General features: G+C 73.5%; 94 protein-coding genes and 1 pseudogene (2 of these 95 running past the window's edge). 38 read left to right on the top strand and 57 right to left on the bottom strand.

Annotation, left to right across the window (positions count from 1 at the left end; genetic code table 11):
• Both BS80_RS32885 and BS80_RS32880 read left to right on the top strand, forming a co-directional pair.
• Positions 1-17, top strand: the 3' portion of a protein-coding gene (locus tag BS80_RS32885) for a sulfotransferase domain-containing protein (RefSeq protein WP_051967521.1). It extends 814 nt beyond the left edge of the window; only the last 17 of its 831 coding nucleotides appear in the window; its start codon lies beyond the left edge, outside the window; it ends in the stop codon at positions 15-17.
• Positions 18-347: 330 nt separating this feature from the next.
• Positions 348-1,181, top strand: coding sequence for a DUF4436 family protein (locus BS80_RS32880; RefSeq protein WP_035804973.1), 834 nt, complete (start codon positions 348-350; stop codon positions 1,179-1,181).
• Positions 1,182-1,190: 9 nt separating this feature from the next.
• On the opposite strand, the gene BS80_RS32875 is transcribed toward BS80_RS32880, so the two are convergent.
• The 5 genes from BS80_RS32875 to BS80_RS32855 all read right to left on the bottom strand — a co-directional run bounded on the left by BS80_RS32875 (position 1,191) and on the right by BS80_RS32855 (position 7,116).
• A complete protein-coding gene (locus BS80_RS32875; RefSeq protein WP_035804971.1) occupies positions 1,191-1,523 on the bottom strand; it encodes a hypothetical protein in 333 nt (110 codons plus the stop codon).
• Between the two features lie 122 nt (positions 1,524-1,645).
• Positions 1,646-2,914: a hypothetical protein gene (locus BS80_RS32870; protein ID WP_157536735.1), complete on the bottom strand. Its 1,269-nt coding sequence runs from the start codon at positions 2,912-2,914 to the stop codon at positions 1,646-1,648.
• Positions 2,915-3,097: 183 nt separating this feature from the next.
• Positions 3,098-4,843, bottom strand: a complete 1,746-nt coding sequence (locus tag BS80_RS32865; protein ID WP_198045683.1) for a DUF6297 family protein — start codon at positions 4,841-4,843, stop codon at positions 3,098-3,100.
• The gene (locus tag BS80_RS32860) at positions 4,840-5,592 is read right to left on the bottom strand and encodes an ABC transporter ATP-binding protein (RefSeq protein WP_051967520.1); all 753 of its coding nucleotides are present in this window, start codon (positions 5,590-5,592) and stop codon (positions 4,840-4,842) included. The genes BS80_RS32865 and BS80_RS32860 overlap by 4 nt, the downstream gene beginning before the upstream one ends.
• Positions 5,593-5,715: 123 nt before the next feature.
• The gene (locus BS80_RS32855) at positions 5,716-7,116 is read right to left on the bottom strand and encodes a S53 family peptidase (RefSeq protein ID WP_035804967.1); all 1,401 of its coding nucleotides are present in this window, start codon (positions 7,114-7,116) and stop codon (positions 5,716-5,718) included.
• A 234-nt stretch (positions 7,117-7,350) separates the two neighbouring features.
• Here BS80_RS32855 and BS80_RS32850 point away from each other — a divergent pair, with 234 nt between their 5' ends.
• The 3 genes from BS80_RS32850 (at position 7,351) to BS80_RS32840 (ending at position 10,522) form a co-directional block, all read left to right on the top strand.
• Positions 7,351-8,028, top strand: a complete 678-nt coding sequence (locus BS80_RS32850) for a response regulator (protein ID WP_035804966.1) — start codon at positions 7,351-7,353, stop codon at positions 8,026-8,028.
• A 497-nt stretch (positions 8,029-8,525) separates the two neighbouring features.
• Positions 8,526-9,770 carry a globin domain-containing protein gene (locus BS80_RS32845; RefSeq protein ID WP_063772136.1) on the top strand — a complete coding sequence of 415 codons (1,245 nt, stop codon included), beginning with the start codon at positions 8,526-8,528 and terminating at the stop codon, positions 9,768-9,770.
• The gene (locus BS80_RS32840) at positions 9,770-10,522 is read left to right on the top strand and encodes a pyridoxamine 5'-phosphate oxidase family protein (protein ID WP_083975625.1); all 753 of its coding nucleotides are present in this window, start codon (positions 9,770-9,772) and stop codon (positions 10,520-10,522) included. Before BS80_RS32845 ends, BS80_RS32840 begins: the two co-directional genes overlap by 1 nt.
• A gap of 51 nt (positions 10,523-10,573) precedes the next feature.
• Here BS80_RS32840 and BS80_RS32835 read toward each other — a convergent pair whose 3' ends face one another.
• Entirely contained in the window at positions 10,574-11,500 is a 927-nt protein-coding gene (locus BS80_RS32835; protein ID WP_035804965.1) for an NADP-dependent oxidoreductase, read from the bottom strand.
• A 413-nt stretch (positions 11,501-11,913) separates the two neighbouring features.
• On the opposite strand from BS80_RS32835, the gene BS80_RS32830 reads away from it, so the two are divergent.
• Positions 11,914-12,828, top strand: a complete 915-nt coding sequence (locus BS80_RS32830; RefSeq protein ID WP_035804964.1) for a ribosome-inactivating family protein — start codon at positions 11,914-11,916, stop codon at positions 12,826-12,828.
• A 266-nt stretch (positions 12,829-13,094) separates the two neighbouring features.
• Here the strand turns inward: BS80_RS32830 and BS80_RS32825 are convergent, their stop codons facing one another.
• Positions 13,095-13,418: a PadR family transcriptional regulator gene (locus BS80_RS32825; RefSeq protein ID WP_051967519.1), complete on the bottom strand. Its 324-nt coding sequence runs from the start codon at positions 13,416-13,418 to the stop codon at positions 13,095-13,097.
• Positions 13,419-13,567: 149 nt separating this feature from the next.
• Between BS80_RS32825 and BS80_RS32820 the strand changes: the two genes are divergently transcribed.
• From BS80_RS32820 to BS80_RS32810, 3 genes are read left to right on the top strand one after another with little or no spacing between them, the layout of a single operon-like run.
• Positions 13,568-13,963 carry a nuclear transport factor 2 family protein gene (locus BS80_RS32820; protein WP_035804963.1) on the top strand — a complete coding sequence of 132 codons (396 nt, stop codon included), beginning with the start codon at positions 13,568-13,570 and terminating at the stop codon, positions 13,961-13,963.
• 48 nt (positions 13,964-14,011) lie between these two features.
• Positions 14,012-14,305 carry a hypothetical protein gene (locus BS80_RS32815; RefSeq protein WP_035804962.1) on the top strand — a complete coding sequence of 98 codons (294 nt, stop codon included), beginning with the start codon at positions 14,012-14,014 and terminating at the stop codon, positions 14,303-14,305.
• Complete coding sequence (locus BS80_RS32810; protein WP_035804960.1) at positions 14,286-14,882, top strand: dihydrofolate reductase family protein; 597 nt, start codon at positions 14,286-14,288, stop codon at positions 14,880-14,882. The genes BS80_RS32815 and BS80_RS32810 overlap by 20 nt, the downstream gene beginning before the upstream one ends.
• A 28-nt stretch (positions 14,883-14,910) precedes the next feature.
• Here BS80_RS32810 and BS80_RS32805 read toward each other — a convergent pair whose 3' ends face one another.
• The 4 genes from BS80_RS32805 to BS80_RS32790 form a co-directional block, all read right to left on the bottom strand.
• Positions 14,911-16,176: a GNAT family N-acetyltransferase gene (locus tag BS80_RS32805; protein ID WP_035804958.1), complete on the bottom strand. Its 1,266-nt coding sequence runs from the start codon at positions 16,174-16,176 to the stop codon at positions 14,911-14,913.
• Between the two features lie 119 nt (positions 16,177-16,295).
• Positions 16,296-16,817: a GNAT family N-acetyltransferase gene (locus BS80_RS32800; protein ID WP_035804956.1), complete on the bottom strand. Its 522-nt coding sequence runs from the start codon at positions 16,815-16,817 to the stop codon at positions 16,296-16,298.
• 4 nt (positions 16,818-16,821) lie between these two features.
• Positions 16,822-17,580: a DeoR/GlpR family DNA-binding transcription regulator gene (locus tag BS80_RS32795; protein WP_035804953.1), complete on the bottom strand. Its 759-nt coding sequence runs from the start codon at positions 17,578-17,580 to the stop codon at positions 16,822-16,824.
• Positions 17,581-17,650: 70 nt separating this feature from the next.
• On the bottom strand, positions 17,651-19,642 hold the full coding sequence (locus BS80_RS32790) for an alpha-galactosidase (RefSeq protein ID WP_035804951.1): 1,992 nt from the start codon (positions 19,640-19,642) through the stop codon (positions 17,651-17,653).
• A 427-nt stretch (positions 19,643-20,069) separates the two neighbouring features.
• Between BS80_RS32790 and BS80_RS32785 the strand changes: the two genes are divergently transcribed.
• From BS80_RS32785 to BS80_RS32750, 8 genes are all read left to right on the top strand, one after another.
• Positions 20,070-21,344 (top strand): extracellular solute-binding protein, encoded by a 1,275-nt coding sequence (locus BS80_RS32785; RefSeq protein ID WP_408607454.1) that lies wholly within the window; start codon positions 20,070-20,072, stop codon positions 21,342-21,344.
• 70 nt (positions 21,345-21,414) lie between these two features.
• Positions 21,415-22,335, top strand: coding sequence for a carbohydrate ABC transporter permease (locus tag BS80_RS32780; RefSeq protein WP_035804946.1), 921 nt, complete (start codon positions 21,415-21,417; stop codon positions 22,333-22,335).
• Positions 22,335-23,168: a carbohydrate ABC transporter permease gene (locus BS80_RS32775; protein ID WP_035804944.1), complete on the top strand. Its 834-nt coding sequence runs from the start codon at positions 22,335-22,337 to the stop codon at positions 23,166-23,168. The genes BS80_RS32780 and BS80_RS32775 overlap by 1 nt, the downstream gene beginning before the upstream one ends.
• Before the next feature lie 30 nt (positions 23,169-23,198).
• Positions 23,199-24,149, top strand: a complete 951-nt coding sequence (locus tag BS80_RS32770; protein ID WP_035804942.1) for an SIS domain-containing protein — start codon at positions 23,199-23,201, stop codon at positions 24,147-24,149.
• A complete protein-coding gene (locus BS80_RS32765) occupies positions 24,142-25,098 on the top strand; it encodes an ROK family protein (RefSeq protein ID WP_035804940.1) in 957 nt (318 codons plus the stop codon). The genes BS80_RS32770 and BS80_RS32765 overlap by 8 nt, the downstream gene beginning before the upstream one ends.
• Entirely contained in the window at positions 25,095-26,030 is a 936-nt protein-coding gene (locus BS80_RS32760) for a 1-phosphofructokinase family hexose kinase (RefSeq protein ID WP_035804938.1), read from the top strand. Before BS80_RS32765 ends, BS80_RS32760 begins: the two co-directional genes overlap by 4 nt.
• A complete protein-coding gene (locus BS80_RS32755; RefSeq protein ID WP_035804936.1) occupies positions 26,008-26,844 on the top strand; it encodes a class II fructose-bisphosphate aldolase in 837 nt (278 codons plus the stop codon). The genes BS80_RS32760 and BS80_RS32755 overlap by 23 nt, the downstream gene beginning before the upstream one ends.
• Before the next feature lie 380 nt (positions 26,845-27,224).
• Complete coding sequence (locus BS80_RS32750; RefSeq protein ID WP_051967518.1) at positions 27,225-29,162, top strand: AfsR/SARP family transcriptional regulator; 1,938 nt, start codon at positions 27,225-27,227, stop codon at positions 29,160-29,162.
• Here BS80_RS32750 and BS80_RS32745 read toward each other — a convergent pair.
• Genes BS80_RS32745 through BS80_RS32720 form a run of 6 tightly spaced genes read right to left on the bottom strand, consistent with a single transcriptional unit; the run spans position 29,099 to position 39,456 of the window.
• Positions 29,099-30,955 carry an acyl-CoA dehydrogenase family protein gene (locus BS80_RS32745; protein WP_051967517.1) on the bottom strand — a complete coding sequence of 619 codons (1,857 nt, stop codon included), beginning with the start codon at positions 30,953-30,955 and terminating at the stop codon, positions 29,099-29,101. The two genes, BS80_RS32750 and BS80_RS32745, sit on opposite strands and share 64 nt — an antisense overlap.
• Entirely contained in the window at positions 30,891-31,649 is a 759-nt protein-coding gene (locus BS80_RS32740) for a thioesterase II family protein (protein WP_035804934.1), read from the bottom strand. Before BS80_RS32740 ends, BS80_RS32745 begins: the two co-directional genes overlap by 65 nt.
• The gene (locus BS80_RS32735; protein WP_035804931.1) at positions 31,646-34,639 is read right to left on the bottom strand and encodes a type I polyketide synthase; all 2,994 of its coding nucleotides are present in this window, start codon (positions 34,637-34,639) and stop codon (positions 31,646-31,648) included. The genes BS80_RS32740 and BS80_RS32735 overlap by 4 nt, the downstream gene beginning before the upstream one ends.
• Entirely contained in the window at positions 34,636-35,904 is a 1,269-nt protein-coding gene (locus BS80_RS32730) for an MFS transporter (RefSeq protein WP_035804928.1), read from the bottom strand. The genes BS80_RS32735 and BS80_RS32730 overlap by 4 nt, the downstream gene beginning before the upstream one ends.
• Complete coding sequence (locus BS80_RS32725; RefSeq protein ID WP_035804926.1) at positions 35,901-36,098, bottom strand: MbtH family protein; 198 nt, start codon at positions 36,096-36,098, stop codon at positions 35,901-35,903. Before BS80_RS32725 ends, BS80_RS32730 begins: the two co-directional genes overlap by 4 nt.
• Positions 36,088-39,456 carry a non-ribosomal peptide synthetase gene (locus tag BS80_RS32720; protein WP_051967516.1) on the bottom strand — a complete coding sequence of 1,123 codons (3,369 nt, stop codon included), beginning with the start codon at positions 39,454-39,456 and terminating at the stop codon, positions 36,088-36,090. The genes BS80_RS32725 and BS80_RS32720 overlap by 11 nt, the downstream gene beginning before the upstream one ends.
• 282 nt (positions 39,457-39,738) lie before the next feature.
• Here BS80_RS32720 and BS80_RS32715 point away from each other — a divergent pair, with 282 nt between their 5' ends.
• Genes BS80_RS32715 through BS80_RS32705 form a run of 3 tightly spaced genes read left to right on the top strand, consistent with a single transcriptional unit; the run spans position 39,739 to position 46,480 of the window.
• On the top strand, positions 39,739-41,481 hold the full coding sequence (locus BS80_RS32715; RefSeq protein WP_051967515.1) for a condensation domain-containing protein: 1,743 nt from the start codon (positions 39,739-39,741) through the stop codon (positions 41,479-41,481).
• Positions 41,478-43,331, top strand: coding sequence for a non-ribosomal peptide synthetase (locus BS80_RS32710; protein ID WP_051967514.1), 1,854 nt, complete (start codon positions 41,478-41,480; stop codon positions 43,329-43,331). The genes BS80_RS32715 and BS80_RS32710 overlap by 4 nt, the downstream gene beginning before the upstream one ends.
• Positions 43,328-46,480: a non-ribosomal peptide synthetase gene (locus tag BS80_RS32705; protein ID WP_083975621.1), complete on the top strand. Its 3,153-nt coding sequence runs from the start codon at positions 43,328-43,330 to the stop codon at positions 46,478-46,480. The genes BS80_RS32710 and BS80_RS32705 overlap by 4 nt, the downstream gene beginning before the upstream one ends.
• A 56-nt stretch (positions 46,481-46,536) precedes the next feature.
• On the opposite strand, the gene BS80_RS32700 is transcribed toward BS80_RS32705, so the two are convergent.
• From BS80_RS32700 to BS80_RS32665, 8 genes are all read right to left on the bottom strand, one after another.
• Positions 46,537-49,383 (bottom strand): condensation domain-containing protein, encoded by a 2,847-nt coding sequence (locus BS80_RS32700; RefSeq protein ID WP_035804924.1) that lies wholly within the window; start codon positions 49,381-49,383, stop codon positions 46,537-46,539.
• Positions 49,380-51,176, bottom strand: coding sequence for a non-ribosomal peptide synthetase (locus BS80_RS32695; protein WP_232246740.1), 1,797 nt, complete (start codon positions 51,174-51,176; stop codon positions 49,380-49,382). Before BS80_RS32695 ends, BS80_RS32700 begins: the two co-directional genes overlap by 4 nt.
• Before the next feature lie 29 nt (positions 51,177-51,205).
• Complete coding sequence (locus BS80_RS32690; RefSeq protein WP_051967512.1) at positions 51,206-53,005, bottom strand: non-ribosomal peptide synthetase; 1,800 nt, start codon at positions 53,003-53,005, stop codon at positions 51,206-51,208.
• Positions 53,006-53,032: 27 nt separating this feature from the next.
• Positions 53,033-54,205 carry an acyl-CoA dehydrogenase family protein gene (locus tag BS80_RS32685; protein WP_035804920.1) on the bottom strand — a complete coding sequence of 391 codons (1,173 nt, stop codon included), beginning with the start codon at positions 54,203-54,205 and terminating at the stop codon, positions 53,033-53,035.
• The gene (locus BS80_RS32680; RefSeq protein WP_035804918.1) at positions 54,202-57,324 is read right to left on the bottom strand and encodes a non-ribosomal peptide synthetase; all 3,123 of its coding nucleotides are present in this window, start codon (positions 57,322-57,324) and stop codon (positions 54,202-54,204) included. Before BS80_RS32680 ends, BS80_RS32685 begins: the two co-directional genes overlap by 4 nt.
• Before the next feature lie 94 nt (positions 57,325-57,418).
• On the bottom strand, positions 57,419-58,759 hold the full coding sequence (locus BS80_RS32675; protein ID WP_051967511.1) for a hypothetical protein: 1,341 nt from the start codon (positions 58,757-58,759) through the stop codon (positions 57,419-57,421).
• A 78-nt stretch (positions 58,760-58,837) separates the two neighbouring features.
• Positions 58,838-60,142 carry an MFS transporter gene (locus tag BS80_RS32670; RefSeq protein WP_035804916.1) on the bottom strand — a complete coding sequence of 435 codons (1,305 nt, stop codon included), beginning with the start codon at positions 60,140-60,142 and terminating at the stop codon, positions 58,838-58,840.
• A gap of 953 nt (positions 60,143-61,095) precedes the next feature.
• The gene (locus BS80_RS32665) at positions 61,096-62,007 is read right to left on the bottom strand and encodes an EamA family transporter (protein ID WP_063772135.1); all 912 of its coding nucleotides are present in this window, start codon (positions 62,005-62,007) and stop codon (positions 61,096-61,098) included.
• Positions 62,008-62,295: 288 nt separating this feature from the next.
• Between BS80_RS32665 and BS80_RS32660 the strand changes: the two genes are divergently transcribed.
• Positions 62,296-63,282 carry a helix-turn-helix transcriptional regulator gene (locus BS80_RS32660; RefSeq protein WP_051967510.1) on the top strand — a complete coding sequence of 329 codons (987 nt, stop codon included), beginning with the start codon at positions 62,296-62,298 and terminating at the stop codon, positions 63,280-63,282.
• Between the two features lie 10 nt (positions 63,283-63,292).
• Here BS80_RS32660 and BS80_RS32655 read toward each other — a convergent pair whose 3' ends face one another.
• The 8 genes from BS80_RS32655 to BS80_RS32620 form a co-directional block, all read right to left on the bottom strand.
• Positions 63,293-64,825, bottom strand: a complete 1,533-nt coding sequence (locus BS80_RS32655; RefSeq protein ID WP_051967509.1) for a peptide ABC transporter substrate-binding protein — start codon at positions 64,823-64,825, stop codon at positions 63,293-63,295.
• A gap of 2 nt (positions 64,826-64,827) precedes the next feature.
• Complete coding sequence (locus BS80_RS32650; RefSeq protein WP_035804914.1) at positions 64,828-66,075, bottom strand: ATP-grasp domain-containing protein; 1,248 nt, start codon at positions 66,073-66,075, stop codon at positions 64,828-64,830.
• A 27-nt stretch (positions 66,076-66,102) separates the two neighbouring features.
• A complete protein-coding gene (locus tag BS80_RS32645; RefSeq protein WP_051967507.1) occupies positions 66,103-67,440 on the bottom strand; it encodes a hypothetical protein in 1,338 nt (445 codons plus the stop codon).
• A gap of 39 nt (positions 67,441-67,479) precedes the next feature.
• Positions 67,480-68,253, bottom strand: coding sequence for a GNAT family N-acetyltransferase (locus BS80_RS32640; protein ID WP_035804911.1), 774 nt, complete (start codon positions 68,251-68,253; stop codon positions 67,480-67,482).
• A complete protein-coding gene (locus BS80_RS32635; protein WP_051967506.1) occupies positions 68,250-69,491 on the bottom strand; it encodes an ATP-grasp domain-containing protein in 1,242 nt (413 codons plus the stop codon). The genes BS80_RS32640 and BS80_RS32635 overlap by 4 nt, the downstream gene beginning before the upstream one ends.
• Positions 69,484-70,743 (bottom strand): ATP-grasp domain-containing protein, encoded by a 1,260-nt coding sequence (locus tag BS80_RS32630; RefSeq protein ID WP_157536733.1) that lies wholly within the window; start codon positions 70,741-70,743, stop codon positions 69,484-69,486. Before BS80_RS32630 ends, BS80_RS32635 begins: the two co-directional genes overlap by 8 nt.
• A gap of 5 nt (positions 70,744-70,748) precedes the next feature.
• On the bottom strand, positions 70,749-71,438 hold the full coding sequence (locus BS80_RS32625) for an iron-containing redox enzyme family protein (RefSeq protein ID WP_051967504.1): 690 nt from the start codon (positions 71,436-71,438) through the stop codon (positions 70,749-70,751).
• Positions 71,439-71,798: 360 nt separating this feature from the next.
• Complete coding sequence (locus BS80_RS32620) at positions 71,799-73,079, bottom strand: MFS transporter (RefSeq protein ID WP_035804909.1); 1,281 nt, start codon at positions 73,077-73,079, stop codon at positions 71,799-71,801.
• A gap of 733 nt (positions 73,080-73,812) precedes the next feature.
• Here BS80_RS32620 and yczR point away from each other — a divergent pair.
• A complete protein-coding gene (gene yczR, locus BS80_RS32615) occupies positions 73,813-75,234 on the top strand; it encodes a MocR-like transcription factor YczR (RefSeq protein WP_035804907.1) in 1,422 nt (473 codons plus the stop codon).
• 49 nt (positions 75,235-75,283) lie between these two features.
• Here the strand turns inward: yczR and BS80_RS32610 are convergent, their stop codons facing one another.
• Both BS80_RS32610 and BS80_RS32605 read right to left on the bottom strand, forming a co-directional pair.
• Positions 75,284-76,366: a glycosyltransferase family 2 protein gene (locus tag BS80_RS32610; protein ID WP_035804905.1), complete on the bottom strand. Its 1,083-nt coding sequence runs from the start codon at positions 76,364-76,366 to the stop codon at positions 75,284-75,286.
• A gap of 138 nt (positions 76,367-76,504) precedes the next feature.
• Positions 76,505-76,906: a hypothetical protein gene (locus BS80_RS32605; RefSeq protein WP_035804903.1), complete on the bottom strand. Its 402-nt coding sequence runs from the start codon at positions 76,904-76,906 to the stop codon at positions 76,505-76,507.
• Between the two features lie 209 nt (positions 76,907-77,115).
• Between BS80_RS32605 and BS80_RS32600 the strand changes: the two genes are divergently transcribed.
• Positions 77,116-77,979 (top strand): NAD(P)H-binding protein, encoded by an 864-nt coding sequence (locus BS80_RS32600; protein ID WP_051967503.1) that lies wholly within the window; start codon positions 77,116-77,118, stop codon positions 77,977-77,979.
• 28 nt (positions 77,980-78,007) lie between these two features.
• On the opposite strand, the gene BS80_RS32595 is transcribed toward BS80_RS32600, so the two are convergent.
• A complete protein-coding gene (locus BS80_RS32595; RefSeq protein ID WP_035804902.1) occupies positions 78,008-79,420 on the bottom strand; it encodes a diaminopimelate decarboxylase family protein in 1,413 nt (470 codons plus the stop codon).
• A gap of 323 nt (positions 79,421-79,743) precedes the next feature.
• Here BS80_RS32595 and BS80_RS32590 point away from each other — a divergent pair, with 323 nt between their 5' ends.
• Positions 79,744-80,277 carry a universal stress protein gene (locus BS80_RS32590; RefSeq protein ID WP_035804900.1) on the top strand — a complete coding sequence of 178 codons (534 nt, stop codon included), beginning with the start codon at positions 79,744-79,746 and terminating at the stop codon, positions 80,275-80,277.
• Positions 80,278-80,450: 173 nt separating this feature from the next.
• Entirely contained in the window at positions 80,451-80,672 is a 222-nt protein-coding gene (locus BS80_RS32585; protein WP_035804898.1) for a hypothetical protein, read from the top strand.
• 8 nt (positions 80,673-80,680) lie between these two features.
• On the opposite strand, the gene BS80_RS32580 is transcribed toward BS80_RS32585, so the two are convergent.
• From BS80_RS32580 to BS80_RS32565, 4 genes are read right to left on the bottom strand one after another with little or no spacing between them, the layout of a single operon-like run.
• Entirely contained in the window at positions 80,681-81,700 is a 1,020-nt protein-coding gene (locus BS80_RS32580) for a 3-oxoacyl-ACP synthase III family protein (protein ID WP_035804896.1), read from the bottom strand.
• Positions 81,697-82,368 (bottom strand): SRPBCC family protein, encoded by a 672-nt coding sequence (locus BS80_RS32575; protein ID WP_232246739.1) that lies wholly within the window; start codon positions 82,366-82,368, stop codon positions 81,697-81,699. Before BS80_RS32575 ends, BS80_RS32580 begins: the two co-directional genes overlap by 4 nt.
• Positions 82,340-84,019, bottom strand: coding sequence for a thiamine pyrophosphate-binding protein (locus BS80_RS32570; RefSeq protein ID WP_035804894.1), 1,680 nt, complete (start codon positions 84,017-84,019; stop codon positions 82,340-82,342). Before BS80_RS32570 ends, BS80_RS32575 begins: the two co-directional genes overlap by 29 nt.
• A complete protein-coding gene (locus BS80_RS32565) occupies positions 84,016-85,032 on the bottom strand; it encodes a GlxA family transcriptional regulator (protein WP_232246738.1) in 1,017 nt (338 codons plus the stop codon). Before BS80_RS32565 ends, BS80_RS32570 begins: the two co-directional genes overlap by 4 nt.
• A gap of 220 nt (positions 85,033-85,252) precedes the next feature.
• Between BS80_RS32565 and BS80_RS32560 the strand changes: the two genes are divergently transcribed.
• The gene (locus BS80_RS32560) at positions 85,253-85,978 is read left to right on the top strand and encodes a dienelactone hydrolase family protein (protein ID WP_035804891.1); all 726 of its coding nucleotides are present in this window, start codon (positions 85,253-85,255) and stop codon (positions 85,976-85,978) included.
• Between the two features lie 67 nt (positions 85,979-86,045).
• Here the strand turns inward: BS80_RS32560 and BS80_RS32555 are convergent, their stop codons facing one another.
• On the bottom strand, positions 86,046-86,849 hold the full coding sequence (locus BS80_RS32555; RefSeq protein ID WP_051967502.1) for a G1 family glutamic endopeptidase: 804 nt from the start codon (positions 86,847-86,849) through the stop codon (positions 86,046-86,048).
• Between the two features lie 297 nt (positions 86,850-87,146).
• Positions 87,147-88,277: pseudogene (locus BS80_RS32550) on the bottom strand (family 2 encapsulin nanocompartment cargo protein terpene cyclase); the annotation flags it as partial.
• A gap of 248 nt (positions 88,278-88,525) precedes the next feature.
• Between BS80_RS32550 and BS80_RS32545 the strand changes: the two are divergent.
• Genes BS80_RS32545 through BS80_RS32535 form a run of 3 tightly spaced genes read left to right on the top strand, consistent with a single transcriptional unit; the run spans position 88,526 to position 90,766 of the window.
• The gene (locus BS80_RS32545) at positions 88,526-89,191 is read left to right on the top strand and encodes a dihydrofolate reductase family protein (RefSeq protein ID WP_063772134.1); all 666 of its coding nucleotides are present in this window, start codon (positions 88,526-88,528) and stop codon (positions 89,189-89,191) included.
• Complete coding sequence (locus BS80_RS32540; protein ID WP_035804889.1) at positions 89,188-89,541, top strand: YciI family protein; 354 nt, start codon at positions 89,188-89,190, stop codon at positions 89,539-89,541. Before BS80_RS32545 ends, BS80_RS32540 begins: the two co-directional genes overlap by 4 nt.
• Position 89,542: 1 nt before the next feature.
• Positions 89,543-90,766 carry an RNA polymerase sigma factor gene (locus tag BS80_RS32535; protein ID WP_408607453.1) on the top strand — a complete coding sequence of 408 codons (1,224 nt, stop codon included), beginning with the start codon at positions 89,543-89,545 and terminating at the stop codon, positions 90,764-90,766.
• A 51-nt stretch (positions 90,767-90,817) separates the two neighbouring features.
• Here the strand turns inward: BS80_RS32535 and BS80_RS32530 are convergent, their stop codons facing one another.
• The 10 genes from BS80_RS32530 to BS80_RS32485 form a co-directional block, all read right to left on the bottom strand.
• A complete protein-coding gene (locus BS80_RS32530) occupies positions 90,818-92,029 on the bottom strand; it encodes a serine hydrolase domain-containing protein (protein WP_035804887.1) in 1,212 nt (403 codons plus the stop codon).
• Positions 92,030-92,161: 132 nt separating this feature from the next.
• A complete protein-coding gene (locus tag BS80_RS32525; protein ID WP_035804885.1) occupies positions 92,162-93,796 on the bottom strand; it encodes a serine/threonine-protein kinase in 1,635 nt (544 codons plus the stop codon).
• Complete coding sequence (locus BS80_RS32520; RefSeq protein WP_232246737.1) at positions 93,793-95,412, bottom strand: serine/threonine-protein kinase; 1,620 nt, start codon at positions 95,410-95,412, stop codon at positions 93,793-93,795. Before BS80_RS32520 ends, BS80_RS32525 begins: the two co-directional genes overlap by 4 nt.
• 151 nt (positions 95,413-95,563) lie before the next feature.
• Positions 95,564-96,205 (bottom strand): hypothetical protein, encoded by a 642-nt coding sequence (locus tag BS80_RS32515; RefSeq protein WP_035804883.1) that lies wholly within the window; start codon positions 96,203-96,205, stop codon positions 95,564-95,566.
• Between the two features lie 188 nt (positions 96,206-96,393).
• The gene (locus tag BS80_RS32510) at positions 96,394-97,167 is read right to left on the bottom strand and encodes an ABC transporter ATP-binding protein (RefSeq protein WP_035804881.1); all 774 of its coding nucleotides are present in this window, start codon (positions 97,165-97,167) and stop codon (positions 96,394-96,396) included.
• On the bottom strand, positions 97,164-98,180 hold the full coding sequence (locus BS80_RS32505) for an ABC transporter ATP-binding protein (protein WP_035804880.1): 1,017 nt from the start codon (positions 98,178-98,180) through the stop codon (positions 97,164-97,166). The genes BS80_RS32510 and BS80_RS32505 overlap by 4 nt, the downstream gene beginning before the upstream one ends.
• A complete protein-coding gene (locus BS80_RS32500) occupies positions 98,177-99,067 on the bottom strand; it encodes an ABC transporter permease (RefSeq protein ID WP_051967500.1) in 891 nt (296 codons plus the stop codon). Before BS80_RS32500 ends, BS80_RS32505 begins: the two co-directional genes overlap by 4 nt.
• The gene (locus tag BS80_RS32495) at positions 99,064-100,011 is read right to left on the bottom strand and encodes an ABC transporter permease (protein ID WP_035804878.1); all 948 of its coding nucleotides are present in this window, start codon (positions 100,009-100,011) and stop codon (positions 99,064-99,066) included. The genes BS80_RS32500 and BS80_RS32495 overlap by 4 nt, the downstream gene beginning before the upstream one ends.
• Positions 100,011-101,669: an ABC transporter substrate-binding protein gene (locus BS80_RS32490; RefSeq protein ID WP_035804876.1), complete on the bottom strand. Its 1,659-nt coding sequence runs from the start codon at positions 101,667-101,669 to the stop codon at positions 100,011-100,013. The genes BS80_RS32495 and BS80_RS32490 overlap by 1 nt, the downstream gene beginning before the upstream one ends.
• Before the next feature lie 32 nt (positions 101,670-101,701).
• A complete protein-coding gene (locus tag BS80_RS32485) occupies positions 101,702-103,372 on the bottom strand; it encodes an amidohydrolase (RefSeq protein ID WP_035804873.1) in 1,671 nt (556 codons plus the stop codon).
• 205 nt (positions 103,373-103,577) lie between these two features.
• On the opposite strand from BS80_RS32485, the gene BS80_RS38315 reads away from it, so the two are divergent.
• Positions 103,578-104,312: a TetR/AcrR family transcriptional regulator gene (locus tag BS80_RS38315; protein WP_198045682.1), complete on the top strand. Its 735-nt coding sequence runs from the start codon at positions 103,578-103,580 to the stop codon at positions 104,310-104,312.
• An 11-nt stretch (positions 104,313-104,323) separates the two neighbouring features.
• A complete protein-coding gene (locus tag BS80_RS42155) occupies positions 104,324-105,292 on the top strand; it encodes a hypothetical protein (protein ID WP_198045681.1) in 969 nt (322 codons plus the stop codon).
• Between the two features lie 20 nt (positions 105,293-105,312).
• Here BS80_RS42155 and BS80_RS32470 read toward each other — a convergent pair whose 3' ends face one another.
• Positions 105,313-106,272 carry an EamA family transporter gene (locus BS80_RS32470; RefSeq protein WP_083975617.1) on the bottom strand — a complete coding sequence of 320 codons (960 nt, stop codon included), beginning with the start codon at positions 106,270-106,272 and terminating at the stop codon, positions 105,313-105,315.
• 205 nt (positions 106,273-106,477) lie between these two features.
• Here BS80_RS32470 and BS80_RS32465 point away from each other — a divergent pair, with 205 nt between their 5' ends.
• Positions 106,478-107,767, top strand: coding sequence for a cytochrome P450 (locus BS80_RS32465; protein ID WP_035804870.1), 1,290 nt, complete (start codon positions 106,478-106,480; stop codon positions 107,765-107,767).
• A 119-nt stretch (positions 107,768-107,886) separates the two neighbouring features.
• Here the strand turns inward: BS80_RS32465 and BS80_RS32460 are convergent, their stop codons facing one another.
• Positions 107,887-108,213: a hypothetical protein gene (locus BS80_RS32460; RefSeq protein ID WP_035804869.1), complete on the bottom strand. Its 327-nt coding sequence runs from the start codon at positions 108,211-108,213 to the stop codon at positions 107,887-107,889.
• Positions 108,214-108,446: 233 nt separating this feature from the next.
• Here BS80_RS32460 and BS80_RS32455 point away from each other — a divergent pair, with 233 nt between their 5' ends.
• The 6 genes from BS80_RS32455 (at position 108,447) to BS80_RS32430 (ending at position 114,308) form a co-directional block, all read left to right on the top strand.
• Positions 108,447-109,937, top strand: a complete 1,491-nt coding sequence (locus BS80_RS32455) for an APC family permease (RefSeq protein WP_035804866.1) — start codon at positions 108,447-108,449, stop codon at positions 109,935-109,937.
• The gene (locus tag BS80_RS32450; RefSeq protein ID WP_035804864.1) at positions 109,934-110,371 is read left to right on the top strand and encodes a hypothetical protein; all 438 of its coding nucleotides are present in this window, start codon (positions 109,934-109,936) and stop codon (positions 110,369-110,371) included. The genes BS80_RS32455 and BS80_RS32450 overlap by 4 nt, the downstream gene beginning before the upstream one ends.
• 1 nt (position 110,372) lies before the next feature.
• Positions 110,373-111,743 (top strand): dipeptidase, encoded by a 1,371-nt coding sequence (locus tag BS80_RS32445; protein ID WP_035804862.1) that lies wholly within the window; start codon positions 110,373-110,375, stop codon positions 111,741-111,743.
• A 52-nt stretch (positions 111,744-111,795) separates the two neighbouring features.
• Entirely contained in the window at positions 111,796-112,914 is a 1,119-nt protein-coding gene (locus tag BS80_RS32440; protein WP_035804860.1) for an aminopeptidase P family protein, read from the top strand.
• A gap of 289 nt (positions 112,915-113,203) precedes the next feature.
• Positions 113,204-113,725 (top strand): hypothetical protein, encoded by a 522-nt coding sequence (locus tag BS80_RS32435; RefSeq protein ID WP_051967498.1) that lies wholly within the window; start codon positions 113,204-113,206, stop codon positions 113,723-113,725.
• A 184-nt stretch (positions 113,726-113,909) separates the two neighbouring features.
• Positions 113,910-114,308, top strand: a complete 399-nt coding sequence (locus tag BS80_RS32430) for an SHOCT domain-containing protein (RefSeq protein WP_035804859.1) — start codon at positions 113,910-113,912, stop codon at positions 114,306-114,308.
• A gap of 75 nt (positions 114,309-114,383) precedes the next feature.
• Here BS80_RS32430 and BS80_RS32425 read toward each other — a convergent pair whose 3' ends face one another.
• From BS80_RS32425 to BS80_RS32420, 3 genes are all read right to left on the bottom strand, one after another.
• The gene (locus tag BS80_RS32425) at positions 114,384-114,584 is read right to left on the bottom strand and encodes a hypothetical protein (protein WP_035804857.1); all 201 of its coding nucleotides are present in this window, start codon (positions 114,582-114,584) and stop codon (positions 114,384-114,386) included.
• A 131-nt stretch (positions 114,585-114,715) separates the two neighbouring features.
• A complete protein-coding gene (locus BS80_RS42150) occupies positions 114,716-115,147 on the bottom strand; it encodes a helix-turn-helix transcriptional regulator (protein ID WP_198045680.1) in 432 nt (143 codons plus the stop codon).
• Positions 115,144-115,343: the end of an AAA family ATPase gene (locus BS80_RS32420; RefSeq protein WP_198045679.1), read on the bottom strand. 1,942 nt of this gene lie beyond the right edge of the window; the window shows 200 of its 2,142 coding nt (coding positions 1,943-2,142); its start codon lies beyond the right edge, outside the window; its stop codon occupies positions 115,144-115,146. Before BS80_RS32420 ends, BS80_RS42150 begins: the two co-directional genes overlap by 4 nt.

Raw genomic sequence — 115,343 nt, 5'->3', positions numbered from 1 at the left:
CTGCCGACGGCAGTTGACGGCAGTTGACGGGAGTTGACGGCCGCTGACGCGAGCCGACGACGCGCCCGCGCGGTACCGCCGGGTGGGTTGTGTCCGGTGGATGATCTTGTGCTGGGGGAGCGGGGCTCGGAGGGTGGCGGGCGGGGGGTGTCCCGTTGGTCTTCACTGTTCGAAAGTGTGTGGGCTGAGCCATGTCCCCCTCGAAACCGTCGCTACCGTCGCTACCCTCGGTCGGCCGTGCACGGCCCCGGGTCCGCGTCCGGGCGCGCAGGCCGCGTCCCGCCGCGCCCGGCCCCACGCCCGGCCCCACGCCCGCCGAGCGGCGGCGCAGGCGCAGGTGGCAGCAGGTGCTGGCGTTGCTGCTGATCGCCGCGTTCTGTGCGACGGGCATCGTGCTGTACCTCAACGAGCGGTCCAGCCGGGCGCAGGAGCAGGTCGCAGGGGCCGAGACCGGGCGGGACTATCTGCAGATCGACGTGACCGTGCAGAAGGTCGACGCCACCGGGCTGGTCCTCACGGCGGGCGTGCTGGTGGAGGCGCAGGGCGCGCTGGCGGCGGACGGCAATCCGCTGGTGCCGGCCGCCGCGCTGAAGGTGGAGACCACCTCGTTGCAGCGGGCCGCCGACCTGAACTACCCGGCGGGGCAGCGGATCGGGCTCGACTCCGTCCCGTTCAGCCTGACCGGCGGGCCGGTCTCGGACTACCCGTTCGACGGCTACGAGTCGCTGATCGGGTTCCAGGCGACGGCCGCCGGAAAGCCGGTGCCCGTGGTGGTGTTCGTGCAGGACGCCGACCCGTTCTTCGTGACCCGGGTGAAGAGTGAGCAGGTGGTCGACGAGGGCGCGGTCCTGGTGAACGAGCGGGTGACCCGCTCGCGCAGCACGTTCATCCTGGCCTGGTTCATGATGGCCGCGATGTGGGCACTGGCCCTGTCGGTCTTCCTGGCCGGCTGGCTGATCGTCTCCCAGCGGCGCGGGTTGCTCTGGCCCTCGCTCGGGTGGATGGCGGCCACCCTGTTCGCGCTGGTCGGGATGCGCAACGCGGCGCCGGGCAGTCCGCCGATCGGCTCGCTGCTCGACTACGCGGCCTTCTTCTGGGCAGAGGCGATCATCGCCGTGACGCTGACCACGGTGGTGGTGCGCGGCGCCCAGGTGGAGGGCGAGAAGGCGGACCCCGGCTGACCGGCCCGGTCAGCGGGCCAGCAGGACCAGGAGCGCGCCGAACGCCACCAGGCAGGCCACCCCGAGCGGCCACGCCCGCCCACTGCGGGGCGCGCGCCGGAGGATGTCCGGCCGGGCCGAACCGCCGCTCCCGCCGCTCTCGGTCCGGCTTGCGCCACCGGCGCCGATAACGGCGCTGAACCAGCCGCCGTCGTCGCCGGGGTGCTGGTGCCCGCCGTCGTGATGCAGCCCGCTGTGGTGGTGGCCGCCGAAGTCACCGCCATGGCCGCCATGGCCACCTCCGAAGCCGCCCCCGTGGTCGCCACCGAAGTCGCCGCCCCCGCCGCCGTGTCCACCGTCCATCGTGCGCCCCCTGTCCTGTGCGCAGGCGGTTGGCCTGCGCGGCCAGCGTCGCACGGCCGGGGCGCGGCGAACCTCAGGAGAAGCTCTGAACCTTCCCTCGGGTACGGCGGCGGGAGGTTGCCTCAGAGGGGCGGCGTGTCCGCCGGCGGCGCGGGCTGGTCCGTGCCGCCGGTGGGCGCGGGTGCCGGCCGGTCCGTACCGTCGGCGGGTGGCGGCTGGGTCGGGAAGGGCGGCGGCGGTGGTGTCCCGAGCGGGACGCCGGCCTCGGCGGCCAGGACGGTGTCCAGGCTCTCCCGCCGGATCCGCCGGTCCACGTAGAGCAGCCCCCGCGCCAGCGGGCCCAGCGGCAGGCTGAGCAGGCCGGCCAGCGTGACGCCGAGCGCGATGCTGACGAGGAACAGCACGAGCCCGGCCGGGCTGGCTCCAGCGGCGTCCCCGGTGTCGGTGGACGCGCTGGACATGCCGAGCAGCAGGAACCCGAACAGGGTGAACGGGACGGACACGAGCCGTGTCGCCATCGAGCCGACCAGGCTGACCAGGTAAGGGATGCCCAGACTGCGCCACCAGGCGCCCTCGTTGAGCCGCCAGGCCCGGCGGATCGCGGCGACCGGCCGCTGCCCCTCCAGCACCAGCACCGGAATCACCGGGGACAGCCGGACCCGGGCGTAGACCAGGCCCGCCAGCGCGGGCAGCAGGCCGATCAGCCCGAAGCCGAACGCGGCGCCGCCGTTGTCGGTGACGAGGCCCACCAGGAGCGCGGGCAGCAGCGCGACGGCGACGACCGCCAGGCTGCCCAGGCCGATCAGCAGGTTCACCCCGAGCACCCGCCACAGCAGCGGCCGGGCCTCGGCCCACACCTGGCGGGTGCCGACCCGGCGGCCCAGCACCGCGTGCCGCAGCACCGCCGTACTGGTCGTCGTCGCGATGGTCCCCACCGCGGCCGCGCAGAGCGCCAGCAGGGCTGCGAACAGGGCGATCGCGGTGATCAGCCCGGCCTTCTGGCCCCCGGTCGGGACGTAGTCGGACTGGGCCCGGAGGTCCCCGATCAGGCCGCTCTGCGACTGGTAGGCGACGAACCCGGCGAGGAGCACCGGGATCACGGCGCCGACCGCCGCGAGGGCCGCCGGGCCGAAGACCGGCCCGGCCCAGCGCGTGAGGGTGCGGAACACCCCAGTGAAGATCTCGCCGACGCCGAGCGGCTTCAGCGGGATGACGCCGGGCATCGGCGCGGGCGGCGCCACGTTCCAGCCGGGCCAGGCTCCCGGCCCGCCGGGGTAACCGCCCTGGTAGCCCGGCCCACCCGGGTAGCCGGGCCACCCGCCGCCCGGTGCCCCGGATCCCGTACGTTCCCCCTGCTCACCCGGCATCTGCCAGCCCCCGTTGGTCCCCATACCGCACGCCTTTCCCACCCTGCTCCACACCGGAGCCCCCAGAGCGTACGGGACCGCCGAGCGCGGCCTCCCAGGGGGATGACCGGCAGCTCGGCGTCCCCGACCGTGCCCCCGCCCACGCCCGCGACCGTGCCCGCGACTACGCCCGCGACCACGCTTCCGCCCACGCCCGCGACCGCGCTGCTACGCCGCGGTGCCCGGGCGTGGGCGGCCGGTGAGCTTGGCGGCCCGGCCCCAGGCCCAGCGGAGCAGCGCGACGGCCAGCGTGAGGCTGAGCACCGCGGCCTGCCCGGCGGCGGCCGGCGCGCCGCTGCGCAGCGCCGTCGACAGCGGAATGGTCAGCGCCAGCACCGCCACCGCCGGGCCGGCCGCGTACCAGGCGGCGAACACGAAGGGGCCGGCCCCGCCGCCGGTGCCCTGGCCGGTGGAGATCATCAGGTCCTGGCGCATCACGCCCCGGCAGGCGTTCACCAGGCCCGCGCCGATCAGCGCCGGCACCACAGCCGGCGCCAGCCAGGCGGCGAGGCCGCCGCCTGCGAGCGTCACCGCCGTCGCCCCGAGCGCCGCCAGCAGGACGCCGGCCAGAATCGGCACGATCGCGTGCCGCAGCATCAGCGCGGGGAACGGGTACGGCGACCAGGACGCCCGGCGGACGTCGTCCGTCTCGATCCGGGCCGGCTCCAGCAGCTGGGCGACGGCCAGGTAGCCGAAGACCAGCGCGACGGCCGCCGCCAGCCAGGACAGTCCGCCGCGCGCGCCGTGCGCGAGGACGGCACAGAACTGCGCCGGCACCGAGAGCACCACGGCGCGGCCCAGCCGGGCGGGGGAGCGCAACAGCGCGGTGGCGTCCCGCCACGGCACGATCAGCCAGCCGCGGCGCGGTGCCGGCAGGCTGATCCGCCCGCGTCGGCGGGTGCTGCCCGAGGCGCTGTGCACGGCCAGTTTGGCGCTGCGCAGCTCGACCGTCCGCAGCGCGGCCAGCACGCCGGCGGCGGTCCGGGCACGCTCGCGCAGCCGGGTCAGCGACACGGTCGCGGCGGCCCGGTCGGCCAGCACCAGGCAGCCGCCGGTGAGGACGACCAGCAGTGCGGCGGCCACCCAGCCGCCCGGGACGGCGGCGTGCGTCGGCGCGAGCGCCGCGATCCCGGCCCAGCCCCACGGGCCCGACCACAACTCGATCCGCTCCAGCCAGTGCACCGGGTGCCCGGCGGCGGCCAGCCCGCTCTGCACGCCGAGCGCCACCACCAGCAGCGCCGCGTACGGGGTCAGCCGGCGCACCCAGTGCGCGGCACGGTCGCTGCGCTCCACCAGCAGCCCGGCGCAGGTGGCCAGCAGCGGCAGGCAGACCCCGCCGAGCAGGCACCAGCCGAGCGCGGCGGGCAGCCCGACCCGGTTGGTCAGCCCGAGCGCGACCATCCCGCCCAGCGCCGTCACCAGCCCGGGGAAGACCGCCAGCGCGCAGGAGAGCCAGAACCACGGCCGCAGCACCGGACGGGGGTGCACCGGGTGGGCGAGCAGCCAGTCGGTCGCCGCCCGGGGCGGCACGACCGGCCCGCGCCACAGGCCGTCGCGGACCGCCAGCAGGATGACGGCCAGCCCGACGGCGGCGATGCCGCTGGGCAGCGCAGCGACCAGCTGGCCGCCGTGGCCGGTGTAGTCGGCGCCCATCGAGGCCTGCAGGAACAGGCCGAGGCTCGGGATGCCGCCCCAGATGACCAGGATCAGCAGCGTGCAGTAGACCGCGAAGCCGACCTGCTTGGCGCGGTTGCGGCGGTGCGGGGCGCGCAGGGCGCGCAGCAGGGCGAGTGCCTCGTCGGTGAAGTCCTCGTCGTCGCTCCACGCGGCGGGCGCCTCGTCGGCCTCGGCCCAGGCCTCGGCCCCGTCCGCGAGGACGTCCGTGGCGGTGCCCGTGGCGGTGCCGCCCGTCACCGGGTGCCCGCCGCGGCGGCCGCGCGCTCGCGGGCCGCGAACTCGGCGGCCAGCACCTTGCGGGGCGCGCCGTGGGTCAGGATCCGGCCGTCCTCCAGGACCACCACCCGGTCGGCCACGTCGAGCGCGAGGTCGGTGTGGTGGGTGACCAGCATGACCGCCACGCCGTCCGCGAGTTCGGCCTTCAGCAGGTCGGCGAGGCGGCGCCGGGCCTCGGGGTCCAGGCGCTGTTCGGGCTCGTCCAGCAGCAGCAGATCGCGCGGCCGGACCAGGGCGCAGGCCAGCAGCAGGGCCTGCATCTGTCCGGAGGAGAGCGCCGAGGGCAGCGCGTCGGCCCGCTCGGCGAGCATCCGGTCCTCCAGGACCTGTTCCACCCAGGCGTGCGCGCCGTCGACCCCGTGCGCGACCGCGACCAGCAGCAGGTGCTCGCGCACCGTGAGGTCGGGGTAGCAGGCGACCGTGTCGCCGACCACCGCGACCCGCGCGCGGATCCGCGGGTCGTTCTCGTCCATCGGGATCCCGTCGAACAGGACCGTCCCCTTGGTCGGCAGGTCGCGACCGGCCGCGACCCGCAGCAGGGTCGACTTGCCCGACCCGTTGTGACCCAGCAGCGCGACGCACTCACCGGCGGCCAGCGTCATGCTCACGGGGTGCAGGACCTCGCGGTCGCCGTACGAGCGGCTCACCCCGGTCAGTTGCAGCAGGGCCTTCCGCGCCTGGGCGCGCGGTGCGGCGGGGATCTTGGCCATCAGGACGGTGCCTCTCGACGGGACGTCCGCCCAGGGTAACCGTGCGGCTGCCGAGACCCGTGGCCGCACGGTGGGTGGGTGCCGCGGGCGGTGGAGCTGCCCGCGGCACCCAGCCGGTCACCGTCAGAGGTCGTCGCGGCCCGCGAGCGACTTCACGAACTGGTACCCGTCGACGGTGCCCCAGCCGGAGGCCATGTCGAAGCCCTCGGTGGCGCTGAAGCCGGTCACCTTCGAGGTGCTGTTGTCGCCCGACGTGACGTCGACGATGCCGTGCGGGTTGTCGTCGCTCTGGCTCTCGGCGAGCTGGTAGAGGGCCGCGTTGATGTTGCCCAGGCGGTGGCCGGCGGCCTGGTCGGCGAGGGCGACGATGCCGGCGAACATCGGGGTGGCCTGGCTGGTGCCGCCGATGATGTCCCAGCCGGTGTGCGCCGGGTCGTAGCTGCTGTAGATCCAGGCGCCGCCGGCCGGCGAGGCGCTGAGGCTGATGTCCGGGACGGCGCGGTGGTTGCCGGTGACGCCGGAGACGCCGTTCTGGAAGGCCGGGCGGTTGAACACGCGCGACAGGCCGCCGCCGGCGGCGCTGCCGTCACCGTCGTTCCAGACCTCGTCGGGGCTGAGACGGTTGCCCTGGTCGTCCAGGTACAGGCGGGTGCCGCCGACACCGGTGACCAGCGGGTCGGAGGCGGGCCAGCCGACCTCGCGCTTGGTGTAGGAGGTCTTGCCGTCGAGCATCTTGTCCGTCGCGCCCGCGTCGCCGCTGGCGGACAGCACCGTGATGTCCTTGTCGTTGGCGGCCTTCAGGCCGTAGCGCAGGTTGTTCAGCAGGTGGTAGTCACCGGCCTTCTTGGCCTGCTCGGCGAAGGTGTCCTCGGTCGCGCCCAGGCTCAGGCTGACGATGTCGCCGGTGCCCTTGGCGGCGACGTCCTTGATGGCATCCATCATCTCGGGGAAGCCCTGGGTGCCCTCGGTCTCGGAGACACCGGTCTCGACCAGGACGATCTTCGCGCCCGGGGCCATCGCGTGGGCGTACTCGACGTCGAGCGTCGTCTCGCCCGCCCAGGAGGTCATGTCCTTGTTCTTGGGGTCGAACGCGGGCACGCTGCCCCACTTCTGCACCTGTACCTGGGTGTCGGCGAGTCCGTACTGCTTGTCGAAGACCTCCAGGTCGTGCTGGATGGTCGGCGAGCCGAAGGCGTCGACGATCACGATGGTGCGGCCCGAGCCGTCGATGCCCTGGTTGTAGAGCGGCGCGGTGTCGTAGGCGGCCTGGTACTGGGTCGGTCCGTAGCAGTCGTGCTGGTACTTCGCCTGGCAGTCGCTGGTGGAGAGCGGGGCGGCGGCGCTCAGCAGCATCGCGTGGCCGGCGCTGGCCGGAACCGGCTTGACCTGTGCGGTGGCCGGCGCGGCCGGGGCGGCGACGGCCGAGACGGCGGTCACGGCGGGCGCACCGGTGGCGGCCACGGCGGCGACGGCGGCCGCGAGGGCTATCAGGCGCGGACGGCGGGAGGAAGCGGAAGCGGACATGGTGAACCCCCGGGGGACGGTGACTGCGGAGAGGGTGAGCGGTGCAGCGCTCGGAATGTGTCCGCATCCTGCCGGGTGCCGCCCGCCGTACGGCACCCCCCGCAGGAGGGGCCGCGACCCCCCTCTCGGGGGGCCTGCGGCAACCGTGTGCGAACCGTCATCCGATTGCTCTTCTCCCGCCGAACGTCCCTGCGATACCGTCACGTGTCCGTTCGACGAGCCGGGAAACGCCCCATGACGGCAGTGCACACAGAACCCCACCTGCGGGTGCTGGTCGTCGACGACGAAGCCCTGATCCGCTCGGGCCTCACGATGATCCTCGGCGCCTCGCCGGAGATCACCGCCGTGACGGCCTGCGAGGGCGGCGCGGCGCTCGACGCCGTCGTCGAACTGCGGCCCGACGTCGTCCTGTTGGACATCAGGATGCCCGACGTCGACGGCCTCACCCTGCTCGGCCGGATCCGACTGCTCCCCGACCCGCCGCAGGTGGCGATGCTCACCACCTTCGACACCGACGAATACGTGGGCGAGGCGCTGCGGCTCGGTGCGGCCGGGTTCCTGCTGAAGGACACCGACCCCGAGGTGCTGGTCCGCTCGGTCCGGGCGCTGGCCACCGGCGCCGGCTGCCTGTCGGAGTCGGTCACCCGGCGCGTACGGACCGCCCCCGCCGCCGACCCCCCGGCCCACTCGACCCTGGCCGCCCTGGCCGCCCTCTCGGCCCGCGAGCGCCAGGTGCTCGGCTGCATCGGCCACGGCCTCTCGAACGCCGAGATCGCCGCCCGCCTGCACATCGGCGTCGCCACGGTGAAGGACTACGTCAAGGCCGTCCTCGCCAAGACGGGCGTCGCCAACCGCGTCCAGGCGGCGGTCTTCGCGGACAGGGCAGGCCTGGTGGACGAAATCCACCGCTGACGGCGGAAGTCGCCGCCGCTACGCCGGCCGCCGCTGTGGCCAGGCCCCCGTCATGGACGGTCACTCACCGTCCTGAGAAGCGATTCCCCGAGCGGGGGTCGACTGTCGGCCCGTCAGTGGGACTATTCGGACTTGAGCCAGTTGAAACCTCATGAGGCATGTCCTGTGCGAATCGTGACCTCCTTCACACTCTCCGTCCGATTCCTCCAACACCGAGGCCCACATGGCAAGAACGCGCGCTCGATGGAGGTGGCGGCGGCTCTCGGCCGAACGGGGCTCCGGGGGGCCGGAAACCCCGTGCGAGGCCTGCACGGGCGGGGGAGGCCGTGCTGACGGACAGCTATCAGGCGACTCCGGATCTGGCAAGAATCCCATGTGCACAGAGGTTTCACCGAATGCCGCTTGGCGCGAACCGAACCACTGGGCAGAATCTGTCGGGTTCATGTCGGACAACCACAGTTCACCGGGGGTGGCGAACTGGACTGGAGAGCCGCACTGTGAAGTTCCGCGCCTACCGCTCCACTGGAGGCGTCGCCACCCCGGCAGCACCGCAGGACGAACGGCCGACGGCCCTGCCCGTCGAGTCGCCCGCCCCCGGCCAGCTGCTCACGGCACGTGAGATCGCCCTGATCCGGGCGAGCAAGGCCGCAGTCGAGCCGTACGGGGCCGACCTGCCACGGTTCTTCTACGCGACGCTCTTCGACCGCTACCCGCAGGTCCGCGAGCTGTTCCCGGTCCGGATGGACGTCCAGCAGGACCGGCTGCTGCGCGCGCTGCTGCTGATCGTCGAACTCGTCGACGATCCCGCGAACCTGGTGACCTTCTGCAGCAACCTGGGCCGCGACCACCGCAAGTTCGGCACGCTGAGCGCCCATTACGCGCCGGTCGGCGAGTGCCTGTTGGCCACTCTGGAACAGTTCGCGGGCCCGGCCTGGAGCGACGAGGCCGCCGCCGCCTGGGGCCGGGCGTACGGCGCCGCCGCGCAGGCCATGGACCAGGCCGCCACCGAGGACGCGCGGCACCGCCCCGCCGTCTGGGACGCCCGCGTCGTCGGCCACCGGCGCCGCTCCGGCGACCTCGCGGAGATCACCGTGCGGACCGACCAGCCGTACCCGTACAGCGGTGGGCAGTTCGTCAGCATGGAGACGCCCTGGTGGCCCAAGCTCTGGCGCTACTACTCGCCGGCCCACGCCCAGCGGGCGGACGGCAGCATCACCTTCCAGGTCCGCGCGGTCACCGGCGGCCGGGTCAGCAACTCCCTGGTGCGGCGCGCCGTGGTCGGTGACGTCCTGCGGCTCGGCGCCCCGTTGGGCGACCTGGCGATGGATCCCAGCTCGCGCCGGGGTGTGGTGTGCGTGGCCGGCGGGACCGGACTCGCGCCGATCCGGGCGCTGATCGAACAGGCCGCGCTGGACGGCGTGCAGAGACCCGTCGACCTCTTCGTCGGCGCGCGCTCTCTCGAAGAGCTCTACGATCTCGACGACCTCTACCACCTGTCGCAGCAGCACCCTTGGCTGAGCGTCCGGGCCGCCGTCGCCGACGAGCAGGCTGCCGGGGCCGTGGACGGCGACCAACTGCTCAGAGCCGTGGCCAGATCCGGACCCTGGCCGTACCACGACGCCTACCTCGCCGGCCCCGGCCCGATGATCATCGCCGCCGCCCGGATCCTGTGCCGCGGCGGGATCCCGCTGGAGCGCCTGCACCACGACCCGTTCGTCTCGCTCGACGGAGTGGAGGCCTGATGACCGACTTCGGCTCGGCCGGGGAGCACCTGCTCCAACGACAACTCGGCACCGCAGAGCGCGCCGCGGACTTCTACCAGCGCCAGGTGCGACCCCATCTGACCTCCCAGATGCAGGAGTTCATCGCCCGCCAGAGCATGGTCTTCCTGTCCACCGCGGACGCCGACGGCGCCTGCGACGCCAGCTTCCGGGCCGGACCACCGGGATTCGTCCTCGTCCTCGACGACCACACCCTGGCCTATCCCGAGTACCGCGGCAACGGTGTCATGGCGAGTGCCGGGAACATCACCGAGAACCCCCATCTCGGCCTGCTCTTCCTCGACTTCACCGGCGACCGGATCGGCCTCCACGTCAACGGCACCGCCCACCTGCGCCCCGACGAGGCGCTGCGCGCCGCCTACCCGCAGCTGCCGGTCGAGACGGCGCCGGGGCGCCGGACCGAGCTGTGGGTCCACATCTCGGTCGACGAGGCGTACATCCACTGCTCCAAGCACATCCCCCACCTGGAACCCGCCACCCGCGGCACCCGGCCCCTCGCCCACCGCCCCAAGGACGCCGAGTACTTCACCGGGGCGGCGGCCGGTCCGGCTGCCGTTCCTGCCGCTGTGCCTGAGCCCGTGCCTGTTCCCCTTCCCGTGCCCGTTGCCGTGCCCGTGTCGAGCCTCCCGTCGGTGCCGCCGCCGTCGTGGGCGCGCCAACCGGAGCCGGCGGGCCGCCGCAGGTGGCGGCAGGCGCTGCGCCGGGACGCCTGAACGGGCCGGCGCGGTAACGGTCAGACCGGTCCGTGGGTAGCGGTCAGCTCGTCAGGGGACGAGGACGATGCGCCCACGCAGGCCGCGCGAGGCCAGAGCGTCGTGAGCTGCGGCGGCTTCGGAGAGTGGCATCTCCCGGTCCACCCGCAGGGTGACCAGGCCGGCGTCCGCGAGGGTGGCCAGCTCGGCGAGCTGGACCGCGTCGCTGTGAACCCGGACCTGGGAGATCCGGATTCCGCGCTCCGCTGCCGGGCCACTGCCGAGGACACTGACGAACGTGCCGCCGTCTGCCAGCGCACCGATCACTGACCCGTTCAAGGCTGCGGCATCTATCAGCCCGGCGACTCCGCCGGGAACGGCTGCGCGGATCGCGGCGGCGGGGTCCGCAGAGCGCCGGACGAAGACGGTGGCGCCCAACTTGCGTACCAGTCCCTCGTCCTGGGACCCGGCGACGGCGACGACCCGCAGACCACGCGCGGTCGCCAGCTCGACGAGATAGCCGCCTACGGCGCCTGCGGCACCGGTGATCGCCACAGTGGCGCCGTCCGCAGCTGCGAGCAGATCCAGTGCCTGCCAGGCGGTGAGTCCGTTCAGCGGGAGTGTCGCTGCCTCCACCGGGCTCGCGTGCCGGGGTGCGGCAGCGACGGCGGTGGCGGGCAGGACGACGTACTCGGCGTGCGTGCCCGCCTGGGTGTCCGGCCAGTCGGACAAGCCGATCACCGTGTCACCGACCGTGAAGCCGTGGACATCCGCGCCCAGGGCGTCAACGGTTCCGGCGACGTCGAGACCGGGAATGTAGTAGTCCCGCACCGGGACGCGCGAGGCCAGGGCGCCGGAACGAATCAAGGCGTCGGCGGGGTTCAACGCGGCCGCCGCGACGCGGATACGGACCTGACCGTCACCAGGCTCAGGGGTCGGGACCTCGACGACGCGGAGCACGTCGGAACCACCGTATTCGGACAGGATGACAGCACGCATCGTCGTCTTCTCTCTGAAGGTGTCCTCACCGGGCAGGCCCCGGGCGATCTGTCCCTGGAACCTGGACGGCTGGTTTCTCATTCCGCCGGGACGGCATGAGAAACCAGCCGGCTTTTGAGCCGGTCGTGTCGGTGGTGGTTCGCGCGCGATCGCTGCCCTGGTATCAGGACACGCAGGGCCGCACGAGAACATCGGAGTGTGTACTCACAAACCGCCCTCTGACTCTGCCCTTTCGGACACCGTCTCGGCGATCCCGCCACCTCGCCCCTCACCCGTCTCCACAATGGTGCCTGGCCTGGCACGGATCGCCGACAGGCTGCCTGCCGAGCTCTCGCCCGGACCACGGGTGCCCATGCCGCTCTTTGGGGCGCGGCCACTCGTGACAGTGCACCGCCTACCGAAGGGCTCAACCCGTGACGTCAACTCTGCGCGCCGCGCTCACGCGCTTGCTGGCAGCTTCGCTCGCTGTTCTGACCTTGGCCGGTCTGACCGCCACCTCCGCCCACGCTGACACGACGCGCCCGCGTGAGCAGATCATCTGGAACGTCCACAGTCTTCTGAGCGGGGACATGAAGGATGCCTACGGTCGCTACTGGAGCATGCTCGGCGCGTTGCGGGGCACGGTCGGCCACCGCGTCGGGAACAGCGTCACCGCCACCGAGCGTCTGCGGCAGGACGGAGCGCGAGCTGTCGAGATCCGCATCATGAACGACGACCAGTCTGTCGCCTCCCTCTTTCTGCGCTCCGACAACCTCTACGTGATGGGCGTGTGGACACCCAGCCCGAACAGTGGTTCGGCGACCGGCGCGGTCGGCTTCCACGACCAGCGCGCCGAGCTGCAGGCCATCCTGCAGCGCAACGGCACACCGGCCGCAGTCACCGACCTCGGCTTCGACTCGACTTACGACGCACTCGGCAGCGACACCCGCGGCGCCGTGGGAATGAACGGCTACACGATCGCGGAGGCCATCCGCGCGGTGAGCGGATACAACCACAACATGACCGAGACCGCACAGCGCGGCTTCCGGGCTAGCTTGATCATCCTGATCCAGGCCGTCGCCGAGGCAGCCCGGTTCCAGGACATCGCCATAACGGTGAGCCGCAACATATATAGCTACGCGTCGGGGTCGAGCACAAAGCTGTCGCTTGCCCAGGTGAATCTGGAGAACGCTTGGAGCCCCATCTCACGGTGGCTCCATGCGGCCGTCAGCCCTCTGCCGCCGGGCACGACCCTCGCCACCTTGCGGCTCGACGGTCAGGACTACAACAGCTTGGAGCAGTACAACATGCGCTACACCTACACCCTGGCGCTGGGAACGTACTTCTGATCTGTCCGGGTGCCCGGCGCGGCATCACCGCGCCGGGCACCCGCCCGAGGCGACAGCCATCGCCCCGCGACGCCGCCCACCATGTGTCGGTCGGTCTAGGGGTGGAGCTCCCCCGAGGCTCCACCGCAGTGCTCGGGCAGCTCGCTTGGCGATCTCGACCGTTGGTTGTGCTCCCGAACCATGTCCACTCTCCCCAGCCATCAAGACGCAACCATCGACGCGATCGTCGGCCACGCCGGCCGTGCGACGCTGCCCTTCGGGCGAGGTCACGGGCAGGGGCGGCATGCGACCGCGTTCTGGTTCAACGAGGCTGCCTTTCCCGTGGTCAGGGCGTCACGGCCGACCGGAGTCAGCTGGTAGTACTTGCGCGCCGGGCCGCTCGGGGAGGCGACCAGCCGGGTGCTGAGCCGGCCCTCGCGCTCCAACCGGGACAGGGCCGGGTGCACCGTGCCCTCCGGAACATCGGAGAAGCCGGCCGCCTGGAGCCGCTGCACGACTTCGTACCCGTAGGACTCCCGTTCGGCCAGCAGGTGCAGCAGCACCAGCGACAACACGCCTTTCAGCAGCCGTGGATCATGGCTCGACGTCACACTGCTGGGTTGTCTCCAGTATTAGGTGAAGTCAAGTAGTAGGCGCAGTTGGGTAGCCACCTGAGCTGTCGGCGGCGGAGCCGAAGGCGACGCACCCGGGCGGCGGAAATCGGTTGCGCCGAGGGCGACGGGATCGATGAGAATACGTCATGGACAGTAGTGCGACAGACGACGTGAACCAGGCGATCGCGGCCGAGCTGCAGCTCATGGACCCGCGGGTGCGCTCCTCGCGGGGGCTCACCCAGCGCCTTCTCGACCCGGAGTTCGTGGAGGTCGGCGCGTCCGGGCGGCGGTACACGTATGACGCGATGCTGGCCGAACTGGCCGACCATCCGGGCAGTTCGACGCAGGCGTACGCCCCCACGTACGAGCCCTCGGAGATCTCGGGTGTGCTGCTGGCCCCGGGGGTGGTGCACCTGACCTTCGAGACCGTGTTCGACGGGCGCAGGAGTCGGCGCAGCTCGCTCTGGCGCAAGGGCGAGGGCGAGGCCGGCTGGCGGATGTACTACCACCAGGGCACGCCCGTGCCGCCCGGCGTGGAGTAGCCGCCCGGCATCGGCCCCGGTCGAAGTGAGTCGGGCGGGACCGGGCCCGTGGGTGTCGGCGGCGACCAGGACGTCGGCGGGCTTCAGGTCGCGGTGAACCACGTTGACGCTGTGGATCGCCTGGATCGCCTGGAGCGCTTCGGCGATGCCGCCGAGCAGCAGCAGGACGGCACGCACCGGCAGCGCGCCGTGCTCGCGCACCACCTGCTGGAGTTGACGGAAGCACAGCAAGAAGCGGGCGGGCTTCACAGGATTTGTCGGTGCTCGGCTCTATGTTTTCTCCGTCACCACGTCTTGGCAGCGAAGAAGAGGAGCGAAGCCCGTGCGCATCGTCATCAGTGAGTTCATCAGTCTGGACGGCGTCGTGCAGGCGCCCGGTGGGCCGGAGGAGGACACCGACGGCGGGTTCGCGCACGGGGGTTGGTCGCACCCGTTCTTCGATCCGGAGGTGGTGGGCGGGGCGTTCTCCGGCGCGATCGCCTCGGCGCAGGCGCTGCTGTTCGGGCGGCGGACCTGGCAGACGATGGCGGGCGCCTGGCCCGAGCGGGCGGGGGACCCGTTCGCCGACCGGATGAACGGCATCGCGAAGTACGTCGTGTCCGGGACGCTGGGCGACGCCGATCTGACGTGGGATCACAGCACGCTGATCCCCGCGGACAAGGCCGTCACCCGGATCCGCGAGCTGCGCGAGGCCGACGGCGGCGACCTGTTGGTGATGGGCAGCCCCACGCTCGTGCGCACCCTGCTGAGCGAGGGGCTGGTCGACGAGCTGGTACTGATGATCATGCCGGTGCTGCTCGGCGGCGGTAAGCGGATCTTCCCCGAGGACGGTGTGCAGCGCACGCTCGAACTGGTCTCCACGGTCCGCGGGAGCACGGGCGTGCAGGTGTGCACCTACCGTCCGGTCGGCACGAAGTAGGAACACGCCGCCGGGGGTTGGCGGGGAGTCAGAAGCCGATGGCGTTGTGGGGGGCCTGCGGCTGGGTGAGCATGGCGGTGGCGCGGCCGATCGCGCCGCCGCTGTGCTCACGCACGAGCCCGGCTGCGGCGAGCGGGCCGAGCGCGGTGCCGCCCAGGTAGACGGCGCCGAGGGTGGAGGCGTCGAGGGAGAGGTCGGGCGCGGCGCCGGTGGGCGCGCGCCGGCAGTGGGCGCCGTCCGGGCCGCCGTCGAGCTGCCAGCGGCCCTCGTTCCACGGGCAGAACGGGTCGGCGACCTCGATGACCAGGGCTCCCTCGGTCTGGTAGCTGCGGTTGGACAGGGCGGCGGGCAGGTCGACCAGGCGTACCCACAGGTCGTCGCTCTGCCGGGTGACACGCAGGGCGCGAGGGTCGGCGAGCTGCCAGCGGAACGCCTCGTCGACCGGGCGCTTGGCCGCGACCACGCGCTTGGTGAGGTCCAGCGAGGTGAGAAAGGACCACAGGTCGGTGTAGGCGACGGCCGACGCCGCCTCCAGCCACTCGACCTCGACGGTTCCGGCGCTCGCGCGGTCCGGCGACCACGGCGTGCGGTAGGTGGCGGCGCCGTCGACGGCACCGGTGTCGTCGTAGTGGAGGAGGAACTGCCGCCCGGCGGGCTCCCCGACCCCCCACCGCCCGGGGTAGGCACTGACCTCACCGATCCTGCTCCGGCGGACCGCGTCGTGCAGGGCGGGCCAGGCGGCCGCGGCCGTCTGCACGCCCACCAGGTCGATGCTGCCCTGCCGGTCGGCCGGGCGCAGTCCACGGGTGTCCAGTTCCCAGCGCGCCTGGTAGGTGGCCGGGCCGAAGCCGTAGCGGCCGTAGATGCCGCCCTCGGCCGCGCTCAGTGCGGCCAGCGCCTCGCCCCGCGCCCGGCTGTCGTCCAGCATCGCGCGCATCATGGCGCGCAGCAGCCCGCGGCGGCGGTGGGTGGGCAGCACGCCGACCGCCGTCACGCCGCCCATCGCGACCGGTCCGGCGCCGGGGACGGTGACCTCCAGCGAGAGCAGCTGCGAGGTGCCGACCAGCCGTCCGTCGACGTAGGCGGCCTGGGTGCGGTCCACGTCGCTCATCCCGGCTGCCGCGGCGGCGAGTTGGTCGGGCCGGGCGGCGCGCCCGAAGCGGGCCGTCATACCGGTACCCGCGTGCCACGCGGCGGGCTCGGGCTCCCAGTTGGGCGTGCCGGCGTAGGACGGCACGATGCGCAGGAAGTCGACGGCCTCGTCAGGAGTGATCGGGCGGATCTCGACGGACACGGTGCTGGGGTCTCCCGTTCTGCTGCTTCTGCCCACGTTGGCCCTGGAGTTGTACACCGCGCCGGAGGCTCCCCGCACCCTGATTTACGATGACGCGATGATCACCGGGGCAGCGGGCCTCAGCGCAGGTCGAGGGCGCAGAACACCTTGTCGTAGCGGCGTTCGCCGACGGAGACGAAGTCGGGCAGCCGGCCGTACTCGGTGAAGCCGAGCGAGCGGTAGAGGTGCAGTGCGTTGGCGTTGTCGCCGCGGGCGTCCAGGGTGAGGACCTCGATGCCGGCCGTGCGCGCGTCGGCGATCAGGGCGGCGGTGAGGGCGCGGCCGATGCCGTGGCCGTGGGCGTCGCCGGCCACGGCCAGCTTCTCCAGGTCGGCGTGCGGGCGGTGGGTGGGGCGGCTGTAGCGCAGCCAGTAGCCGAGGCCGACGAGGCGGCCGTCGCGGTAGGCGGCGCGCAGGGCGCCGTCGCCGTCGCGGGTGGCGGCCAGCACGTCGGTGAGCAGGGCGGCGACCTCGTCGGGGGAGGGCGGGTCGAGCCAGCCGAGGGCGGCGCCGCCGCGGACCAGGTCCGCGAGGATGCGGTGGGCGGCGAGCGGGAAGTCGCGGTCCAGCTGGGTCACGTCCAGCACGAGGGTCTCGGTCATGGTGTCAGGCCCGGATGACGCGGACGCCCCGGTCGGTGATGGCCTTCTCCTGCTCGGGGCTGAGGGCGTCGTCCGTGACGAGGTCGTCGATGTCGGTGAGCGGGCAGATCTCGGCGAAGGTGACCCGGCCGATCTTGGTGTTGTCGGCGACGACCACCGAACGCGCGCTGGTGCGCAGGAACGCCCGGTCGGTGTGGGACTCCATCTCGTCGTGGGTGGTGCAGCCCTCGGTGGCGGTCAGGCCGTCCACGCCGATGAAGGCGATGTCGAGGTGGTACTGGCTGAGCATCCGCTCGGCGGCCGGGCCGACGAGCTCGTAGCTGGCGGTGCGGGCGTTGCCGCCGATGACGACGAGGCGGATGTCCGATCTGACGATCAGGTCGGCGGCGATGTTGACGGCGTTGGTGACGACGGTGAGCCCGCTGCGGTCGCTGAGCGCCCGGGCGATCTCGGTGACGGTGGTGCCCCCGGTCATGCCCACCACCGCGCCGTCGGGCACCAGTTGGGCGGCGGCCAGGGCGATCCGGCGCTTCTCCTCCTGCTGGCGGCCGGCCCGGTGGCGCAGCGGGAGTTCCAGGTTGACCGGGCCGGTGACGGCGCCGCCCCGAGTGCGGTGCAGCAGGCCCTGTTCGTGCAGGGTCTGCAGGTCTCGGCGGATCGTTGCCCCCGACACGCCGAGGAGGGCGGTGAGTGCGTGGACGTCGGCGCTGCCCTCCTTGGCGATGTGGTCAAGGATGCGCGCAATTCGATCAGCTTTGAGCATGGAGTGAGTCTAGTCCTGGGTCGGGGGGAGGCCCCGGGCCGGCGGCCCGGGGCCTCCAAGGGGGCAGGGGTCAGGGAGCGGGCGGGGCGCTGAAGGGAGCGGCCCAGGTCTGGTTGGTCTGCACGTTCGGCGGGGCGCCGCAGGTGTAGAGGTCGACGGGGGTGCCGCTGGTGGTGGTCGAGCCGCCGTAGACGTCCAGGCACTGGGTGGTGCCGGTGAGCGTCAGGTTGCCGTCACGGTTGTAGGTCCAGCTCTGGTTGCCGGGGGAGCTGCCGCAGGGCGCGACGCCGGCCCAGCGGCCGGACTGGCCGTTGAGCGCGCCCGTGCCGGTACCGCTCTGCGCGGTGAGGCAGAGACCGGCGGCGCCGCTCTGCATCAGCTGGACCGAGCCGTCGGCGTTGCGCTGCCACTGCTGGTTGGAGCCGCCGGTGCAGGGATACACGTCGACGGGGTTGCCGGCGGCGGTGCCGGAGGCGTGGTTGTCCAGGCAGAGCGAGGCCTTGCCCCAGTCGTCGCGCGAGACGGTGATCTGGCCGCGCGGGGTGGTGGTGCCGCAGCCGGACTGCGGGGTGATCTTCAGCATCGCGTTGTCGTGCGAGGCGATGCTGAGCGCGACCGTGCCCGTCGAGGTGCTGGTGCTGTGCGCCCACAGGTCGCGGACGCTGTAGCCGCAGCCCGTGCCCGCGAAGCCGAGGTTCGCCAGCGAGAGGGTGTACGGGACGGTGGCGGGGCCCTTGTTGAGGACGACCACCGCGCGGCTGCCGTCGGCCAGCGGCTTGACGACCACGTCGACGCCGCTGGTGGCGGCGGGGGAGCCGTCGGCGTTGGCGCCGCCGCCCGAGACGCGGTAGCCGCCGGCGCCCAGCGGGTCCTGGTCGACCGCGATCACCTCGGAGTTGCCGAGGATGGCGACCGAGGCGTTGAGGTGTGCGGCCTCGGCGGGGTGCGCGGCGATGTAGGAGGGCTCGAACTTGCGGGCGTCGGTGCTGATCACCAGCGGGGCGGCCAGCGAGGAGAAGAGCGCGAGCTGGCTGCGCTCCTCGGCGGTGGTCATGCCGTTGTCGCCGATCAGCAGCATGTCGGCGTCGTTCCAGCTGCCGGGGCCCTGGTAGCGGCTCAGCTCCAGGGTGTTGTCGAAGCTCTGGTAGGCGCCGAAGTTGTAGCCGCCGCTGGGCAGCGCCTGGTTCCAGGGGTCCTTGCCGTCGCCGTAGTTCCAGATGTCGGGGCCCACCCGCCAGAGCTGGCCCAGGCCGCGCACCGAGTCCATCGAGGCGAACTTGGCGCCGCCGTTGCCCAGGCCGGCCGGGGCGGAGATGTTGAACATGACGTTGGGGGTGGGGGTGCCCGCGTTCGCAGCGTTGGTGACGGCGGTGTTCAGGGCGCCGGACATCCGCGCGTCCAGGGTGGGGATCGGCTCCTGGGGGCCGCAGTTGTCGTACTTCAGCTCGTCGACGCCCCAGTAGACCAGGGAGTTGGCGTCGGCCTGTTCGTGGTACTCGCTGCCGTTGGCCTCGTTGGGCGCGGTGGGCGTGGCGGTGCTGCAGGTGTGCGTGCCGGAGGTCTCGTAGATGCCGAACTTGGCGCCGAGGCTGTGCAGGTAGCTGCCGTAGGCGGTCAGTTCGTAGTCGAAACCGGGCTGCTGGGCGGTGTTGCGGACGTCGGTGGCGCCGCCCCAGTTGAGCGCGCCGTGCAGGTAGCCGGAGCTGTTGCGGTACATCCAGCAGTCGTCGACGGTGATCGACTTGTAGCCGGCCGCGATCAGTCCGGCGTCGGACAGGCCCTTCGCGTTGTCCTCCATGTACTGCTGGAACGAGTAGCCGAGCTGCGGCGAGCCGTCCAGCGGCGCCTGCGGCGTACAGGTGGCGCGGGCCCAGTTGTTGAAGCCCATCGGCGGGACGGGGGCGATCGGCGTGTTCGGGGTGGCGGCCGGGGAGAAGTTCGCGGCCGGCGCGCTGACGCCGTCGTTGGCGGTGGCCGAGCCGGTGCCGAGCAGGCAGGCGGCCGGGACGAGGGCGACGGCCAGGGCCGCGAGGAGTGGTTTGCGGAGCGTTCTGGGTGCCACGGGAGTGGGCTCCTTCGGACCGGGGGTGGGTGCTCGTCGGCGACTGTCGGCGCGTGGGGCTGCCGAGCAGGCCTGTGCCCAGGAAGACGGGGCTTGGCGAGTGGGTGACATAATCTGCGCATAAATGGCAGTGCGTCAACAGGAACGCGCATGGGGAGATCGATTGCCGACCCGTTCGGGGAACGTGTCGGATCGGCCGCGTCGATCGCAACAGTCCAGTAACGACGGCTGGACCTGGGCGTCCGCCTCGTGAATACTCCGTGGCGCGGCAGTAGCCAGTTCGGAACTGCTCGAAACACGGCAGGTCTGAGCAGAATCACACAACGAGCGCCAGGACGACGCACGGCGCCCGACCCGACAGACCTGAACAACCCCAGGCGTGGACCCGGTCAGGCGCGGGTCCGACGGTGCGAAGGCGGTAACGGCAGTGAACAAGCGTGTGCTCGGTATGGCGGCGGTCTGTGCGGTCGGCGCTCTCACCCTCAGTGCCTGTGGCAGCAGCGGTGGCGGCTCGGGCTCCTCGGCGTCCGGCCCGGTGACCCTCAAGCTGGTGGCCGCCGACTACGGCGACAAGGCCTCCAACAGCTCGACGCTCTACTGGAACGACCTGGCGAAGGCGTTCGAGGCGGCCAACCCGACCATCAAGGTCGATGTCCAGGTGATCAACTGGAACGACATCGACAAGCAGGTCAAGACGATGATCCAGAGCGGCAACATGCCGGACGTCCTGCAGACCGGCGGCTACGCGGACAAGGTCGCCGACAACCTGCTGTACCCCGCCTCGGACGTGCTCTCCACCAGCACCGCCGGCAGCTTCATCGACAGCTTCGCCAAGGCCGGCCAGGTCGGCGGCACCCAGTACGGCATCCCGTTCGTCTCCTCCGCCCGCGCGTTCTTCTACAACAAGACGATCTTCGCGCAGGCCGGCATCGCCGCGCCGCCGCAGACCTGGGCGGACGTCGCCGCCGACGCCGCGCTGATCAAGGCCAAGGTCCCCGGCGTCACCCCCTACGCGCTGCCGCTGGGCCCGGAGGAGGCGCAGGGCGAGAGCATGATCTGGGAGCTGGGCAACGGCGGCGGACCGACCGACAGCAGCGGGCAGTACGCGCTGAACAGCCAGGCCGACATCGACACCTTCAGCTGGCTGAAGTCCAACCTGGTCGCCCCGGGCCTGACCTACCCCAACCCGGCCACCACCGACCGCAAGACCGCCTTCGCGGACTTCGCCGCCGGCAAGGCCGCGATGCTCAACGGCCACCCGTCGCTGATCCAGATGTCCACCGACGGCAAGGTCGACTACGGCGTGGCGCCGATCCCCGGCAAGGCCGGCGCGCTCAAGTCCACGCTGGGCGTGGCGGACTGGATGATGGCGTTCAAGAAGAACGGCCACAAGGACCAGATCAAGGCGTTCCTGGACTTCGCGTACTCCGAGCAGAACACGCTGAAGTTCGACGAGACGTACAACCTGATGCCGGTCACCCAGGACACCCTCCAGGCGATGACCAGCAGCGGCAAGCACCAGGACCTCCAGCCGTTCTTCGCGCTGCTGCCGCAGGCCGCCTTCTACCCGCTGGGCGACACCACCTGGGACACCGTCTCCGCGCAGATCAAGCAGAGCATCGGCACCGCCGTCAGCGGCGACCCGGCCAAGGTGCTCGGCGACCTGCAGAAGAAGGCCCAGGACGCCGTCGCCAACAAGTAAGTCCCCCGCGACCGCGGGCACCGGGCGCCCACCCCCGGTGCCCGCGGCTCCCGCACGGAAGGCACCACCCGTGTCCCACACCCCCGTAGCCCCCTCCCGGGGCGCACCGGCGCGACGGCGTCCGGCTCTGGAGCGGCTCGGTCCGCTGCCGTGGATCGGCCCCGCGGTCCTGCTGATCGTCCTGGTCGTCCTGTGGCCGGTCTACGAGATGGTCCACACCTCGTTCCTGCGGATCAGCAGCAGCGGATTCGTCCGCGGCTCGGCCGGTCTGGACAAGTACCGCAAGCTCTTCGCCGAGACCGACCTCGGCCACGTGCTGACCGCCACCGTCGTCTGGACCCTGGTCGTCGTCACCCTCACCATGGTCCTGTCGCTGGCCCTGGCGCAGCTGTTCAACCAGGAGTTCCCCGGCCGGCGCCTCACCCGCTGGGCGCTGATCGCGCCGTGGGCCGCGTCCGTGCTGATGACCGCCATCGGCTTCAAGTGGATGCTCAACCAGACCGCCGGCGTGCTGAACACCGCGCTGACCGACCTCGGGCTGATCGACGGCCCCAAGGACTGGCTGGGCAACCCGAACACCGCCTGGCCCTGGATGATGGTCGTCGCGGTCTTCGTCTCGCTGCCGTTCACCACCTACACCCTGCTGGCCGGCCTGCAGACCGTCCCCGGCGAGGTCTACGAGGCGGCACGGGTCGACGGCGCGAGCACCTGGCAGACCTATCGCAAGATCACCTTGCCGCTGCTGCGCCCGGCGTTCCTGGTCGGCGTGGTCATCAACCTGATCAACGTCTTCAACTCCTTCCCGATCATCTGGGGTATGACCCAGGGCGGCCCGGCCAGCGCCACGGCCACCACCACCGTGTTCATGTACCAGCTCAAGGACACCGACATCGGCGAGTCCGCCGCGATGTCGGTGGTCAACTTCGCGCTGGTCGTGGTGATGGTCCTGGTCTTCCTCAAGGTCAGCCGCTGGAACGAGGACGAGAGCTGATGAGCACCCGAACCAAGACCTTCCGGCCCCGCACCCTGGTGATCGCCTCGGTCGCCTGGCTGCTGGCCGCGCTCTTCCTGCTGCCGTACGCGGAGATGGTGATCACCGCGCTGCGCCCGGCCGACGAGCTGCGCGACCCGAGCTACCTGCCCCGCCACTTCGCCTGGTCCAACTTCGTCGACGTCTGGCGCGACTCCACCCTCGGCGACAACCTCCGGGTCACCCTGCTGGTCGCCGCCGGCTCCACGCTGCTGGCGCTGGCCGTCGCCCTGCCCGCCGCCTACTACACCGCCCGCATCAAGTACCGCGGCCGCAAGTACTTCCTGCTGCTCGTCCTGGTCACCCAGATGTTCCAGCCCACCTCCCTGCTGGTCGGCCTCTACCGCGAGTTCTTCAAGCTGGACATGCTCAACTCGGTCTGGACGCTGGTTATCTGCAACGCCGCCTTCAACCTGGCCTTCGCGATCTGGATCCTCACCGCCTACATCGCCTCCATACCGGTGGAGTTGGAGGAGGCCGCGATGATCGACGGGCTGGGCCGGATCGGCGCGCTGCGCCGGGTGGTGCTGCCGCTGGCGATGCCCGGGGTGGTGACGGCCGTGATCTTCACCTTCATCTCGGCGTGGAACGAGTTCGTGATGGGTCTGACGCTGTCCACCGTCCCGGCCAGCCAGCCGCTGACCGTCGGCATCAACAGCTTCATCGGCAACTACACCGTCCAGTGGAACTACCTCTTCGCCGGCTCGGTCATCGCCATCGTCCCGGTCGTCGTCCTCTTCGCGTTCATCGAACGCCAGGTCGTCTCCGGCCTGACCGCCGGTTCCGTCAAGTAGCCCCCGCCCGCAGCCCGAAGGAGTCGCCCCGTGCCGACCACCACCCCCTCCCGTACCTCGGTCGAGATCGCCTCGCAGCCCGACTGCTGGCGCCGGGCCGCCGCCACGCTGTCCGAGCACACCGCCGCGCTGCCCCGCCGGGGCGAGCGGGTCGCGGTGATCGGTTGCGGCACCTCCTGGTTCATGGCGCAGTCCTATGCGGTGCTGCGCGAGAGCGGCGGCCACGGCGAGACGGACGCGTTCGCCGCCTCGGAGTTCCCCGGCGCGCGCGGCTACGACCGGGTGCTGGCGATCACCCGCTCCGGCACCACCAGCGAGGTGCTGGCGCTCCTGGCCCGGGTGCGCGGCACGGTGGCCACCGGCGCGATCACCGCCGACCCCGCCACGCCGGTCATGACGGCCGCCGACGCCGTCGCCGTCCTGGACTTCGCGGACGAGGAGTCGGTGGTCCAGACCCGCTTCGCCACCACCGTCCTCGCCCTGCTGCGCGCCCACCTGGAGGCCGAGGACGCCGTGGCGCCCGGGGTGCGCACCGTCGCCCAGGCGGCCCTGGACGCCGAGCGGGCCGTGCACCGGCCACTGGACGAGGAGGTCCTCGGCGCCGAGCAGTTCACCTTCCTCGGCAGCGGCTGGACCAACGGGCTGGCGCTGGAGGCCGGGCTGAAGATGCGCGAGGCCGCGGGTGCGTGGACCGAGGCCTACCCGGCGATGGAGTACCGGCACGGCCCGATCGCCATCACCGGACCGGGCCGGGTGGCCTGGATGTTCGGCACCCTCCCCACCGGCCTTGCCGCCGACATCGCCCGGGTCGGCGGCACCCTGGTGGCGGGCTCCCAGGACGTTGCCGAGGACCTGGACCCGCTGGCCGACCTGATCCTCGCCCAGCGGCTGGCGGTCGCGGTCGCCGAGGCCCGCGGCCTCAACCCCGACCAGCCGCGCAACCTCACCCGCTCGGTCGTGCTGGAGCGCGCCGGTGCCTGAGCACCGGGGCGCCGGCGAGTGCGTGATCGCCCTGGACGTCGGCGGCACCGGCATGAAGGGCGCCCTGCTCGACCGCGACCTGAAGCCACTGCTGACGCTGCGCCGCCCGACCCCCCGGGCGGCCGGCCCGGACGCCGTGCTGGCCGAGATCGCCGCCACCCTCGGCGAACTCGCCGACCGGGCTACCGCGTTGGGCCTGACGATCCGGCAGGCCGGGGTGGTGGTCCCCGGCATCGTCGACGAGGAGAGCGCCCGCGCGCGCTACTCGGCGAACATCGGCTGGCGTGACCTGCCGCTGGCCGAGATCCTCGCGGAGCGCACCGCGCTGCCCGTGACGCTGGGACACGACGTGCGGGCCGGCGGCTATGCCGAGTCCGTCCTCGGCGCGGCCCGCGGTGCCCGTGACGTGCTCTTCGTGGCCATCGGCACCGGCATCGCCGCTGCCGTGATCAGCGACGGACGCCCGGTCCGGGCCGGCGGCTACGCGGGTGAACTGGGCCACCTGGTCGTCGAACCCGGCGGCGCGCCGTGCGGCTGCGGCAACCGCGGCTGCCTGGAGACGGTGGCCTCCGCCTCGGCCGTCGCCGCCGCCTACACCGCCCGCACCGGACGCGCCGTCGAGGGCGCCGACCAGGTCGCGGCCCTGGTGGAGTACGGCGACCCGGACGCCCGCGCGGTCTGGCAGCGCGCCGTCGACGCTCTGGCCGCCGCCCTGGCCGTCGCCGGCACGCTGCTCGCCCCCGAGCTGATCGTCCTCGGCGGCGGTCTCGCCGAGGCCGACGACCTGCTGCTCGAACCCGTCCGCGCCGCCCTGGCCTCGCAGTTGACCTTCCAGCGCCGCCCGCGCGTGGTGCGCGCGGTGCTCGGCGACGAGGCCGGCTGCCTGGGCGCGGGCCTGTACGCCTGGGACGCCACCGCTCCCTCCACCGCAAAGGCGCTGGCACCGTGATCCTGACCGTCACCCTCAACGCTGCCCTGGATGTCACCTACTTCGTCGACGCCCTGGTCCCGCGCAGCTCGCACCGCGTCGACGCGGTCCACGAGCGCGCGGGCGGCAAGGGCGTCAACGTCGCCCGGGTCCTGAGCGCCCTGGGGCAGCCGGCCGTTGTCACCGGCCTTGCCGGCGGTCCCACCGGCGCTCTGCTGCGGGCCGAGCTGAGCGCCGTCGGCCTGCGCGACGAACTCGTCCCGATGACCGGCGACTCCCGGCGCACCCTGACCGTCGTCTCGCGCGACGACGGCGACGCCACCGTCTTCAACCAGGCCGGACCGCAGGTCCACCCCGCCGAGTGGGCGGCCTTCACCGACCGCTACGCCCGGCTGGTCCGCGACGCCGCCGTCGTGGTGCTGGCCGGCAGCCTGCCGCCGGGCCTGCCCGAGGACGCCTACGCGCAGCTCGTCACCCTCGCCGCGGCGCACGGCGTCACCACCGTGCTGGACACCAGCGGCCCGCCGCTGCTGGCCGCGCTTCCCGCCGGGCCCGACGTGATCAAGCCCAACACCGCCGAACTCACCGCCGCCACCGGGCAGCACGACCTGGTTCACGCGGCCGCCCGGCTGCGCGCGCTGGGCGCCCGGACGGTGGTCGCCTCGGACGGCCCGCGCGGGCTGCACGCGATCACCCCGCAGGGCAGCTGGCGCGCCACGCCGCCCGAGCGGCTGGCCGGCAACCCGACCGGCGCGGGCGACGCCTGCGTTGCCGCGCTGGCCGCCGGACTCGCGGCCGGCACGCCCTGGCCCGCGATCCTGCGCGAGGCCGTGGCGCTGTCCGCCGCCGCCGTCCCGTGTCCCGTCGCCGGCGACTTCGACGCCGACACCTACCACCGCCTGCGCAGCACCGTCCCCGTGGAGGAAGCCCATGCCGCTCACCCCGACCGCTGAGATCACCCGCGCCGCCGTCACCGCATCCGTCGGCGTCGGCGCGTTCAACGTCGTCCAGATCGAGCACGCCGAGGCCATCGCGGCCGGCGCCGAGGCGGCCGGGCGCCCGGTGATCCTCCAGATCAGCGAGAACACCGCCCGCTACCACGGCGGCCTCGCCCCCATCGCGCTGGCCACCCTGGCGATAGCCCGGGCCGCGAGCGTCCCGGTCGCCGTCCACCTCGACCACGCCGAGTCGGCCGACCTGGTGCGCGAGGCGGTCGAACTCGGCTTCACCTCGGTGATGTTCGACGCCGCCACGCTCGCCTACGAGGAGAACGTCGCCGCCACCCGCGAGATCACCGCGCACTGCCACCGGCACGGCGTCTACGTCGAGGCCGAACTCGGCGAGGTCGGCGGCAAGGACGGTGCCCACGCCCCCGGCGTGCGCACCGACCCGGACGAGGCCCGGGCGTTCGTCGCCGCCACCGGCGTGGACGCGCTCGCGGTGGCGGTCGGCAGCTCGCACGCGATGCTCACCCGCGACGCGGTCCTCGACTACGCGCTGATCGGACGGCTGCGCGCGGCCGTCGCCGTCCCGCTGGTGCTGCACGGCTCCTCGGGCGTGGACGACCAGGGTCTGACCCGCGCGGTGGCGGCGGGCATGACCAAGGTGAACGTCTCCACCCACCTCAACAAGGCGTTCACCCGGGCCGTCCGCGACTACCTGGACGCCCACCCCGAGACCGCCGACCCGCGCAAGTACCTCGGCCCCGCCCGCGACGCCGTCGCGGCGGAGGTGGCCCGCCTGCTGGGGGTGCTGACCGCGTCCTGAGGAGCAGCAGCGTCGGGTGGATCGATACTGGCCCTTTTTCCGTTCGCCGGGGCGCGTTCGATCATGCGTGCGAGGCCGGTGCGGCCGGCTTGCCGACCGCACCGGCACTCGGTGGGACACCGGATGCCGAGGCGCCAAGTCCGCACTTCTGTAGCTGGTGTGACGGTCGGTGAGAAAGTTGTGTTGGAGCCTCAGGTGACGGTTGTTGCTCCCGGGGAGTCTGTGGCGGGCCGACCGGAGGCTTGGCCGGAACACCTGTGCTGCCCGGCCCGGCGCGGATTTGGTGCGTTCACAGGGGAGGGGGCGGCGGGAAAGGATACCGACGGCCTGGTCCGTTTCCGGACCGGGGTTCTCGGTACACCAACCTGAGGGGAAGCCTCGTGCAGTTCCGCATTCTGGGTCCGATCGAGGTCTGGAACGGCCGGCGGGTCGATCTGGGTGGGCCGAAGCAGCGCACCTTGATGGCAGCCCTGCTGCTGGGCGCGGGCCGGGTGCAGTCGGTCGACCGGCTGGTCGAGGCGCTCTGGGGGGACCGTCCGCCCGCCAGCGCGCACAACCTGGTCAGCGTCTACGTCTACCAACTGCGCAAGCGGCTCGGCCCCGAGGGGGCGTCGGTGCTGCTGACGGCCCCTCCGGGCTACCTGCTGCAGGCCGAGGAGGGCGGCATCGACCTGCACGCCTTCGAGCAGCTGGCCGCCGAGGCCCGGCAGGCCGCCCGGCGCGGCGACCACCGGCTCGCGGTCTCCCGGTTCCGCGCCGGACTCGCGCTCTGGCGCGGGCCGGTGGTCTGCGGCGTCGAGTCCGCGCTGCTGGAGCGGCTCTACCTGCCGCAGCTGGAGGAGGCCAGGCTGACCGCCCTGGAGGACCTGGTGGACAGCGAGTTCGCGTTGGGCAACCCGGCCGGGCCGATCGGCGAACTGCGCACGCTGGTGGCCAAGCACCCGTTCCGCGAGCGGCTGCACCACCAGCTGATGCTGGCGCTCTACCGCTCCGGCCGGCGGGTCGAGGCGCTGGAGGCGTACTGGCGGGTGCGCGCCCTGCTGTCCGAGGAGATGGGCATCGATCCGGGGCAGCGGCTCCAGGAACTGATGCAGGCGATCCTCGCCGACGAGCTGCCGCCCGCCGCCTCCCCGGGCGCCGCGCCGAGCGGCCCGGACCGTCCGGCGGCCGGGGTCGTGGGCGCGGTCGCGGGTGTGGGCGTGGGCGTGGGTGTGGGCGGGAGCATGGTGGTGGCCGGGCAGTCGCCGGCGCCGGCCATGCAGGCCCCGGCGGCGGTGGAGCTGGTCGGCCGCGGCGCCGAGCGGCGGTTGCTGCGCGAACGGTTGCAGGGGCCCACCGGTGACGGCGCGGGTGGCGGCCGGGTGGCGGTGATCGGCGGGCCGCCCGGCGTCGGCAAGAGCGCCCTGCTGGCCCAGTGCGCCCAGGACCTGCGGGCGCACTACCCCGACGGGCAGCTCTACGCCGACCTCGCCGACACCCCGGTCGCGGACGCGCTCGCCGACTTCCTGGTCGCGCTCGGCGTGCCCCGCGGCGAACTCCCGCAGGGGACCAGCCGGCGGGCCGGGTTCTTCCGCGGCGTCACCTACGGCCTGCGGGTGCTCGTCCTGCTGGACAACGCGCCGTCCGAGCGCCAGGTCCGTCCGCTGGTGCCCGCCTCGCCGGGCAGCGCCGTGCTGGTCGCGGCCGACGGACGGCTCGCGGCGCTGGAGAGCGCGGTGGACCTGGACCTCGGGCCGCTCGACCCGCAGGCCGGGCTGGCGATGCTGGAGCACCTGGTCGGCCGGGCCAGGGTGGCCGCCGAGCGGAAGGCCGCCGAAGAGCTGGTACGGCTCTGCGACGGCCTGCCGCTGGCGCTGCGGATCGCCGGTGCCCGCCTCGCCGTCCGCCCCGATCTGCAACTGGCCCGGCTCGCCCACCGGTTGACCGACCGCGAGCGCCGGTTGGTGGAACTGCGGGTCGGCGACCTCGATCTGCGCGGCCGGTTGGTCCGCGGCTACCAGCGACTGGACCCGCCCGCCCGGGAGCTGTTCCGGCGGCTCGGCAGCGTCCCGCCAGGGGTGCTGACCACCGGCCGGCTGGCCGAACTGGTCCAGGGCGACCCGACGCCCGCCGCGGACAGCCTGGTGCAGGCGCACCTGCTGACCATCGTCGGCTGGGAGGACGGTGCCGGCCCGCGCTACCGCCTGCTCGGCCTGCTGCGGGACTTCGCCGAGCAGCTGCACCGCGCCGAGCGGACGCGGACGACGCCGTTCGACTACCTCGCCGTCGGCGCCTCGCCGTCCAGACCCTGGGCCGGGGCGCCTGACACCGTCAGGTAGGGCCCGGCGTCGGGTGCGGTGGTGATCACGCCGTCCAGCAGCGGGCCCCAGCGCCCGCCGTCCAGCCAGCCGGCGCAGGCCGCGGCCCAGTCGGGCTCGGCCGTCCGCCGGTCGAGCTGGGACCACAGGGCGGCCAGCCGGTGCCGGGCGCCCGTGCAGTGCAGGTCGGCCAGCAGGGCGGCATCCGCTTCGCCGTCGGTCTCACCGTCGTCCGCCGCCCCGGCCGCGCTGCGGGCCAGGACGGCGGCGACGGACAGCAGCTCGTTGGCGATCCGGCCGAGCGTGATCAGCAGGTGCTCCTGGACGAACAGGTCGGCCGGGTCCGCGTGGCGCTGCGCCAACTCCCGGCAGACAGCGCCGAACTCGGCGGCCTGCGCGGTGGCGAACCGGGCGTGTTCGCGGTTGCGGGTGCTGAGTCCGGCGGGCTGCGCGGGGACGGGGACCGGCCCGGCCGGTACCCCCGCCCCGGCGTAGTAGCAGGACGTCAGCCGTCCCTGGGCGGCGAACTTGTCGAGCAGGAAGTCCACCCCGCCCGCCACCCGCAGCCCCCGGGCGTCCCGGAAGAAGCGCTCCACCGGCAGCGGCTCGGCGCCCCGCCGGGCCTTGCTGACCGCGGTCTCGAAGCCCTCGCCGCCCAGCAGGCCCATCGTGCGGTCGATCACCCGCCAGCAGGTGAGCGAGGCGATGTTCTTCAGCGCGGCGTGCTCGAAGAGGGTGTCGGACTGGCGCGCGCCGAGCAGCGTCCAGCGGGTGACACTCTCGATCGCGTACACGTCCGCCAGCGAACTGCCCACCAGCCGCTGGACCTCCTGGTACGAGCCGAGCGGTCGGCCGTCCACCGTACGGCGGTTGACGAACTCCCGCGACCAGTGCAGGCACAGCCGGGCGATGGCGAGAGCGGGCGCGCCGATCACCAACGTCCGTGCCAGGAAGCCGATCTCGGCCAGCTCGCGCGAGCGGCGCAGCTCGGTGTTGCTCCCGGCGAAGGCGTGCGAGCGCGGCACCCTGACGTCGGTCAGCCGCAGCGCCGCGTTGGGCGCGCCGCCCAGGCCCATGAAGTCGTGCCGGGCGTAGGCCTCGAAGCCCGGGGTGGCGGTGTCCACGAAGAACGCCTGGGTCTGCGGCGCGCCGTCCACCTCGACGGTGGCGGTCACGTCCATCAGCCCGGCGATCGCGCCGTTGCCGATGAACACCTTCTCGCCGTTGAGCAGGTAGGACTCACCGTCCTCGGACAGGGTCGCGGTGGTTCGGCGCAGGCTGTTGGCCGTCCCGGCGGGTTCGGCGTCCGCCCCGGCCGAGACGGTGCCGGCCGCCACCTGCTCCCGGATCAGCTCCCGCAGCGGCCCCTCACCCAGCAGCGGGAGGTAGGCGCCGGAGCCGAAGCCGTTGCCGATGCCCATCGTGAAGGCCACCGCGCTGGACCAGCTCGCCGCGGCCTGGACCAGCCGGAAGGCGTTGGCGGCCGACAGGCCGCGCCCGCCGAGCTCCGGGTCGATCATCAGCCGCAGGTAGCCGCGCTCGCGCAGCTCACTCAGCACCCGGTCGGGCAGCCGGCGTTCCAGGTCGACCCGGGTGGGGTCGACGTGTGCGCGCAGGAAGGCGGTGAACTCGGACAGTTCGCCGTCGCCCGCCTTCGCGTCCGCCGGGTCCTGGGCAGGGAAGTCGCTCATCAGGTCCCAGCGCAGCCGGCCCCGGTAGAGCTCGTCCAGGAAGCTCTCCCGCGCGGGCTCAGGCGGCACGGGGGAGCCCGGTGCGCTGGACCGCGTCGAGGACGATCCGGTGGACGGCGTCATGCTGCTCCCTCAGGTAGAAGTGGCCGCCGGGCAGGAAGTGCAGGTCGGACCAGCCGGTGGTGTGGGCGGCCCAGTCGCGCAGCCCGCTCTCCGGTTCGGTGTCCTCGGTGCCGCCGAGGACCACCACCGGGCACTCCAGCAGCGGTCCGGGCGCGTGGCGGTAGCCGTCCAGCACCGCGAAGTCGGCGCGCAGGCAGCCCAGGATCCGGCCGCGCAGCTCCTCGTCCTCGAAGACGTCGGCGGGCAGCTGCCCGAAGCGGTCCTGGACGGCGTCGAGCACCGCGGCGTCGCTCAGGCCGGAGAGCGGCGCACGAACCGGCTGGTGGACGGGGGCGCACAGCGCGGAGGCGAAGAGCAGATCGGGCCCGGGGCGCCCGGCGGCCCGCAGGGCGCGGGCCGTCTCGTAGCCGACCAGCGCCCCCAGGCTGTGGCCGAAGAAGGCGAACGGTCCGGTGAACCGCGCCTCGGTGACCAGCGCGCCGACCAGCTCGTCCATCCGCTCGTACGGGTCCTCCCAGAGCCGGCCGGCCCGGCCCGGCGCCTGGACCCCCCACACCTCGATCCCGGGCAGGCCCTCGGCCCAGCGCAGGTACTCCCCGGGGGAGCCGCCGCTGTGCGGGAAGCAGTACAGCCGCAGCCGCGCGTCGGGCCGGCGCACGCGGCAGGTGAGCCAGCGCGATCGGTCGGGTGTCATCGGTTCTCCTCCTCCTGGATCACGGGAAGCAGCCGGGCCACGGTCGGCGCGCGGAAGACGGCGCGGACCGCGAGCTTGACGCCGAAGGCGCGGTGCACCTGGGTCACCAGGCGCGAGGCGATCAGCGAGTCGCCGCCGAGCTCGAAGAAGTCGTCCTCCCGGCCGACCTCGCCGATCCCCAGCACCTCGCCGAAGACCGCGGCCAGCCGCCGCTCCGGCTCGTCCCGGGCGGCGCTGAACTCCTGGGCGAGATCGGGCCGTTCGAAGGCCAGCTCGACGTCCGGCTCGAAGGCCAGCTTGACGTCGGGCTCGAAGCCCGGCTCGGCCTCCGGCAGGGCGGTCGCCGTGGTCGGCTCCCCCGCCTGGCTCGCCAGCCGGTAGCGGGCGTGCTGGAACGGATAGCCCGGCAGCACGGCGCGGCGGCGCGGGGTGTGGTGCAGGCCGGTCCAGTCCAGCTCGACGCCGGCCGTCCAGGCGCCTCCGGCCGCGTTCAGCAGCGCGGTGCGCGCGGGGGTCTCGTCGCTCGGGTGCGGGAGGCTGGCCAGCACGGTGTGCCCGGGGCCGGTGCGCGGGTGGCGCCGGGTCAGGGTGCTGAGCGTGTGGCTGGGCCCGACCTCCAGCAGCACCTGGTCCGGCTCCACGAGCAGGGTGTCCAGCGCGGCGCCGAACCGGACGGTCTCGCGCAGGTGGCGCGCCCAGAACGCCGGGTCGCAGGCCTCCTGGGCGCTCACCGGACGGCCGGTGGTGTCGGAGATCCAGCGCAGCGTCGGCGGGCGCAGCGCGATGCCGCCCATCCACGCGGTGAAGTCCGCGATCGCCGGTTCCACCAGCGAGGAGTGCGCCGCGCTGGTGATGTGCAGGGCCCGGCAGTCCACCCCGCCGGCGGCCAGCTCGGCGCCGAAGCCCGCGACCGGCTCGGCGGGGCCGGAGACGACGCACTGGCCGGGGCCGTTGACCGCGGCCAGCGAGAGCGATGCGGGGAGCAGCGCGGCGAGTTCGGCCTCCGGCAGGGCGACCGCCAGCATCGCGCCCTGCGGCAGGGCGCCCAGGATCCGGCCGCGCTCGACCACCACCGCCAGCGCGTCGGGCAGCGAGAGCACCCCGGCGACACAGGCCGCCGCGTACGAGCCCAGGCTGTGGCCGAGCACGGTGGCGGGGTGCACGCCCCAGGAGCGCCACAGCTCGGACAGCGCGAACTCCACGGTGAAGACGGCGGGTTGGGCGAGTTCCATGCTCTGCAGATCGGGTCCGGCCGGGCCGCCCGAGGGGTAGAGCACCGTGCGCAGGTCCACCCCGAGGGCGGGGGAGAGCAGTTCGGCGCAGTGGTCCACGCTCGCGCGGAACACCGGTTCCCGGTCGTAGAGTTCGGCCGCCATGCCGGTGTGCTGACCGCCCTGGCCCGGGAACAGGAACCCCACGGCGGGCGGCCCGCCGCGCACCGGCGCCCGCCGGGCACTGCTGCCCAGCGCGGCGGCGGCCTGCGCGTGGTCGGCGCCGAGCGCGAACGCGCGGTGCGCGAACTGCGCCCGTCCGGTCTGCAGGGTCCAGGCCACGTCGGCGAGTTGCTCGCCGGGCCGGGTCTGCCGCGGGTCGGCCAGCCGGCTGCCGAGGCCGGCCACCGCCTGGTCCAGCGCGGTGGCGGTGCGCGCGGAGACCACCAGCAGCTGCCGGTCGGTCTCCGGCGCGCTCGCTGCGCGGGTCGGTGGCTGCTCCAGCACCGCGTGGGCGTTGGTCCCGCCGATGCCCAGCGAGTTGACGCCCGCGCGGCGCGGGACCGGGCCCTTGGGCCATGCGGTCAGGGCGGTGGCGACCGTGAACGGACTCGCGTCGAAGTCGATCTCCGGGTTCGGCTCCTCGAAGTGCAGGCTCGGCGGGATCAGTCCGTGCTCCACCACCAGCGCGGCCTTCATCAGTCCGAGCACGCCGGCGGCGGTGTCGGTGTGGCCGAGGTTGCTCTTCAGCGAGCCGATCCGGCAGAACCCCTTCTCGGCGGTGCCGGCCCGGAACGCCTGGGTGAGCGCGCTGATCTCGATCGGGTCACCCATCGGGGTGCCGGTGCCGTGCGCCTCCAGATAGCCGATGGTCGCCGGGTCGACTCCGGAGAGCGTGTGCGCGGCCAGCACGGCCGCGGCCTGTCCGGAGACGCTGGGGGCGGTGAAGCCGATCTTGTCGCTGCCGTCGTTGTTGACGGCGGTGGCGCGCAGCACGGCGTGGATGTGGTCGCCGTCGGCCAGCGCGTCGGCCAGCCGCCTGAGCACCACCACGCCCGCGCCGTCCGCCCCGACCGTGCCGCCCGCCTTGGCGTCGAAGGCGCGGCAGTGCCCGTCCTGCGAGATCACGCCCCCCTCGGTGTAGCCGCCCAGCGCGTACGGCACCTGGACGGTGACCCCGCCGGCCAGTGCGAGGTCGCACTCGCCGGCCAGCAGCGCCTGGACGGCCAGGTGCACCGCCACCAGCGAGGTCGAGCAGGCCGTCTGCACGGTGACCGCCGGGCCGGTGAGGCCGAGCTTGTAGGAGACCCGCGAGGTGAGGAAGTCCGCGGCGGTGGCCATCCGCAGCTCCCAGCCGGGCACCGTGCGGGACAGCACCGGGTCCTCCCGCAGCCGGTGGGCGTGCGAGGACTCGCCGCTGCCGCCGTAGACCCCGATCTGCCCGGCGAACCGGGCCGGATCGCAGCCGGCCCGCTCCAGCGCCTCCCAGCAGCACTCCAGGAAGACCCGGTGCTGCGGGTCGAGCATCAGGGCCTCGCGCGGGGAGTAGCCGAAGAAGGCGGCGTCGAACCGGTCGGCCTCCTCGAAGATCCCGTACGCGGGGACGTGGCCCCCGTCGCCGGCCTCGGGGAAGCGGGTGATCAGCTCGTCGCCGTCCACCAGGTGGCGCCAGAACCGCTCCACGCTCGCGGTGCCGGGGAACCGCCCGGCCATCGCGACCAGGGCCACCAGGGCGCCGTCGTCCTCGTCGTCGTAGTCGTGCTCGGCGGTGGTGTTCACGCGGCACCCTCCGCGGCGAGGTCCGGCTGCGCGGCGGGCGCGGCCGGCGGCTCGTTGCGCAGCACCCTGGGCGTCAGCAGCAGCGGCAGCAGGGCGGTCGCGTTGAGCGCGGCGGCCGTCCAGAGGTAGCTGCGGATGCCGGGGCCGTCCGCGATCACGCCGGCCAGGGCCGAGCCCAGCGGGATGGTGCCCCACATGACGAAGCGCATGGTCGCGTTCATCCGGCCCTGGAGGTGGCGGGGCGTGACGATCTGGCGCAGGCTCACCTGGCCGATGTTGTAGACCATCACGCCCATGAAGGTGATGAAGAGCGCCAGCCCGAAGGTGGCCAGCCCGCCTGCCAGCGGCAGCAGCCAGGCCCCCGCGTTGAAGACCAGCACACCGGTCAGGATCAGCCCGCCGAAGCCGAACCGCTTGCGGATCGGCTCGCAGGCCATCGCGGCCAGCAGCCCGCCGGCGTTGCCGATCGCCACGGCGACGCCGACCAGGCCGGGGGCCAGGTGCAGGGTCCGGGTACCGAACATCACGATCACCGCCAGCACGCCGCCGAAGGCCAGGTTGGCCAGCGCGGTGCAGAGCGCCAGGGCGCGCAGCACCGGATTGCCCAGGACGAACCGCAGGCCCTCGGCGACCTCGCGGCGCAGGCTGCGCGGCTCGCCCGGGGTGCGCTCCGCGCGGGTCTCGGGGGCGCGGATCATCGACAGGAACCCGGCGGAGAACAGATAGCTGAGGCTGTCCGCCAGGATCGCCGCCGGCGCGGAGACCAGCGCGACCAGGAAGCCGCCGACGGTCGGACCGGCCAGCTGGCTCATCGACAGTGAGGTCTGCAACTTGCTGTTGCCCTCGACCAGTTGCTCGTCGTCGAGCAGGGCGGGGAGCATCGACTGGTGGCCGATGTCGGAGAACACCGTGCAGCCGCCGACCACAAAGACCGCCGCGTACACCAGCGGCAGGCTGAGGAAGCCCAGCCAGTGGGCGACCGGCAGCAGGCACAGGGCCACCGCCCGGCCGAGGTCGGCGGTGATCAGGATCGGGCGGATCGGCAGCCGGTCGATCCAGACCCCGGCGGGCAGGCCGATCAGCAGGAACGGCAGGAACTCGAAGGCGGCGAGGAGGGTGGTCTGGAGTGGGGAGGTCTTCAGCAGGACCAGTGCCAGCATCGGCATGGCCACCACGGTGACCTGGGTGCCGACCGAGCTGACGGTCTGCGAGGCCCACAGGCGGCGGAAGTCGGCGTGGCGCAGCAGGCCGGGGCGCTCGCTCATCGGGCGGCCGCGTCACGCAGCGACTTGGGGCGCATGTCGGTCCAGACCTCGTCGATGTGGCGCAGGCAGACGTCCTTGGCGCCGCTCACGCCGTCCGGGGTCCAGCCGGGCGGGAGGTCCTGGCCCTCGGGCCAGATGGAGTACTGCTCCTCGTGGTTGACCACGACCAGGTAGCTGCGATCCTCATCGAACATGGTGGGAGTTCTCCTTGGTGTCGGTGGTGCTGTCGGTGTCGGTGGTGGCAGGGGTCGCGCGCAGGGCGGAGCGGCGGCCCAGCAGGCGCCGACGGCCCTCGGCGCGGGTGTCGGGACGGGCGGGCCCGGCCGCCGTCCCGCCCTCGCCCGCCGCCGGGGTGGCCAGTGCGGTGGCCAGCGCGGCGATCGTGGGGTGCTGGTAGAGGGTGACCATCGGCAGCCGGCGGCCGAGTGCCTCGGTGAGCCGGCCGTGCACGGTGGCCAGGGCGAGTGAATGGCCGCCCAGGTCGAAGAAGTTGTCGTGGACGCCGACCTCGTCCAGGCCCAGCACCGCGCGCCAGATGCCGGCCAGCGTGCTCTCCAGCTCCGAGCGGGGCGCGGTGCCCGGGCCGGTGCGTGCGGCGGTGGGGTCGGGTGCGGGCAGCGCGGCGGTGTCCACCTTGCCGTTGGCGGTCAGCGGGATCCGGTCCACCGGCACGAAGGCCCGTGGCACCAGGTAGGCGGGGAGCAACTCGGCCAGGTGCGCGCGCAGTTCGTCCGCGCCGACGACTCCGGCCGCACCGGGGTCGGCCACCAGGTGGGCGACCAGGGCCGGGGCGCCCCAGGCGGTGGAGGCGCTCACCACGGCCCGGGCCACCGCCGGGTGCGTCAGCAGCGCCGCCTCGACCTCGGCCGGCTCGATCCGGTAGCCGCGCACCTTGATCTGGTCGTCGCCGCGCCCGAGCAACACCAGGGTTCCGTCGGGCAGTTGGCGCGCCCGGTCGCCGGTGCGGTGCAGGCGCGCGCCCGGCCGGCGGGGGAACGGGTCCGGGACGAAGCGCTCGGCGGTCAGGCCGGGTCGGCCCAGGTAGCCGCGGGCCAGGCCCGCGCCGCCGAGGTAGAGGTCGCCGGCCACGCCCGGCGGCACGGGTTGCAGCCGGGCGTCCAGCACCAGGGCCCGGGCGCCGGCGATCGGGCGGCCGATCGGGACCGGCAGCTCGGGATCGGCGTGGGTGACCGGGTGGACGGTGGCGGTGATCGCGGTCTCGGTCAGGCCGTAGCCGTTCATCAGCGGGACGTCGCAGGCGTCCTGCCAGGCCAGCACCGCCGTCGCGTCCACCCGCTCGCTGCCGACCACCAGCAGGCGCAGCGACGATGGCACGGGGGAGTGCGCGAGTTCGGCCGTCCACTGCTGCCAGTAGCCGGCCGGCAGGTTGGCGACGCTCACCCGCTCGGCGGCCAGCGTGCGGGCCAGCGCCTCGGGCGCCGGGGTCGGCTCCGGCAGGACGACGGCGCAGGCGCCGGCCAGCCAGGTCGGGTAGAGCTCCTCCAGCGAGACGTCGAAGTTGACCGGGGCGAACTGCAGGACGCGGTCCGCGCCGGTGAGCGCGTAGCGGTCCCGGACGGCCTGCGCGTGGTTGGCCAGCGCCCGGTGCGGGACGGCGACGGCCTTGGGCTCACCCGTCGAGCCGGAGGTGAAGATCACGTACGCCAGGTGGTCCGGCTCGGCGCGCCGTTCGGGATCGTGCTCGGGCCGGCCGGTCAGGTCCAGGGTGTCCAGGCGGAGCACCGCCGTCGCCGAGCCGGCGAACCGCTCGGCGTCCTGCGCCGAGTCCGTGAGCAGCAGGCGGGCGTCCGCCGCGTGCACCAGGGCGGCCAGCCGACGGGACGGCTGGACGGGATCCAGCGGCAGGTAGCAGCCGTCCGCCTTCAGGACGGCGAGGACCGCCTCGGCGTAGCGGGCGCCGCGCGACAGGCAGAGCGCGACGCGGTCGTCCGGGCCGACACCGAGCGCCCGCAGGTGGTGGGCGAGTCGGTTGGCCCGCGCGTTGAGCGTGCCGAAGTCCACGCCGGCGCCGTCCACCGAGAGGGCGGGAGCGCCGGGGGTCCGGGCGGCCTGCGCGGCGAACAGCTCGTGCACCAGGGCGGTGGCGGGGTGCGCGGGTTCGGCGCCGGCCCACTGCTCCAGCACCGCGCGGCGCAGCGGCGGGGCCAGCAGCGGCAGCCGCCAGACGTCGGTGTCCGGCTCGTCCAGTCCGGAGGTCAGCAACAGGCGGTAGCTGTCCACGAGTTGTTCGGCCGTGGTGCGGTCGAAGAGGTCGCTGTCGTAGGCCAGTGCGAGTTGCCGGGCGCCGGGCCGGTCGGGGTCCGGGCGCAGCGACAGGTCCAGGTCGAACTTGGCGGTGCTCGGCAGGACGTCGAGCGGTTCGACGTCCAGGCCCGCCAGTTCGGGCCGGGTCGGGGCTGCGTGCTGGGCGGTGAAGACCGCCTGGACCAGCGGTGCGCGGCCCACCGCCCGCTGTGCCTGGGCGACTTCGACCAGCTTCTCGAACGGGACCTGGTCGTGGCCGAAGGCCGCCAGCGCCGAGTCCCGGACCCGCTCGACGAGTTCGGTGAACCCGGGTGCGCCGCTCAGGTCGACGTGCAGCGGCAGGGTGTTGACGAAGAAGCCGACCATCTCCTCCAGTTCGGGCCGCGGCCGGCCGGCCACCGGGGTGCCGACCAGCAGCCGTTCGGCGCCCGACTGCCGTGCCAGCAGCAGCGCGTAGGCCGCGAGCAGCACCATGAACGGGGTGGCCGACAGGCGGCGCGCCAGCGCGGTCACCCGTTCGGTCGTGGGGCGGTCGAGGGTGGAGAGCACCAGGTCGCCGCGGGCCTCGGCAGCCGGTCGGCGCGGTCGGTCGGCGGGGATCTCCAGGACGCTCGGCGCGGCGGCCAGGTAGCCCTTCCACCAGTCGAGTTGGCGCGCCAGCGCCGGACCGGAGAGCCGCGCGCGCTGCCACACCGCGTAGTCCGCGTACTGGACGGGGGCGGGCCGCACCGGAGTGAGCCGGTCCGCGTAGTCGGCCGTGAGGCCGCGCAGCAGCACGTCCAGCGACCAGCCGTCGCAGATGGCGTGGTGCAGGCAGAGGCCGAGCAGGTGGTCCTGTTCGCCGACCCTGGCCAACCGGGCCCGTACCAGCGGCCCGCCGTGCAGGTCGAACGGTTCCTCGGCCCAGGCGACGGCCAGCTCCCGGGCAGTGCGCTCGCGCCGCTCGGCCGGCAGCTCGCTCAGATCGGTGAGCGGCAGCGGCAGTTCGAGTTCCGGGGCGATCACCTGGACGGGCTCGCCGGCCGGGTCGGTGCCGAAGGTGGTGCGCAGGCTCTCGTGCCGGTCGACGGCGCGTTGCAGCGCCTCGCCCAGCGCGGCACGGTCGAGCGGGCCGCGCAGCCGCAGGGTCAGGTGCACGTTGTAGGTGGAGCCGGGTCCGGAGAGCTGGTCCAGGAACCAGAGGCGCTGTTGGGCGAAGGACAGCGGCAGGGGCGAACCCCGGCCGACCGGGGTGAGGGCGGGGGCCCGGCTGCGTCCGGGGCGGGGCGGCGTGTGGTGGTCCGGCACGGCACTTCCTGTTCTCTGCACGCTCGGTGGGGTCGCCGAGCCGGGCGCGGGCGCCGCGGGGTGAGGGGCGCTGCCGACGGTTGCGGGCAGCGCCGTGCGGCCGGCCGGCGCACGGTCCGCGCGCTTTCCGACGAGTCCGAAAAGGAGGAGGCGGCCCGATGGGGCCTTCCGGGACGGATCCTGTCGGGCCGGCCCGGGGCGGGTCAAGGGAATGCGGATAAAGGGTTCCTCAATCGCTCCTGAGCCGTTTCTCCATAGCGGCAGGCGACGGTGGGGGACACCATGACTCAGACCATTGGGCGCTTCGGCGCCGACCGTGACTTCGCGCCGACAACCCCGGCCCCGATGTCATTCGCCCAGGAACAGCTGTGGCTGCTGCACCAGTTGCTGCCAGAGCCGCAGGCCTACAACGTGCCCGGCGCATTCCTGGTCCGAGGCGATCTCGACCCGGGAATCCTGACCCGTACCCTGACCGAACTGGCGCTGCGGCACGAACCCCTGCGCACCGCGCTCGTCGAGGACGACGGCGAGTTGTTCCAGGAGGTGCTGCCCGCCGACGAGTTCCGCCCGCCCCTGGAGTGGCACGACCTGCGCGCGCTGGCGCCGGCCGAGCGGGAGGCCCGACGCCGGGACCTCTCGCTGCGCGAGTCCAGCACGACCTTCGCGCTCGACCGGGCGCCGCTGTGGCGCGCGGTCCTGCTGCGGACCGCCGAGCGTGAGCACGTCCTGCTGCTGACCATGCACCATGCCATCACCGACGGCTGGTCGCTGGAGCTGCTGTTGCGGGAGATCTGCCTCCTCCACCCGGCCGTGGCCCAGGGCCTGCCCTCACCGCTGGCGCCGCTGGCGTTCAGCCAGGCCGGGTACGCCCGCCGCCAGCGCGAGCGGCTGGCGGCCGGCGGGCTGGACCGCGAACGCGCGTACTGGCGCGGCGCGCTGGCCGGAGCACCGGCCACCATGCCGGTGCTGGCCGGCCGGGAGCGGCCGGCGAAGCCGACCTACCGCGGCGACGCCGTGCAGATCTCGCTCCCCGCCGAGCTGCACGAGGGCGTCCTCGCCCTGGGCCGGCGGCTGCGCGCCTCGCCGTTCATGGTCTACCTGGCCGCGTTCAAGGCGCTGATCCACCGCTACACCGGCGGCACCGACCTGCTGGTGGGCACCCCCGTGGCCGGACGGTCCGGTCCGGAGGAGGAGCAGCTGGTCGGCTATTTCGTCAATTCCCTTCCGCTGCGGACCGATGTCTCCGGTTCGCCGACCTTCGAGGACCTGGTACGCCGGGTTCGCGGCACCGCACTGAATGCGCTGGACCACCAGGAACTGCCGTTCGAGGAGATCGTCCGGGAACTCGCCGGAAGCCGTGGAATCACCCATCACCCGGTATTCCAGACGCTTTTCGCCCTCACCCGGCTTCCGGCCCGCTGGGAGGGCGAGGGAATCACGATCGAGCCGGTCGAGGTGACCCGTAACGGCACGGCGAAATTCGACCTCTCGCTGATGCTCTACGAGAGCGGCCAGGGGCTGCGCGGGGCACTGGAGTTCTCCGCCGACCTGTTCGACCACGACCGGATCGAACGGCTGGCGGCGCACTGGACTGCGCTGCTGGCCGCCGTGCTGGCCGACCCCGGCCTGCGGGTGGACGGTCCTGAACTGCCGTCCCCCGACCCGGCCGACCGCCCCGAGCCGGCGGTGCCACCGGTCGCCCCCGCCGTGCCGTCGCCCGGTGAGGGCGGCGGCGAGGCGAGCCGGCAGGTGCTGCACGGCATCTGGTGCCAGGTGCTGGGTGTGCCGGAACTCGCCCCGGACGACGACTTCTTCGAGTTGGGCGGCCACTCGCTGCTGGCGATCCGGATCACCGCGCGGGCGAGTGCGGCCTTCGACGTGGACCTGCCGATGACCGCGCTGTTCCAGAACCCCACCCTGGCCCGCTTCAGCGCCGCCGTGGACGCGGCCGTCGCCGAGGCCGAGGCCGACGACGCCCTGACCGACACCGCAACCGACCCCCTGACCAGCGAAGGAACGTCATGACCCCGACGACGACCGTCACCGACTCGCTCTGCGTCCACCAGCTGTTCGAGACCCGGGCCGCCGCCCGCCCGGACAGCGTGGCGCTGGCCACCGAAACCGAGGAGCTCGACTACGCCGAGCTGAACCGGCGCGCCAACCGGCTGGCCCACCTGCTGATCCGCACCGGCATCGGCCCCGACCGGCCGGTGGGCCTGCTGCTGGAGCGCTCGGCCGAGTTCGTGGTCGCGGCCCTGGCGGTGCTCAAGGCCGGCGGCTGCTATGTGCCGCTGGACGCCGGCTACCCCGCCACCCGGCTGGCCACGATGGTGGAGGACACCGAGGTCTCGGTGGTCCTGACCCGCTCCGACCTGGCCGACCGGCTGCCGCCCCACGACGCCGTGGTGCTGCGACTGGACGAGATCTCGGCGCTGCTGGAGACGCTGGGCGAGGAGAACCCCGCCGTTGCGGTCGGCCCGGACCAGCTGGCCTACATCATGTACACCTCGGGCTCCACCGGGCGCCCCAAGGGCGTGATGGTCCCGCACCGCGGCGTCGTGCGGCTGATCCGCGAGGCGGACTACGTCCGGCTGGGCCCCGACGAGGTGCTGCCGCTGCTCTCCTCGGTCTCCTTCGACGCCTCGACCTTCGAGATCTGGGGAGCGTTGCTGAGCGGCGGCCGGCTGGTGGTCGGCCCGCCCGCGGCGCCCTCGCTCTCGGACCTCGGCCGCCTGGTGAAGCGCCACGGCGTGACCACCCTGTGGCTGACCGCGGGGCTCTTCCACCTGGTGGTGGACGAGGACCCGGACGCGCTGAGCGGCGTGCGCCAGCTGCTGGCCGGCGGCGACGTGCTCTCGGTCGAGCGGGTCCGGGAGTTCCGCGCCCGCCACCCCGAGTGCCGGGTCGTCAACGGCTACGGCCCGACCGAGGGCACCACCTTCACCACCTGCTTCCCGGTGCCGGACGACTGGCGGCCCGAGGGCTCGGTGGCGATCGGCCGGCCGATCGGCGGCACCTACGTCCGGGTGCTCGACCAGGACCTGCGGCCGGTCGCCGCCGGGGAGCCGGGCGAGCTGTTCGTCGGCGGCGCGGGCCTGGCCCGCGGCTACCTCCACCAGGCGGGCCGCACCGCCGAGCGGTTCATCGCCGACCCGTACGCCGAGCTGCCGGGCGCGCGGCTCTACCGCACCGGCGACCAGGTCCGCGAGCTGGCGGACGGCACGCTGGAGATCCTGGGCCGGCTGGACCGGCAGGTGAAGATCCGCGGCTACCGGGTCGAGTTGGGCGAGATCGAGACGGTGCTCCGCGCCCACCCCGGGGTCCGCGACGTGGTGGTGCTGGCCCACGGCGACAGCGTCGAGGACCGCCGGCTGGTCGCCTACCCGGTGCTGCACGGCGGCGCGGACGGCGCGGACGGCGCGAACGGCGCACCGGGCGTCCTGGCCGACCTGCGGAGCTGGGCGGGTGCGCGGCTGCCGGAGCAGCTGGTGCCCGGGACCTGGTGCCCGCTGGACGTGCTGCCGCTGACCACCAACGGCAAGGTCGACCGCGCCGCGCTGCCCTCACCGGCCGCCTACGCCAAGGCCGTCAAGGAGGCGAAGGCGGCCAAGGAGGCCGGCGCCGCCGAGGAGGAGGCGGTGGCGGCGGTGTTCGCGCAGGTCCTGGGCCTGGAGAAGGCCGGCCCGCAGGACGACTTCTTCGAGCTCGGCGGGCACTCGCTGCTGGCCACCAAGGTGGTCGCCCGGCTGCGCCGCTCGCTCGGGGTGGACCTGCCGATCAGCGCGGTCTTCGACCACCCCACGGTGGCGGCGCTGGCCGGACAGGCCCGTACCGCCCGGCTCGCGGCCACGGCCTCGAACGCGGTGGCATCATGACAGACCGTCAGTTCCTGGAACAGGAAGAGCCGGTGCATCTGGCGGTGGCCCGCCGGGCCCGCCTCGCACCCGAGGCGCCCGCCGTCGCCGAGGATCGTCTGACGCTCAGCTACCGGGAGTTGGACGACTGCGCCGAGCAGCTCGCGGCCCGGCTGCGCGCCGCCGGAGCGGGCGTCGGCCGGGTGGTCGCGGTGCTCGCGCCGCGCGGCGCCGCCGCGGTGGCCGGGGCGCTGGCCGTGCTGAAGTCCGGCGCCGCCTACCTCCCGCTGGACCCGACGCAGCCGGCCGACCGGCTGGGGCGGATCCTGGCGACGGCCGGCGCCCACCTGGTGGTCGCCACCGCCGAGGCGGCGGGGCGCGCGCCGGTCGCGGCCGACCGGATCGTGCTGGTCGGCGCCGATCCGCGCACCCCGGCCGGGCCGGTGGTCGAGCCCGCTGTGCCCGTGCCGACTGTGGGGCCCGACGACACCGCCTACCTGGTCTTCACCTCGGGATCCACCGGTGAGCCCAAGGGGGTGATGGTCGCCCACCGCTCGCTGGCCAACCTCTGCCACTGGCACCGCACGGCCTTCGCCATCACGGCCGAGGACCGGTTCAGCGCGGTCTTCTCGCCGGGCTTCGACGGCGCGGTGGCCGAAATCTGGCCCGCGCTGACCGCCGGTGCCTGCTTGCGGATCGCTGACCCCGCCGACGTCCAGGAGCCGGCCCGGCTGCGCGACTGGCTGCTCGCCGGGCAGGTCAGCGTCGCGCTCTTCCCGACCCCGCTGGCCGAGGCCCTGTTGCCGCTGGAGTGGCCCGCCCGGTGCGCGCTGCGCGTCGTCCACGCGGCCGGCGACCGGCTGCGCGCCCGCCCGGCGCCCGGCCTCCCGTTCCGTCTCGGCAACGCCTACGGCCCCACCGAGAACACCGTCTGGAGCACCGGCGGCGAGGTGGACCCGGTCGGCGAGGGCCTGCCCGACATCGGTCGGCCGACCGCCGGCGCCCGGGTGCGGATCCTGGACGGGAGCCTCGCCGAGGCGGCCCCCGGGCAGCCCGGCGAGATCCACCTCAGCGGCCCGGGGCTCGCGCTGGGCTACGTCAACCGCCCGGGCCTGACCGCCGAGCGCTTCGTCCCCGACCCGCTCACCCCGGGCGGGCGGATGTACCGCACCGGGGACCTGGCCACCCGGCAGACCGACGGCCGGATCGCCTTCCTCGGTCGGGCCGACCGGCAGGTGAAGATCCGGGGCTTCCGGATCGAGCCCGGCGAGATCGAGGTCGCCCTGCGCGCGCACCCCACGGTGGCGGACGCCTATGTGACCGTCCAGCACCAGGAGGTCGGCGACCGGCTGGTCGCGTACGTGGTGCCGAACGGCGTGCGGGAGTGGACCAGCGCGAGCGAACTGCGCGCCCACGTCGAGCAGCGGCTGCCCGAGTACCTGCGGCCCAGCGCGTACGTGGCGCTGGAGCGGCTGCCGATGACGGTCAACGGCAAGGTCGACGCGGCCGCGCTGCCCGCGCCGCGCCCCACGCGCCGATCCCCGGGCGAGGCGCCGGCCGCGCCGGGCACCGCGCTGGAGAAGGCCGTCCTGGCGGCCTGGTGCGAGGTGCTGAAGACCGACCGGCTCGGCGTACACGACGACTTCTTCGAGCTGGGCGGCTACTCCCTGCTCGCGGTGGGCATCATGGAGCGGCTGCGGCCGGTGCTGGGCGCCTCGGTGCCGGTCGGCGCGCTCTTCGAGCACCCGACGGTCGCCCGGCTGGCTGCCCACCTGGAACCGCTGGCGAACCGGCCGGACACCGGCGCTCCGCGCACCTGGCGGCACGAGGAGTCCCGGCGCACACCGCTCTCGCTGCTCCAGGAGGAGGTCTGGTTCCTCGCCAAGGTCGCCCCCGACAGTCTGGCCTACAGCACCCAGACCACCCTGCGGGTGCGCGGGCCGCTGGACCAGGACGTCTTCGACCGGGTGCTGACCGAGGTGGCCCGCCGCCACGAGATGCTGCGCACCACCTTCGAGGAGGACGAGGACGGCCAGGCCTGGCAGCTGGTGCACGATCCGGCGCCGGTCCGGGCCGACCGGATCGACCTGCGCGAGCTGTCCGAACCGGAGCGCGCGCAGCGGCTGCGCGAGCTGGTGGCCGAGCGCACCGCGCTCCCGTTCGACCTGGGCCGGCTCCCGCTCTACCGCTGGACCGCCTTCCGGCTGGCCGACGACGAGTACGAACTCCTGCTCGTGGAACACCACTTCGTCCACGACGGCTGGTCGTACGTGGTGCTCACCCGGGAGATCACCGAGCTCTACGCCGCCCTGCTGCCGGGCGACCCCTCGCCGCTGCCGGAACTCGCCTACCAGTACGGCGACTTCGCGCGCTGGCAGCGCCAGGCCGCGGCCGGCGACGAGCTGGCCGACCGGCGTGCCTACTGGCTGGAGCAACTGGCTGGCGCGCCGGGCGTGCTGGGCCTGCCCACCGACCGGCCCCGGCCGCGCCGGCAGAGCTACCGGGGCGGTCAGCTGCGTTTCGATCTGCCGCCCGCCCTGCCGGGGTTGATCCGCGACCTGGCCCGCGAGGCCGCGGCGACCCCGTACATGGTGATGCTGGCCGCCTTCGCCGTGCTGCTCCAACGCCGCACCGGCGGACGGGACCTGTGCGTCGGCTCGGGCTTCGCCAACCGGCGCGGCGAGACCGAGGACCTGCTCGGGATGTTCGTCAACAGCGTGGTGCTGCGCTGCCCGGTGCCGGCCGGGGCGAGTTTCCGCGCGGTGCTGGGCGAGGCCCGCCGCACCGTCCTGGGCGCGACGGCCCACCAGGACTACCCGTTCGTCGAGTTGGTGCGCGCGCTGCGCCCGCCGCGCGATCTCGGGGTCAACCCGCTGTTCCAGGTGATGTTCAACTTCCACGACACGCCGGCCACCGAGCTGGCCCTCGGCGGCTCGCCGGTCACCGTCTTCGAGCACGCCAACGGCTCCGCGAAGACCGACCTCAACATCATCGTGATCCCGCACGGCGTCCGCAGAGTCGGCGAGGACGACTTCCTGGACGACCGGATGACGGTGATGTGGGAGTACAGCTCGGACCTCTTCGACCTCGACACCGTCCGCTCGATGGCCGACGAGTACGTGCACCTGCTGGAGACCCTGATCGCCACCCCGGACGCGCCCCTGGAGTGACGCCCGGTCGCGGGGGTGGGACGGGCCCGGCGCGGCCCGTCCCACCTGTCTCTTCTCTATCCGACCATCGCGGCCAGGACGCTGCGCCAGTCCTCGCCCGGCCGCTCGCGCAGTGCGCCGGCCAGCGCGTCGGAACGGTAGTGCCAGGGGCGCAGCAGTTCGCCGTCGGCCTGCGCACCCAGCTGCACGGCGGAGGCGGAGCGCAGCAGCCGGGCCAGCTCAACGGCGAACTCCGGCCAGCCGACGTGCCCGGAGACGGCGTTGACGACGCCGCCGGCCGGCGCGTCCGCGCAGTGGATCACCGCGCGAGCCAGCGCCGCCGAGTGCACCCACGCGGCGCCGTACCAGTCGTGCGGGTGCGCGGCGGGGTCGGGCAGCGGCAACGGGCGGCCCACCAGCGCGGCCTGGTAGAGCGCGCCGGTCGAGCCCCAGCGGAGCTGGTCGCGCAGGCGCTGCTCCGGGCCCCAGACGATCGGCGCGCGGACGGCGCTCGCGCCGCCCCGCCCCCGCGCCCCGGCGGCCTCCCGCAGGATCCGCTCGCAGTCCAGCTTGCCCTGACCGTAGGCGGTGACGGGGAAGGCGGTGGGCGCGCCGTCCGCGACCTCGACGGCGGCCGGCCGGCCGTAGGCGTCCACGCTGCTGACGAAGACGAAGCTGCCGCGCCGCCAGCCGTCCACCAGGGCGCCCATCGCGGCGACGTCGACCTCGGGGGTGGTGAAGGTGCTGGCCGCGTGGATCACCGCGTCGACCCCCTCGACGGCCGCGCGCAGGCTGTCCAGGTCGCCGAGGTCTCCCTCGGCCACGTCGACGCCCTCCAGCGCCACCAGATGCGCCGACTCGGGCCGGGCCAGCGCCCGCACCGGGCGGCCCTGGGCCAGCAGTTGCGCCAGGACGGCCGCGCCGACGCCGCCGGTGGCGCCGGTGAGCAGGACGGTGCCCGCCCGGACGCCGCGAGCGGCCCGGCCGGCCCGTCGTGCGGCCGCCGCGCGCTGTTCGCCCTGCCGGGCGTCCAGCAGCGCGGCCACCGCGCGCGGAGTGCGCTGCTCCAGGATGTCGAGCCCGGTCAGCGGCAGGCCGGTGGCGGTGCGCAGCCGCTCGGCGAGTTGGACGGCGACCAGCGAGTGGCCGCCGAGGGCGAAGAAGTCGTCCTCGGGACCGGGCCGGGCGCTGAGCAGCTCACCGAAGGCGGTCCGCACGGCCGCCACCCGAGCGCCCTCGGCCGGCGGCCTCGGCGCCTTCGGCGGCTCGTTGCCGGGCAGCCGGGTGAGGTCCACGGCGCCGTCGGCGTCGCGCGGCAGGCGGTCCACCACGGTGACGGCCGCCGGGAGCCGGTCACCGGACAGGCGCGAGCGCAGCTGCCCGCGAAGCTCGGTGCCGCTCGGCGCCGCCGGTCCGGCCGGCACCGCGTAGGCCAGCGGCGGCAGGCCCGCGCGGAGCACCACCACCGCCTCGGCGATCCGCGGGTCGGCCAGCAGGGCCGCCTCGGCCGGGTGGACGTCCGCCGCCACCGGGCGCAGCGCCCGGCCCGGCAGCCGGCCGAGCCGCTGTCCGCCGTCCGCCGCGACCGCCGTGAGCAGCTCGGCGAAGGCGTCCAGCAGCTGTTCGGCGGTCTGCTCGTGCAGGGCGTCGGCGTCGTACTGCACCAGGCAGCGCGGTTGCGGGCCGTCCTCGACGAAGAGCCCGAGGTCGAACTTGGCCAGCCCGAGGTCGACGTCGACCGTCTCGGCCGCCAGGCCCGGCAGGTCCAGCGCGCCGGGCCGCTGGACCAGGTCGCAGGTGACCGAGAGCAGCGCGGTGCCGTCCGCGCCGCGGGCGTCCGGGCCCAGCCGCTCCACGACCAGGTCGAACGGCACCTCGTGCTGCGCCTGCGCGCCGAGCAGCGCGCCGCGCACCCGGCCGAGCAACTCGGTGAAGGCGGGGTCGGCGCCCAGGTCGGCCCGGATCGGCAGGGTGTTGACGCAGAGCCCCACCAGCCGGCGCAGCTCGGGCCGCGCGCGGTGGCCGCTGACGCAGCCCAGCGTCAGGTCCGTGCGTCCGGTCGCGCGGTGCAGGGTGGCGAAGGCGGCGGCCAGCACCACGGTGAACGGCGTGGCGCCCTGCCGGCGGCCCAACTGCCGCAGCCCGTCCAGGGTTTCGACGGAGAGCGGCACGCTGCGGGTGCCCGCCGTCCGGGTCCGGCGCCCGGTGGGTGCCAGGCGCGGGAGCGGCACCGGACGGGCCCCGGCCAGCCGGGCCGCCCAGTCGTCGACGGCGCGCGCGAGTTCGTCCGCCCTGGACCGCTCCCAGCGCGCGAAGTCGGCGTACTGCAGCGCCGGTTCGGGCAGCTCGGCGGGCCGGCCGGCCCGCGCGGCGGCGTAGAGGACGGCCAACTCCTCCAGCACCACCGGGAGCGAGCCGCCGTCGACGGCGATGTGGTGCAGGGTGAGCAGGACGGTGTGGTCCTGCGGGCCGTGCCGCAGCGCCACCGCGCGCAGCATCGGCCCGACGGTCAGGTCGAACGGGCGGGACGCCTCGGCCAGCAGCACGGCCGGCGTCTCGTCCGGCGTGGCGGCCAGCACCGGGACGGCGACCGGCGCGCGCTGTGCCACCTCCTGGAACGGCTCGTCGCCGCGCTGCCCGTAGCGGGTGCGCAGGATCCGGTGACGGTCGGTCAGCGCGCCGAGCGCCTCGGCCAGCGCGTCGGTGTCCAGCGGCCCGCGCAGCCGGGTGGCCACCGGCACGTTGTACAGCGCGCCGCCCTGGCCGAGCCGGTCCATCAGCCACATCCGCCGCTGGGCGTGCGAGAGCGGCGCCGGGCCGCTCCCGGCGCCGCGCGGGACGGCGGTCGGGCGGGCCGCGCCGGCGGCCCGCTGCCGGGCCAGCCGCAGCAGGTCGGCCTGCGCCGGTGCGTCGGGGCGGCTCATGCGCCCGCCTCGCCGTGCAGGGCCAGCAACGACCGCTCGACCAGGGCGGCCTGGCCGGCCACCGTCGGGTGGCTGAAGAAGTCCGCGAGGGACAGCTCCACGCCCAGGTCCTCGCGCAGGTCGTCGACCACCCACATGGCCATCAGCGAGTGCCCGCCCTCGGCCAGGAAGTCCGCGTCCGCCCGCTCGACCGGGCGGCCCAGCGCCCGGGCCCAGGCCTCGGCGACGGCCTCCTGGAGCGGGGTGAGCGCGACGGCGGGGACCTGCGGGCGCTCGCCCGGGGCCTGCGGGTCGAGCGCGGCGAGCGCGCGGCGGTCCACCTTGCCGACGTCGGTCAGCGGCAGCGCCGTCAGCACCGTCCAGGCGGTGGGCACCAGATGGGCCGGGAGCCGGTCGGCCAGGTGGGCGCGCAGGGCGGCGCCGGCGGGCCGGTGGCCCTCGGTGGGGACGACGAAGGCGGTGAGCTCGGCGTCGTCCTGCCCGGCCCGGCGCACCACGACGCAGGCCTCCGCGATCTCCGGGTGCAGGCGCAGGGCGTGCTCGATCTCGTCGGGCTCGATCCGGAAGCCGCGCACCTTGACCTGGTGGTCCGCCCGGCCGTGGAAGTCCAGCGTGCCGTCCGGCCGGGCGGTCACCAGGTCGCCGCTGCGGTACATCCGGCCGTGCCCTGGGATCTCGCGGAACCGGTCGGCGGTCAGCTCCGGCTGCCCCAGGTAGCCCAGCGCCAGCCGGGTGCCGCCGATCCAGAGCTCGCCGCGCGCGCCGGGCGCCACCGGCGCCTGCCGCTCGTCCAGCACGGCCGCGCTCGCCCCGCCGAACGGCCGTCCGATCGGCGGCGGACCCTCGCAGTCGGCCTCGCGCAGCCGGTGCAGGGTGGTGAAGGTGGTGGCCTCGGTCGGCCCGTAGGCGTTCAGCAGGTCGAGCCAGGGGAAGGCCCGCAGGACGGTCCTGGCGTGCTCGGCCGAGAGCGCCTCACCGCCGACGACCAGCGTCCGTAGCACCCCGAACAGCCGCGACTGTCGGACGGCCAGCTGATGGAAGAGCGCGGTGGTCAGGAACGTGGTGGTGACGCCGAACCGCTCGACGTCCCGGGCCAGTTCCTCCGGCGTCGGCCGGTCGGCGGGGGAGACCATCACGGCCGCGCCGCTCGCCAGCGGGGCCCAGACCTCGAAGGTGGAGGCGTCGAAGGTGGCGGGCGAGTGGTAGAGCATCCGGTCGCCCGGGCCCAGCGCCACCGCGTCCGGGGCCGTCACCAGCGCGGTGATGGCCCGGTGCGGCACCTCGACGCCCTTGGGCCTGCCGGTGGAGCCGGAGGTGTACAGCACCAGGGCGATCGCCTCGGGGGTGTCGATCGACGGGTGCGGCGCGCCGGTGGCGGCCTCGCCGGGCAGCGCGGTGTCGTCCAGGACCAGCGTGCGCTCCTGCGGGAGGCCGGCGCCGGCCAGCAGGGCCTTGTCGCCGAGCGTCAGCAGCACCCCGGCGTCCTCGATCATCGCGGCGGTGCGCGGACGCGGGTAGGCCGGGTCGAGCGGCACGCCGTGGCCGCCCGCCCACCAGATCGCGAGCTGGGCGACCACCAGGCGCGTGGAGCGGGCCGCGAGCAGGCCGACGGCGCTGCCCGGCCCTACCCCGCGAGCGGCCATCTCGGCGGCCAGGCCCGCTGCGGCGGAGCAGAGTTGACGATACGTCAGGACAGTACTGCCGTCCGAGACGGCCAGCGTGTGCGGGTGCTGCTCGGCATGCCGGGCGATCAGACCGGGCACGCCGGCCGGAGCGGTGGTGGTGGCAGGCATCGGGGATCCGTTCCTCGGCTCGCGGGCGGTCATGCGGTCACGCGCCGGGACTCGACCAGCTCGGCGAGGCTGCGCAGATCGGGCTGGCGGAGCAGCTGGGGAGCGCGCAGCCGTACGCCGCACTCCTCCTCCAGGGCCACCAGCAGGCGGGAGGCCGCGAGCGAGTTGCCGCCCACGTCGATGAAGTTGTCCAGCGGGCCGACCGCTCCGTGGCCGAGCAGCTCGCGGCAGAGCCGCAGCACCAGCTGCTCGGTCGGCGAACCGTCCTGCGCCGCAGGGGAGTCGGGCTGCTCGTCGGTCGCGAGCAGGGCGGCCCGGTCGACCTTGCCGTTGGCGTTCAGCGGGAAGGCCTCGGCCAGCCGGATCCGGGTCGGCACGGCCTGCTCGGGCAGCCAGCCGCGCAGCTGTTCCAACAGCTCTGCCCCGGAGGCCAGTTCGCCTGCGGACGCCGGCTGGACGAAGGCGACCAGCTGCGCCGCGCCGCCCGCGTCGTACCGGGCGGCCACCACGGCGCGCCGCACCCGCGGGTCGCGCTCGAAGGCCGCCTCGACCTCGGCGGGCTCGATCCGCACACCGCTGACCTTCACCTGGTCGTCCAGCCGGCCGTGGAACTCCAGGACCCCGTCGGGGCGCATCAGCACCCGGTCGCCCGTGCGGTAGACCCGGCCGACCTCCTCGCTGCCCTGCGGCGGCGCGACGAAGCGCCGGGCGGTGAGCTCCGCGTCCAGGTAGCCGAGCGCCAGGCAACCGCCGCCGATCCGCAGCTCGCCGGCCGTGCCGCGCGGCACCGGGCGGCCGTCCTCGTCGGTGACCAGGACGGTGGCGCCGGGCCGGGGCAGGCCGATCGGCGGCGCGTCCGTGCCGTCGGGCGCGGCGCCCGCGGGCATCGAGTGCACGGTCGTCACCACGGTGGCCTCGGCCGGGCCGTAGGCGTTGTGGACGGACGCGGTGACGTCCGGCGCGGGCCGCCGGCGCAGCCGGTCGCCGCCGACCACCAGGTGCCGCAGCGCCAGCCCGCCCGGCCAGGGCAGGCTGAGCACCGGTTCGGCCAGCGGGGTGGGCAGGTTGCCGACGGTGATGCCGGCCCGCTGCCACCAGCCGGTGAGCGCGCTCGGGTCCCAGCGCACCTCCTCGGGGGCGACGACCAGCGCGGCGCCGCTGGTGAGGGTCGCCCAGAGCTCCATCAGGTGCGGGTCGAAGGCGGCGCCGATCATCAGGCTGTGCCGGTCGCCCGGGCCCAGGCCGGTCAGTTCCTGGTACCAGTGCAGCAGTTCGCCGAGCGAGGCCTCGCCGACCGCCACCGCCTTGGGTGTGCCGGTGGAGCCCGAGGTCATCACCGCGTAGTAGGTGCCCTCCGGTGCGCCGAGCGCCGCCTCCCGCACGGGGGCGAAGGAGGCGACCAGCCCCTCGACGGGCAGCGGCAGCGCCTGGCGCTCGGCGTCGGCGTACTCGGGCGGCAGCAGAGCCGGGTCGCCGACCAGGCAGCCCAGCCGCAGGCTCTGCGCCACCGTGCGCAGCCGCTGCTCACCCGGGCGCGGGCCGAGCGGCAGGTAGACGGCGCCGCGCCGGGCCACCGCCAGGGCGACGGCGACCAGCGCCACCGAGTGGTCCAGGCAGACGCCGACCAGGTCGCCGGGGCGCACCCGGTCACCGAGTGCCCCGGCCACCGCGCCCGCCAGCGCGTCCAGTTCGGCGTAGCTCCAGCTGCGGTCGCCGTCCAGCAGGGCGGGCGCGTCGGGGGTGCGGCGCACCCGGTCGAGGTAGCGGTCCAGCACGACGGCGTCCCGGTGCGGCGCGCCGTGCACGATGCTGAGGTCAGAGTTGGTCATGGTCTCGCCTTCGAGTCGTGGTGGTGGTCAGCACAGGCCCATGGCCCGCGCGATGATCACCTTCTGGACCTCGGAGGTCCCCTCGATGATCGTCATCATCCGGACGTAGCGGTACAGGAACTCCAGCGGATGCCCGCGCACCCAGCCGGTGGCGCCGTGCACCTGCAACGCGCGGTCCACCACCCGCACCGCGGTCTCGGAGGCGGTCAGCTTGGCGAGGGCCGCGTTCTCCGGCGCCTCGGTGCCGTCGTCCACCAGCCGGGCGCAGGCCAGCGTGAGCAGCTTGGACGCCTCCAGCTCGGCCCGGCTGCTCACCAGCAGCTCCTGGACGTGCTGGTAGGTGCCGATCCGGTTCCCGAAGGCCTCGCGCTCCCTGGCGTACTCCACGCCCAGGCGCAGCGCGTGCTCCGCGATCCCGTTGCACATCGCCGCCACGATCAGGCGTCCGCGCGAAAGGCTGTCCACGGCCAGCGCCATGGCCGCCCCGACGCCATCCTCGCCGCCGATCACCGCGTCCGTCGACACCCGGACCTGGTCGAGCAGCAGCTCGAACAGCGGCTCGCCGGACATGCCCTCGTAGCGCTGGCCGATCCGCAGGCCGGGCTGGTCCATCGGCAGCACGAAGGCGGTCGCGCCGCCGGTGGTGCCCGCGCCCTGGTCGGTCGCGGTGACCACCAGCGCGAAGTCGGCCCGGTCGGCGTTGCTGACGAAGGTCTTGCGGCCGCTGATCACCCAACTGTCGCCGTCCCGGCGGGCGGTGGTGGTCAGCCGGAAGGCGTCCGAGCCGGCGTGCGGCTCGGTCAGTGCCAGGCAGCGCACCGCCTCGCCGCGCACCAGCGGCAGCAGGTAGCGCTCGACCTGCTCGGGCGTCCCGTTGCGCAGCAGCGGACTGGGCCCGTCGGAGCCCGCCAGCGCGTACGGCGCCAGCACGCAGCCGCTGCGCCCGGCCGCGTGGTGCAGCAGGACGACGGCGCTGAACGGCATGCCGGAGCCGCCGAGTTCCTCGGCGTAGTCGCCGGCGTAGAAGCCGAGCGCGGCCGAACGCTTGCGCACGTAGGTGCGCAGGTCGTCCGGCGGCAGGTCGCCGGCCTCGGGGAGCTCGGCGGCCAGCGGCACCACCTCGCGGCGGATGAAGCTCTCGAAGGCGTCGACCAGTTCGCGGTGGCCGTCCTCCAGGACGGCGGAGGGGGCCGAGCTCACTTGGTCTCTCCCATCAGGGCCTTGGCCTGGTCGGCCAGCACGGGGTTGGCGAACAGGGCGCGCAGCGGCGGGCGGTGGCCGAGCCTCGGCTCAAGCCAGGCGGCCAACTGGGCGGCCAGCAGCGAGTGTCCGCCGACCTCGAAGAAGTGCGAGTCGGCGGTGAAGCGGCCGTGGCCGAGCACCGCGCGCCAGGCCTCGGCCACCAGCGCGAGACCCGGGTCCGCGAAGGACTGCTCCGACTCCTCCGCCAACTCTGCGTCAGCAGCTGGCAGTTCGGCCAGTGCGCGAGTCAGCGCGGCGCGGTCGGGCTTGCCGCCGGGCAGCGTCGGCATGCTCTCCAGCGCCACCCAGCTGCCGGGGACGAGCGCGCCGGGCAGGCGCCGCGCCAGGGCGGCGTGCAGCGCGGCGCCGTCGGGCTGCTCGGCGCCCTCCAGGAAGCCGACCAGCCGGGGCGTGTCGGCGCTCTCCCGGTCCAGCACCACCGCACAGGAACGGCCGCCCAGTTCGGCGGAGGCGGCGGCCTCGATCTCCTCCAGCTCGATCCGGTAGCCGCGCAGCTTGACCTGGTTGTCCTGGCGGCCCAGGAACCAGAGCCGGCCCCGCAGGTCGCGGTAGCCGCGGTCGCCGGTGCGGTACACCCGCTCGCCGCCCAGCGCGGCGGGCATCACGAAGCGGTCCGCGGTCGTCTGCGGCAGACCGAGGTAGCCCTCCGCCAGCGCGGGACCGGCGACCGCCAACTCGCCCACCCCGCCGGCCGGCAGCGGACGGGCGCCGTCGTCCAGCACGTGGATCCGGGTGCCGGGCAGTTCGGTGCCGAGCGGGATCTCGGCGCCGTCCGCCAGGTCGGCGGCGGTGATCTCGTGCACGGTGGAGGTGACGGTGGCCTCGGTGACGCCGTAGGCGTTCAGCAGTGTCGCGTCGGTGTCCTCGGCCAGGCCCGCCAGCGCCTGCGCGGGCAGCCGCTCGCCGCCCAGCACCAGCAGTCGCGGCGACCAGCGTCCGTCCCGCAGCGCCTGGCGCAACTCCTCACGCACGGCCAGGAAGTAGCTGGTCGGCAGGTTGGCGACGGTGACCGCGCGGGCGGCCAGTACCGCGACCAGTTCGGGCCCGGTCGGCACCTCGCGCTGCGGCAGGACGAGCGCGGCGCCGGCGGCCAGCGCCGGTAGCACCTCCTCCAGCGCCACGTCGAAGGACGGCCGGGCGAAGAGCAGCACCCGGTCCTCGGGGCCGAGTTCGTAGCGCCGGACGATCGCGCCGAGGTAGCCGGCCAGCGCGGCCCGGCCCACCAGCACCGGCTTGGGCACCCCGGTCGAGCCGGAGGTGTGGATCACGTACGCGGCGCCGTCCAGCACCGCCGCGGGCTCGGCCTTCGGGAAGGCCGGACCGTCCAGCAGCGCGGGCGTGCGGCCCTCGGCGGGCAGCGCCAACGCGCTCTGCCGGGTGGCCAGGACCAGGGCGGGCTCCAGCCGGTCCAGCAGCAGGCCGAGCCGGGCGGCCGGGTCCTCGGCGGAGAGCGGCGCGTAGACCGCGCCGGTGCGCAGGCAGGCCAGCAGCGCGACCACGCTCTCCACGCCGCGCGGCAGCACGGTGGCGACCGGCTGTCCGGCGCTCACCCCGGCGGCGCGCAGCCGTTCGGCCAGCTCGGAGACGCGCCGGTCCAGGTCGCCGAAGGTCAGCCGCCCGCTGCCGGCCAACACGGCCGGCCGGGACGGGTCGTGGGCGGCGGCCGGGTCGAGCAGGGCGAGGTCGGGGGCCATGTCGTGCGGCGCGGTGTCCACCGTGGCGGCGGTGCCGAGCGCGGCGAGCGGGAGCCGGGGGTCGTCCAGGTAGCCGCGCAGCAGGTCCACCAGCCGCTCGGCCAGCAGCGCGGCGACCTCCTCGCCGAACAGGTCGGCGTCGTAGTCCCAGACCAGCGTCATCCCGGCGGCGCCGTGCCGCGGCCCGACCACCCGGCGGTCGTCGGGGATCAGCACCAGGTCCAGGTCGAACCGGGTGGTGCCGGTGTTGAAGCCCTCGAAGAGCGAGATCTCCAGGCCCGGCGCCTCGACCTCGGGCAGCGCCGCGTCGTGGGCGCTGAACATCACGTTGAACAGCGGGTTGTCCGCGCCGCTGGTGTGCAGGCCCAGCGCCCGGGTCAACTCCTGGACCGGCACCTCCTGGTGGGGCAGCGCGCGCAGCAGCGTGTCGGTGACCTCGTCCACCGCGTCCAGCCCGGGCGCGGCCGGATCGAGCCGCAGCCGCAGCGGCAGGGTGTTGACGAACATCCCGACGGTGCCCTCGAAGCCGACCGGGCGGTTGCCCACCGCGGTGCCCACCACCAGCTCGTGGTGGCCGCTGTGCCGGCGCAGCAGCTCGGCGAAGAGCGCGAGCAGCGTGCTGAACGGGGTGTGCCCGTCGGTGCGGCTGCGGGTGCGCAGCCGCTCGGCGAGGTCGGCGCCGATCGCCTGGCGCAGCTGCCCGCCGCGGTGGCGGCGCACCGCGCCCGGGCGGTTCAGCCCGGGGAGCGTCACCTCGCGCGGCGCGTCGTCCAACTGCGCGTGCCAGTAGGCGAGGCTCTGCTCGCGCGTCAGGTCGCGCGCCTCGTCGGCGGCGGCGCTCGCGTGCTCCTGGTAGGAGCGGGCGGGCTCCAGGACGACCGGCTCGCCCAGCACCCGGGCGCGGTAGACGGTGAAGACGTCGCGCAGCAGGATGGCGAAGGAGTGACCGTCGTGGATCAGGTGGTGCTCGACGTGGATCAGGCGGTGGTGCTCGTCGCCCATCGTGACCAGGTGCCAGCGCAGCAGCGGCGCCTGCGCGGTGTCGAGCGGCTCCTCGGCCTCGGCGCGCAGCAGGTGCCGGAAGGCGGCCTCCGGGTCGGCCTCGCCGGACAGGTCGCTGTCGCGCAGCCGCGGTTCGACGCGGTCGCGGACCCGCTGGCCCGGCAAGCCGCCGGGCTGGGCGACCAACTCCATTCGCAGGCCCGGGTGGTGGTCGAGCGCTGCGGCCAGGCCGGCCCGCAGGGCCGGCTCGTCCAGCGGGCCCCACAGGTCGAGCGTCGCGGTGAAGTTGTAGGCGCGGCTGCCGGGCAGCATCTGCTCGTGCAGCCAGACGATCTCCTGCGAGGAGGAGAGAGCGAACATGGATGGTTCCCTTCGCTTGTGGCGGGTGTGCTGCGGCCGCGCCGGGCCCGGTGGGGCCGGACGGCCGCGGTGGATCCCCCGTGGGTCCGGTGGCTCAGGAGGCGCTGCGGGCGCCGGGCCCGGGATCGCCGGGCCGGGCGCCGAGGTGATGGCGCAGGGTGGTCAGCAGGGCTTCGAAGGCGGCCCGGGCGGCGTCGTCGTCCGGGCACTGCTCGCGGTCCCAGGCGAGGCGGACCAGCAGGTCGTCGCCGTGCGAGGCGGAGACGGCGAACGGCGCGCCGATCGGGCGTCCGGTCAGATGGGTCTCCCGGCCGGGCGTTCCGCCGAGCACCAGCGGCGGGCGCCGGTGCAGGTCCTCGAAGGTCAGCAGGCCGTCCAGGGTGCCCGGCCAACTCGCCCCGGCCGAGCGGGCGGCGTGCACCACCTCGTCGAACGGCGTGTCCGCGTGGTCCAGGTCGTCCCACCAGCAGGCGCTGAGCTCGGTGAGGTCCGCCGGAGCGGCGGTGGCCGGATGGACCAGGGTGTTGAGGAAGCAGCCCAGGGCCTGCGGCGCGGCGGGCGGGCGGCCGCCCCACGGGTAGCCGAGCGCGAGCGGGCGCTCCGATCCGAACAGGTCGACCGCGGCCGCCGACACGCCGTCCAGCAGCGCGGGGAAGACGGCGCCGCGCGCGGCGCCGGTGGCGGCGGGCAGCCGGTGGGTCAGCATGCCGGTGGGCGGCGGTAGTTCGGTGGCCGCGGGGCGCACCCGGTCGGTGTCGGCGAGGGCGCCGAGCCGGGCGGCCCAGTGCGCGAAGGCGGCGGGGGAGGAGGCGGCGGCCTCGGCGGCGAGCTGGAGCTCGACGGCCTCACGGTAGGCCGCGACGGCGGCGGCGGACTCCCGCGGGTCCGGCGCGGCGGACGGATCCTCCCGGTAGAGCCGGCTGAGGTCCGCGGTGACCAGGCCGAGCGACTGCTCGTCGCAGGCGGTGTGGTCCAGCGCGAGAGCCAGTAACTCCTCACCGTCCTGGCCGGGTTGGCGGGCCAGCAGGAGGCGCAGCGGCGGCCCCTCGGGTAACCAGCCGAGCAGCGCCTGGCGCAGCGCGTCCTCGGCTCTCCCGCCCGGGGCCACCGCGACCTCCCGGACCTCGGCCGACGGCTCGCCGAGCCGCAGCGCCGGGGTGCCGCGCAGCGTGGTCAGGCTGCCGCGCAGGGCCGGGTGAAGCTCGGCCAGCCGGGTGGCGGCGCGGCGCAGCCGGGCCGGGTCCACCGTGCCGCGCGGGAAGGCGAAGAAGAGCGGCACGATGGCCGGGCGCCCCTGCGGGTCCAGCCGGCGGGAGAGCAGGAAGCGGCGCTGGGCGCCGGTCAGCGGGACGAGCTCGGCGCGCTGGGCGGCGACGGATCGGTAGCGGGCGAGGTAGGCGGCGGTGATGCTGGCGGGGGTGGGGCTGGCGGCCACGGCTGGAGTCTCCGCTTCTTCGGTTCGTGGGTGGACGGCGGGGCGCGGCGCGGCGCGGCGCGCGGGGCGGGCCCGGGCTCAGCGGGCGGCGACGGCTTCCCCGGCCTCGGGGGCGTCCCCGGCGGGTACGGGTGACTCGGCGGTCGGCATCTCGCGCATGGCGCGCAGCGGTGAAAGCAGCAGTGGCAACGGCACCGCGAGCATGCCCGCGGCACAGAGCCACAGCGCGGCGCGCGGCCCGGCCGCCGCCGCGACGGCGCCGCCGGCCAGCGCGCCCAGCGGCATCGTGCCCCACACCAGGAACCGCATGGTGGCGTTCATCCGGCCCAGCAGCACGGGCGGGCAGAGCAGTTGGCGGAAGCTGACCTGGGCGACGTTGTAGACCACCGCGCCGAAGAAGACGACCGCCGAACCGGCCGCGAACAGCACCGCCCCCGCGCTGCCGTGGGACAGCGGCCAGAGCAGCGCGAACGGCGCCGTGGCCGCGACCGAGAGCCAGATGATCCTGGCCTGGCCGAACCGCCGGGCCAGCGCCCCAGCGCACAGCGCGCCGCTCAGCCCGCCGACGGCCGAGGCCGACAGCAGCAGACCGATGGCGGCGGGCGAGAGGCCCAGCACCCGGACCCAGAAGACGGTCTGCACGGACATCAGCAGGGCGGCGAAGAAGTTGGACGAGGCGGTCGCCGCCGCGATCACCCGCAGCAGCGGCTGACGCGCGACGAACGCGACGCCCTCGCCGATCTCGGCGCGCAGCGAGCGGCCCGGCAGCGCCTCGGGGCGTGGCTCGTGGGTGCGGATGCCGAGCACCAGCAGGGCCGAGAGGAGATAGCCCACCGCGTCGGCGACCATGGCCGCCGGCGCCCCGAGCAGCTGGACCAGCACACCGCCGAGCCCCGGCCCGGCGACCTGGGCGGACGAGCGGACCACCTCCAGCGCCCCGTTCCCCGCCACCAGCTGCTCGCGCGGCAGCAGCTGCGGCACGAAGGACTGGTGCGCGACCTCGAAGAACACCGTGGCCAGGCCGGTGACCAGGGCCACCAGGTAGAGCTGGGCCATCGTCAGCACCCCGGCGACGGCGGCCACCGGGACCGAGCCGACCGCCAGCCCGCGCACCACGTCGGCGCGCACCAGCACCGGCAGGCGCCGCATCCGGTCCACCCAGGCGCCCGCGGGCAGTCCCACCAGCAGAAACGCGGCGGTCTCGGCCGCGGTGAGCAGGCCGACCTGGAAGGGTGCGGCATCCAGCCTGACGACCGCGACCAGCGGCAGGGCGACCAGGGTCACCTGGCTGCCCAGCTGGCTCGCGGCGGCCCCGGAGAGCAGGAAGCGGAAGTCGCGATGGCGTAGGAGCGCGCCTTCGACGAGGCGCTGGATGGCGTTCATTTGTGTGACTGTCGGTCAAAAGTCCTACGTCAGGCAACCAATGAGAACGATTCCGGACTTCTCCCCGACCGGCGGCCCGATTCGGCCACCCGGGCCGGTTCGTGAGCATGATCATGTCGGGTTGATCTGCGGATCGCCCGGAAACGCAAGGGCCGCCTGGCCTGCCGACCGGTCGGTCAGTGCCGCCCGGCTCGTCCGGTTTGCGGGGGTGGTCACACCGTCGATCGGACGCCAGTCTTCAAATATGGCCGGATTGCGTGGGAATTGTTGATTATTCATCTCTATTTTGCACGTGTGTGATAGCCGCCGTTCGCCTTCGGGCCGCCTGCGGATGTGCGGAAGTTCCCTTCCGGACACGGGAGTCGGGCGGCCGGAACCCGACCCTCCGCAGTGCGGCCACCGAACACCCATGCCAGATAAGGCAGTTGATGATCATTCAGATATGACTACACACCGTCAACTCACACGAACGTGGTCCCGCTGCAGGCTCCGCCAGGTTCCCGCCCGCACCGGCCCGCTTCCCGAAGGGGCAATCCAGCGCTGCCTGTTGGAGCAGCATCACGGCCCCGCCCGTTTACGACGCCAGACATTGCGCACCTACGCGCACACGATCAAGGTCCCGCTCTGGCATCGTGAGCAGGATCGTCCACACACAAGGAGCTGTGTGAACTCGCCCTTCGCCGACCCCGCGTTCGAGGGTGCGATCCGGGCCGCCGCCGAGGCGGACGGGGTGCAGCGGTTCGTCGTGGCGGCCGTGATCGCCGACGGGGAGCGGGTGCTGTTCCTGTGGCGTCCGGCTGACCTTCGCGGTCACGGTCACCCGGACCGGGCCGGTCGTCCTCACCGAGCACGACGCGCACGCGTGGGCCGGGCCCGACGAGATCCCCGCCGTCAGCGACGCCGTACGGGGACTCGTCGCCCGCTGATCACGCCTCAGGGGGAGTCATGAGGAGTCACGAGGAGGCCGGGGCCGCCTCGTCCGTCGACGGCTCCTGCGGGCGGCCGCCGCGCCGGACGGCGGCGAGGCTGGCGGACATCACGCAGGCGATGCCGAACATCTGAGCGATCGTCAGGTGCTGGTGCAGCAGGACGAATCCGATCAGCGTCGCGACGGCCGGCTCGAAGCTCAGCAGGGTGCCGAAGGCCGCCGTGGTGAGCTTGCGCAGCGCCACCATCTCCAGGACGTACGGCAGCACGGGCAGCAGCACGGCCGCGGCCGCCGCCCCCAGCAGGATCTTCGGGGTGAGCGCCGACAGCGCGTGCGGCAGACCCAGCGGGGCTGCGCAGAGCGCGGCGACGGTGACCGAGATCGCCAGCCCGTCGACGCCGCTGAACCGGTCACCGACCCGCTGGGTGAAGACCACGTAGCCCCCGAGCGCCGCGCCGGCGGCCGTCCCGAACGCCAGGCCGACCAGGTTCAGCGAGCTGTTCCAGGGCTGGGTGAGGATGAGGACGCCGCTGAGCGCCAGCACCGGCCAGATCACGTCGGCGCGCCGCCGCAGCCCGGCGACCGCCACCGCCAGCGGGCCCAGGAACTCCAGCGAACTCGCGACACCGAGCGGGATCCGGTCGATGGCCTGGAAGTAGCAGAGCGTCATCACCGCGCTGACCATGCCCAGCGCGGCCGCGAACAGCAGGTCGGTACGGCTGCGCCCGCGCAGCCGGGGGCGGGCCCAGACGAGCAGCATCACCGCGGCGAACGCCAGGCGCAGCGAGGCGGTCGCGGCCGGGCCGATGGTGGGGAACATCCAGGTGGAGACCGCGGCACCGGACTGGACGCTCACCATCGCGGCGACCGCGAGTCCGGCGGCGCCGTAGGTACCGAAGTTGAGCGATCGGGGACGGGCGGTGGTGAGGGTCGTCATGGCGTGCGTCCGCTCTTCTGCAGCAGGGAGCGCGCGTGGCCCGTCGGGGCGCTACGCGCGCGGGGGGCGCCCCGGCCCGGCGTGTCGGCGCCACGGGACGGACGGGGGCGAGGCTGTCCGGTGGTGGTCACACGGATGAGGGCGCGCGGAGGCGACCGTCCGGTGATCGCTCCGCGACACAGAGTCTGGTCCAGATCTTCGTGCTCGTACATACTTACCCGGTGGCAACGACCTGCCGCGTCTAGTTGTGGACAGACCGGCGCGGCACGAGAGATGACGGAGACGAGGGTGGGCACGGACTTAGAGCACAGCCTCCCGATCTACCGGCTCGCCCGGGCTCAGCAGGACTGGACGCCGGAGCAGGCCTCCACCGTCGTCGGCGCGCCCGAGGCGGACGTGCGCAAGGCGGTCGACCTGCTGCTCGGGGCCGGACTGCTCAACGCCTCGCCGGCCACCAGCAGCGGTTTCATTCCCTCGGCGCCCGCCGCCGCGCTCAGCAAGCTGCTGGCGGCCGAGCTGGACGACCTCGACCAGCGGCGCGACCGGCTGACCTTCCTCCAGGCGGTGGTGCCCTCGATCATCGGCGAGTTGCTCACCGAGCAGGACCGGCCCGGCGGTTCGGTGCACACCGAGTTGATCGTGGGGGAGGCGAGCGTCGCCGCCGCTCTGCAGGACGCCGCCGCCGAGGCGCGCACGGACGTGCTGAGCATGTATCCGGGCCCGAACACGCCCGCCCGCCAGCTGGTTGAGCGGCGCTCGCGGGTGGCCGAGGTGCTCGGGCGCGGCGTCGCCGTCCGCACCATCCACCTCGCCGCCGCCACCCGGGGCGCCGCCCTGGCCCACGAGCTCGGCGCGCTGGGTGAGTTGGGCGCCGAGGTTCGCACCGCGCACACCGTTCCGCTCCAACTCGTGGTGGTGGACGACGTGCTGGCCTGCACGCCGGTGGACACCCCGGACGGCGGGAGCGCCGCGCTGGTCACCCGCGGTCCGGCACTGACCGGGGTGTTCCGCCGGCTCTTCGAGCACTGCTGGGCCTCCGCCTCCCCGCTGGTCCACGAGCGGGTCGATCCCCGCGAGGGGCTGCGGCCGACCGACCAGCAGCGCTCGGTGCTCCAGATGATGGCCGCCGGGCTCAAGGACGAGGCGATCGCGCGGGAGCACGGTGTCTCGGTGCGCACCCTGCGCAGGTCCCAGTGCGCGTTGATGGACAAACTGGGCGCGGACACCCGCTTCCAGATGGGCCTGAAGGCCCAGGCTCTTGGCTGGCTGGACTGAGAGCGCGCCGTCAGGGGCAGTCGGACCGCACGGTGACGGCGTGCAGGTCCAGGTCGCCCTGTGAGGTCATCCGCACGTTTCCCAGGCGCGCCGAGTACCCGGCGGTCGCCCACTCCTGCCAGAGCGGGACGTGCGGCATGTCCTGCGCCAGCAGTCGTTCGGCGGCCCGGTAGCGGGCCGTGGCGACGGCCTCGTCCGGCGCCGCGTCCGCCGCTGCCAGCAGGGCGTCGAACTCGGGCCGGGCGTAGCCGGTGTCGTTGAACGGGCCGTCCGAGTGGAAGAGCGGTCGCAGGAAGTTCTCCAGCGCCGGGTAGTCGGCCGCCCAGTCGGCCCGGAAGATCCCGGTGACCGTGCGGTTCTCGACCGCGTCGTAGTAGTCCCGGACCCGGTCGTACAGGACGAGCGAGCAGTCGAGGCCGAGCACCCGCCCGACGCCCTCGCTCAGCGCGCCGAGCCACCCCCGGGCACTCGCCGGGGAGTGGAACTCCAGCGTCCCGTCGAAGCCGGAGCGGTCCAGGTGCTCCCTGGCCGCGACCGGGTCGAAGGTGCAGTACCGGCCGGCCTGGCCCGGCAGGCGGCCGCCGACGCCCTCGACCGACCAGCCGTCGGCGGGCCGCTGGCCCCCGCCGAGCGCCCGGGCGATGATCTCGGGGCGGTCGATCGCCAGCGACACGGCCTTGCGCAGGTCCGGGTCGTCGTAGCCGGGCAGGTAGCTCGGGAAGGCCAGCGCCTGCAACATCAGGCCGGGCCGGCCGACCACCCGCCCGGCCAGCTCGCGGACACCGCGCCGGTCGGCGACGGCGTCCTGCGGCAGGGCGTCCAGGTAGTCCAACTCGCCCGCCAGCAGGGCCTGGTAGGCGCTGTCGCGGTCCGGGTAGTGGAGCAGGAGCAGGCTGCCGGGGCCCGGCCGGTCCACTCCCCGGTAGTCCTCGAAGGCGGTGAGCAGGTGCCCGGCGCCAGCTTCGGCGCGGACGAGGCGGTAGCGCCCGTTGCCGACCGGACGGCGCAGGTAGCGCGCGCGGTCCGCGAAGAACACGTCGGGCAGCGGGAGGAAGGCCGGTGAGCCGAGCAGCGTCGGGAAGATCGAGAACGGCTCGGCGAGCGTCACCTCGAACCGGTGGTCGTCCAGCACCCGCAGGCCGGCCAGCCGGTCGGTGCTCGGCGGCCGGCCGTCGGGGTGTACCTCGGGGTGCACCTCGGCGTAGCCGAGGATCTTCTCGAACGCGGCGGCGTTCGCCTGCTCGTTGGGCCCGTACGCGGTGTGGTTCCAGGCCTGCACGAAGTGCCGGGCCAGCACCGGCGTGCCGTCGTGGAACGTCCACCCCGGCTTCAGGGTGATCGTGAAGACGGTGGAGTCGGCCGTCACGATCGAGGAGGCCATCGCGTGGTACGCGGCCGCGTCCTCGCTGCGGTAGCCCACCAGGCCGGTGAAGAGCAGGCCGACGATCCGCCCGCCGCAGTGCTCGGCGGTGTCGCCCGGGACCAGCGGGCGCACCGGCGGGTGGTCGTAGTTGTAGAGCCGGATCAGCGGTTCGCCGGGCACGCTCAAGCCCCGTCCCCCGTGCCGACCGGCACCGCGCTGACCGTGAAGTCCAGGTACGTCGCCATGATCGCCTCGGTCAGCTCCGCGGCGCTGGAGGCGCGGAACCGGAACCGCCCGCCGACGTGCTCGTAGCCGTGCGCCACCGGCAGGATGTCGCCGGGCGCGAGCAGCGCCTCCGCGTAGGGGCCGGGCGTGCGGTCGGTCATCGACCGGACGGCGGTGATCCGGCAGGGCCGCTCGGCGGGCGCGGGCAGCAGCAGCCACCCGGCGATGTCCTCGGTGTCCCAGTCCACGCCGCCGGTCGGCGCCACGCCCAGCTGGATGTGGAACGCCGCCTCCATGAGGTCGTAGCCGTGCACCTCGCGCCACAGGAACGGCGTCTCGGACCCGCCGACCCGGCCGCCGACCTCCAGGAACGAGCAGGTGGTGCCCGACTCGCTCTGTTCCAGGAAGAGTTCCAGGTGGAAGGGCGTGGGCTGGTCGGTGAGCGCGCGCATGAACTGCTCGGTGCTGTCCCCGATGATCCGGTGCAGCTCCGGGTCGCCCTGCTCCACCGAGCCCAGGAAGGTGCCCTGCGCGAAGTCGAAGCAGCTGTTGAGGTAGCGCGAGCCGCGCCAGACCACCAGCTTCTCACCGTCGAACACGCCGTCCACGTGGCACACCGGGTGCGGGTTGCGCACCTGCACCATCATCGGCCAGCGGTCGAAGTCGACCTCCGCCAGCTCCTGCGGGCCGCTCACCCGGACCACCCCGGCGCTGCCGCTGCCCGACCGCGGCTTCACCATGAGGTCCCAGCCGTGCTCGGCCGCGAACGCGACGACCTCCGCCGCGCTCGACACCGCGGCGAACGCGGGCGCCGGAAGTCCCGCGGCGGCGATCCGGCCGACCATGACGACCTTGTCCCGGAAGACCGGCACCTCCTGCGGGCGCTGGCCGGGGAGTCCCAGTTCGGTCCGCAGCAGGGCGGCGTTCTCCAGGTCCTCCTCCTTGAGGGTGATCAACCGGTCCGGCCGGCCGTGCCGTTCGGCCAGCCCGAGCACCGCCGCGCGCAGCTGCGCCAGGTCCTCGATGTTCTCCAGCGTCACGATCTCGGCGGCCCCCTCGGGCACCGAGGCGCGCCCGGCGGGGCTGGTGACGTAGCTGACGGTGCATCGGGTGTGGTCGATGTATCGGGCGTAGTCGGCGTAGTGGTCCTTCCAGCGGTTCATCACGATGACGTGGGTCATCCCGTGCCGGCCTGGTCTGCTCATGTCCACCCAACTCCTGTCCACGAAGGCCTAGTAGTGCAGGACCGATCCGGTGTGGACCTTGTCCATGCAGCGGAATCCGATGACGGCGCTGGAGTCCGCCGGAATCATCCGGGCGTGCGCGCCCGCGTAGCCGTCCGGTTGGTAGAAGATGCCCCAGAGCGTCTGCCAGGGCTGCTCGGTGCCGGTCGCCGGATCGACCATCCACTCGGTCTGCGGCACCACGCGCTCCTGGACGACGCAGCCCGCCGCCGCGCCGGCCGTCAGGGCGGACCACCAGTCGTCGGCGCCGGTCTCCCAGCCCGCGACCACCCCGTGGCCGCCGAAGAGGTTGTTCGGCTTGAGGATCAGCCGGTCCCGGTCCTCCCGCAACCGCTCGACCAGGGCGGTGTCCTGGAGTGCGGCGACGCCCTGAAGGGAACGGGTCCAGGGCAGCGCCCGTTCGATGACGCGATGCTCCTCGGCCGAGAAGCCGTGCCGGTAGCGCGGGTCGGAGAGCAGGGCCATGCAGCCCTTCTCGCCGAAGAGGTTGCTCTGCAGCGTGTGCCAGAGCACCACCTGTCCGGCCTCGTGGGCGCGGAACACCGGCTCCACCAGCTCCAGGTTGCGCGGGTCCTCCAGCAGCTGGTCGGTGTCGAAGGCGCGCCAGACCAGGTCGATCGGGAGCTCGCCCAGGAACAGCCTGCCGTCCTTCTCCCGCAGGTCGGTGAGCTCGCCCAGGTGGAAGTCCAGGCCCAGCCCGCGCATGACTCCGTGCATGGTGTGCCAGATGCCGCCGAAGGTGTCCAGCCCGCCGGGCGCCTCGATCAGCGCGACCACCGGCTCCCGGCCGCCGGCCACGGGGGCGGCCGCCGCCTTGACGGTGCGTACCGTCTCGCGTCCGGTGTGGACGTAGCCGAGGCCGTGCTCGCGCGCGAACGCGCCGAAGGCGTCGACCTCCAGCAGCGCCCGCGGCACCTCGCCGGCCCAGCACCAGCCGCCCAGGTCGCTGCCGATGCCGAACTCCAGCAGCTTGAAGCCGGTGCCGTCGTGGTAGGCGTCGGCCCGGCCGAAGTGGACCGGGGTCTCCCGGGCGTGCCGGCGCATCAGCTCGGCGCGCGCGCCGTGTACCCCAACGGTCTCCATGAAGCGGTCGAGGTCGCCGTCGAAGAGCCGCTCGGGCAGCGTGGTGAGCATGCCCACCAGCCGCATCAGGTCGTCGGCGAAGCCGCGGATCTGCTCCTGCGCGACGAAGACCGGGCGCGGCGGGTAGGGGCGCTTCCAGGTCGGAATCCCCGGGTCGGCCTCCACCGCGCGCATCACGTCGACCAGGGTGTTCCCCGGCACGTGGCACGCGGCGTTGTAGGCCCTGGTCACGTCGTTCGTCATGGTTCGTTCCCCCTTACGGAAAGCCCTGCAAGAAGCCGGTCAGATGTCCAGGACCAGGTCGGTCATCGGCCGGGAGACGCACATCAGCACCTCGCCCTCCTGCGGATCGACCTCCGGTGCGACGTCGTAGCTGACCGTGCCGTGCTTGATCCGGACGCTGCACGTACCGCAGACGCCGCCCCAGCACAGCGAGTCGACCCTGACGCCGTGGTGCCCGGCGAAGTGCAGCAGCGCGCTGAACGAGGGGTCCCAGCGGTGCCGGCTCCCCGAGCGCGCGAACCGGACCTGGAGGTCGGCCACCTCGCCGAGCGCGTCCAGCTCGTCGAAACCGGCGACCGTCGTGCGGCGCAGAGTCGTCGGCGACAGCCCCTCGCACGCCGACGCCTCGGAGCCCAGTGCGGTGAACCCCAGCGCGGTGAACCACGGGTGCGCCGGGCCTGGTTCAACCCGCAGCTCGGTGATCTGCTCGCCCTTGAGCAGCCGCAGGACTCCCGCCACCAGCAGCCGGCCGACCCCCAGCCGCTGCCAGGACGGCTCGACCACCAGGTTGACCAGGGTGGCGGCGCCGGCGTCCGAACGGCTGACGCCGGCGCAGGCGATCACCTCGCCGGCGTGCTCGACCACCCAGAAGTCCCCGGCCGCGTCGGCGTAGAACTCGGCCGGGTGCTGCGGCAGCACGCCGCTGAGCATGAACGGCCTTGACAGCTCGTACAGTTGGCCGGCCTGCTCGACCCGGCCGGGACGGATCGTCAGCTCCAGGAGCTCCGCCCCGCCCCGGCTGAAGATGACCTCCGACCCCGCCTGCCCGGTCATCGGCCGGCCACCGGGTCAAGCTGGGCCACCAGCAGCCGGTAGCGGTCCATGACCTCCAGCGCGGCACGCCGCACCGTCGCGTGGTCGGCCCCGCGCAGCCGGAACCGGCCGCCGATGTGCTCGTAGCCGCCGGAGCCGTCGAGGACCGCGCCGATCTCGGGCAGCACCTCGGCGTACACCTCCGCGACCGCGTCGAGCATCGAGGTGCGGGCCAGCACCCGGCTGGGATAGGGCTGCGGTTCGGGGACGGCGACCCAGCCGCCGCTGCCGGACAGCTCCTCGGCGGCCCGCTGCGCAGGGAGGCCGACGGTCGCCCGGAACGCCTCGGCGTACAGGTCGATGCCGAACAGGTCCCGGTGCAGGAACGGCACGTCGGCGCCGCCCGGCCGGAGGCCGACCTCCAGGAACACCAGCTCGCCGCAAGGGGTTTCGAAGAGTTCCAGGTGGAACGGTCCGGTCTCCAGGCCGAGCGCGTCCAGGGCCGCGGCGGCGAAGGCGGTGACGGTGTCCAGCCGCTCACCGCGGTCCAGCAGCACCGAGCCCAGCGGTGTGCCGGTGGTGAAGTCCAGGCAGGTGTTGAGGTAGGCCGACGCGCTGACGAACTGGAACGCGCCCTCCCGCCGGATCCCGTCCACGTGCAGGACCTCGCCCTCGACGTACTCCTCGCACTCGTACCCGGCCGGCCCCGGTGCCGCCAGCCCGGCCAACGCCGTTGCCAGCGCGACCTGTTCGGTGACGCGGACGACGCCGCGCGCCGACCAGCCGGCCCGCGGCTTGAGGACGAGCGGCAGCCCGATCTCCGCGACCAGCGAAGCGGCGGTGCTGGACGCGTCCAGCCGGCAGAACCGCGGCACCCGGACGCCGGCCGCGCCGACCAGGTCCTTCATCCGCGCCTTGTCCCGGAACGGTGTCACGAACTCCGGTGTCCAGCCCGGGACTCCGAGCTCCGCGCGCAGCTGTGCGGTGCTCAGCACGTCGTACTCCGAGGGCCCCACGACGGCGTCGAAGCCGCCGTGCAGCTCGGCGAGCCGGCGGGCCACCGGCAGCACGGTCCCCAGGTCGAGGTCGGGCACCACGACCAGGGCCGTCGCGCCCTCGGCGTCCAGGACCGGCAGGCCGCAGGCGAGCGTGATGTACGACAGCCGGCAGCTGCCCGGCTCCACGAACCGGTGGTACTCGCCGAACTCGTCGTCGAACCGGTTGATGACCAGGTAGTGCGGGATCCCGCGGCTAGACAAAGTGCACCTCGTCCCTCATGGCGTGCCAACGTGTCAGGGCCTGTTCGTACGACTCGGCCTGGAACACGGCGTGGCCCAGGAAGCACCGGAAGTCCTCCGGCGGCGGGATCCGCTCACCCGGCGGGACGTAGAGCTCGACCTCCAGGGTGTCCCGGTCGGCCCGCAGCTCTCCCAGGCCCTCGACCGCGGAGTAGGCGGTGAGCTCCGGCGGCGCGGTGAAGCAGGCGGTGCCGACGAAGGTGGCGCTCGGCGTGGAGAAGGCCGCCACGTCCTGCGGGCGCAGGCCGGTGTAGGCGGCCAGCATGATCCTGGCCTGCGAGGTCCCGGTGACCAACTCCACGAGGTACGGGATGCGGTGGCCGGCCAGCCGGGCGCCGATCTCGATCAGCACCGGCTCACCGGCCGGCAGCCGCAGTTCGCAGTGGAACGGTCCCAGGGTCAGGCCGAGCGCCGTGCAGACACCGTCCACGTAGGCGTCGACCGCCGCCCGGGTCCGCGGGTCCATCGTGCGGGGGAGCACCTGGCCGAGCTCGACGAAGTAGGGCTCGGGGCCGAGCATCTTGGTGGTCACGGCCAGCACGACGGCCCGGCCGTCCTCGACGTAGCCCTCCACACTGATCTCCGGGCCGTCCAGGTACTCCTCCAGCAGCACCGGGCCGTCCAGGCCCCGGCCGAAGTCGGTGCGGGTGTCGGTCCGCAGCCGCCGGTAGGCCGCGCGCAGCCCGTCGGGCGAGTCGACCCGGCTGACGTGCACGCTGCCCGCCGACTCGGCCGGCTTGAGCACGGCCGGAAACCCGACCAGCTCGGCGGCGGCGGCCAGTTCACCCTCGCCCGACACCTCGGCGTAGCGCGGGATCCGCAGCCCGGCCGCGCCGACGAGCTCGCGCATCGCCGTCTTGTGGCGCAGGCCGCGCGCGGAGCCGGCCGGCAGACCGGGCAGGCCCAGCCGCTCGGCCAGCCGCGCCACGGTGTCCACGTAGAACTCGAACCCGGGGACGATCCCCTGGAACGGGCGCCCGCGATGCAGTGCGGCGACCGCCTCGGCCAACGCGTCCTCGTCGTTGGTGTCCACCACGACCAGCTGGTCCAGGTGCTCGCGCACCTGGTCCGGCAGCCGTCGGTCGCCGCGGTCGGCGGACGCGACCACGACCTCGAAGCCGAGTGCGCGGGCCTCCTGCGGCAGGCCGGCCCCCGACGAACTGGGCTCGACGATCAGGATCCGGGCGCCCCGGGCGGGCAGGTGCTCTGGCATCGGCATTACTGCTTGCTGGCGACCGTCAGCTCGTAGAGCTCGGCGTAGTAGTCGCCGATCAGCTCGACGAAGGTGGTCAGGTCGGCGTACGCCTTGCGCGGGCTGCCGAACACCTCGACGGCCCGGGAGACCGTACGGAACATCAGCTCGTCGTGGTCGTGCGACTCGTCGAACTCGATGTGCGTCTGGGTGCCCTGGACGAACTCCCGGCCGAAGTCCTGGGCCGCCTTGGCGGTGATGGTGGGGTTGTACCGGTCCGAGTACCACTCGACGAACCAGTCCCAGACCGTGGTCGGCGCGGGGCCGCGGGTGTCGGCCTCCAGCCGCAGGTAGCCCATGAGCTTCTTGGTGGACGGGAAGACCTCGGTCTCCTCCAATTCCTCCAGGGTCAGGCCGAACTTGACCAGGTCCCGGGTGAACATGCTCTCGTGCCCGAACTCCTCGGCCAGGTACTTGGCCAGCTTGGCCGCCAGGCTGTCGTCCTTCGAGCCGACCTTGAACAGCGCGTAGGTGTCGACCTCGTTGTTGAGGCGGATCCGCAGCACGGTCTCGGTGATGTGCCGGATGTAGTAGGCCCGGTCCGTCCACTCGCCGGCGTGCAGTTCCCGCATTTTCGGGACCCGCTGGAACTGCTTCTCCATCAGCTCCGCGGCGAGGCTTTCCAGGTGTTCACGATCCAGCGTTTCCACTGCCATCGAATTCTCCTCCGTACAACCGGAAAAATGACCTGAGGACGGGGGGAAATGGATTTCGAACGTCGGACCTGCCGTCCGCGCAGCATGCGGCCGAAATCGGCCGGGCGCTTTCCTGGGCGACCTGGTGGTGTGACCCTGGCGGCCCGCGATGGAATTCCCGTGATCGGCGTCCGTATTCCCCGTCGATAAGACCGTAACAAGCCGGCCGGGGGCCCCGACAGTGCCAATCCCCGATGCTTGGCTCCTTATATGTTCCCGACATGACGGTGGGTGAACGGGGCCGGCCGCCGTCCGGAAAGGCCGAACGCCCGTGCGGCGGCTCGGTGAGCCGGGCACGGGCGCGGGTGGGTGGGTGGTGTCTCAGGCCGCGACGGCGGCGTCGCTCTCGTCGCTGTCCAGCGAGGCGGGCAGCTCCCGCATCCCCCGGATCGGCGAGAGCAGGACGGGCAGCACCGCGAGGAGTTCGCCCGTGACGCCGATCCACATCGCCGGGCGGACGCCGATGGTCTGGCCGAGCACGCCGCCGATGAGGGCGCCGATCGGCATCGAGCCCCAGACCACGAACCGGATGGTCGCGTTCATCCGGCCGAGCAGCGGCTTCGGGGTCACCCGTTGGCGGAAGCTGACCTGGGTGATGTTGAAGATGATCAGCGTGACCCAGCCGAGGCCGTGCAGCGTGATGGCGATCGCGAGCCGCCAGTCCGCCTGGTAGAGCGGCAGAGCGCCGAACCAGCAGAGGGTGCTGACGATCATGCAGATCCAGATCGCCGGGCCCTCGCCGAGCCGGGCCACCACCCGCTCGGTCGCCAGCGCGCCGACGATCCCGCCCAGCGCCGCGGCGCAGAAGACCAGGCCGCACAGGAACGCCGACAGGTGCAGCTTGTCGGCCAGCAGGACCATCAGCAGCGAGATGCCGATCGTGCCGCACAGGTTGGAGATCGCGGCGGTGGTGGCGATGGCGCGCAGGATCCGGTTGCCGAACACGAAGCGCAGGCCCTCGGCGATCTCGGCCCGCAGATTGCTGTCGGGGCGGGGCTCCGGCTTGAGCTCGACCTTGCGGATGCGGGCCAGGAAGAGGGCGGAGAACAGGAAGCTGACCGCGTCGACGGCGATGGCGGCCGGCGCGCTGAGGACGTTGATCACCACCCCGCCCAGGCCCGGGCCGCCGACCTGAGCGACGTTCCGGGTGGCCTCCAGTTTGGCGTTGCCGTCCACCAGTTGCTCCCCGTCCACCAGGGCCGGCAGCAGGCTCTGGTAGGCGACGTCGAAGAACAGGGTGAGCACCGAGGTACCGAAGGTGACCACGTAGAGCTGGAGCAGGCTGAGCTCGTGGAACGCGTAGGCGAGCGGTATCGAGCCGAGCAGCACCGCCCGGCCCAGGTCGCCCACGATCATCACCCGGCGGTGCCGCATCCGGTCCACCCACGCACCGGCCGGCAGACCGATGAGCAGGAAGGCCAGGTACTGGAACATGGTGAGCAGAGCAACCTGGAACGGCGACGCGTGCAGGCCTCTGATGGCGAGGTAGGGAAGGGCGAGCACCGTTACCGCGGAACCGACCTGGCTGATGGAATCGCCGGTCCAGAGTTGCCGGAAGTCGCGGTGGAAAAACAAGCTGGATTTACGCACGAGGGGGAGCATGCGGGAGCTCCTGTGACTTGTCAATGTCAAGACCGCAATCACTGTCCGGGTGGCGTGATTTTCTTCTGCCGGGGGGCTTGGAGGGGGTGAAACCCGGCTTTCGGGCGGGTGGCGGTGCATTCGTTCGCAAAGGGTCCGGTTCGGTGGGTTTTGGGTGTTTCGTCCCCGGAGGGCCTGCCGGGTGCGCAGCCTGGGCATTCTCGCCGGTGAGTCGGTTGACTTCCCGGGGTTCCTGCGGTTCAATCATCCTCGATCGTTTTCGATAATAGTCGTCAACGTCATCATGGAATTCTTAACTGCGGGGGCAGAGAATCCAATGAATAAATATTCGGGTAATTCGATATGTTCGACCGGGCCGCTGCCGGGTCGGACCCTTCGGCATGTCCTGCGGGACCGCCGGCCGTGGCCGCCACCGGGCCCGTCCGGCTCGGGCGCAGCCGGCCGTGCCGCCTGGCGCGTGAGCGCACCTCCGGAGAGCTGACCGCCGCCAGGCCGGTCCGCCGCCGCCCGTCCCGGTGCGGCCGGACGCCTGGCGCAGCCGCCTGCCCGACTGCCTGCCCGACTGCCGGCCCACCTGCCGGCCTGCTCGGGTGCCGCTCAGCCTGCCGCCGCGGCCCGTCCGCGAGCCGGGGCACCGGCACGTCGTGGCCCGGGCCCGGCAGCCCCGGAGAGTCGACGATCCGAGGATCGACGACTCCGACCGAATCCCGAAGTGCTCAGCAAGAGGTTTCCCATGAGCTATTCATTCACCGCACTCCAGGTCGAGCGGATGCTCGGCGACTGGCGCGTGGAGGGCCCCGCGTACTCGCGGCTGGCCGAGGCGTTCGAGGTGATGATCGCCGACGGCCGGCTGCCCGCGGGCGCCCGGCTGCCGGCCGAGCGGACGTTCGCGACCCACTGCGGTCTCAGCAGGAACACCGTGACCGCCGCCTACCGGGTCCTGCGCGAGCAGGGCTACCTGACCAGCGGGCGGGGAGCCGGCTCCTTCGTCCTGCTCCCCGCGACGGAGCAGAAGCACCGCATCCCCAGCTCCTGGGCGGCCGACCAGGAGCGCCAGGACATCGACCTGGCGATCGCCTCGCTCCCGGCGCCCGAGTCCATCCTCGGAGCGGCGACCAGGCGCGCGGCGCTCGACCTCGGCCAGTACTCCCACCTGCCCGGATACGACCTGGTCGGCGCGCCCGAACTGCGCCAGGCGATCGCCGACCGCTACACCGCCCGCGGGCTCCCGACCGGTCCCGAGCAGATCATGGTGTCCGCCGGGGCCGACCACGCACTCGGCCTGGTCATCCGCCTGCTGTCCCGCCCGGGCGACTCGGTGCTGGTCGACAGCCCGACCTACCCCAACGCCCTGGACACGATCCGGGCGCTGCGTCGCCGGCCGCTCACCGTCGGCCTGGGGATGGACGGTTGGGACACCGACGTGCTGGAGGCGGTGCTCCGCCAGGAGAAGCCGGCGCTGGCCTACCTGATGCCCGACTACCACAATCCGACCGGGCTGGTGATGCCGGACGGCGTCCGCGCGGCCGTCGCGGCTGCGGCCCGCGCCTCGTCCACCATCCTCGTGGTGGACGAGGCGACCTGCGAACTCGGCCTGGACGGCGGCTCGTTGCCGCTACCCCTGGCCTCCTGGGCCGCGCCGCGCCAGGTCGTCTCGATCGGCAGCATGAGCAAGACCTGCTGGGCCGGACTGCGGCTGGGCTGGGTGCGCGCGGCCACGCCCGTCATCTCGCGGCTGGTCGACCTGCGCTGCGTCGTCGACACCGGAAACCCCGTGATGACCCAGCTCATCGGCCTGCGGGTGCTCGAGTCCTACGACGAACTCCTGGCGGAGAGACGGGAGATGCTGCTGAGACGACGCCAGGTCCTGGCGGAGTCGCTGGCCCGCCGGATCCCGCAGTGGCGCTACACCATGCCGGACGGCGGGTTCTCCCTCTGGGTGGATCTCGGCGCCCGGCTCAGTTCACCGTTGGCGCTGGCCGCGGCCCGCCGGGGCGTGAAGATCCTCTCGGGCGGCCGGTTCGGCGTCGACGGGACCCTGGAGAACCACATCCGGATCCCGTTCGCCACCGACGAGGAGTCCATCGCCACGGCCTGCGACCGGCTGGCCGGTGCCTGGCGCGAGGTGACCTCCCACCGTCGGGGCCACGCCTGAGCGGGCGGGCGCCGGCCGTGGCCGGCGCCCGAGGTGCGGCGGGCGGCGCTCAGCGCGCGGCGGGCGACGTACCGTCCGTCCGGCGGGCGCCCAGCTTCGAGCGGACCTGGGCGCGCAGCCGGGAGCGGTTGCGGTACATCCGGTGCAGGCGCTGGAGTGCGACGAACTCGTCCATCCGGTCCGCCAGCGTCAGGCGGTACTTGACCCGGAGCGGGGCGCTCAGCGCGCCGACCCGCTCGACGCCGATGGCCCGCACCAGTCGGCTGACGTGCTGCTGGTAGGCCGCGCGGTAGCCCTGGTCGCCGTCCGGCACGGACCAGAAGAACATCGGGATCTCCTCGACCAGGCAGTTCCGGTCGTAGGAACGCAGGTAGTCGGCGAACCTCGACTCCGGCCGGGCGGCCAGCCACTCGCGGACCATCTCCATCGAGCGGACCCGGTCGATCAGGCCCCGGGGGTCGGTCTTCTGCTGCGTGATCGACATGTCGCCGTCCTCGCGCATCCGCCAGTGGTAGATCGGCTCGGAGAGCACGTCCACGCTGGCGGCGAGGTAGTGCAGCGGCACGCTGACCGGGGCGTCCTCGTAGAGGATGCCCTCGGGGTAGAGGATGCCGGCGGCGTCGAAGAAGCTGCGGCGGTACACCTTGTTCCACGCGGTGCGGTCGGTGACCAGCGACGGGATCTCGGTGACGTGGGTCCGCAGGCGGGTCTCCTGGAACGGCTTGCGGTGGGCGTGCGAGGGGAAGTACCCGGTGGACTTGAAGCGCAGCGCGTTGCCGGCCACGAAGTCCGAGCCGGTCTCGTCCAGGGTGTTGATCATCAGCTCGTACGCGCCCGGCGGCAGTGAGTCGTCGCTGTCCACGAAGGCCAGGTACTCGACACCGTCGGCGATGTTCCGCCAGCCGGTGTTGCGGGCCGCCCCGAGGCCCTTGTTCTGCTGCTGGACCAGGCGGAACCGGTCGTCCTTGGCCGCGTACTGCCGGGCGAGCTCGGCGCTGGTGTCGGTCGAGCCGTCGTCGACCATCACGCACTCGAAGTCGCGGAAGGTCTGGGCGGCGATCGAGTCGAGGCACTCCTCCAGATACCGCTCGACGTTGTAGATCGGGACGACGACGGAGAGTCGGAGGGCCATCGGCGGCGCGAGCCTTTCGAGCTGGAGCGAGCTTGAGCAAGCTGGTGCGGGGTGGAGTCAGGGGGTACCGGACCCCAGTTTCGCACGGACCCCGCCCCTGCCCGACCCCGCACCCGGCTCACCCGCGCCGCGCCCGGCTCACTGTCCGTTGTTCACGGTGCTGGTGCCGGTCATGATCACCATGCCGTGGAACGTGCCGTCGCTGATGTTGTTGTGCACCGACATGGATGCCTGCGGCGCCGTGTGCGGAGCGAGCTCGTCCAGCAGCGAGCGGAGCTGGGCCGCCGCCGCCGGGTCGGCGCTCAGGGCCCGGCGCAGCCGGTTGCCCCACTCGGCCTCGGCGGCCGTGGTCGCGCCCGCCCGGTCCTCGGCGGCCAGCAGCTCCTCCCGGGCCAGGTCCAGGTCCTCGCAGACGCTCTCGCTGCGGCGCCCGAACAACGCGGCGAACCGGCCGCGTGCCTCGGTCCACAGCTCGGTCGCCATCAGCCCGACCACCGTGGTCGCCCCCGACGTGGCCAGTGCGACGATCTCCGCCTCCATGACGGTCCCCTTTCGATCCACCTTGCCTGCCACCTGTGACTGACTGTCAGCCTAGTCCAACTCCCTGACAACACAGCGGGGGATTCCCGTTGACGCCGCAGCGGCGGGATTGCCCGCCCGTCCCCTCTTGATCCACTGCCGCCCCGGATGACATCGTCGAGTTGACGGGCCATCAGTTCCGTCGGGGCAGGACAACAGGGGAGATACTCGTGATCGTGGTCACCGGAGCGACCGGCACCGTCGGCTCCAAGGTCGTCGTCGGGCTGCGCGAGCGCGGCGAAGCCGTCCGGGCGCTGGTTCGCAACGTCGGGTCGGTCCCGGCCGAGTGGGACGAGGGGGTGCAGCCGGTCGCCGCCGACTTCGCGGACCCGCTCTCGCTGGACGCCGCGCTGGCCGACGCCGACGCCGTCTACGTCCTGGTGGCGGTCCACCCGGAGATGGAGACGCACGAGCGGAACGTGATCGACGCCGCGGTCCGCACCGGACGGCGTCCGCACGTGGTGCTGCACGCCGCCGCCGGGGTCGAGCAACGGCCGGACGGCGTACGGTTCCTGGCCGCGCACGTGGCCGCGTTCGAGCACCTGGTGGCGAGTGGGCTGCCGTGGACGGTGCTGGCGCCGAACGGCTTCTTCCAGAACTTCCTGGGCATGGCGGAGTCGGCGCGGGCCGGTCGGCTGGCGGTCCCGGGCGGCCAGGGCTCGGTGTCCTACGTCGACGCCCGGGACGTCGCGGCCGCCGCCGTCACCGTGCTCGGCACGGACGGCCACCAGGGCGCCGTCTACACCCTGACCGGTCCGGCGGCGCTCTCCCACGCGGAGCTCGCCGAGCAGCTCGGCGCCGTCGTAGGGCGCACGGTGGAGTACGTCGCGGTGGAGCCGGAGGCGGCCCTCGCGGGGATGCTCGGCGCGGGCTGGGACGGCTGGCGGGCGGCGGGCATGGTCGAGCTGTACGGGCTCTACGCCTCCGGCCACGCCGCCGCCGTCAGCCCGGACGTCGAGAAGCTGACCGGCCGGCCCGCGCGCTCCTTCGCCGAGTTCGCCGCCGAGCACGCGGAGGTCCTGCACGGCGGGTGAGACGGCCGTGTCGGGGGGCCGGTCGATCTCAGCCGTCGATCTCGCGCAGCCGGAAGTCCTCGACGGTCTCGCGGCGGATCAGCAGGCGGGCCCGGCCGTCCCGCACGGCGACCAGAGCCGGCCGGCCGACCAGGTTGTAGCAGGAGGCCATCGAGAGCTGGTAGGCACCGGCGGTGGGGACCGCGAGCAGGTCACCCGCCCGCAGGTCGACCGGCAGCTCGGCGCCCCGGACCAGGGTGTCCCCGGCCTCGCAGTGCCGGCCGACCACGTCGACCGGCCGGGTCGGCGCGGTGGAGGCGCGGCCGATCAGGCGGACCGAGTAGCGCGCGTCGTACAGCGCCGGGCGCGGGTTGTCGCTCATGCCGCCGTCGACGGCGGCGAAGAAGTGCCCGCCCACGGTGTGCTTGACGGTGAGCACCCGGTAGACCGCCACGCCCGCGGGGGCGGTGACCGCGCGGCCCGGCTCGACCAGCAGGCGGGGCGTGTCCAGGCCGCGCCGCGCGCACTGCTCGGCCAGCCGGGCCGGCACGCGGGCGGCGAACTCGGCCAGGTCGAGCCCGGGTTCGCCGGGGGTGTACGGGACGCCGTGGCCGCCGCCGAGGTCGACTTCGGGCAGCTGGACGCCGTGCCGGTCGCGGATCGCCGCGAGCAGCTCGACCAACCGGTCGACCGCGGTGAGGTACGGGTCGACGGAGGCGATCTGCGAGCCGAGGTGGCAGTGCAGGCCTGCCAGCACCAGGCCGGGCTGTTCGAGCACCCGGCGGACCGCCTCGGCGGCCTCGCCGCCGGGCGCCCCCGCGCCGTCCTGCCACCCTGCGCCGGCCGGCTCTCCCCGGCCGCTCGGGCCGCCCTCCAGCGCGAAGCCGAACTTCTGGCCGACGACGCCGGTGCGGACGGCCTCGTGGTGACCGGCGGACACCCCTGGGACGACCCGCACCAGCACGCGCTGCGGGGCGTCCGGCGTGCTGAGCGAGGCCAGCCGGGGGATCTCGGCCAGATTGTCGAGGACGATCCGGCCCACCCGCAGCCGCCGGGCCAGCCGCAGCTCCTCGGGACTCTTGGCGTTGCCGTGCAGCAGGATCCGCTCGGGCGGGAAGCCCGCGGCCGTCGCCAGCCGCAACTCGCCCTCGGAGCAGACGTCGAGCCCGAGGCCCTCCTCGGCGACCCAGCCGGCCAGCGCGCTGGAGAGGAACGCCTTGGCGGCGTAGAACACCTCCGCGTGCGGCAGGGCCGCGCGGTAGGCGCGGCAGCGGGCGCGGACCTCCGCCTCGTCCAGGACGTACAGCGGCGTGCCGAAGCGGTCGGCGGCCTCGGCCAGGCCCACGCCGCCGATCTCCAACTCGCCGTGCCGGGCGAGCCGGGCCGACGCGGGCCAGGGGCTGCCGGGGGAGGCGGGGGCGACCGGCTGCTGAACGGCGGGGAGCGGGTGGGTGAGGGTCATCAGCGGGTCGCTCCTTCGTACGCACTGCGGGGTTGTTCCGGGTCCGAGGGGAACGTCTCCGACGCTAGGCCCGGCCACACCGGGGGGCCCGCATTCCTGACGCCTCGTTGACTGTCCGGGCGCTCGCGCTGACACGGCCTTGACGCCGCCGGCCGCCACCCGCGCCGTCCCGCGCCGCCCCTCGTCGTCGTCAGGGGTGCGTTCGGATCACCGCGCCGCTCGTCAGGAGGGCGTCAAGAACGCGTGCGGGCCGTCCGCCAGGGCTTCTGCTGGGGGCAGTCGCACCGCGCGCAGGAGCACCGGAAGCAGGAGGAGGGGCCGTCATGGACTCGGGCAGACGCGCTGGACAGTGCCGTGTGGTGGTCGGGGTCAGCGGATCGCTCGGCAGCCTCGCCGCCCTGCACCGGGCCGTCGCCGAGGCCCGCCGGACCGACGCCGAGGTGCTGGCCGTCCTCGCCTGGCTCCCGGTCGGCGGCGAGTACGGCCACCGCCGCGCGCCCTGCCCGCCGCTGATGGCGGTCTGGCGCGAGGCCGCCGCGGCCCGACTGAACGTGGCGCTGGACGACGCCTTCGGCGGCGCGCCCACCGGTGTGCGGCTCTCCACCGTGCTGATCCGCGGCGACAGCGGTCCGGCCCTGGTGCAGACCGCGGACCGGGACGGCGACCTGCTGGTGGTCGGGTCGGGCAGCGGGAGCATGCTGGCCCGGGGGCTGCGCCGCTCGGTGTCGGCGTACTGCGTCAAGCATGCCGACTGCCCGGTCCTCGCCGTCCCGAAGCCGCCCCTGCACCGCGAGTTGACCGCGTTCCGGCGCCGTCGCCTCCTGCACCTGCCGACCGAACCGGCCCCGAGCCGCTGACGCCGGATCGCTGACGCCGGACCCTCTGACCAGCGACGCGGGGCGGTGTCAAGCCCGCGTCAGGATGGGCCCCGACGGCGTAACCCACGCGTCAAGGCAGGGAGCGGCCGGGGCGAATCGGGGCTCCACTGGTGCTGACGGCACTCCTGGCTCCTGAAAGAGAGCGAACGACGATGAGCATCGACACCCACCCGGTCGTCCGGACCAACGGCTCGCCCACGAGCCCTCCCGCCGCGGCCCCGGCGCCCCGGCCGCGCGTGTTCGCCCACCCGCGCCCGGCCGCCCCCGCCTTCGCCGCCCCCGCCTTCGCAGCCCCCGGCGCCTCGGCTCCATCCGAGGAGGAGCGCCGGGTGCCGGGGGCCAACTGCCGGATCGCGATGGGCTACCTGGACTGACCGGGCGGCTACCCGGCGCCCCAGCGGATCGCGGCGGCGCCCGCGTAGTCGCCGGCGTGGGCGAAGCCGCCCAGCACCACCAGGTCGCCCTCCTTGACCCGCCCCGAGCGCAGCGCGCGGTCCAGGGTGATCGGGATGGCCGCGCCGAACAGGTTGCCGCAGCTGTCGAAGGTGTCGGCGTGCCGCTCCGGCGGGAGTCCCAGTGCCTGGCGCCAGTTGTGCAGGAAGGTGCGGTTGGGCTGGTTGGTGACGAGCAGGTCGATCGCGTCGGCGGGCACGTCGAGCCGTCGGCACAGGTCCGTGACGACCTCCGGCACCAGGCGGTTGCCACGCTCCAGGACCTTGGCCACACCGGACTCGGTGAAGCCGATCCGCAACTGGGACTCGCCGGGCTCCCAGTACCGGCGGCCGTCGTCGAGCACGGCGGTCATGTCGCCGCCGTAGTCGACGATATGACGGGTCAGCACATCCAGCACCGGGGAGGACGCCGACGTGGTCAGGTATCCGACCCCGCAGCCGTCCCCGGGGATCGCCGCCTGCGCGAGCCGGCGCACCTCGGACTGGGTGAACAGCTGCCCCGCCGAGCTCTGCGCGTTGCAGATCAGCGCGCTCCTGGCGTCGGTGGTGGTGAGGATCTGCCGGGCCAGTTCGAGCATGTGGACGAAGGAGGCACAGCCGGCGTTGGCCACGTCGACCAGCCAGCGCGGCCGCAGGCCCAGCCGGCGCGCCACCTCCGTCCCGGCGCCCACGAACGGCGTGTCCGGCAGCTGGCTGTGCACCAGCAGGACGTCCACGGCCCGGATCTCGTCCCGCCCGTGCCGCTCGATCAGCGGCGCGACCGCGCGCTCGACGAGGTCCGTGTTGGTCTCGCCCGGGGCGACGTGGTGGCGCAGCGGGGGCACCTTGAACATCGGGTTGTCGCGCAGCCGGTCCTCCGCGCCGGGGTACTCGGTGTAGAACGAGGCCGGGACCGGCTCGCCGGGCAGGTAGCCGGCGACGTCGACCAGGCTGACCGTGGTCCCCGTCACCGCGTCACCGCCGCAGCCTTCGCCTCCGCCGCAGCCTTCGCCTCCGCCTCCGCCGCCCGCTGCGCCGCGTGGTGCTCCAGGATCGCCTTGAGGTTCGCCATCTCCACGGTGTGGCCGGCGTAGAAGAGGTCCCAGTAGTCGCCCACCCAGGGCCGGTCGGGGCGCGGCGTCAGCTCGGGGTGCGGGTTGGCGTCGTAGTACGGGTGGCGGCAGTTGGTCCAGGTGATCACCGAGCCCGGCTTGCCGAGCACCAGCTGGGCCGGGACCACGCGCATCAGGTAGACCATCCACAGCTCGTCGCCCTGGTCCCAGGAGCAGTGGAAGTCCACCGTCATGGCCGCGTCGTTGCTCTCCACCCGACAGAAGATCCGGGTGCCCTCCTCCAGCCGGTCGTCGCCGACCCAGAGCCCGGCGGTGTCGGTGGGGAGGAAGTCGCGCAGGCTGAACGTCCACTCCTCCAGGTGCTGGCCCTGCCGGAGGTAGGCGTAGGCCTGCTCCGGCGGGCAGTCCACGTACTCCTGGATGGTGCAGTAGCGACCGTAGACCTCCTGGTGCGGATAGGCGGGCCGGGTCAGCTCGGCGCAGCGGGCCATCAGCTGCTCGAGCCCGGTGTTCTCCACCCGGGTCAGGCCGGGAATCTCAACCGACGTGGACTGCTGCGCGCTCATGGGCGCTCTCCTCAGTTCGGGGCAGGAAGGGAAGGAAGGGCGGTATCTCGGCGGGGTCGAAATCGATCGTGACGAAGGCGGGCCCGCCGCCCGCGTTGGTGCGCGACAGCGCCGCGCGCAGCTGCGCACCGTCCTCGGCCCGGGTCACGTCCAGGCCGGGGAACATCGCCGCCACACCCGCGCCGAGGTCGGCCGGGCGGAACAGGTTGCTGGGGTGCGGGGCGCCCAGGAAGACCTGCTCACGGGTGGCACACATGGCGTGGGCGTTGTTGTTGAAGATCACGAAGGTGACGGGCGCGTCCTGTTCGACCGCCGTGTGCACCTCCATGCCGTGCATGAAGAACGCCCCGTCGCCGGCGATCACGTAGCTGCGCCGCCCGGTGGCGAGCGCCGCGCCGATCCCGGCACCGAAGGTGTAGCCCATGCCGCCCATGCCGACGGCCACCACGAAGCGTCCGCCGCGCGGTGCGGGCAGCAGGTGGATCGCGCTGGCCCCGGCGTTGCCCGCGTCCACGAAGACGTGGGCGTCCGGCGGCAGCGCGGCTTCGACCGCGGCCACCGCCGCCGGGTAGGAGATGCTCCCCGTTCCGCTGCGGGGGGTCGGCAGCGGGGTGGGTCCGGCGTGGTCGGGGGTGGGACGCGACCCGGGCTCCAGCCCGGCGGTCAGCGTCCGCAGGGCCTCGCGCAGCTCCCCGGGCAGCCAGAGCCCGGGGACGAACGGCGGCTCGGGGTCCAGGCAGACCACCGGGGTGCCGGCCAGCGCCGGGTCCAGGCCCGCGCGGGCCATCAGCGGCAGCCGGGTGCCCACCAGCAGGCAGGCGTCGGCCCGTTCCAGGCAGTGCTGGACGTTCTGGTGCCCCATCACCCCGGCCACTCCCGCGAACCGGGCATGGTGGTTGTCGAACACGTCCTTGGCATCCGGGGTGACCGCCACCCAGGCGCCGAGCCGCTCCGCCAGTTCGGCGAGCTCCGCCCGCGCGTCGGCCGAGGCGACGCCCTCCCCGGCGACGACCAGGACCCGCCGCGCGCCGCGCAGCACGTCCACCGCCCTTTCCCGGAGCCGGGGTTCGGCGTGCGGAACGGGGACAGCCGACGTCGGCGCCGGCTCCCGGAGGTCGACCAGCGCCTGCTGGACGTCCTTGGGCAGCAGCAGTACCGCCGGCCCCCGCAGCTCGCCCTGGGCCGCCGCGACCGCCTGGGCCAGCAACTCGGGTATCGCGTCCGGGTCCTCGACCCGGACGCAGAACCGGCTCACCGGCGCGAACAGTTCCCGCGCGTCGAAGGAGCCGCCCAGGCCGCTGGTGTCCTGGAACGCCCCGCGGCCCTCCAGCGCGGTGGGCGGCTGCCCGACGAAGGCCAGCAGCGGCACCCGCGAGGCGTACGCCTCGGCCAGCCCCGGCAGCAGGTTCACCGCCCCGGCCCCCGAGGTGACCGCGACGACGCCCAGCCGCCCGGTGGTCCGGGCCTGCCCGTCGGCCATGGTGGCGGCGGAGAACTCGTGCTTGGCCACCACTGTGCGGATCACGTCGGTGGCATGCAGGGCGTCGTACAGGTCCTCGATGTTCGCACCGCCGACGCCGAACACGTGCCGGACACCGGATCTGGCCAACTCCCGTGCCAGATAGTCGACAAGCCGGACCTTGGCAGTCATGCGGAGCTCCTGTCCCGGTGGTCGGGTGCCAGCAGGAGGCCCGACGGTGAGAGGGTCTGGAATCGCTGGCGGTACTCGTTCGGTGTCAGTTCCAGGGCCCGGCCGAAGGAGCGGAAGAACGTCTCCGGCGCCGGGAACCCGCAGCGGCGGGCGATCTGGCCGACCGGCAGGTCGGTGGTCTCCAGCAGCTTGCGGGCCCGGGCGATCCGCATCTGCTCGATGTACTGGCCCGGTGGCGTGCCCACCTCGCGGCGGAACACCCGGGCGAAGTTGCGCAGGCTCATGCTGGCGCGCTCGGCGATCTCGGGAAGCGGTAGCGGCTGTTCCAGGTGTTCGAGGATCCACTCCTGCGCCGCGCGGATCGGTGCCCGGTCGGCGAGTTGGGCCTCCAGGATCGCGCTGAACTGCGACTGCCCGCCGTTGCGCTTGAAGAAGAGCACCAGGAAGCGGGCCACCTCCAGGGCGAACGCCGCGCCGTGGTCGGCCTCCACCAGGGACAGCGCCATGTCGATGCCGGTGGAGACGCCGGCGGAGGTGACGAACCGGCCGTCCCAGACGAAGATCGGCTCGCGGTCCACCGTCACGTCCGGGTAGCGCTCGGCCATCTCGGCGCAGTAGGCCCAGTGCGTGGTGGCGCGGCGCCCGTCGAGCAGGCCCGCCTCGGCGAGCAGGAACGCGCCCCCGCACACCGAGGCGACCCGGCGCGAGCGGGCCGCGGCCCGGCCGATCCAGCCGACCAGCTCACGGTCGGCCAGCGCCTCCCTGAGGCTCCACCCGCCGGGGACGATCAGGGTGTCGATCGGGCCGTCCCCCGCCGCCAGCGGCTCGGCCGCCACCACCATGCCCGAGCAGGTCCGCACGAGCGGCGCGTCGGCCGACACGAACTCGATCAGGTAGCGGACACCCGTCGGCGCGAGCTGCCGGTTCACGGTGTCGAACACCTCGATCGGGCCCGCTATGTCCAGTGCCTGGGCACCGGAGTAGATCACCACCACCACACGTCGCTGATGCACGGTCACAGCCTGTATCCGGCGGGTGGTGGCGGCAATGACGGGCTAGTGACGAATTCGGCCACCGGCGGGAGCCAGTGATCATGGAATAGCTACTGACCAGTAGGGATGACGGAGTGTCACCACGTGATGTGAGGAGGGTCATACGACCTCGGGGGCATCGCTGTCTGCCATCGGTGAACACCACCCCGAGCGGGCGCAACGGTCACTACCGTCCAGTCCCATGACGACGATCACCACCCGTGCCGTCGAATACCCGGCCGACAACCTGACGATGATCGGATACCTCGCGCTCCCAGCCGGTGCCGAGCGCCGGCCCGCAGTCCTGATCGGACCCGAGGGGATGGGGCTCAGTGATGTCGAGCGCCGCCGGGCCGAGGCTCTGGCCGAACTGGGGTACGTGGCGCTGGCCTTCGACCTCCACGGCGGACGCTACCTGGACGACCCGCAGGACATGCTGGCCCGATGCCTGCCGCTGCTCGCCGACCCCGACCGGATGCGAGGAATCGGTCACGCCGCGCTCGACCTGTTGCGGGCCGAACCACGGGCCGACCCCGACCGGACCGCCGCCGTCGGCTACGGCACCGGGGGCGCCATCGCACTGGAACTCGGTCGCGATGGCGTCGACCTGCGCGCGATCGGGACCGTCAACGCGCTGACCACGGGCCGACCGGGCGAGGCGGCACGCATTCGCTGTCCGGTATGGGCCGGGGTCGGGTCGGAGGACCCGATCATGCCGCCCGCGCAGCGGGACGCGTTCACCGCTGAGATGCAGGCCGCGGGCGTCGACTGGCGCCTGGTGGTCTACGGAGGAGCCCTGCACGCCTTCCATCACCCAACGGTCGACCACACCGTGGTCCCCGGCGTCGGGTACCACCCACGGCACGCAGAGCGAGCCTGGCGTGACATCGTCGCCCTGCTCGCCGAGTGCCTGCCCGTCACGGATTGATCCGGACAATGCCGCGGCCCGGCGGCGGTGGGTCACGCGCCCACCGCCGCCGGGCCCGGGGTGTCGGTCAGTAGCGCGGCACGGCCGGCCGGGCGACCGCCGACGGCGTCCGGTGGGCCACGTTCTGGCCGGCGCCCGACGGGACGATGGAGAAGGAGCCGTTCTGCAGCGCGGTCTCGGTGTACTGGCCGCTGTCGATCGCCTGCGGGCCGAAGGCGTCGAACGGCTGGCCGTTGACGGTGACTCCGGAGAAGTCGAGCCGGTCGAAGGACGGGTAGCTCTGCGACGGCGACTCGATGACCGCCTCGGCGCTGACGTTCTGCGCGTCGAGCTGCTGTTGGGTGTTCTCGGTCCAGCCCTGGGTGTTGTCCGTGAGCGCGAGGCTGTAGGTGCCCGAGCCGTCGGTGGTCACCGTGCCGGTGAAGGAGTCCCCGGCGGACACCGGGTCGTTGAAGAACTGCGGCGGCGCGGGGTACATCTCGTACCAGCCGCTGAGCACGGGTGAACCGGAGGAGCAGTCCGCCTGGACGCCGGTCTGCTCGACGGTCTGCGAGCCGTAGCCGTCGATGCCGACCCAGGGCGCGAAGAGGTCGTTGGAGGTGTTGCACTGGATCTGCGGCATCGTCCAGGAGCCCGAGATGGACTGGAAGCCGCTGCCCTGGGCGACGTAGCCGCCCCACACACCGCCGTCGTAACGGGTATGCGGGGTACGGGCGTTGTGCTGACCGGTGGCCGCCGGCCCGAAAGCCGTCGAGGCGCGGTGCGCGGCGGGCGCGGCTGCCGCGGTGGCGGCCTGGGCGGGGGCGGCGAGTGCCGCGGCGAGGGCGAGGGCCGCTATGGCTCCGGCCGTGCGCGAGAGGCGTCGGGACATGGTCGATCTCCCTGCTGACGTGGGGGTTCGACGGAGCGGGGGATCAGCCTGGGGGCGCTCCACGCTCCGTACCTGTCGGCCAGCGTCGTTCTCCCCGCCGGGAGTTGGGAAGGGCGGCAGGCCTGCCGGAATACGCCATGGCGGGAACATGTCAACCCATGGGCGGTACTTCTGCGCGGGGGAGGGCGACCACGGGGACGACGTCCGAGCCCCACAACGGCCGAGCGAGTGAGCGAGCATGGACCAGCGCCGTGCGCCGGTCCATGCTCGCTCACTCGCTCGAAAGCGTGCCGACTGCTACCAGAAGTCGGGCAGGCTGTAGCGGTAGGTGTTGGTGCAGTGCCAGTGGTGGTTGCCGTCGACCCAGGCGGCCACGCCGCGCAGGAACCGGAGCACCGACGGCACGGGATGGGCGGCGGCCACGGCGGCCGAGGCGGCCTCGAAGCCGTGCATCAGCTCGTTGTGGACCTCGACCGCCTTCAGGTACGCCTGACGGTCGGTGCGCCCCTCGCGCTCCGCGATCACCACCGGCAGGTTCAGGTGCCGGCCGGGGCTGGCCAGTTCCTTGGTGTACGAGTACAGGTCGTTGACGATCGTGGTGGCGTTGGAGCCGAGCGCGATGACCCGCTGCACGGCGGGCAGCGCGTGCAGCTCGGCCGGGAGCTCGTAGCCGTCGATGGTGTCGGTGATGGTGGGGCAGGGGCGGAAGTTGTTGAACTGGCGCATCGCCAGGTACTCCCACACCTCGGGCAGGTAGCCCGTCTCGGCCCAGGCGGCCTCCGCGAGGTAGCCCAGGTGCAGGCGGGCCATGTCGTGCCGGTACCGGTCGGCCTGGGACGGGGTGGCCGAGCGGGTGAAGTACTGCATGGCCGAGCGGTAGGCCCGCCGAGGGGCGTCCGCCTCCAGCGACGCCTCCCAGTCGGGCCGGTACTCCTGGGTGGTGTGCAACGGGTCGAGGGCGGTGTGCGCCAGCAGCAGCCGTCCACCGAGGCCGACGGGCGAGCCGCCGTGGTCCTCGCAGTAGCAGTCGTCGAGGGCGTTCTCGGCGGCCATCAGCCGGGTGGCGATCATCAGGTGGTCGATACTGGGGGCCTCGGGATGGCAGGCGACCATGTAGCGGCCGAGGTCGAAGCCGTCGAACTGGTCCTCCCAGTCCGGCGGGAACAGCTGGACCTCCTCCACCGCCCACTGCTTGACCCGGTGGCCCAGCTCGGCCACCCGCTCGGGGTCCGGCTCGGGAACCGGGTGGTGGTACAGGCCCGGGATCGGCCGCCCGGCGCTGGGCGCCCCCGCACGCGCGCCGGACGCCGCCACGGCTGCGACCGCCTCCGCCGCCTCGGTTGCCTCGGCTGCCTCCGCCTCCTGCGGCGCGTCGATCCGGCCCGGGTACAGGCCGGACGTGCCGAGGCCGGTCGGGCCACGCAGAATCCGTTCCGCGGTCGTCGCGTTCACCTGGGGCATGGGCTACTCCTCGTACGGACCAGTGCGGGACGGGGTGGCTCATCCCCTACATAACGTGACCCCGAGCGAGCCCCGCAACAGCGTGTGCGCGCACGGGACGGCGTGCGCGCACACGTGAGCGCCCCAAACGGGGTGTCGATTTCGCCCGGTGCCGTTCGTGTAGGAGGTGAGAGCGACCGGCACGGGCCGGTCGCCGGAGCGGAGGAGAGTGCGCGATGGCCAGGATCGTGGTCACCGAGAGCGTGACGCTGGACGGCGTGCTGCAGGGGCCGGGTCGTCCTGACGAGGACACTCGTGGCGGATTCCGGCACGGCGGCTGGGCGACGCCCTACCCGGACCAGGTGATGATGGCGGCGGTGGCCGAGGGGATGGCCGCTACCGGAGCGCTGCTGCTCGGCCGGCGGACCTACCAGGACCTCCGGCGGTCCTGGGCCGAGCGTACCGACGGCAACCCCTTCACCGAGCGGCTGAACAACACCCGTAAGTACGTCGCGTCCGCCACCCTGGCCGAGCCGCTGCCCTGGCAGAATTCGACTCTGCTCACCGGTGATCCCGTGCGGGCCGTCGAGCGGCTGAAGAAAGAGCTGGAGCACGACATCGCGGTCCTCGGCAGCGGTGAGCTGGTCCGCGCGCTGGCCGGGGCCGGGCTGGTCGACCGGTTCGTCCTGTCGGTCCACCCGCTGGTGCTGGGGTCGGGCCGGCGACTGTTCCCCGAGGACGGCCCGCTCACCCGGCTGCGGCTGGTGGACAGCGTGCTGACCACCACCGGCGTGCTGATCGCGACCTACGGGCCGGCACCCGAGGCGACACCCGAGGCGACACCAGAGGCGACACCAGAGCCGGCGCACGCGACGGCCATGATGGAAGGCGCAGGACGATGAAGCAGTATCTGCTCAGCATGTACCAGCCGCAGGGCGAGCTCCCCGGGCCGGAGTTCCTGGCGGCGGTGATGGCCGATCTCGGCGTGCTGCGCCGGGAGTTGGAGTCCACCGGCAGCTGGGTGTTCGGCCAGGGCCTGCACGACCCGGCCACCGCCACGGTGCTGCGGCCGAGCGGGGGCGAGGTGCTCGTCACCGACGGCCCGTTCACCGAGGGCAAGGAGTACCTCGGCGGGTTCACCGTCATCAAGGCCCCCGACCTGGACGCCGCGCTGGCGTGGGGCCGCCGGTACGCCCTGGCCACCCACCTGCCGATCGAGGTACGGCCGTTCCAGGGCGAGGTCGAGGGCTGACGTGACGTCGGTGCCGGTGACGGCGACGGAGATCGAGCGGGTCTTCCGCCAGGAGTACGGGCGCGCCGTGGCCGTCCTGGTCCGTCTCGTCGGCGACCTCGACAGCGCCGAGGAGGCGGTCCAGGAGGCGTTCACCACGGCGGTGCGGCAGTGGCCGTCCACCGGGCTGCCGCCCAGCCCGGCCGGGTGGATCATCACCACCGCCCGCAACAAGGCGATCGACCGGCAGCGCCGGGAGGCCTTGCGCCCGGGCCGGCACGCCGACGCGCTGCTGCTGCACACCCGCGACGAACCGGCCGAGGAGGGACCCGTGCGCGACGACCGGCTGCGCCTGATCTTCACCTGCTGCCACCCCGCCCTCGCCGAGACGGCGCAGGTCGCGCTGACCCTGCGGCTGCTCGGCGGGCTGACCACCGCCGAGATCGCCCGCGCGTTCCTGGTGAGCGAGCCGGCCATGGCCCAGCGGATCGTCCGCGCCAAGGCCAAGATCCGCGACGCCCGGATCCCCTACCGGATCCCGGCCGACGCCGATCTGCCGGAGCGGCTGCGCCCGGTCCTCGCCGTCGTGTACCTGGTCTTCAACGAGGGCTACCTCAGCGGCTCGGGCGCGGCGCCGGTGCGCGAGCAACTCTGCGCGGAGGCCGTCCGGTTGGCCCGCCTGCTCGCCGAGCTCATGCCCGACGAGCCGGAGGTCCTGGGGCTGCTCGCGCTGCTGCTGCTCGTCCAGTCGCGGCGCCCGGCCCGCACCGCCCCGGACGGCACCCTGGTCCTGCTCGCCGACCAGGACCGCTCCCGCTGGGACGCCGCGCTCGTCGCCGAGGGGCAGGCGCTGGTCCGGCGCTGCCTGCGGCTCGGCCGCCCGGGCCCGTACCAGCTCCAGGCGGCCATCAACGCCGTGCACAGCGACGCGCCCAGCGCGGCCGCCACCGACTGGGGTCAGATCGTCCAGCTCTACGACCGCCAGATGGCGCTGGCTCCCACGCCCGTGGTGGCCCTGCACCGCGCGGTCGCGGTGGCCGAGACCGACGGCCCCCAGGCGGCGCTGGCCCTCGTCGACGCCCTCGACCTCGACGCCTACCACCTGACCCACGCCGTCCGCGCGGACCTGCTGCGGCGGCTCGGCCGCGACGCCGAGGCGGCGCGCGCCTATCGGGAAGCGCTCACCCGCACCACGAACGAGGCCGAACGCGCCTTCCTGGAGCGCCGGTTGCGGGAGTTGAGCTGAGCGGGTGCCGGCCGGGACGAGCCCCGGCCGGCACCGTGCCGTGCGCCGTGGTCAGCCCTCGGCCGGGAGGTCGTAGACGTGGTCCGGCGTGACGATCGAGGTGATCGCCTTGGCGATCAGCGTGCTCGGCTCGGAACCCTCGTGCAGGATGTCGGTGTTGATCAGGATCACCATCGTGGCCTTCTGCTCCGGCAGGTAGACCGTCACGCTCTCGTAGCCGGGCAGCGAGCCGTTGTGTCCGACCCAGCCGTGGGTCCTGAAGAGCCCGAGCCCGTACCCCGCGTCCTCGAAACCGGGGACGGGGATGAACTTCTCCCGCTCCGCCTGGGTGGCCGGGGAGAGCAGGCTGCCGGTGGCGACGTCCTTGGCCCAGAGGTGCAGGTCGTGCAGGTCGGAGATCATCGCCCCGGCCGCCCAGCCCCAGCTCGGGTTCCAGTGCGTCGTGTCGGCGACCTCGCCGGTCAGCGTCTGGTTGGTGTAGCCGTGCGCGTGCGGCTTCGGGAACTCGGCGCCCTGCGGGAACAGCGTGCGCCGCATGTCGGAGGGCCCGGTGACGTCGTGGTGGATGACCTCGGCGAGCGGCTTGCCGGTGATCTTCTCCACCACCAGGCCGAGCAGGATGTAGTTGGTGTTGGAGTACTGGAAGTCCGCCCCCGGGGGGAAGACGTTGTCGTGCTTGAAGGCGTACGCCAGCAGCTCCTGCGGGGTGAACGGTCGGGTCGGATCGCTGAGCAGCGCGTGGACGAAGTCCGGGTCGGCGCTGTACGAGAACAGGCCGCTGCGCATCTCCGCCAGCTCGCGGATGCTGATGTTGTCCCCGTCGGGGACGCCGTCGATGTACCGGGAGATCGGGTCGTCCAGCCCGACCAGGCCCTGGTCGACCAGCTCCAGGACGGCGGTGGCGGTGAAGGTCTTGGTCTCGCTGCCGATCCGCATGTTGAAGTCGGGCTTCATGGGCGCGCCGGTCGCGGTGTCGGCCACCCCGGTCGAGCGGATGTAGCTGCCCTTCCCGGGGAACCACAGCCCGACGGTGACGCCGGGGACGCCGGCCTCCTGGCGGGTCTCCTCGATCGCCTTGTCGAGGCGGGCCACGAGCTCGGGGTCCAGCCCGTGCGGCGGACAGTCGTCCGCGGAGGGGGCGTAACCGGAGAGGGCGGTCGCCGGCGGGGCGGCCTGGGCCGGGGGCGCGGTCAGGGCGAGGGGGGACAGGGTGGAGAGGGCGAGCAGGGCGGTGGCGAGTCTGCGGGCCGGAGCACGGCGCATGGCGGGTCGTCTCTTTCGGTGGGAGGGGACGTTGCCCGACCACGTCACCACCCCGTTCCGGCTCCGGGCCCGGTGCCTGCGGAGCGCGCCCGACGAGTCCACCCGTACGGACCTGGCGCCGGGCCCGCGCGGTCAGCCCGCAGTCGTCGGCATGGCCGCCAGCGCGGCCTTGGCGACAGCCCGGGCCGCTGTCTCGCAGTCGGGGTAGTCGGCGCGGACCAGCAGAACCCCGACCATGAGGTTGCCGGCGCGGACGCTGAGCTGGCAGTTGGCGCTGTCCGTCGCGTAGTTCCACCAGAACGCCTCGTCGCCGAAACCGAGGCCGCTCTCGCGGTGTTCGCCCTTGGAGATGTCGCCGAAGTCCTGCTTCATGGTCCGGGTGGCGTTCTTCCCCGGGGTCGAGCGGTCCAGGTCCCAACCTACGGTCGCACTCGCGGCTGAGTTCCAGCCGTCCGCCATGGCCCGGTCCTTGCCGTACCAGAAGCACTGGGTCTTGGCGGTGTCCCCCTGCTCCAGCTCGACGGTCTTGTCCGTTCTCAGCTGGTCCCGCAGTGCCAGCGCCGGCGCGGCCTGCGCGCAGGTCGGCATCGTCAGGTACGCGTCCGGCGGCCCGCTGTCCTGGTTCCGCAGCAGGTACGCGCCCACGCCGATCCCCGTCGCGAGCAGCACCGCCCCCGCCGCCGCCCAGGTGACCGCCCGTCGGCGCCCGCGCGGTGGCGGGACCGGGGTGTCGTACGCGGTGGCCAGGTGGGGTGGCGGGACCGGGGTGTCGTACGCGGTGGCCAACTGCGTCGGTGGGCCGGGGGGTCCTGGGATGCGCAGCGCGAGCGTCCCCTCGGAGGAGCCGGTGGTGCGCAGCGCGAGCGTCCGCTCGGGGGAGCCGTTGAGCAGGGATTCGGCGTGGGCCCGCCGCTCGTCGACCATCCGGTGCACCTCGTCCGGCCACGGCCGGGCCGCCGGACCCACCGGGCCGAGGAGGGCCAGCAGCCCGGCCGGTGTGGGCCGGTCGGCCGGGTTCTTGGCCAGGCAGCGGGCGACCACCGGGTACAGGGCCGGCGGCAGGCCGCCCAGGTCGGGCTGGGTGTGGACGACGTTGTAGAGCGTCTGGAGCGCGGAGGGGCCGGAGAACGGGCTGCGCCCGGTTGCCGCCAGGACCAGGACCGAACCGAGCGAGAACACGTCACTGGCCGCGGTCAGCTCCCGGCCCTCCGCCTGCTCGGGCGACATGAACGGGGGCGAGCCGATCACCCAGCCGGCGCCGGTGAGTTCGGTGGCGTCCGCGCCCTCCGCCGCCCGGGCGATCCCGAAGTCGATGACCCGGGCGCCGTCCTCGGCGAGGAGGACGTTCTCGGGCTTGAGGTCGCGGTGCACCAGACCGGCCCGGTGGATCTCGCCCAGGGCCGTGGCCAGGCCGACCGCCAGGCGGTGCAGGGCCGCCGCGGGCAGCGCGCCGCACCGCTCCACGGCCGCACCCAGCGACGGCCCGGCCACGAACACCGAAGCGAGCCAGGGCTGTTCGGCCTCCGCGTCGGCGTCGAGAACGGCCGCCGTGTACGCGCCGGAGACCTTCCGCGAGGCCGCGACCTCGCGCCGGAAACGGGACCGGAAGCCGTCGTCGGCCGCGTGCCGGGCGTGCACCAGCTTCACCGCCGCCGGCCGGCCGTCGGGCGAGACCCCGAGCAGGACGCGGCCCATGCCACCCCGGCCGAGTTCGCTGAGCAGGACGTACGGGCCGGCCTTCTCCGGCAGTTGATGCGAGGCGCTCACAGTCCGGCCACCGCCGCCGCGCTCTGCCGGGTGATGTCCCTGGTCGTGGACTCGCAGGAGCCCTTCGGGTAGTGGGCGCCCTTGACCGAGACGAACATGTAGAGGTTGACGTCCCGGGAGTACAGCACGCAGCCGCCCTCCGTGGCGTCGTACAGCCACATGCCCTCCTGGACGAAGCCGAGGCCGGAGTCGCGTGCGGTGCTGCCACGGATGTAGAAGGCCTCGTACCGCTCCTTCGCCTGCGTGGCGCCGGTGGGCCCGCCGGCGCGGGAGAGGTAGACGTCCCACTCGACGTAGATGTCGTCGCCGGAGTGGGTGGTCCATTCGCAGAAGTTCGTCGGATGCGTGTGTCCGCCGCCGTCGTCCTGCTGGCTCACGCCCGGGTTGTTGCCCCCGGGGGGACCGAAGGCGGCCGGGGCCTTGATGGCGGTCCCGGCCTGCGCGCAGGTCGGGACCGTCTTGGTGTACTTGTCCGCGATCTGGGAGAGCGGGGTCGAGCCGGGTGTCGGCACGGGCTCGGGGACGGCCGAGTAGTAGATGTTGTCCGGGCCGATCGCCAGGACGGCGACCGTCGCGGCCACGAGCACCACACCCGCCACGAGTGCGGTGAGCAGCCCCCGCCGGCGCCGGCGCGGCCCGGGCGGTGCCACGGCGACGCTCGCGGGGACGGCCACGGTCGGCGGGTAGGCCACGGCCGGTGGATAGGCCGGGGCCGGCGGGAGCGGCACGGCGCCGGCCGTGCCCGCGAGCCGGGCCGCCGAGGTCCGGCGCTCCGCGATCTGCGCATACACCGTCTGCGGCCAGGGGCGCGCGGACGGGGCGAGCGGGCCGACCAGCGCGAGGAGTTGCCCGGGGGACGGCCGCGCGCCCGGCTCCTTGGCCAGGCACGGTTCGACGATCCGGCGCAGCCCGGGCGGCAGGGCCGCCAGGTCGGGCAGGCTGTGCGCGACGGCGTGCATGACCGCGAGCGGCGAGTCCCCGGCGAACGGGCTGCGGCCGGTGGCGGCGGTGACGAGCGTGACGCCGAGTGAGAAGACGTCCCCGGCCGGCCCCGGCTCCTCGCCCCGGACCTGCTCGGGCGACATGAACGCGGGCGAGCCGATCACCGCGCCCGTCCGGGTCAGCTTCGTCTCGTGGTCGGCCGCGCGGGCGATCCCGAAGTCGACGACCCGGACGCCGTCCTCGGTCAGGAGCACGTTCGACGGCTTCAGGTCCCGGTGCACCAGCCCCGCCCGGTGGATGTCCTCCAGGGCTCGCGCCAGCCCGGCGGCGAGGAGCCGCACCGCCTCCTCGGGCAGCGCCCCGCCCGCCTCCAGCGCCTCGCTCAGCGAGGGTCCCGGCAGGTAGAGCGAGGCGAGCCAGGGCGTCGCGGCCTGCGGGTCGGCGTCCACGACCGGCGCGGTGTAGGCCCCGGACACCCGGCGGGACGCGTCCACCTCCCGGCGGAACCGTGAACGGAACCCGGGATCGTCCGCCAGGTCGGCGTGGACCCGCTTGACGGCCACCAGCCGCCCGTCCGGCGCCACGCCGAGCAGCACCTCTCCCATGCCGCCCTGCCCGAGCACCCCGACCGTCCGGAACGGTCCCACGTGCGTCGGGCCGTCAGTTCCCAGCATCCGCATGCCGAATCCGCCCTCCCCCTGGACAGGGAGGATCCTACCGACAGATCGCCGCGGCGTGTCCTGCCCGGGGGCGGGCGGACTGGGACCAGACGCTCGGCACCGCCCTCGCACCGCCCTGGCGCGGCCGGATCCCGCGGCCGGGGTCTCAGCCGGTCAGGGCCTTGGCGAGGGTCGTGGCCAGGGCTTGCTCGGCGGCCGTCTCCTTGCCCGCGTTGGCCGCGTCCGTCTCCGAGCGGTCCAGGGTGACGCTGACCGCGTAGAAGTGCGAGCCGGTGGTGAAGTGCACCGTCGGCATGCTGCCGTCGTCCTTGCGCACGGTCAGGATGGCGCCGTCCCCGATGCCGCTCAGCGGCGTGCCGGTCACGTTGCCGGCGGTGGTGGAGGTGAGGTACTGGACGGTGGTCACCTCCCGCAGGTCGGCGTAGGAGGTGCGGGTCCCCCAGGTGCAGCCCCAGACCGGGGTGCCGTCGTCGGCCGGATCCTCGTGGGAGTCGTTGTACGGGCCGGGCGTGCCGACGGCCGCTGCCACCTGGTCCGAGGTCAGCATGACGCACGCGTCGGCGGGGCGGGCGGGCGCGGGCGCGGGCGCGCTGCTCGGTGCGGCCCCCGGGGGTGCGGCGTCGCCCGCACCGGCGGTGGCGGACGGCGTTGCGGTGGCGCCGGCCGCGCTCGGGAGGGCCGGCCGGTGGGCCGACGCCGACGTGCCGGCCGAGGACGAGCACCCCGTCAGGGCGGCGGCCACGACCGCCGCGGCCATCGCCGGAACCCACCAGTGCAGCCCCTGCACGGACCTGACTCTTCGCATCCTTGCTACCTCCACGCTTGTGCGCCGCCCGGACGCGGTCCCGCCGATCGCGTGGCCGCCCGGCCGACCCTACTGTCACAGGGCCTGCCGGGCAGGTGATTTGAGCTGCTTCTGAGCTGCCCCACCGGCGCGCCCGAGCGTCGCGGGACCGCCAGGGCGGCGCCGGTGGCTCAGACCGCGACCCGCCAGCCCTGGACGGGGACGGCTGCCCGCAGCGCCCGGGTGTACTCCTCCGCCGGGTCGTCCAGCACCTGCCCGCAGTCCCCCTGCTCGACCACCCGTCCGCGCCGAAGGACGAGCACGGTGTCGCACAGCTGCCGGACCACCGCCAGGTCGTGGGAGATCAGCAGATAGGCGAGCCCGGTCTCCGCGCGGATGTCCGCGAGCAGGTTGAGGATCTGCGCCTGGATGGACACGTCCAGCGCCGACACCGCCTCGTCCAGCACCAGCACCCGCGGACCGGTGGCCAACGCCCGGGCGATCGCCACGCGTTGGCGCTGTCCTCCGGACAGGTCGCGGGGGCGGGCCAGCGCCTGGCGCACCGTCAGGCCGACCTGGTCGACCAGTTCGTCCAGGCGCTGCGCCCGCTCCGACGCCGAGCGACCGCCGTGGTGGCGCAGCACCTCGTCGACGGCCGCCCGGGCGCTCTGCTGCGGGTCCAGCGAGGTGTACGGGTCCTGGAAGACGATCTGCAACTCCTGGGCCCGGGTGTTGCGTTCCGTACTCCCGCGGGCCGGACGGCTGCGGTCGCGGCCGAGCACGGCGATGCTGCCGCTGGTCGGGCACTCCAACCCGACCAGCATCCGGGCGATCGTGGTCTTGCCCGAGCCGGATTCCCCCACGATGCCGAGCGAGCCGCCCGCCGGGATGTCGAAGTCGACGTCGGCGACCGCGTGGTGGGCCTTGAAGAACTTGTTGAGACTGCGTACTTCCACCGCGTTCACGCCGTGGCCTCCTTGCTCGTTCTCTTGTCCGTGCGCTCCGCGTGGATCTCCTCGACCCGGGCGCAGCGCACCAGTCCGCCCTCGAAGGGCACCAGCTGCGGCGGCTCGCTCTCGCAGGCCCGGGTCGCGAACGCGCAGCGAGGCGCGAACGCGCAGCCCGGTCCCGCCTCGAACGCCGAGACGGGGCGGCCGGGGATCGCCGTCAGGCGCGGCGCCCGCGCGTCGATCGCCGGGCGCGAACCCAGCAGGCCGCGCGTGTAGGGGTGGGCGGCTCGCTCGTGCAGGCTTTCGGCGGAGCGCAGTTCGACGATCCGCCCCGCGTACATGACCGCCACCTGCCCGCAGACCGCCAGTGCCAGGTCCAGGTCATGGGTGATGAAGACCATCCCCATGCCCCGCTCGCGGCGCAGCCGGTCCAGGATGGCGACGACCTCGCGCTGGATGGTGACGTCCAGTGCCGTCGTCGGCTCGTCGGCCAGGATCAGCCGGGGTTCGGCGAGCAGCACCGAGGCGATCATCACGCGTTGCAGCATGCCGCCGGACACCTCCTGCGGATACTGCCGCAGCCGGCGGGCCGGGTCGTCGATGCCGACCTCGGCCAGGACCGCCTCGGCCCGGGCCAGCGCCTCGCCCCGGCCCAGGCCCCGGTTGTGCCGCAGGGCCTCGGTGAGGAACGCGCCGATCCGCTTGGTGGGATTGATGTGGGCGCGCGGGTCCTGGAAGATCAGGCCGACGCCACCGTCCCGGTAGGCGCGCAGCGCGGCGGCGTCCATCGAGGCGACGTCCCGGCCCTCGAAGCGGATCGCGCCGCGGGCGGTGGCCGCGGGCGGCAGCAGCCGGGTGATCGCCCGGACGGTCATCGACTTCCCCGAGCCCGACTCGCCGACCAGGCCGAGCGCCTCGCCGGGCGCCAGGGTCAGGTCGAGGCCGGCCAGCAGGGTCCGCGAGCCGCCGTCCTCGGTGGCGAAGTCGACTGTCAGGGAGGACAGTTCGAGCAGCGGTTCGGTGCTCATGCGGCGGCTCCCACAGCAGTTCGGTCCGGCGGGGCGGCGCTGCGCCTGCGCCGCTTGAGGTAGCCCGGCGGCTTGTCGCCGCTGATCCGGGCGCCCAGGACGGTCAGTGCCAGCACCGTGAGCACGATCAGCACCCCGGGGGCGGCGACCGGCAGCCAGTAGCCCTTCAGCAGCGCGTCGCTGTCGCTGACCATGACGCCCCAGTCGGGTGTCGGCGCCTGGACGGCCAGCCCCAGGTAGGAGAGCGAGGCCAGGTCCAGCAGCGCGTAGCCGAAGGCGATCGCGGCCTGGCCGACCACCACCGGCGCGATGTTGCGCAGGATGTGGCGGCCCGTGATGCGCAGCATGCCGAAGCCCTGCACCGCGAGCGCGTCGACGTACGGGCTGACCCGCTGCTGGCGTGCCGCCGCCCGGACGATCCGCGCCAGGAACGGCACGTAGGCCACCGACAGCGCCGCCACCGCCGGGGTGAGGCCGGGGCCGAACAGGGCCACCGTCAGCACCGCGAGCAGCAGCCCGGGCAGCGCGTAGACGAGGTCGAAGACCCGCGCCACCACCGCGTCCACCCAGCCGCCGTACCAACTGGCCGCCAGCGCCAGCGGGACGCCCACCAGCAGCGAGATGCCGACCACCAGGGCCGGGCCGAGCAGGCTGGTCCGCGCACCGAAGACGAGCCGGCTGAGGATGTCGCGCCCGATCCCGTCCGAGCCCAGCAGATGGGCACCCGACGGGCCGCCGTACGCGTCCAGCAGGTTGCCCTGGTTGGGGTCGTGCGGGGCGAGCAGCGGGGCTGCGAGCGCCGCCGCGACGACGACCAGCAGCAGCACGGCCGAAGCGGTCCCGGAGCGGCCGAGCGTCCTGGCGGCCTTGCGAAGCGTTGTCCTCACGAGGTGCTCCCCGTCTCGCGCAGGCGCGGGTCGACGACGGCCTGGACCAGGTCACTCGCCGCGTTGCAGACGACGAAGGCGCCGACCAGCAGCAGCGCCACGGCCTGGACGACCGGGAAGTCCTTCTGCGCCACCGACTGGATGGTCAACTGCCCGATCCCGGGCACCGCGAAGGCCGACTCGACGACCAGCGTCGAGGCGAAGGTCCCCGCGGTGAGCAGGCCCACCGCCGTCACGATCGGCGCCAGCGCGTTGCGCAGCACGTGCGTGCGCAGCACCACCAGCCGCGGCAGGCCGCGCACCAGCGCGGTCTGCACGTGCTCGCGCTCCAGCTGCTCGCGGACCGCGTTGCGGGTCACCCGGCCCAGGAACCCGCAGGAGAGCACCGCCATCGCGCAGGCCGGCAGCACCAGCCCGTCGATCCGCCCGCCCAGGCCCTCGCCCAGCCCCGAGGCCGGGAACCAGCCCATCCGGACCGCGAACACCGAGATCAGCAGCGTCGAGGCGACGAACGGCGGGACGGTGACCGACACCGAGGTCAGCGTGCTGACCGCGGCGTCGACCCGGCCGGGCAGCAGCGCGGCGGCCAGGCCCATCGCCAGGCCGACGACCACCACCAGCACCATCGTCATCGCCACCAGCAGCACGGTGGTGCTCAGCCCCGCGCCGATCCGGTCCGCGACCGGCTGGCCGGTGACCATCGAGGTGCCGAGGTCACCGTGCAGCACGCCGGTCAGCCAGTCCCAGTAGCGGACCGGCAGTGGCTGGTCCAGGTGCAGCCGGTGGCGCGCCGCCGCCCGCGCGGCGGCGGTGGGCATCCGGTTGCCGAAGAGCACGTTCTCGGGGCTGCCGGGCGCGAGGTAGAGGCTGCCGAAGATCACCAGGCTGGACAGCAGCAGCGTGGTGGCCAGCCCGCCGAGGCGGCGTACCAACAGCCGCCCCATCAGGGGGCCCCCACAGCGGTGGCCCAGGCGTTGTCCATGTAGGAGAAGGTCAGCGGCGCTCCGGTGACCGCCTTGTTCTGGAAGAGCAGCGCCCGCGGCTGGACGATCGGGATCCACGGCAGGTCCTGGCCCAGCACGGCCTGCGCCTTGAGCACCTGCTCGGCCCGTGCCGTCGGGTCGTTGGTCGCCTGCGCGGCGTCCAGGGCGCTCTGCACGGCGGGGTTGGCGTAGCCGTTGAAGTTCTGCACGCCGCTGGCCGTGCCGTAGCTCGCGTACATGCTCGCGGCCTCGGGGAACTCCAGGTAGTTGATGGTCAGGAAGCCGTCGTAGGCGGCACGGGCCTTCGGGTCGGTGAACAGGCTCCCGTACTGCTGGTCCGGCAGCCCGACGATCTTGATGTTCAGGCCGATCGACTGCCCGGTCTGCTGCAGCACCTGGGCGAGCTGGGCCTGCGAGGGCGTGCCGGCCGCGTACGCGAGGGTGACCTGCTTGCCGGTCGCGCCCGCCTGCTGCACCAGCTTGCCGGCGCCGGCCAGGTCCGGGGCCTTGGCCAGCTGGTCGTAGGCGGCCTGGTAGGTCGGGGCCGCCGGGCCGCCCAGCCAGAAGCCCGGGCCGGCCACGGCGTAGAGCGGGTCGGCCGCGCCGGCGTAGATCGCCTTGGCGATGCCCGCGCGGTCGATGGCCATGCTCAGCGCCTGCCGGGTGCGGGCGTCGGCGAGGCCGCCGGAAAAGCTGGAGACGATCAGGTCGACGTTCTGCGTGGTGGAGCCCGCGCCGCCGATGTAGAGCTTCCCGGCCGCCGCCTTGCTCAACTGCGCGATGGTCGAGGTCTGCAGGTCGAAGGCGCCCTGGAGGGAGCCCGAGGAGAGCGCGTTGGCCAGCGCCGAGGGGTCGGCGAGGAACTTGAAGGTGACCGTGTCCGCCTTGCCGGCGTGGCTCGGGTCCCAGTAGGCCGGGTTCTTCTTCAGCACCATCTGGTTGGTGCCGTCGAAGGACTGCACGGTGTACGGCCCGGTGCAGACCACGCCGGTGTCCGCGGTGCCGAAGTCGGCGCCCGCCTTGGTCGCGAAGGCTTTCTCGACCACCGCCGCGCCCAGGATGCCGAGGTTGCGGACGAAGATGTAGTCCGGCTTGGTCAGACTGATCGTCACCTGCCCGGGGCCGCTGGCCGCGATGGTGTCGACGTCGTTGTAGGAGTCGGTGTAGTTGCTGGCCACCGCCGGGTCCAGGTTGCGCTGCAGGCTGTAGACCACGTCGTCCGCGGTGACCGGCTTGCCGTCGCTGAACGTGGCGCGCGGGTCGAGCTGGACGACGACGTGCTTCGGGTCGGGCTGGGACCAGGACGCGGCGATGCCCGGGTGCATCGAGTAGTCGGCCGCCACCCGGATCAGCGGCTCGCAGACGTTGCCGAGGATCGTCTCCTCCGGGTAGTCCGCGGTCTTCACCGGGTCCTCGGAGTACGGCGCGCGGTAGTCGCCGGACCAGGCCAGGTCGGACAGCGGCCCGTTGCCCGGCGCGGTGGTCGGCTGCGCGGTGGAGAAGTTGCTCTTGGCACCCTCCGTCCGCGCGGCGCCGCCGGCGCCGGTGGAGCCGCACGCCGAGGCCAGCAGGACGACCGCGCAGGCGGCGACGGAGGCTCGAAGCAGTCTGGTGTTCACAGGTGTTCTCCTCGGTTCCGGTCTCGGCGCTCTCACGCGGACGGTGCGGCGTGGACCAGGTCGCCCTGGACGTAGGTGCGCAGCACCCTGGTGTCGGCGATGGCCTGGCTCGGACCGTCGAAGGGGTTGCGGTCGAGCACCACCAGGTCGGCGAACTTGCCGGGTTGGACCGAGCCGGTCAGGTCGTCGAGGTGGTTCACCCGCGCGGCGCCGGCCGTGTAGGCGGCCAGGGCGGAGCCGAGGTCGATGCGCTCCTCGGGGCCGAACACCCGGTTCGGCTCCTCCTCGCCGGTGCGGTTGACGGCGACGTGCACGCCGGCCATCACGTCCGGCGTGCTGACCGACCAGTCGCTGCCGGCCGCGAGCATCGCGCCGGCCCGCAGCAGCGAGCCGAACGGGTACTGCCAGCCCGAGCGCCGCTCGCCCAGGAACGGGATGGTGAGTTCGTCCATCTGCGGCTCGTGGCAGGCCCACAGCGGCTGCATGTTGGCGGTCGCGCCGAGCAGCCGGAAGCGGGCGATGTCGTCGGGGTGGACCACCTGGAGGTGCGCGAGGTGGTGGCGGTTGCCGCGGTCGCCGTTGCGGCGCAGGGCCTCCTCGACGGCGTCGAGCGCCTGGCGCACGGCACGGTCGCCCAGGGCGTGGAAGTGCACCTGGAACCCGGCGGCGTCGAGCTCGGCGACGTAGCCGCCGAGCTTCGCGGGGTCGACGAAGTCCAGGCCCGCGTTGCCCGACGAGCAGCCGCAGCCGTCCAGGTAGGGCTCCAGCATGGCCGCGGTGTGGTTCTCGGCGACGCCGTCGAGCATGATCTTCACAGTGCCGGCGCGGAAGCGCTCGCCGCCCGACTCGGCCTCGGCGCGGCGCTCCCGGAACCCGGCCAGCTGCTCGAGTCCGCCGTCGCGGTCCCACCAGAGCGCGGCGCGCACCCGGGCGGTCAGCGTGCCCTCGCGGTCGGCGCGCAGGTAGGCGCCGTAGACGTCGCCGGGTCCGAACGAGGCGCCGACGGCGGCGTCCTGCCAGCCGGTGATGCCGTAGGAGTGCAGATAGGCCTGGCCCGCCAGCAGGCCCCGGTAGCGCTCCTCCTCGGAGGTGGCGGGGATGTGACGGGTGACCAGCTCGGCGGCGCCCTCCTGGAGCATGCCGGTCGGGGTGCCGTCGGCGTCCCGCTCGATCCGGCCGTCGGCCGGGTCCGGGGTGCCGGCGTCGATGCCGGCGATCTCCAGCGCCCGGCTGTTGGCCCACAGGCCGTGGCCGTCCCGGTTGGGCAGCGCGACCGGGCGGTCCCGGACGGCGGCGACGGCGTCCAGCAGCGAGCGGTGCGGGGTGCCGCCGGGGAAGGCCTCCATGCTCCAGCCGCCGCCGGTGATCCAGGCGGCGTCGGGACGGGTGACCGCGTACGCCGCGACGGCGGCGACGTACTCCTCGGCGGTGTGCAGCTCGTGCAGGTCGCAGGTGCGCAGCGTGGTGCCGGCCAGCACGGGGTGGACGTGCGCGTCCTGGAACCCGGGCAGCAGCAGCCGGCCGGCCAGGTCGACGACCTCGGTGCCGGGGCCGATCAGCGGACGGACGTCCCGCTCGTGGCCGACGATGACGATGCGTCCGTCGCGGACCGCGACGGCGGTGGCCCAGGAGCGGGCCGGGTCGACGGTGTAGACCGGTCCGCCGAGAAAGACCAGGTCGGCCGGGTGGTGATCACGGTGCACGGGCGCTCCAACGCATGGGGGAAGGCTCGTTCCCGGCCGAAGGGTGGGGGGAGGACCGGGGCGGCGCTGCCGGATGTGTGGAGTAGCAAAGCCGGTGACAATGGCTCTGTCAATGCCGTTGACAACGCCCCGCCGTTACGATCGGATGAAGCACCTACCGTCAACCGCACAGCAGCGACGAGGAGAGGCCCGCGTGAAGGCCCGAGTGGCAGAGCAGGCAGAGCAGCCGACGTCGAAGCGACGGGCGGCGCTCACGCGGGAGTCGATCCTGGAGGCCGCCCTGCGGCTCTGCTCCCCCGAGGGCGGTGGCCAACTCACCTTCAGCCGCCTGGGCAAGGAGCTGGGTGCGGACCCGACCGCGGTCTACCGGCACTTCCGCGACAAGGACGAACTGGTCCTCGCGCTGACCGAACTGACGGTCGCCGAGGGCGTCGAACTGGCCCGCACCACGCTCCCCGACGGCCCGACGGACGACTGGCGCAACTGGCTCACCGTCACCGCGGAGAGCATCCGCGCCAGTTACCTGGCCCGTCCCGTGGTGGCCGTCCTCGCGGCGGCCCGCACGACGGCCAGCCCGGCCGAGGCCGGGAGCGTGGAACTGCTCATCTCGGTGCTGCACCGGGCCGGCCTCCCGGTCATCGAGGCGGCCGAGTGCTGCCGCCAACTCGTCGACCTCACCCTGGCGATGACGCAGTATTCGGCGGCCTTCTCGTCGCTCGACCCGGCGACCCAGGCGAAGGACGAGGCGGCCTGGGCGGTCAAGTACGCCATGCTGCCGGAGGCCGAGTACCCCCTCCTGCACGAGAGCACGCCGCGGCTGACGGAGCTGTTCCGCGACGACACCGAGGTGTTCCGGATGATCCTGGCGACCTTCCTGGACGGCATCGCCCTGCGCATCGAGCGCAGCCGTCAGGACCGACCACATCAACGGGTGTTCTAGGCTGTCGCCCCATGACGCAGACATGGGGGACAGACGCGGCCGGGAGTCACGAGCCGTTGGTGACCGAGACGGGGCAGCCTGACTGGGCCGCCCTGGCGGAGCGTCACCAGCAGCAGCTTCGCCGGCGCAAGCAGGTCCGGATGGTGCTGAGCGGCGTGGTGGCCGCGGCCGCCGTCGGCGCCATCGTGGTCACGGCGGCGGAGCTGTCGGGCACGACGCGGCAGGCCGAGCACGCCAACTCGACGGCGCTGAACGGCGTCGGCGGCTTCGGCACGCGCAGTGACGGCAGCGACGGCGGTGCCGGCGGCAATCCGAGCGCCGGTGCGTCCGGGTCCGCAGCCGTCCCCGGTGGCGCTGCCACCACCGGCGGGCCCGCCGCCTCGGCCGCCTCGCCCGGCGCCTCCGTCCCCGGCGCCACGGCCGCCACCGGCTCCGGCGCAGCGCCTGCGCCGGGTGGCGGGGGCGGTGCGGCCGGTCCGGCGCAGTCCGCCGCTCCGCAGCCGGGCGGGGCGGGCGCGCCCGCCGCCGGCAGCACCCCGGGCGCGCCGCCGGCCGCCGTCCCGACCACCGCTCCCCGGCCCGGCAGCACGCCGCCGCAGCAGACGACGCCCGCTCAGCCGCAGCCGTCCAAGGCTCCGCCGACGCCGTCCCCGACCGCCGTCAACCCGTACAGCGCCGGCCAGGTGTGCGGCAGCGGATACGCCGTCGTCGACTCGCACAACCTCGGCGCCGCCACCGTCTACCTGCTCTACAGCAACGCCACCGGGAACAACTGCGTCGTCACGCTCGTGGCCCACCCCGGCGGCGCGGTCGCGATGAACGCGACCCTGAGCGTCCAGGGCGGCAGCTCGGCGAGCAACCCGGGCAGCTTCACCTACTACGCGGGGCCGGTCTCCGAGCATGCCCCGAAGACCTGCATCCAGTTCGGCGGCTCCTACCAGGGCACCACGTGGACCAGCCCCTGGAGCCACTGCGGCTGAGGCGGTCGGCCGGCCGGTGGTCAGCTGCGGCGCGAGGTGCTGACCACCACGCCGACCGCCGCCAGCACGATCGCGCCGCCCAGCAGTTCGGGCAGCGTCAGCCGCTCGGCCAGCACCAGCCACCCGAGGAAGACCGCCACCACCGGGTTCACGTACGCGTACGTGGCGACCAGGCCCAGCGGCGCGGACTGCAGCAGCCAGGCGTAGGCCGTGAAGGCCACCAGCGAGCCGAAGACCACCAGGTAGGCCAGCGCCACCCAGGAGCGGGTGGAGACCGCCGCCAGGTCCAGGCCGTGCTGCTCCCCGCGCGCCAGCGACACCAGCAGGCAGCCCGCCCCGCCCGCCAGCATCTCGTAGGTGCTGGCGGTCAGCGGGTTGGCGGGCATCGGCAGGCGGGAGGACCAGAACGACCCGACCGACCAGGCGATCGAGCCGCCCATCAGCATCAGCACACCGGCGAGTGAGACCTTGCCGGTGAGGCTCGGAGCCGAGAGCACCGCGAGCCCGAGCAGTCCGAGCAGGACGCCCACCAGCGCGCCCCGGCCTGGCCGGTCCCCGGTGGCCGTCCGCAGCAGGACCACCCAGAGCGGGACCACGGCGATCAGCAGCGCCGCCATCCCGGACGGTATCCGGCCCTCGGCCAGCACCACCATCCCGTTCCCGCCCACCAGCAGCAGCACCCCCACCAGCGCCGCCGAAGCCAGTTCACGCCGGGTGACCCGGAGCGCTCCGACGCCGTGGCGCCAGGCCGTCAGCCCCAGCAGGAGCAGGCCGGCGGCGAGGAACCGCACGGCGCCCGAGAGCAGCGCGGGCATGCTCTCCACCACGATCCGGATGGCGAGGTAGGTCGAGCCCCACACCACGTAGACCACCGCCAGTGCCGCCCACACCGCGCCGGAGAGCCGCGCCCGGTCCACCCCCGCGCCCCCGCCCGGCGTGGCCGTCGACTCGGAGGTGTGCTGCGAGCCGGCGGTCGTCATGGGTGTCTCCCTCATTCAGTGCTGTACGAGCTGGGGCAATCAGACCGCATCCGAGGTTTCGCCCGCCACCCGGTATCAGGTCCCGGTATCGGGCCGAGGACCGGTCGCCCGGATCGGGTCCCCAAGCGCGGCGGCTCCCGTACAGTCCGAGGTGCCGACGCCCCCGTCAGGGAGCCTGCCCCAGCGGTCGAAGAGGAGCAGATCCATGGCCACCGAAGCGACTCCCGTCCCCGAGCTGGACGCCGCCGTGGTGGAGCGATGGCGGTGCGGGGGAGGGGAGTTGGTCGATCTGCTGAGCCAGGCGCAGGCCGAGCTCGGCCCGGTCGCCGGGTTCCGTCTCGGGGAGCGGCCGACCGTCCTGGTCACCGGCCCGCAGGCGGTGCAGCACGTGCTCGCCCAGCACCCGGACCGTTACGTCAAACGCTCCCATCGCGCCCGGGTGCTGATCGGCGACGGGGTGCTGGCCGCCACCGGCGAGGCCTGGAAGCGTCAACGGCGGCTGCTGCAGTCCCAGTTCACCAGCACCGGGATGCGCCGCTACGAGCAGCGGATCACCGCGGCGGCCGGCACCGCCGCGGAGCGCTGGGCCGCTTACGCCCGTACCGGGGAGACCTTCGACCTGGGTGAAGAGATGCGCCGCTTCGCGCTGGACACCATCTGGCGCTCCCTCACCGGGCACCCCCTGGACGCCGCCGTCGAGCGCGAACTCGCCTCCATGGGAACCGTGGTGGCCGCCCTGCCGACCCTGCCGGCCGACGCCGTGGAGGCCCAGCAGGAGGTGGCCGCCGACCTGGCCAGGATCGACGCCGTCGCCCGCTGCGCCATCGACGCCGCCCGGGACGGCGCGGCCGGCCCCGAGGGTCCGGGTCTGCTGCACGTCCTGCTCGACGCCGCCACCGAGCGCCCCGAGTACACCGACCGGCTGATCCGCGACGAACTGGTCACCCTGCTGCTCGCCGGCCACGAGACCACCGCCACCACGCTGACCTGGCTCCATCTACTCCTCGACCGCCACCCCGAGGCCCGCGCGGCGGCCCTGGCCGCGGGCGACGCGGGCTCGGCGGAACGCCGGGAGGCCGTCCAGGCCCTGGTCAGCGAGACACTCCGGCTCTACCCGTCCGCCTGGCTGCTGCCCCGCCACGCCATCGCGGACGACGTCCTGGCCGGCTTCGCCGTCGACGCGGGCACCGACGTCCTGGTCTGCCCCTACCTCACCCACCGCGACCCCCGACTCTGGCCCGACCCGGAGCACTTCGACCCCCGGCGGTTCACCACCCCCGGCGCCCGCCCCACCGGCCAGGGCGCCTACCTCCCCTTCGGCACCGGCCCCCGCGCGTGCCTTGGACTCCAGTTCGCGATGCGCGAGTCGACCGTGCTGCTCGAACACCTGCTGCCCGCGCCCACGCCGCTCCTCCACTCCACCCCCACCGGAGCCGCCTACAGCATCACCGTCCGCCCCGACGGCCCGACCCCCGCCACCCTGACCACGCCCTGAGGCCGTCGGACCGACTGTCGGCGCCTCGCGAGGCGCCGTGACGGTGGCCGTGTCCGTCGGCCGTGTCCGGACCGGAGTGGGTCACTGTGTTGCGCGGCCGACGGACGAGGAGCCTGCTGCTACGCGCTGCCCTCGGCCTCCGCCGCCGCGACCGCGATCGTGATGCCCAGCGCCTCGGCGATGTGGCCCGCCGCCGACATCACGCGGGCGGTCCCCACGATCGGTGCGATGGCGACCAGGACGTCCTGGAGCTGCGCGGCGGTCAGCCCCGACTTCATGGCGGGGTCGATGTGGGCGAGGTAGGAGATCGTCGGTGCGTCCATCGCGGCGAGTGCGGCGATCCGGGTGAGAATCAGCATGTCCGGGGCCATGCCACAGCGCTCGACCGAGTCGATCGTCATGGCGGCGAGAGTGTCCAGGACCGGGGTTTCGGACGTCATTGTCATGGTCAGCTGTCCTCCGATGAGGTGCGAACGACCGGCCGGGCGAGGCGGATGTCCTCGGATGCCCGGCCGCTTGGTCCGACACTAAGGTCCTGCTCCCCCTCCCGCACCGCGTAGCGCCCCGGCCCCGGCCGACGGCTCCGGACAGCCCAAGCAGACGCGCGGCGGCTGCGCACCGTGATGAGCATGGAGCGTGGCGTGTTCACTGTGAGGCGCCCGCACCGAGGAGGTACCCGATGAGCGCCGCAGATGTGCCGGCGGACGAGTCCGGCGGGCCGGCCAGGGCGAAGTCGGCGAGCGCGACCCGCTCCGCCGCCGGGGTCCAGAAGATCAGCTGGTTGACGCTGGCGCTGATGACGACCAGTTCCGTGGCGAGTCTGCGGGCCGCGCCCACCATGGCCGTGTACGGCCTCGCGTGCGTCTTCCTCTACCTGCTGCCCGCCGTCGTGTTCCTGCTGCCGACTGCTCTGGTGTCCGCGGAACTGGCCTCCGGGTGGAGCGGCGGGGTCTACAACTGGGTCGCGCAGGGGCTGTCGAAGCCGATGGCCTTCCTCGCCGTCTGGTGCCAGTTCGCCATGACGATCTTCTACTACCCCAGCCTGCTCGCCTTCGTGGCCAGCACGATCTCCTACGCGATCAACCCGTCGCTGGCCGACAACGGCGTCTACACCGCGATCGTCATCGTGGTCCTGTACTGGACCGGCGTGTGGGTCTCCTCGCGCGGCACCAACGCCGTCGCGGGGCTGGCCTCCGGGGGCCTGATCATCGGGACACTGGTCCCCGGCACGCTGCTGGTCGTGCTCGGGTTCGTCTTCCTCGGGCAGGGCAACTCCTCCGCCGCACCGATGACCGCCTCGCACCTGTTCCCCGAGTGGACCGGCATCGCCAGCCTGGTGCTGATCGTCAACAACTTCCTCAGCTACTCCGGCATGGAGATGAACGCGGTCCACGTCAACAAGCTGCGCAACCCCGCCAAGGAGTTCCCGAAGTCGATGTTCCTGTCCATGGGCATGGTGCTGCTGATCTTCATCCTGCCGGCCCTGGCCATCAGCTGGGTCATCCCGGCGGACCAACTCAGCCTCACCGCCGGCGTCATGCAGGCCTTCGACGCCTTCTTCCAGTATTTCCACATCGGCTGGCTGGTCCCGATCATCGCGTTCGCGCTCTGTGCCGCCTCGCTCGGCGGCATGCTCACCTGGCTGGCCGGGCCCTCCAAGGGCCTGCTGCTGATCTCCCGGCAGGAGGGCTACCTGCCCCCGTTCCTGCAGAAGCTCAACAAACACGGCATCCAGCAGAACATCCTGGTCACCCAGGGCGCGCTCACCACGCTCATCGCCCTGCTGTACGCGCTGATCCCGGACGTCTCCAGCGTCTACTGGATCTTCTCGGTCATCACCACCCAGGTGTACCTGATCATGTACCTGCTGATGTTCCTGGCCGCCATCCAGCTGCGCCGCAAGCAGCCCGACCACGCGCGCGGCTACCGCGCGCCGCTGCTCACCACGCTCTGCGTGGTCGGCTTCGTCGCCTCGGCGCTGGCCATGGCGATCGGGTTCATCCCGTCCTCGCAGTTCGGCGGCAGTAGTGCCTGGTCCTACATCGGCATCGTCGGCGGCGGTCTGCTGCTGCTCGGAGTGGTCATCCCGTTCGGCTTCCTGAAGGCGCGCAAACCCAGCTGGCGGCAGCCGGACGCGGACGCCGCCCTGGTGGACGGAGGAGCGGCATGAGCCCCACCCGCATGTGGTCCCAGCACCGGTGGATCTACATCGGCGCGGTCGTGGTGCTGGTCGGCATGATGATCGCCGGGCTGTTCACGTACACGCAGCAGAAGGCCACCAACGAGGCCTTCAAGAAGGCGAACCAGTTGAACGACGCGCTCGTCGCGAAAGGCTTCGCCTCGCGCAACGTGGGCAACATCGCCGACACGTTGGGCACCGACGGCGGCGCGGTCTGCACCGACCCCAACTCGGCCCTGAAGCGCGGCCTGTGGCTCGTCCAGCTGTCCAACGGCGCGGGCGGCCCCGGCCAGCGGCCGGTCATCGCCGACCAGCGCGTCCTGGAGGCCGGCGCCGAGGTGATCAAGGTCTACTGCCCGGACCACCTGGCCGACTACCAGAAGAAGATCAGCGACCTCAAGACATCGGACACCGTCAATGACTGACATGACTGGACAGACAGGCCTGGCCGCCGACCTCGCCGGCCGGGTGGCCGCGCTGATGCCCCGGGCCACGGCGGATCTCGCCGAACTGGTCGCGATGCCCTCGGTCGCGGACCCCCGCCAGTATCCCCCCGAGCACTGCAGGCGCACCGCCGAGTGGGTCGCACAGGCCTTCACCGACGCGGGTCTGCAGGACGTCCGCCTGGTGCTGACCCCGGACGGCAGCCACGCCGTCGTCGGCCACCGCCCGCCGCCGCCCGGGGCCCCGACCGTCCTGCTGTACAGCCACTACGACGTACAGCCTCCACTGGACGACTCCGCCTGGCAGTCCCCGCCGTTCGAACTCACCGAGCGTGACGGTCGTCTGTACGGGCGCGGATCGGCCGACTGCAAGGGCAACATCGTCATGCACCTCACCGCGCTGCGCGCGCTGGGCGACGACATCCCGGTGGGCCTGAAGCTGGTCGTGGAGGGCTCCGAGGAGCAGGGCACCGGCGGCCTCGAAGCCTATGTCCCCGAGCACGCCGACGAGTTGCGCGCCGACGTGCTGCTGATCTGCGACACCGGCAACGCGGCCGTGGGCGTACCCACCGCGACGACCGTGCTGCGCGGCCTCGCCAACGTCGTGGTGACCGTCTCCACGCTGGCCGGAGACGTGCACTCGGGCATGTTCGGCGGCCCCGCGCCGGATGCGCTGGCCGCGCTGATCCGGACCCTCGACTCGCTGCGCGACGCGACGGGCGGCACCCGCATCGACGGCCTGGACGGCAGTGGCGTCTGGCAGGGCGCCGACTACGACGAGCAGCAGTTCCGCACCGACGCGGCCGTCCTCGACGGGGTCGCACTGCTGGGTTCCGGCACGGTGGCCGACCGGCTGTGGGCCCGTCCGGCGGTGACCGTCCTCGGCATCGACTGCCCCCCGGTCGTCGGTTCGGCCGCCGCCGTACCCGCCGTCGCCAAGGCGCGGGTCAGCCTGCGGGTCCCGCCCGGGACGCCGGCCGACGCGGCCGCCGACGCCCTGACCGCGCACCTGAAGGCCGCGGCCCCCTGGGGCGTCCAGGTCCAGGTGGAGCGCGAGGGCACCGGCTCGCCGTTTCGCGCGGCCACCGGCGGACCGGCGTACGCCGCACTCGACCGCGCCATGCGGGACGCCTACGGCAAGCCGATCTCCTTTCTCGGCCAGGGTGGTTCGATTCCGCTGTGCAACGTCCTGACCACCACCTTCCCCGACGCCGAACTGATCCTCATGGGCGTCGAGGAGCCACGCTGCCTGATCCACGCGCCGAACGAGAGCGTGGACCCTGCCGAGATCGAGCGGATGGCCCTGGTGGAGGCCCTCTTCCTCCACAACTACGCTAATTCTGCGGGCGGTTGACTAAGGGTCGAGTGCTCCCATCCATCGAACCGAACCAGGAGTGGCCACGCCCATGCCGAAAACCTTCACCGCCCAGGACTTCACCGCGCGGATGGCGCGAGCCACCGAGACGGCGGCGCAGGCCGGCCTGTCCGGACTGGTCATCACACCCGGTCCGGACCTGCTGTACCTGACCGGCTACCGGCCGGTCGCCATCACCGAGCGGCTCACCGCGCTGGTGCTCACGCCGGGACGTCCGCCCACGATGATCGTGCCGAGGCTGGAGCGCCCCGACGCCGAGGGCGCACCCGGCGCCGCCGCCCTGACGCTCACGGACTGGACCGACGGGACCGATCCGTACGCCGCGGCCGGCCGGCTGCTCGATCCGAACGGCCGGTACGGGATCTCCGACTCGTCCTGGGCCATGCACCTTCTCGGCCTCCAGGAGGCCCTGCCGGCCAGCAGCTACCGCCCGCTGACGCGCGCCCTGCCGATGCTGCGCGCCGTCAAGGACGCCGACGAGCTGGAGCGGCTCGCCGCCGCCGGCGCCGCCGCCGACGACGCCTTCCGCGCCATCCTCCAGGTGGCCTTCGCCGGCCGCCGGGAGAACGAGGTCGCCGCCGATCTCGCCCGGCTCCTCACGCAGTACGGCCACAGCCAGGTCGACTTCACGGTGGTCGGCTCCGGTCCCAACGGAGCCAACCCCCACCACGAGGCCGGCGAGCGGGTCATCCAGCCCGGTGACACCGTCGTCCTGGACTTCGGCGGCCTCAAGGACGGCTACGGCTCCGACACCACCCGCACCGTCCACGTCGGACCCGACATCCCCGACGAGGTCCGAACCGTGCACGAGGTGGTGCGCCGGGCCCAGCAGCAGGCGTTCGAAGCGGTACGGCCGGGAGTCGCCTGCCAGGAGATCGACCGGGTGGCGCGCGCGGTGATCACGGAGGCGGGCTACGGCGACTACTTCATCCACCGCACCGGCCACGGCATCGGCCTGACCACGCACGAACCGCCCTACATGGTGGAGGGCGAGGAGCAGGTCCTGGTGCCCGGGATGTGCTTCTCCATCGAACCGGGCATCTACCTCCCGGGACGCTTCGGGGTCCGGATCGAGGACATCGTCACCGTCACGGAGAACGCCGGACGCCGGTTCAACAACACCCCGCACGCCCTCGCCACCGTCTCCTGAGCCCGACGACGAGTGAGAGTCCGTCGGCGATCAGCGACTCAGAACCCCGGACCGGTGCGCACCCTGCTTCGGGTGGCCAGGTCGGACCCGCGCCACATGCCCGAGGCCATGGCTGTACAGGCGCCGGCCGTCCTGGTGCTGCTCTTCGTTCTGTCGGGGTTGTACCTGCTGGTGCTGCGCCGGCGGCCGCGCGGGTGAGGCCTGCCGGGCCGTCGACGGTTCCGCGCCACCGTGTGCCCGCACGCGTGGCGTGCCTGCCGCCCGTGCCGCGCGCTCGTATGGTGGGCCGGTGAATCATGTACTTCCGTGGTGGCACAGACCCGGTCCGGACGGTCGTCAGCAGACGCAGACGGACTACGCGGGCGCCGTCTACGGATCACTTCTGGCCGCCTCGGTGATCGTCGCGGCCAGCACCGCCGTCGAGTTCCCCCGACTTGAGACCGTGGTGCTGCTGCTCGTCACCGGGGTGGTCTTCTGGGTGGCCCATGTCTACGCGCGCCTCGCCGGGGAGCGGACGGTCGGGCAGGGGCTCGACTGGCGTGAGATCCGCCGGGTCGGGAGGGGGGAGCGGTCGATCGTCGAGGCGGCGGTGCTGCCGGCCGTGGCGCTGGCCATCAGTCCGCTGCTCGGGCTGGATCTGACGTCCACCGCGTGGTTCGCGCTGGCGGTCGCGGTGGCGCAACAGGTGTCCTGGGCCTTCCTCGGCGCCCTGTACGCCGGTGCGTCGCGCCGCCAGGCGAGCGCGGAGGCCCTGGTCAACTTGGTGCTCGGCCTGGTGATCGTGGCGGCGAAGGGCGCGCTGGGCCACTGAGGCAACGCCGTCCGCCGGGCTCGAATCACCCGCCAGGGGTGGTGCGCTCCCCGGCCTGCCGGGTGGAGTGTGGCCATGGAGCGTCGGTTTCGCAACCACTGGACAGCTGCGACGCCCGCCCCGTCGGCCGGTCACCGCCCCGCCGACGCCCTTCGGGCTGATCACCGCTGACAGGAGGCGCGTGATGAACTATCCGCTGCTGAACATCTTCCTCACCACCATGTGGATCTTCCTATGGGTGCTGTGGTTCATGCTGCTGTTCCGCGTCTTCGCGGACCTCTTCCGGGACGACACGGTGAACGGCTGGGGCAAGGCCGGCTGGTCCGTGTTCGTGATCATCCTGCCGTTCCTCGGCGTGTTCGTGTACCTGATCGTCCGGGGCAAGGGCATGGGCCAACGGGAGATCGCCAAGGCGCAGCAGGCCGACCAGGACTTCCGCGCCTACGTTCGCGAGGCCGCCGACACCGGGACCGGCTCGAAGGCCGGCACCGCGGACGAACTGGACCGGCTGGCCGAGCTGCGTCGACGGGACGACATCACCCAGGAGGAGTACGAGCGGGCCAAGGCGCGCGTGCTGGCGTGACAGCCGGCCCACCAGAGGCGCCGGGCACCAGAAGGTGCCCGGCGCTTCGACGTACGCCTCCACGCAGGGAGCTGATCAGTCGGGCAGTTGCCTCAACTCCGTGATGCGCAGCCCCAGATGCTGAAAGCGTGTCAGGAGCCCGTACAGGTGCGCTTCGTCGACGATCCGGCCGGCCAGGACGGTCTGGTCGGCGATCACGAAGCTCTCCAACTCGGGGAAGCCTTCTTCCAGCATGGCCTCTGACATGGTGCCGGCGACCCGGATCTCGTAACGCATGCACGCCTCCCAGGTGGATGGCGAACGGAGGACGGCGGACCACGGTCGCCGGTTCCTCCCCTGCTCCCCAGGGTCCTCGCCCGGGGCCCGGCAGTCGTCACCCCGGGGAGGTGAGCCGGTGGGAATCGCGCTCACAGCAGGTGCAGCCGGCGCGCGCGACGCACCGCCTCGGCGCGGTGGCTGGTCCCCAGCTTGCGGTTGATGCTCTTGAGATGGGTCTTGACGGTGTTGACCGACACATGGAGGTCGCCGGCCACCTCCTGCGTCGACATCAGCTGTGCCACCAGCGCGAGCACGTCCTGTTCGCGCCTGCTCAGCGGCTCGACGGCGGCGTCCTCCAGCCTCTCGCCGGAGTCCGGCACCGCCGCCGGGCGCAGGCTCCTGGGCAGCCAGCCGTGGGCCTCGGTGAGCGCGGGGCGGTGCAGCAGGAACGGCGCCAGCCAGGGGCCGGCCTCCAGGAAGGGTCCGCACAGGTGGTCCGGACGAGCCGTGGCGAGGGCGCGGGCGAGCAGCTGCCGGGCCCGTCGGTCGTCCCCGTCCGCGGCGCACACCTCGGCCCTCACCAGCAGGGAACGGGCGGCGATCGTGGGCGCACCCGGCACGATGTCGGGCAGGGCCCGGACCGCGGCCCCCGGGCGCCCGCGGCCAGGTGGGCCCGAGCCATGGCGACGGCGTGGTCGGCACCGCCCGCCTCGGGGTGCGACAGCACCTCGACCGCGGCCCGGGTGTCGCCCGCCATCACCAGCGCCTCCGAGGCGG

Source organism: Kitasatospora mediocidica KCTC 9733, from assembly GCF_000744225.1.
Classification (GTDB): domain Bacteria; phylum Actinomycetota; class Actinomycetes; order Streptomycetales; family Streptomycetaceae; genus Kitasatospora; species Kitasatospora mediocidica.
Note: the sequence above shows the minus strand (reverse complement) of the source record. Positions and strands in the feature narration are given on the sequence as shown.

Excerpts from the sequence above, each read along its gene's own strand:
- BS80_RS32875 (WP_035804971.1), bottom strand. The coding sequence starts at position 1,523 with ATGGACGGTGGACACGGCGGCGGGGGCGGCGACTTCGGTGGCGACCAC.
- BS80_RS32870 (WP_157536735.1), bottom strand. The coding sequence starts at position 2,914 with ATGGGGACCAACGGGGGCTGGCAGATGCCGGGTGAGCAGGGGGAACGT.
- BS80_RS32860 (WP_051967520.1), bottom strand. The coding sequence starts at position 5,592 with ATGGCCAAGATCCCCGCCGCACCGCGCGCCCAGGCGCGGAAGGCCCTG.
- BS80_RS32855 (WP_035804967.1), bottom strand. The coding sequence starts at position 7,116 with ATGTCCGCTTCCGCTTCCTCCCGCCGTCCGCGCCTGATAGCCCTCGCG.
- BS80_RS32850 (WP_035804966.1), top strand. The coding sequence starts at position 7,351 with ATGACGGCAGTGCACACAGAACCCCACCTGCGGGTGCTGGTCGTCGAC.
- BS80_RS32840 (WP_083975625.1), top strand. The coding sequence starts at position 9,770 with ATGACCGACTTCGGCTCGGCCGGGGAGCACCTGCTCCAACGACAACTC.
- BS80_RS32835 (WP_035804965.1), bottom strand. The coding sequence starts at position 11,500 with ATGCGTGCTGTCATCCTGTCCGAATACGGTGGTTCCGACGTGCTCCGC.
- BS80_RS32820 (WP_035804963.1), top strand. The coding sequence starts at position 13,568 with ATGGACAGTAGTGCGACAGACGACGTGAACCAGGCGATCGCGGCCGAG.
- BS80_RS32800 (WP_035804956.1), bottom strand. The coding sequence starts at position 16,817 with ATGACCGAGACCCTCGTGCTGGACGTGACCCAGCTGGACCGCGACTTC.
- BS80_RS32795 (WP_035804953.1), bottom strand. The coding sequence starts at position 17,580 with ATGCTCAAAGCTGATCGAATTGCGCGCATCCTTGACCACATCGCCAAG.
- BS80_RS32775 (WP_035804944.1), top strand. The coding sequence starts at position 22,335 with ATGAGCACCCGAACCAAGACCTTCCGGCCCCGCACCCTGGTGATCGCC.
- BS80_RS32755 (WP_035804936.1), top strand. The coding sequence starts at position 26,008 with ATGCCGCTCACCCCGACCGCTGAGATCACCCGCGCCGCCGTCACCGCA.
- BS80_RS32745 (WP_051967517.1), bottom strand. The coding sequence starts at position 30,955 with ATGACGCCGTCCACCGGATCGTCCTCGACGCGGTCCAGCGCACCGGGC.
- BS80_RS32740 (WP_035804934.1), bottom strand. The coding sequence starts at position 31,649 with ATGACACCCGACCGATCGCGCTGGCTCACCTGCCGCGTGCGCCGGCCC.
- BS80_RS32730 (WP_035804928.1), bottom strand. The coding sequence starts at position 35,904 with ATGAGCGAGCGCCCCGGCCTGCTGCGCCACGCCGACTTCCGCCGCCTG.
- BS80_RS32725 (WP_035804926.1), bottom strand. The coding sequence starts at position 36,098 with ATGTTCGATGAGGATCGCAGCTACCTGGTCGTGGTCAACCACGAGGAG.
- BS80_RS32715 (WP_051967515.1), top strand. The coding sequence starts at position 39,739 with ATGACTCAGACCATTGGGCGCTTCGGCGCCGACCGTGACTTCGCGCCG.
- BS80_RS32710 (WP_051967514.1), top strand. The coding sequence starts at position 41,478 with ATGACCCCGACGACGACCGTCACCGACTCGCTCTGCGTCCACCAGCTG.
- BS80_RS32705 (WP_083975621.1), top strand. The coding sequence starts at position 43,328 with ATGACAGACCGTCAGTTCCTGGAACAGGAAGAGCCGGTGCATCTGGCG.
- BS80_RS32700 (WP_035804924.1), bottom strand. The coding sequence starts at position 49,383 with ATGAGCCGCCCCGACGCACCGGCGCAGGCCGACCTGCTGCGGCTGGCC.
- BS80_RS32695 (WP_232246740.1), bottom strand. The coding sequence starts at position 51,176 with ATGCCTGCCACCACCACCGCTCCGGCCGGCGTGCCCGGTCTGATCGCC.
- BS80_RS32690 (WP_051967512.1), bottom strand. The coding sequence starts at position 53,005 with ATGACCAACTCTGACCTCAGCATCGTGCACGGCGCGCCGCACCGGGAC.
- BS80_RS32680 (WP_035804918.1), bottom strand. The coding sequence starts at position 57,324 with ATGTTCGCTCTCTCCTCCTCGCAGGAGATCGTCTGGCTGCACGAGCAG.
- BS80_RS32670 (WP_035804916.1), bottom strand. The coding sequence starts at position 60,142 with ATGAACGCCATCCAGCGCCTCGTCGAAGGCGCGCTCCTACGCCATCGC.
- BS80_RS32665 (WP_063772135.1), bottom strand. The coding sequence starts at position 62,007 with ATGACGACCCTCACCACCGCCCGTCCCCGATCGCTCAACTTCGGTACC.
- BS80_RS32650 (WP_035804914.1), bottom strand. The coding sequence starts at position 66,075 with ATGAGCAGACCAGGCCGGCACGGGATGACCCACGTCATCGTGATGAAC.
- BS80_RS32645 (WP_051967507.1), bottom strand. The coding sequence starts at position 67,440 with ATGACGAACGACGTGACCAGGGCCTACAACGCCGCGTGCCACGTGCCG.
- BS80_RS32640 (WP_035804911.1), bottom strand. The coding sequence starts at position 68,253 with ATGACCGGGCAGGCGGGGTCGGAGGTCATCTTCAGCCGGGGCGGGGCG.
- BS80_RS32630 (WP_157536733.1), bottom strand. The coding sequence starts at position 70,743 with ATGCCAGAGCACCTGCCCGCCCGGGGCGCCCGGATCCTGATCGTCGAG.
- BS80_RS32625 (WP_051967504.1), bottom strand. The coding sequence starts at position 71,438 with ATGGCAGTGGAAACGCTGGATCGTGAACACCTGGAAAGCCTCGCCGCG.
- BS80_RS32620 (WP_035804909.1), bottom strand. The coding sequence starts at position 73,079 with ATGCTCCCCCTCGTGCGTAAATCCAGCTTGTTTTTCCACCGCGACTTC.
- yczR (WP_035804907.1), top strand. The coding sequence starts at position 73,813 with ATGAGCTATTCATTCACCGCACTCCAGGTCGAGCGGATGCTCGGCGAC.
- BS80_RS32610 (WP_035804905.1), bottom strand. The coding sequence starts at position 76,366 with ATGGCCCTCCGACTCTCCGTCGTCGTCCCGATCTACAACGTCGAGCGG.
- BS80_RS32605 (WP_035804903.1), bottom strand. The coding sequence starts at position 76,906 with ATGGAGGCGGAGATCGTCGCACTGGCCACGTCGGGGGCGACCACGGTG.
- BS80_RS32595 (WP_035804902.1), bottom strand. The coding sequence starts at position 79,420 with ATGACCCTCACCCACCCGCTCCCCGCCGTTCAGCAGCCGGTCGCCCCC.
- BS80_RS32590 (WP_035804900.1), top strand. The coding sequence starts at position 79,744 with ATGGACTCGGGCAGACGCGCTGGACAGTGCCGTGTGGTGGTCGGGGTC.
- BS80_RS32585 (WP_035804898.1), top strand. The coding sequence starts at position 80,451 with ATGAGCATCGACACCCACCCGGTCGTCCGGACCAACGGCTCGCCCACG.
- BS80_RS32575 (WP_232246739.1), bottom strand. The coding sequence starts at position 82,368 with ATGAGCGCGCAGCAGTCCACGTCGGTTGAGATTCCCGGCCTGACCCGG.
- BS80_RS32570 (WP_035804894.1), bottom strand. The coding sequence starts at position 84,019 with ATGACTGCCAAGGTCCGGCTTGTCGACTATCTGGCACGGGAGTTGGCC.
- BS80_RS32560 (WP_035804891.1), top strand. The coding sequence starts at position 85,253 with ATGACGACGATCACCACCCGTGCCGTCGAATACCCGGCCGACAACCTG.
- BS80_RS32555 (WP_051967502.1), bottom strand. The coding sequence starts at position 86,849 with ATGTCCCGACGCCTCTCGCGCACGGCCGGAGCCATAGCGGCCCTCGCC.
- BS80_RS32545 (WP_063772134.1), top strand. The coding sequence starts at position 88,526 with ATGGCCAGGATCGTGGTCACCGAGAGCGTGACGCTGGACGGCGTGCTG.
- BS80_RS32540 (WP_035804889.1), top strand. The coding sequence starts at position 89,188 with ATGAAGCAGTATCTGCTCAGCATGTACCAGCCGCAGGGCGAGCTCCCC.
- BS80_RS32530 (WP_035804887.1), bottom strand. The coding sequence starts at position 92,029 with ATGCGCCGTGCTCCGGCCCGCAGACTCGCCACCGCCCTGCTCGCCCTC.
- BS80_RS32520 (WP_232246737.1), bottom strand. The coding sequence starts at position 95,412 with ATGCTGGGAACTGACGGCCCGACGCACGTGGGACCGTTCCGGACGGTC.
- BS80_RS32505 (WP_035804880.1), bottom strand. The coding sequence starts at position 98,180 with ATGAGCACCGAACCGCTGCTCGAACTGTCCTCCCTGACAGTCGACTTC.
- BS80_RS32495 (WP_035804878.1), bottom strand. The coding sequence starts at position 100,011 with ATGGGGCGGCTGTTGGTACGCCGCCTCGGCGGGCTGGCCACCACGCTG.
- BS80_RS42155 (WP_198045681.1), top strand. The coding sequence starts at position 104,324 with ATGACGCAGACATGGGGGACAGACGCGGCCGGGAGTCACGAGCCGTTG.
- BS80_RS32470 (WP_083975617.1), bottom strand. The coding sequence starts at position 106,272 with ATGACGACCGCCGGCTCGCAGCACACCTCCGAGTCGACGGCCACGCCG.
- BS80_RS32465 (WP_035804870.1), top strand. The coding sequence starts at position 106,478 with ATGGCCACCGAAGCGACTCCCGTCCCCGAGCTGGACGCCGCCGTGGTG.
- BS80_RS32460 (WP_035804869.1), bottom strand. The coding sequence starts at position 108,213 with ATGACAATGACGTCCGAAACCCCGGTCCTGGACACTCTCGCCGCCATG.
- BS80_RS32455 (WP_035804866.1), top strand. The coding sequence starts at position 108,447 with ATGAGCGCCGCAGATGTGCCGGCGGACGAGTCCGGCGGGCCGGCCAGG.
- BS80_RS32450 (WP_035804864.1), top strand. The coding sequence starts at position 109,934 with ATGAGCCCCACCCGCATGTGGTCCCAGCACCGGTGGATCTACATCGGC.
- BS80_RS32445 (WP_035804862.1), top strand. The coding sequence starts at position 110,373 with ATGACTGGACAGACAGGCCTGGCCGCCGACCTCGCCGGCCGGGTGGCC.
- BS80_RS32440 (WP_035804860.1), top strand. The coding sequence starts at position 111,796 with ATGCCGAAAACCTTCACCGCCCAGGACTTCACCGCGCGGATGGCGCGA.
- BS80_RS32430 (WP_035804859.1), top strand. The coding sequence starts at position 113,910 with ATGAACTATCCGCTGCTGAACATCTTCCTCACCACCATGTGGATCTTC.
- BS80_RS32425 (WP_035804857.1), bottom strand. The coding sequence starts at position 114,584 with ATGCGTTACGAGATCCGGGTCGCCGGCACCATGTCAGAGGCCATGCTG.